109 protein-coding genes, 2 tRNA genes, 1 pseudogene and 1 riboswitch (1 of these 113 cut by a window edge) are annotated in these 113545 nt (G+C 66.1%); of the genes and pseudogenes, 63 read left to right on the top strand and 49 right to left on the bottom strand.

Translation table 11 applies throughout. The annotated features are described in order from the left end of the window. The 3 genes from zapE to QX048_RS17645 all read right to left on the bottom strand — a co-directional run. Positions 1 to 312, bottom strand: the 5' portion of a protein-coding gene (gene zapE, locus QX048_RS17655; protein WP_315715924.1) for a cell division protein ZapE. The gene continues 870 nt to the left of window position 1, outside the view; the window shows 312 of its 1182 coding nt (coding positions 1-312); it begins with the start codon at positions 310 to 312; its stop codon lies off the left edge, out of view. A 153-nt stretch (positions 313 to 465) separates the two neighbouring features. Further along, positions 466 to 1044 carry an RNA 2',3'-cyclic phosphodiesterase gene (gene thpR / locus QX048_RS17650; protein ID WP_315715923.1) on the bottom strand — a complete coding sequence of 193 codons (579 nt, stop codon included), beginning with the start codon at positions 1042 to 1044 and terminating at the stop codon, positions 466 to 468. A gap of 205 nt (positions 1045 to 1249) precedes the next feature. Further along, positions 1250 to 1939, bottom strand: a complete 690-nt coding sequence (locus QX048_RS17645; RefSeq protein ID WP_316200553.1) for an arylesterase — start codon at positions 1937 to 1939, stop codon at positions 1250 to 1252. Here QX048_RS17645 and QX048_RS17640 point away from each other — a divergent pair. The 4 genes from QX048_RS17640 to QX048_RS17625 all read left to right on the top strand — a co-directional run bounded on the left by QX048_RS17640 (position 1938) and on the right by QX048_RS17625 (position 6981). Further along, entirely contained in the window at positions 1938 to 2675 is a 738-nt protein-coding gene (locus tag QX048_RS17640; RefSeq protein ID WP_315750630.1) for an ABC transporter ATP-binding protein, read from the top strand. The genes QX048_RS17645 and QX048_RS17640 overlap by 2 nt on opposite strands. Then, positions 2672 to 5242, top strand: a complete 2571-nt coding sequence (locus QX048_RS17635; protein ID WP_316200552.1) for an ABC transporter permease — start codon at positions 2672 to 2674, stop codon at positions 5240 to 5242. Before QX048_RS17640 ends, QX048_RS17635 begins: the two co-directional genes overlap by 4 nt. A 264-nt stretch (positions 5243 to 5506) precedes the next feature. Beyond that, positions 5507 to 6298, top strand: a complete 792-nt coding sequence (locus QX048_RS17630) for a Bax inhibitor-1/YccA family protein (RefSeq protein WP_250172563.1) — start codon at positions 5507 to 5509, stop codon at positions 6296 to 6298. A gap of 155 nt (positions 6299 to 6453) precedes the next feature. Then, complete coding sequence (locus QX048_RS17625) at positions 6454 to 6981, top strand: GNAT family N-acetyltransferase (RefSeq protein ID WP_315716183.1); 528 nt, start codon at positions 6454 to 6456, stop codon at positions 6979 to 6981. Positions 6982 to 7026: 45 nt separating this feature from the next. Here QX048_RS17625 and QX048_RS17620 read toward each other — a convergent pair whose 3' ends face one another. The 3 genes from QX048_RS17620 to acnA all read right to left on the bottom strand — a co-directional run bounded on the left by QX048_RS17620 (position 7027) and on the right by acnA (position 11501). Further along, positions 7027 to 7392, bottom strand: a complete 366-nt coding sequence (locus QX048_RS17620; protein WP_315750627.1) for a DUF2794 domain-containing protein — start codon at positions 7390 to 7392, stop codon at positions 7027 to 7029. A gap of 420 nt (positions 7393 to 7812) precedes the next feature. Then, on the bottom strand, positions 7813 to 8595 hold the full coding sequence (locus QX048_RS17615) for a DUF1223 domain-containing protein (protein ID WP_316200625.1): 783 nt from the start codon (positions 8593 to 8595) through the stop codon (positions 7813 to 7815). A gap of 188 nt (positions 8596 to 8783) precedes the next feature. Then, entirely contained in the window at positions 8784 to 11501 is a 2718-nt protein-coding gene (gene acnA / locus QX048_RS17610; RefSeq protein ID WP_316169945.1) for an aconitate hydratase AcnA, read from the bottom strand. Between the two features lie 223 nt (positions 11502 to 11724). On the opposite strand from acnA, the gene ccmA reads away from it, so the two are divergent. The 5 genes from ccmA (at position 11725) to QX048_RS17585 (ending at position 14992) form a co-directional block, all read left to right on the top strand. Beyond that, positions 11725 to 12354: a heme ABC exporter ATP-binding protein CcmA gene (gene ccmA / locus QX048_RS17605; protein ID WP_315715916.1), complete on the top strand. Its 630-nt coding sequence runs from the start codon at positions 11725 to 11727 to the stop codon at positions 12352 to 12354. A 325-nt stretch (positions 12355 to 12679) separates the two neighbouring features. Further along, the gene (gene ccmB, locus QX048_RS17600; RefSeq protein ID WP_315715915.1) at positions 12680 to 13348 is read left to right on the top strand and encodes a heme exporter protein CcmB; all 669 of its coding nucleotides are present in this window, start codon (positions 12680 to 12682) and stop codon (positions 13346 to 13348) included. Between the two features lie 93 nt (positions 13349 to 13441). Further along, a complete protein-coding gene (locus tag QX048_RS17595) occupies positions 13442 to 14218 on the top strand; it encodes a heme ABC transporter permease (protein WP_315750625.1) in 777 nt (258 codons plus the stop codon). A 1-nt stretch (position 14219) separates the two neighbouring features. Next, the gene (ccmD, locus tag QX048_RS17590) at positions 14220 to 14399 is read left to right on the top strand and encodes a heme exporter protein CcmD (protein ID WP_315825771.1); all 180 of its coding nucleotides are present in this window, start codon (positions 14220 to 14222) and stop codon (positions 14397 to 14399) included. Continuing rightward, a complete protein-coding gene (locus tag QX048_RS17585) occupies positions 14396 to 14992 on the top strand; it encodes a DsbE family thiol:disulfide interchange protein (protein ID WP_315825770.1) in 597 nt (198 codons plus the stop codon). The genes ccmD and QX048_RS17585 overlap by 4 nt, the downstream gene beginning before the upstream one ends. Positions 14993 to 15292: 300 nt before the next feature. Here QX048_RS17585 and QX048_RS17580 read toward each other — a convergent pair whose 3' ends face one another. Then, on the bottom strand, positions 15293 to 15895 hold the full coding sequence (locus QX048_RS17580) for a septation protein A (RefSeq protein ID WP_315750623.1): 603 nt from the start codon (positions 15893 to 15895) through the stop codon (positions 15293 to 15295). An 84-nt stretch (positions 15896 to 15979) separates the two neighbouring features. Then, positions 15980 to 16927 carry a signal recognition particle-docking protein FtsY gene (gene ftsY / locus QX048_RS17575; protein ID WP_316200551.1) on the bottom strand — a complete coding sequence of 316 codons (948 nt, stop codon included), beginning with the start codon at positions 16925 to 16927 and terminating at the stop codon, positions 15980 to 15982. 59 nt (positions 16928 to 16986) lie between these two features. Here ftsY and QX048_RS17570 point away from each other — a divergent pair, with 59 nt between their 5' ends. Continuing rightward, a complete protein-coding gene (locus QX048_RS17570; protein WP_316200550.1) occupies positions 16987 to 17886 on the top strand; it encodes an RNA pseudouridine synthase in 900 nt (299 codons plus the stop codon). A gap of 53 nt (positions 17887 to 17939) precedes the next feature. Here QX048_RS17570 and mtaB read toward each other — a convergent pair whose 3' ends face one another. Together mtaB and dapF are read right to left on the bottom strand one after the other, a co-directional pair. Continuing rightward, on the bottom strand, positions 17940 to 19262 hold the full coding sequence (mtaB, locus tag QX048_RS17565) for a tRNA (N(6)-L-threonylcarbamoyladenosine(37)-C(2))-methylthiotransferase MtaB (RefSeq protein WP_316200549.1): 1323 nt from the start codon (positions 19260 to 19262) through the stop codon (positions 17940 to 17942). Continuing rightward, entirely contained in the window at positions 19259 to 20125 is an 867-nt protein-coding gene (dapF, locus tag QX048_RS17560) for a diaminopimelate epimerase (protein WP_315715907.1), read from the bottom strand. Before dapF ends, mtaB begins: the two co-directional genes overlap by 4 nt. Before the next feature lie 170 nt (positions 20126 to 20295). Here dapF and QX048_RS17555 point away from each other — a divergent pair, with 170 nt between their 5' ends. Together QX048_RS17555 and QX048_RS17550 are read left to right on the top strand one after the other, a co-directional pair. Then, positions 20296 to 21069, top strand: coding sequence for a GyrI-like domain-containing protein (locus tag QX048_RS17555; protein WP_315715906.1), 774 nt, complete (start codon positions 20296 to 20298; stop codon positions 21067 to 21069). A gap of 5 nt (positions 21070 to 21074) precedes the next feature. Beyond that, the gene (locus tag QX048_RS17550; RefSeq protein ID WP_315715905.1) at positions 21075 to 21785 is read left to right on the top strand and encodes an SIMPL domain-containing protein; all 711 of its coding nucleotides are present in this window, start codon (positions 21075 to 21077) and stop codon (positions 21783 to 21785) included. A gap of 212 nt (positions 21786 to 21997) precedes the next feature. Here QX048_RS17550 and QX048_RS17545 read toward each other — a convergent pair whose 3' ends face one another. Then, positions 21998 to 22990 (bottom strand): MBL fold metallo-hydrolase, encoded by a 993-nt coding sequence (locus tag QX048_RS17545; protein WP_315715904.1) that lies wholly within the window; start codon positions 22988 to 22990, stop codon positions 21998 to 22000. Between the two features lie 336 nt (positions 22991 to 23326). Between QX048_RS17545 and ffh the strand changes: the two genes are divergently transcribed. From ffh to QX048_RS17510, 7 genes are all read left to right on the top strand, one after another. Next, on the top strand, positions 23327 to 24874 hold the full coding sequence (gene ffh, locus QX048_RS17540; protein ID WP_315825765.1) for a signal recognition particle protein: 1548 nt from the start codon (positions 23327 to 23329) through the stop codon (positions 24872 to 24874). A 169-nt stretch (positions 24875 to 25043) separates the two neighbouring features. Continuing rightward, positions 25044 to 25376: a 30S ribosomal protein S16 gene (gene rpsP / locus QX048_RS17535; protein WP_008964221.1), complete on the top strand. Its 333-nt coding sequence runs from the start codon at positions 25044 to 25046 to the stop codon at positions 25374 to 25376. 127 nt (positions 25377 to 25503) lie between these two features. Further along, a complete protein-coding gene (gene rimM, locus QX048_RS17530; RefSeq protein ID WP_315715902.1) occupies positions 25504 to 26097 on the top strand; it encodes a ribosome maturation factor RimM in 594 nt (197 codons plus the stop codon). 222 nt (positions 26098 to 26319) lie between these two features. Next, positions 26320 to 27093: a tRNA (guanosine(37)-N1)-methyltransferase TrmD gene (trmD, locus tag QX048_RS17525; protein ID WP_315825764.1), complete on the top strand. Its 774-nt coding sequence runs from the start codon at positions 26320 to 26322 to the stop codon at positions 27091 to 27093. Positions 27094 to 27202: 109 nt separating this feature from the next. Next, positions 27203 to 27586, top strand: a complete 384-nt coding sequence (rplS, locus tag QX048_RS17520; RefSeq protein ID WP_015663536.1) for a 50S ribosomal protein L19 — start codon at positions 27203 to 27205, stop codon at positions 27584 to 27586. A 411-nt stretch (positions 27587 to 27997) separates the two neighbouring features. Next, positions 27998 to 29404 carry a 3-isopropylmalate dehydratase large subunit gene (leuC, locus tag QX048_RS17515; protein ID WP_315825763.1) on the top strand — a complete coding sequence of 469 codons (1407 nt, stop codon included), beginning with the start codon at positions 27998 to 28000 and terminating at the stop codon, positions 29402 to 29404. Between the two features lie 192 nt (positions 29405 to 29596). Continuing rightward, positions 29597 to 29812, top strand: coding sequence for a hypothetical protein (locus QX048_RS17510; RefSeq protein ID WP_315715897.1), 216 nt, complete (start codon positions 29597 to 29599; stop codon positions 29810 to 29812). Between the two features lie 83 nt (positions 29813 to 29895). On the opposite strand, the gene QX048_RS17505 is transcribed toward QX048_RS17510, so the two are convergent. The 4 genes from QX048_RS17505 to QX048_RS17490 all read right to left on the bottom strand — a co-directional run bounded on the left by QX048_RS17505 (position 29896) and on the right by QX048_RS17490 (position 32124). Continuing rightward, positions 29896 to 30573, bottom strand: coding sequence for a hypothetical protein (locus QX048_RS17505; protein ID WP_315825762.1), 678 nt, complete (start codon positions 30571 to 30573; stop codon positions 29896 to 29898). A gap of 316 nt (positions 30574 to 30889) precedes the next feature. Further along, the gene (locus QX048_RS17500) at positions 30890 to 31165 is read right to left on the bottom strand and encodes a hypothetical protein (protein ID WP_315825761.1); all 276 of its coding nucleotides are present in this window, start codon (positions 31163 to 31165) and stop codon (positions 30890 to 30892) included. 94 nt (positions 31166 to 31259) lie between these two features. Continuing rightward, positions 31260 to 31529: a hypothetical protein gene (locus tag QX048_RS17495; protein ID WP_315715894.1), complete on the bottom strand. Its 270-nt coding sequence runs from the start codon at positions 31527 to 31529 to the stop codon at positions 31260 to 31262. Between the two features lie 286 nt (positions 31530 to 31815). Next, a complete protein-coding gene (locus QX048_RS17490) occupies positions 31816 to 32124 on the bottom strand; it encodes a hypothetical protein (RefSeq protein WP_316173652.1) in 309 nt (102 codons plus the stop codon). Between the two features lie 141 nt (positions 32125 to 32265). On the opposite strand from QX048_RS17490, the gene QX048_RS17485 reads away from it, so the two are divergent. From QX048_RS17485 to QX048_RS17465, 5 genes are all read left to right on the top strand, one after another. Next, entirely contained in the window at positions 32266 to 32664 is a 399-nt protein-coding gene (locus tag QX048_RS17485; RefSeq protein WP_315825760.1) for a metallopeptidase family protein, read from the top strand. A gap of 90 nt (positions 32665 to 32754) precedes the next feature. Then, positions 32755 to 33357, top strand: coding sequence for a 3-isopropylmalate dehydratase small subunit (gene leuD / locus QX048_RS17480; RefSeq protein ID WP_315715892.1), 603 nt, complete (start codon positions 32755 to 32757; stop codon positions 33355 to 33357). 81 nt (positions 33358 to 33438) lie between these two features. Next, positions 33439 to 34239: a hypothetical protein gene (locus QX048_RS17475; protein ID WP_315715891.1), complete on the top strand. Its 801-nt coding sequence runs from the start codon at positions 33439 to 33441 to the stop codon at positions 34237 to 34239. 112 nt (positions 34240 to 34351) lie between these two features. Next, positions 34352 to 34768: a DUF6455 family protein gene (locus tag QX048_RS17470; protein WP_315715890.1), complete on the top strand. Its 417-nt coding sequence runs from the start codon at positions 34352 to 34354 to the stop codon at positions 34766 to 34768. A gap of 34 nt (positions 34769 to 34802) precedes the next feature. Next, on the top strand, positions 34803 to 35174 hold the full coding sequence (locus QX048_RS17465; RefSeq protein ID WP_315825759.1) for a cytochrome c: 372 nt from the start codon (positions 34803 to 34805) through the stop codon (positions 35172 to 35174). A gap of 4 nt (positions 35175 to 35178) precedes the next feature. Here the strand turns inward: QX048_RS17465 and QX048_RS17460 are convergent, their stop codons facing one another. Beyond that, positions 35179 to 36057 carry a CoA ester lyase gene (locus tag QX048_RS17460; protein WP_315825758.1) on the bottom strand — a complete coding sequence of 293 codons (879 nt, stop codon included), beginning with the start codon at positions 36055 to 36057 and terminating at the stop codon, positions 35179 to 35181. A 101-nt stretch (positions 36058 to 36158) separates the two neighbouring features. On the opposite strand from QX048_RS17460, the gene QX048_RS17455 reads away from it, so the two are divergent. Further along, complete coding sequence (locus tag QX048_RS17455; protein ID WP_315715887.1) at positions 36159 to 36803, top strand: carbonic anhydrase; 645 nt, start codon at positions 36159 to 36161, stop codon at positions 36801 to 36803. A 65-nt stretch (positions 36804 to 36868) separates the two neighbouring features. Here QX048_RS17455 and QX048_RS17450 read toward each other — a convergent pair whose 3' ends face one another. Both QX048_RS17450 and QX048_RS17445 read right to left on the bottom strand, forming a co-directional pair. Then, complete coding sequence (locus tag QX048_RS17450) at positions 36869 to 37411, bottom strand: TIGR00645 family protein (protein ID WP_315715886.1); 543 nt, start codon at positions 37409 to 37411, stop codon at positions 36869 to 36871. 34 nt (positions 37412 to 37445) lie between these two features. Next, positions 37446 to 38480, bottom strand: coding sequence for an aspartate-semialdehyde dehydrogenase (locus QX048_RS17445; protein WP_316173406.1), 1035 nt, complete (start codon positions 38478 to 38480; stop codon positions 37446 to 37448). A 114-nt stretch (positions 38481 to 38594) separates the two neighbouring features. Here QX048_RS17445 and QX048_RS17440 point away from each other — a divergent pair, with 114 nt between their 5' ends. After that, positions 38595 to 39395 (top strand): hypothetical protein, encoded by an 801-nt coding sequence (locus QX048_RS17440; protein ID WP_315825757.1) that lies wholly within the window; start codon positions 38595 to 38597, stop codon positions 39393 to 39395. 228 nt (positions 39396 to 39623) lie between these two features. After that, complete coding sequence (locus QX048_RS17435; RefSeq protein WP_315740669.1) at positions 39624 to 40007, top strand: hypothetical protein; 384 nt, start codon at positions 39624 to 39626, stop codon at positions 40005 to 40007. A gap of 1133 nt (positions 40008 to 41140) precedes the next feature. Here the strand turns inward: QX048_RS17435 and QX048_RS17430 are convergent. The 4 genes from QX048_RS17430 to leuB form a co-directional block, all read right to left on the bottom strand. Then, complete coding sequence (locus tag QX048_RS17430; RefSeq protein ID WP_315750603.1) at positions 41141 to 42082, bottom strand: ABC transporter substrate-binding protein; 942 nt, start codon at positions 42080 to 42082, stop codon at positions 41141 to 41143. 135 nt (positions 42083 to 42217) lie between these two features. After that, positions 42218 to 43258: an ABC transporter permease gene (locus QX048_RS17425; RefSeq protein ID WP_316200548.1), complete on the bottom strand. Its 1041-nt coding sequence runs from the start codon at positions 43256 to 43258 to the stop codon at positions 42218 to 42220. Between the two features lie 4 nt (positions 43259 to 43262). Next, entirely contained in the window at positions 43263 to 44774 is a 1512-nt protein-coding gene (locus QX048_RS17420) for a sugar ABC transporter ATP-binding protein (protein WP_315750602.1), read from the bottom strand. A 567-nt stretch (positions 44775 to 45341) separates the two neighbouring features. Further along, a complete protein-coding gene (gene leuB / locus QX048_RS17415) occupies positions 45342 to 46454 on the bottom strand; it encodes a 3-isopropylmalate dehydrogenase (protein ID WP_316200547.1) in 1113 nt (370 codons plus the stop codon). A 276-nt stretch (positions 46455 to 46730) separates the two neighbouring features. Between leuB and QX048_RS17410 the strand changes: the two genes are divergently transcribed. Further along, positions 46731 to 47927, top strand: a complete 1197-nt coding sequence (locus QX048_RS17410) for a YbfB/YjiJ family MFS transporter (protein ID WP_316200546.1) — start codon at positions 46731 to 46733, stop codon at positions 47925 to 47927. A 164-nt stretch (positions 47928 to 48091) separates the two neighbouring features. Here the strand turns inward: QX048_RS17410 and QX048_RS17405 are convergent, their stop codons facing one another. The 3 genes from QX048_RS17405 to QX048_RS17395 form a co-directional block, all read right to left on the bottom strand. After that, complete coding sequence (locus tag QX048_RS17405) at positions 48092 to 48874, bottom strand: molybdopterin-dependent oxidoreductase (RefSeq protein WP_316200545.1); 783 nt, start codon at positions 48872 to 48874, stop codon at positions 48092 to 48094. A gap of 14 nt (positions 48875 to 48888) precedes the next feature. Further along, positions 48889 to 49542 (bottom strand): cytochrome b/b6 domain-containing protein, encoded by a 654-nt coding sequence (locus QX048_RS17400; protein WP_316200544.1) that lies wholly within the window; start codon positions 49540 to 49542, stop codon positions 48889 to 48891. Positions 49543 to 49742: 200 nt separating this feature from the next. Continuing rightward, positions 49743 to 50297, bottom strand: a complete 555-nt coding sequence (locus QX048_RS17395; RefSeq protein WP_315715875.1) for a fasciclin domain-containing protein — start codon at positions 50295 to 50297, stop codon at positions 49743 to 49745. Between the two features lie 482 nt (positions 50298 to 50779). Between QX048_RS17395 and QX048_RS17390 the strand changes: the two genes are divergently transcribed. After that, positions 50780 to 51148 (top strand): hypothetical protein, encoded by a 369-nt coding sequence (locus tag QX048_RS17390; RefSeq protein ID WP_316200543.1) that lies wholly within the window; start codon positions 50780 to 50782, stop codon positions 51146 to 51148. 12 nt (positions 51149 to 51160) lie between these two features. Here QX048_RS17390 and QX048_RS17385 read toward each other — a convergent pair whose 3' ends face one another. Beyond that, complete coding sequence (locus QX048_RS17385; protein WP_315750595.1) at positions 51161 to 52348, bottom strand: DNA topoisomerase IB; 1188 nt, start codon at positions 52346 to 52348, stop codon at positions 51161 to 51163. A gap of 378 nt (positions 52349 to 52726) precedes the next feature. Here QX048_RS17385 and acs point away from each other — a divergent pair, with 378 nt between their 5' ends. Together acs and QX048_RS17375 are read left to right on the top strand one after the other, a co-directional pair. Further along, complete coding sequence (gene acs / locus QX048_RS17380; RefSeq protein WP_315715872.1) at positions 52727 to 54679, top strand: acetate--CoA ligase; 1953 nt, start codon at positions 52727 to 52729, stop codon at positions 54677 to 54679. Between the two features lie 228 nt (positions 54680 to 54907). Continuing rightward, positions 54908 to 55402 (top strand): L,D-transpeptidase, encoded by a 495-nt coding sequence (locus QX048_RS17375; RefSeq protein WP_409998633.1) that lies wholly within the window; start codon positions 54908 to 54910, stop codon positions 55400 to 55402. Positions 55403 to 55486: 84 nt separating this feature from the next. Here the strand turns inward: QX048_RS17375 and QX048_RS17370 are convergent, their stop codons facing one another. Continuing rightward, entirely contained in the window at positions 55487 to 55681 is a 195-nt protein-coding gene (locus QX048_RS17370) for a DUF1674 domain-containing protein (protein WP_315825830.1), read from the bottom strand. A 255-nt stretch (positions 55682 to 55936) separates the two neighbouring features. Between QX048_RS17370 and QX048_RS17365 the strand changes: the two genes are divergently transcribed. The 3 genes from QX048_RS17365 (at position 55937) to purH (ending at position 61117) form a co-directional block, all read left to right on the top strand. Beyond that, a complete protein-coding gene (locus QX048_RS17365) occupies positions 55937 to 57289 on the top strand; it encodes an RsmB/NOP family class I SAM-dependent RNA methyltransferase (RefSeq protein ID WP_316200542.1) in 1353 nt (450 codons plus the stop codon). A 242-nt stretch (positions 57290 to 57531) separates the two neighbouring features. Continuing rightward, a complete protein-coding gene (locus QX048_RS17360) occupies positions 57532 to 59247 on the top strand; it encodes a heparinase II/III family protein (protein ID WP_315825829.1) in 1716 nt (571 codons plus the stop codon). A 173-nt stretch (positions 59248 to 59420) separates the two neighbouring features. Next, a riboswitch (ZMP/ZTP riboswitch) is annotated at positions 59421 to 59501 on the top strand. A 23-nt stretch (positions 59502 to 59524) separates the two neighbouring features. Continuing rightward, positions 59525 to 61117 carry a bifunctional phosphoribosylaminoimidazolecarboxamide formyltransferase/IMP cyclohydrolase gene (purH, locus tag QX048_RS17355; RefSeq protein ID WP_315825747.1) on the top strand — a complete coding sequence of 531 codons (1593 nt, stop codon included), beginning with the start codon at positions 59525 to 59527 and terminating at the stop codon, positions 61115 to 61117. 130 nt (positions 61118 to 61247) lie between these two features. Here purH and QX048_RS17350 read toward each other — a convergent pair whose 3' ends face one another. Further along, positions 61248 to 62657 (bottom strand): MFS transporter, encoded by a 1410-nt coding sequence (locus QX048_RS17350; RefSeq protein ID WP_315825746.1) that lies wholly within the window; start codon positions 62655 to 62657, stop codon positions 61248 to 61250. 124 nt (positions 62658 to 62781) lie between these two features. On the opposite strand from QX048_RS17350, the gene ggt reads away from it, so the two are divergent. Both ggt and QX048_RS17340 read left to right on the top strand, forming a co-directional pair. Next, positions 62782 to 64533 (top strand): gamma-glutamyltransferase, encoded by a 1752-nt coding sequence (gene ggt / locus QX048_RS17345; protein WP_409999205.1) that lies wholly within the window; start codon positions 62782 to 62784, stop codon positions 64531 to 64533. A 167-nt stretch (positions 64534 to 64700) separates the two neighbouring features. Next, positions 64701 to 66107 carry a serine hydrolase gene (locus tag QX048_RS17340; RefSeq protein WP_315750587.1) on the top strand — a complete coding sequence of 469 codons (1407 nt, stop codon included), beginning with the start codon at positions 64701 to 64703 and terminating at the stop codon, positions 66105 to 66107. Positions 66108 to 66110: 3 nt separating this feature from the next. Here the strand turns inward: QX048_RS17340 and QX048_RS17335 are convergent, their stop codons facing one another. Next, on the bottom strand, positions 66111 to 66776 hold the full coding sequence (locus QX048_RS17335) for a glutathione S-transferase (RefSeq protein WP_315715866.1): 666 nt from the start codon (positions 66774 to 66776) through the stop codon (positions 66111 to 66113). Positions 66777 to 66938: 162 nt separating this feature from the next. On the opposite strand from QX048_RS17335, the gene QX048_RS17330 reads away from it, so the two are divergent. From QX048_RS17330 to panE, 5 genes are all read left to right on the top strand, one after another. Continuing rightward, a complete protein-coding gene (locus QX048_RS17330; protein ID WP_315825745.1) occupies positions 66939 to 67511 on the top strand; it encodes a DUF2239 family protein in 573 nt (190 codons plus the stop codon). Between the two features lie 151 nt (positions 67512 to 67662). Further along, positions 67663 to 68976 (top strand): MATE family efflux transporter, encoded by a 1314-nt coding sequence (locus QX048_RS17325; RefSeq protein ID WP_315825827.1) that lies wholly within the window; start codon positions 67663 to 67665, stop codon positions 68974 to 68976. 104 nt (positions 68977 to 69080) lie between these two features. After that, positions 69081 to 69689: a 2-hydroxychromene-2-carboxylate isomerase gene (locus tag QX048_RS17320; RefSeq protein WP_315715864.1), complete on the top strand. Its 609-nt coding sequence runs from the start codon at positions 69081 to 69083 to the stop codon at positions 69687 to 69689. Positions 69690 to 69792: 103 nt separating this feature from the next. Continuing rightward, a complete protein-coding gene (locus QX048_RS17315; RefSeq protein ID WP_315750583.1) occupies positions 69793 to 70530 on the top strand; it encodes an SDR family NAD(P)-dependent oxidoreductase in 738 nt (245 codons plus the stop codon). A 105-nt stretch (positions 70531 to 70635) separates the two neighbouring features. Continuing rightward, positions 70636 to 71559: a 2-dehydropantoate 2-reductase gene (gene panE / locus QX048_RS17310; RefSeq protein ID WP_315715862.1), complete on the top strand. Its 924-nt coding sequence runs from the start codon at positions 70636 to 70638 to the stop codon at positions 71557 to 71559. Between the two features lie 206 nt (positions 71560 to 71765). Here panE and QX048_RS17305 read toward each other — a convergent pair whose 3' ends face one another. Continuing rightward, positions 71766 to 72347, bottom strand: a complete 582-nt coding sequence (locus QX048_RS17305; RefSeq protein WP_315825744.1) for a c-type cytochrome — start codon at positions 72345 to 72347, stop codon at positions 71766 to 71768. A gap of 172 nt (positions 72348 to 72519) precedes the next feature. Continuing rightward, entirely contained in the window at positions 72520 to 73797 is a 1278-nt protein-coding gene (locus QX048_RS17300; RefSeq protein ID WP_315715860.1) for a PQQ-dependent sugar dehydrogenase, read from the bottom strand. A 384-nt stretch (positions 73798 to 74181) separates the two neighbouring features. On the opposite strand from QX048_RS17300, the gene QX048_RS17295 reads away from it, so the two are divergent. From QX048_RS17295 to QX048_RS17285, 3 genes are all read left to right on the top strand, one after another. Then, positions 74182 to 75525, top strand: a complete 1344-nt coding sequence (locus QX048_RS17295; protein WP_316200541.1) for an amidase — start codon at positions 74182 to 74184, stop codon at positions 75523 to 75525. 99 nt (positions 75526 to 75624) lie between these two features. Further along, positions 75625 to 76929: a nicotinate phosphoribosyltransferase gene (pncB, locus tag QX048_RS17290; protein ID WP_315825742.1), complete on the top strand. Its 1305-nt coding sequence runs from the start codon at positions 75625 to 75627 to the stop codon at positions 76927 to 76929. Between the two features lie 115 nt (positions 76930 to 77044). Beyond that, complete coding sequence (locus tag QX048_RS17285) at positions 77045 to 78478, top strand: caspase domain-containing protein (protein ID WP_315825741.1); 1434 nt, start codon at positions 77045 to 77047, stop codon at positions 78476 to 78478. A gap of 37 nt (positions 78479 to 78515) precedes the next feature. Here the strand turns inward: QX048_RS17285 and QX048_RS17280 are convergent. Then, positions 78516 to 78590 (bottom strand) — tRNA-Gly (locus QX048_RS17280). Between the two features lie 288 nt (positions 78591 to 78878). Here QX048_RS17280 and trxA point away from each other — a divergent pair. Both trxA and QX048_RS17270 read left to right on the top strand, forming a co-directional pair. After that, positions 78879 to 79799, top strand: a complete 921-nt coding sequence (gene trxA, locus QX048_RS17275) for a thioredoxin (protein ID WP_315825740.1) — start codon at positions 78879 to 78881, stop codon at positions 79797 to 79799. A 48-nt stretch (positions 79800 to 79847) separates the two neighbouring features. Then, the gene (locus QX048_RS17270; protein ID WP_315825739.1) at positions 79848 to 80522 is read left to right on the top strand and encodes an LON peptidase substrate-binding domain-containing protein; all 675 of its coding nucleotides are present in this window, start codon (positions 79848 to 79850) and stop codon (positions 80520 to 80522) included. On the opposite strand, the gene QX048_RS17265 is transcribed toward QX048_RS17270, so the two are convergent. The 3 genes from QX048_RS17265 to QX048_RS17255 form a co-directional block, all read right to left on the bottom strand. After that, on the bottom strand, positions 80523 to 81353 hold the full coding sequence (locus QX048_RS17265) for an FTR1 family protein (protein WP_315825738.1): 831 nt from the start codon (positions 81351 to 81353) through the stop codon (positions 80523 to 80525). It lies immediately after the preceding gene. An 11-nt stretch (positions 81354 to 81364) separates the two neighbouring features. After that, entirely contained in the window at positions 81365 to 81712 is a 348-nt protein-coding gene (locus QX048_RS17260; protein ID WP_315750576.1) for a cupredoxin domain-containing protein, read from the bottom strand. 297 nt (positions 81713 to 82009) lie between these two features. Then, complete coding sequence (locus QX048_RS17255; protein WP_315715852.1) at positions 82010 to 82360, bottom strand: hypothetical protein; 351 nt, start codon at positions 82358 to 82360, stop codon at positions 82010 to 82012. A gap of 89 nt (positions 82361 to 82449) precedes the next feature. Here QX048_RS17255 and QX048_RS17250 point away from each other — a divergent pair, with 89 nt between their 5' ends. From QX048_RS17250 to QX048_RS17240, 3 genes are read left to right on the top strand one after another with little or no spacing between them, the layout of a single operon-like run. Continuing rightward, complete coding sequence (locus tag QX048_RS17250; RefSeq protein WP_315825737.1) at positions 82450 to 82992, top strand: TetR/AcrR family transcriptional regulator; 543 nt, start codon at positions 82450 to 82452, stop codon at positions 82990 to 82992. 56 nt (positions 82993 to 83048) lie between these two features. Beyond that, positions 83049 to 83246 carry a Trm112 family protein gene (locus QX048_RS17245; RefSeq protein ID WP_006613415.1) on the top strand — a complete coding sequence of 66 codons (198 nt, stop codon included), beginning with the start codon at positions 83049 to 83051 and terminating at the stop codon, positions 83244 to 83246. Positions 83247 to 83249: 3 nt separating this feature from the next. After that, positions 83250 to 84179: an alpha/beta hydrolase gene (locus QX048_RS17240; RefSeq protein WP_315825736.1), complete on the top strand. Its 930-nt coding sequence runs from the start codon at positions 83250 to 83252 to the stop codon at positions 84177 to 84179. An 86-nt stretch (positions 84180 to 84265) separates the two neighbouring features. On the opposite strand, the gene QX048_RS17235 is transcribed toward QX048_RS17240, so the two are convergent. Then, complete coding sequence (locus QX048_RS17235; RefSeq protein WP_315825735.1) at positions 84266 to 85486, bottom strand: ubiquinone biosynthesis hydroxylase; 1221 nt, start codon at positions 85484 to 85486, stop codon at positions 84266 to 84268. A 155-nt stretch (positions 85487 to 85641) separates the two neighbouring features. Here QX048_RS17235 and tesB point away from each other — a divergent pair, with 155 nt between their 5' ends. After that, a complete protein-coding gene (gene tesB / locus QX048_RS17230; RefSeq protein WP_315715848.1) occupies positions 85642 to 86517 on the top strand; it encodes an acyl-CoA thioesterase II in 876 nt (291 codons plus the stop codon). 5 nt (positions 86518 to 86522) lie between these two features. On the opposite strand, the gene QX048_RS17225 is transcribed toward tesB, so the two are convergent. Continuing rightward, entirely contained in the window at positions 86523 to 87398 is an 876-nt protein-coding gene (locus QX048_RS17225) for a DUF4339 domain-containing protein (RefSeq protein ID WP_315825734.1), read from the bottom strand. A gap of 208 nt (positions 87399 to 87606) precedes the next feature. Between QX048_RS17225 and QX048_RS17220 the strand changes: the two genes are divergently transcribed. The 4 genes from QX048_RS17220 to QX048_RS17205 all read left to right on the top strand — a co-directional run bounded on the left by QX048_RS17220 (position 87607) and on the right by QX048_RS17205 (position 91559). Continuing rightward, positions 87607 to 87945 carry a P-II family nitrogen regulator gene (locus QX048_RS17220; protein WP_172112996.1) on the top strand — a complete coding sequence of 113 codons (339 nt, stop codon included), beginning with the start codon at positions 87607 to 87609 and terminating at the stop codon, positions 87943 to 87945. A 90-nt stretch (positions 87946 to 88035) separates the two neighbouring features. Continuing rightward, positions 88036 to 89346, top strand: a complete 1311-nt coding sequence (locus QX048_RS17215) for an ammonium transporter (protein WP_315715846.1) — start codon at positions 88036 to 88038, stop codon at positions 89344 to 89346. Positions 89347 to 89678: 332 nt separating this feature from the next. After that, positions 89679 to 90017 carry a P-II family nitrogen regulator gene (locus tag QX048_RS17210; RefSeq protein ID WP_006611147.1) on the top strand — a complete coding sequence of 113 codons (339 nt, stop codon included), beginning with the start codon at positions 89679 to 89681 and terminating at the stop codon, positions 90015 to 90017. Between the two features lie 39 nt (positions 90018 to 90056). Next, positions 90057 to 91559: an ammonium transporter gene (locus QX048_RS17205; RefSeq protein WP_315715845.1), complete on the top strand. Its 1503-nt coding sequence runs from the start codon at positions 90057 to 90059 to the stop codon at positions 91557 to 91559. Positions 91560 to 92705: 1146 nt separating this feature from the next. Here the strand turns inward: QX048_RS17205 and QX048_RS17200 are convergent. Continuing rightward, the gene (locus QX048_RS17200; protein ID WP_315714240.1) at positions 92706 to 93905 is read right to left on the bottom strand and encodes an IS256 family transposase; all 1200 of its coding nucleotides are present in this window, start codon (positions 93903 to 93905) and stop codon (positions 92706 to 92708) included. Positions 93906 to 94125: 220 nt separating this feature from the next. Between QX048_RS17200 and QX048_RS17195 the strand changes: the two genes are divergently transcribed. Further along, complete coding sequence (locus QX048_RS17195) at positions 94126 to 94530, top strand: DUF2059 domain-containing protein (protein ID WP_315715844.1); 405 nt, start codon at positions 94126 to 94128, stop codon at positions 94528 to 94530. 227 nt (positions 94531 to 94757) lie between these two features. On the opposite strand, the gene QX048_RS17190 is transcribed toward QX048_RS17195, so the two are convergent. The 4 genes from QX048_RS17190 to tsaD all read right to left on the bottom strand — a co-directional run bounded on the left by QX048_RS17190 (position 94758) and on the right by tsaD (position 97991). Next, complete coding sequence (locus QX048_RS17190) at positions 94758 to 94973, bottom strand: dodecin family protein (RefSeq protein ID WP_042340486.1); 216 nt, start codon at positions 94971 to 94973, stop codon at positions 94758 to 94760. Between the two features lie 168 nt (positions 94974 to 95141). Further along, complete coding sequence (locus QX048_RS17185; protein WP_315750837.1) at positions 95142 to 95555, bottom strand: EVE domain-containing protein; 414 nt, start codon at positions 95553 to 95555, stop codon at positions 95142 to 95144. A 176-nt stretch (positions 95556 to 95731) separates the two neighbouring features. Further along, positions 95732 to 96712, bottom strand: coding sequence for an NAD(P)H-dependent glycerol-3-phosphate dehydrogenase (locus QX048_RS17180; RefSeq protein ID WP_315825733.1), 981 nt, complete (start codon positions 96710 to 96712; stop codon positions 95732 to 95734). Positions 96713 to 96923: 211 nt separating this feature from the next. After that, positions 96924 to 97991: a tRNA (adenosine(37)-N6)-threonylcarbamoyltransferase complex transferase subunit TsaD gene (gene tsaD / locus QX048_RS17175; protein WP_315715842.1), complete on the bottom strand. Its 1068-nt coding sequence runs from the start codon at positions 97989 to 97991 to the stop codon at positions 96924 to 96926. A gap of 140 nt (positions 97992 to 98131) precedes the next feature. Between tsaD and QX048_RS17170 the strand changes: the two genes are divergently transcribed. The 5 genes from QX048_RS17170 to QX048_RS17150 all read left to right on the top strand — a co-directional run bounded on the left by QX048_RS17170 (position 98132) and on the right by QX048_RS17150 (position 103759). Beyond that, positions 98132 to 98860 carry a uroporphyrinogen-III synthase gene (locus QX048_RS17170; RefSeq protein WP_315825732.1) on the top strand — a complete coding sequence of 243 codons (729 nt, stop codon included), beginning with the start codon at positions 98132 to 98134 and terminating at the stop codon, positions 98858 to 98860. Positions 98861 to 98910: 50 nt separating this feature from the next. Continuing rightward, complete coding sequence (locus tag QX048_RS17165) at positions 98911 to 100215, top strand: hypothetical protein (protein WP_315825731.1); 1305 nt, start codon at positions 98911 to 98913, stop codon at positions 100213 to 100215. Positions 100216 to 100222: 7 nt separating this feature from the next. After that, a complete protein-coding gene (locus QX048_RS17160; protein ID WP_315825730.1) occupies positions 100223 to 102100 on the top strand; it encodes a heme biosynthesis HemY N-terminal domain-containing protein in 1878 nt (625 codons plus the stop codon). 150 nt (positions 102101 to 102250) lie between these two features. Then, positions 102251 to 102326, top strand: a tRNA-Thr gene (locus QX048_RS17155). Between the two features lie 185 nt (positions 102327 to 102511). Then, positions 102512 to 103759 (top strand): tyrosine-type recombinase/integrase, encoded by a 1248-nt coding sequence (locus QX048_RS17150; protein WP_315715838.1) that lies wholly within the window; start codon positions 102512 to 102514, stop codon positions 103757 to 103759. A 382-nt stretch (positions 103760 to 104141) separates the two neighbouring features. On the opposite strand, the gene QX048_RS17145 is transcribed toward QX048_RS17150, so the two are convergent. Further along, the gene (locus tag QX048_RS17145; protein WP_315715837.1) at positions 104142 to 104357 is read right to left on the bottom strand and encodes an AlpA family transcriptional regulator; all 216 of its coding nucleotides are present in this window, start codon (positions 104355 to 104357) and stop codon (positions 104142 to 104144) included. Between the two features lie 128 nt (positions 104358 to 104485). Continuing rightward, complete coding sequence (traA, locus tag QX048_RS17140) at positions 104486 to 107497, bottom strand: Ti-type conjugative transfer relaxase TraA (protein WP_315715836.1); 3012 nt, start codon at positions 107495 to 107497, stop codon at positions 104486 to 104488. A gap of 169 nt (positions 107498 to 107666) precedes the next feature. Between traA and QX048_RS17135 the strand changes: the two are divergent. Together QX048_RS17135 and QX048_RS17130 are read left to right on the top strand one after the other, a co-directional pair. After that, a pseudogene (locus tag QX048_RS17135) lies at positions 107667 to 107993 on the top strand (conjugal transfer protein TraD). Position 107994: 1 nt separating this feature from the next. Then, positions 107995 to 108270, top strand: a complete 276-nt coding sequence (locus QX048_RS17130; protein ID WP_315715835.1) for a conjugal transfer protein TraD — start codon at positions 107995 to 107997, stop codon at positions 108268 to 108270. A 68-nt stretch (positions 108271 to 108338) separates the two neighbouring features. On the opposite strand, the gene QX048_RS17125 is transcribed toward QX048_RS17130, so the two are convergent. Next, complete coding sequence (locus tag QX048_RS17125; protein ID WP_315715834.1) at positions 108339 to 109745, bottom strand: MFS transporter; 1407 nt, start codon at positions 109743 to 109745, stop codon at positions 108339 to 108341. A gap of 100 nt (positions 109746 to 109845) precedes the next feature. On the opposite strand from QX048_RS17125, the gene QX048_RS17120 reads away from it, so the two are divergent. Next, entirely contained in the window at positions 109846 to 110769 is a 924-nt protein-coding gene (locus tag QX048_RS17120) for a LysR substrate-binding domain-containing protein (protein ID WP_315715833.1), read from the top strand. A 287-nt stretch (positions 110770 to 111056) separates the two neighbouring features. Here QX048_RS17120 and QX048_RS17115 read toward each other — a convergent pair whose 3' ends face one another. From QX048_RS17115 to QX048_RS17100, 4 genes are all read right to left on the bottom strand, one after another. Next, complete coding sequence (locus QX048_RS17115; RefSeq protein ID WP_315715832.1) at positions 111057 to 111539, bottom strand: hypothetical protein; 483 nt, start codon at positions 111537 to 111539, stop codon at positions 111057 to 111059. Positions 111540 to 111796: 257 nt separating this feature from the next. Further along, a complete protein-coding gene (locus QX048_RS17110) occupies positions 111797 to 112576 on the bottom strand; it encodes a class I SAM-dependent methyltransferase (RefSeq protein ID WP_315715831.1) in 780 nt (259 codons plus the stop codon). A gap of 215 nt (positions 112577 to 112791) precedes the next feature. Continuing rightward, positions 112792 to 113238: a hypothetical protein gene (locus QX048_RS17105; RefSeq protein ID WP_315715830.1), complete on the bottom strand. Its 447-nt coding sequence runs from the start codon at positions 113236 to 113238 to the stop codon at positions 112792 to 112794. A gap of 63 nt (positions 113239 to 113301) precedes the next feature. Further along, positions 113302 to 113545 (bottom strand): hypothetical protein (locus QX048_RS17100; protein ID WP_316192272.1); only part of this gene is annotated, 244 nt, incomplete at its 5' end.

The following is a 113545-nucleotide window of genomic DNA, read 5'->3' as shown; positions in this document are numbered from 1 at the left end:
TGCCATGAATTCGTGAAAATGCGCGCGGCGCTTGTGCTCGACCGGACAGTTCTGGAAGAACAGGTCCATCAGCATGGTCTTGCCGCGCCCGACCTCGCCATGGACATAGAGGCCGTTCGGCGGCTCGCTCTTGTCGGCAAAAAGGCGGCCCAACAAGCCTTGCTTGCGCGTGGGCTTGTAGGTGGAGAGCCGGCGTTCCAGCGCCGCCAGGGCGTCGGCGACCTCGGCCTGGGCGAGGTCGGCCTCGATCGCACCGGTATCGACCAAAGACTGATATTGCGCGCGGAACGCGTCTGACGGAGTGGACAGCATGAGCCCACTCTAGGTCATGAGACTTACGGAAAATGCAATCCGCAAATGGTGGAAGCCGCCATGCGTCGGAGCCGTGAGGTCGTGGTATATGGCACGCAAACGCCGCCGTGATCGTTAGTCGAGGGCTAACGACGTTCGTCTTCGCTCCTGGCCTCAGCGAACGGCTGGCTTGAACGACCCCGCTGCAGACCTCACCCCCGGCGAGAGGTCGTAGGCGTCCTCGACCACATAGGGCCCGCCGCCGGTCGAGGCACGCGACGAAAACAGCACGAAGCGCTCGGCCATGAACACGCGACTCGGGAAATAGCCGCGGACGGAGAGATAGTCGGCGACGTCCTGGCTCGACGCATCGTGCAGCCGCGCCAGCGTCACGTGGGGCACGAATTTGCGGCCCTCCGGATCGAGCCCGATCCGCTGCATGAGCCGCTCGAGCTCGGCCTGCAGCTCGATCAGGGGGCGGCTCGGCGCGACGTTGGCAACGACGGCGCGCGGCTTGCGGCCGCCGAAGCTGGAGAGACCCTGCACCGTCACTTCGAACGGCTTGCGGTTCACCCGCCACAGCATCGAGGCGATCTCGTTGGCGGAGGCGCCGTCAATGTCACCGATGAAACGCAACGTCACATGGTAATTTTCGGGATCGATCCAGCGGGCGCCGGGGAGGCCACCCCGCAAACCGGAAAGCGTGTGGCCAACCTCGGCCGGGATTTCCAGTCCAGTAAACAAACGCGGCATCGTTTCAGGACTCCCGATGCTGGAGGCTGATCTCGAAAATTGACGAGATCATGCCTTCAAGAAATGATCGACGACGAATCGCCAATGCATCATTCCTACCGAACTTATATGACTCCGCGACGGAAGGCGGGTTAACGCCGGTAAAAGCTGCGGAAAACCCGGTCCTTAAGGTTATCGCAAATGATCGACGCGGCGCTTCGTTCCGTCATTGCTCACGAAGCGGACGCAAGAATGCTTCCGCCGTAGGCAACAGCCTGGACACGATGATGTCGACGCCCGCCGCAGTGGGGTGGATGCCGTCGGCCTGGTTCAGCTTGGCGTCGGCGGCGACGCCATCGAGGAAGAATGGATACAGCGGCACGTCGAACTGCTTGGCGAGATCGGGGTAGATCGCGTTGAATTTCGCGGCGTAGTCGCTGCCGAAATTCGGCGGCGCCAGCATGCCGCACAGCATCATGGCGATGCCCCTGGCCTTCAGCCGGGTCACGATTTCGCTCAAAGCCTTGCGCGTCACGGCGGGATCGATGCCGCGCAGCGCGTCATTGGCGCCGAGCTCGACGATGACCGCTTCGGTCCCCTCCGGCACCGACCAGTCGAGCCGGTCGCGGCCGCCGGACGAGGTGTCCCCGGACACGCCGGCGTTGGTGAGGTCGATCGGCAGCCCCTTGGCCTGCAACGCCTTCTGCAGCTTGGCTGGAAACGCATCCGAGGCGGACAGGCCGAGTCCCGCGCTCAAGGAATCGCCGAGAACGACGAGCTTGATCGGCTTGACGGCCTCGGCACCCGCGAACGCGGGCCCGACTGTCATCAAGGCGAGCATCAACACGAGTATGTGCGCGAAGATATGTCCGCGCCTCTCGACCCGGCTTGCGGAGTTGCCATATGACCGAGCCATGGACAGTCTCATCGAAACCTCGCCTTTGGCCGGCCTTGCGCCGGACACCATTACCATCTCGAACGTCAACCTCTCGCTCGGCACCGGCGCGGCGCGGGTCCATATCCTCAAGGACATCAGCCTGCGGGTGGGACAGGGCGAGACGATCGGTCTGATCGGACCGTCGGGCTCTGGCAAGTCCACATTGCTGATGGTGATGGCGGGGCTGGAACGTCCTGATGGGGGTGAGGTGGTGGTCAACGGGACCGCTTTCAATGCCCTGGACGAGGACGCTCTGGCGCGGTTCCGCGGCCGCCAGGTCGGCATCGTCTTCCAGTCCTTCCATCTGATCCCGACCATGACGGCGCTGGAGAATGTCGCGGTGCCGCTGGAGCTGGCGGGCCATTCCGGCGCCGCCGAGCGCGCCGCCCGCGAGCTGGATTCGGTCGGACTCGGACACCGGCTGCACCACTATCCGACCCAGCTCTCGGGCGGCGAGCAGCAGCGCGTGGCGCTGGCGCGGGCACTTGCGCCGGACCCGGCCATTCTGGTGGCCGACGAGCCGACCGGCAATCTCGACGAGACCACCGGACGGCAGATCGTGGACCTGCTGTTCACCAAGCATGCCGAGCGCGGCATGACGCTGGTGCTGGTGACCCATGACAGCGGGCTTGCGCATCGTTGCGACCGCGTGGTCCGGCTGCGCTCGGGGCGGATCGAAGCCGACGGCGGCGCGCACGAGCCGGCCCTCGCATGACCACCGTCGCTGAACCGATCGCCGGCGGCCGCATGGCCGTGCTGCCCGTGCGCTACGCGCTGCGCGAGCTGCGGGGAGGCCTGCGCGGCTTCTACGTCTTCATCGCCTGCATTGCGCTCGGCGTGCTCGCCATTGCCGGTGTCGGCTCGGTGGCGGCGAGCCTCAACGACGGCCTGGTTCGCGAAGGACGTACGCTGCTCGGCGGCGACGTCGCCTTTTCACTGTTTCAGCGCGAGGCCAAGCCGGAGGAGATCGACTTCCTGCGCTCGCGTGGAAAGCTGTCGCTGGCTGCGACCCTGCGCGCCATGGTGCGCTCGGGCGACGCCAAGCTGGCGCTGGTCGAGCTGAAGGCGGTCGACAACGCCTATCCGCTGCTCGGCAAGGCCGAGCTCCAGCCAGATCTGCCGATGACCGACATCCTGGCCGAGCGCGACGGCGTTTACGGAGCTGCGGCGGATCCGGCGCTGCTGGCTCGGCTCGATCTGAGGATCGGCGACACCGTCACCATCGACACGGTCCGCTTCCAGATTCGCAGCGCGCTGCAGGCCGAGCCCGACAAATTGTCCGGCGGCATCGGCCTCGGGCCACGCTTCCTGATCAGCGAAGCGGGCCTGCGGGCCACACCGCTGCTGCAGCCGGGCAGCCTGGTGCGCTGGACCTACCGGGTCCGGCTGCCCGACAATGCCAAGGACGATCACGCCGCGGCGTCCTTCATCGCCGATACCCGCCTGACGCTGCCCTCGGCCGGATGGGAGATCCGCAGCCGCAGCAACGCCTCGCCGCAACTGGAGCGGACGATCGGCCGCTTCACCCAGTTCCTCACCCTGGTCGGTCTCGCCGCCCTGCTGGTCGGCGGCGTCGGCGTCGCCAATGCGGTCAAGAGCCATGTCGACCGCCGGACCGAGGTGATCGCGGCCTTCAAGGCCCTCGGCGCCACCAGCCGCGACGTGTTCGGCATCTACCTCGTGCAGGTGATGGTGCTCGCCACGATCGGTTCGATCATCGGCCTCTGCGCCGGGGCGGCCCTGCCGTTTGCCATCGTCGGGCTGTTCGGCAACATCCTGCCGCTGCCCGTGATCCCGGCCATTCATTCGGATGAGCTGGCGCTGTCCTTCGTCTATGGTCTGCTCACCGCACTGGCGTTCGGTCTGTGGCCGCTCGGGCGCGTACGCGACGTGCCGGTGGCGGCGTTGTTCCGCGAGGCGGTTATCGCCGAATGGCACCGTCCGCGCTGGAGCTATCTGGTGCTGATCGCGGGCACCGTCGCGCTGCTGATCGCGGTCGTGATCGGCCTGTCCTACGACAAGCGCATCGCAGCCGTGTTCGTCGTCGCCGCCGCGCTGGTGTTCGTGCTGTTGCGCGGCATTGCCGCCGCGGTGATGGCGATTGCGCGCGCCCTGCCGCGCAGCCGCTTCCCGATGCTGCGGCTGGCGGTCAGCAATATCTATCGCCCGGGCGCGCTGACACCGTCCGTGGTGCTCTCGCTCGGGCTGGGACTCGCCGTGCTGGTCACGATTACCCAGATCGACGGCAATCTGCGACGCCAGTTCCTGGCTCAACTGCCGGAACAGGCGCCGTCGTTCTTCTTCATCGACGTCCCCTCCGGCGAGGCCGACCGCTTCCGCGACTTCCTCAGGGACCTCGCCCCTCGATCCACTGTCGAGGACGTGCCGATGCTGCGCGGGCGCATCGTCTCCGCCCGCGGCGTGCGCGCCGAGGACCTCAAGGCGACGACGGACACCGAATGGGTGCTGCAGAGCGACCGGGGCCTGACCTATACCGCCGAGATTCCCAAAGGATCCAAGGTCGTCGAGGGCGAGTGGTGGGGCGAGACCTACAGCGGCCCGCCGCTGGTTTCGATCGAGAAGCGGATCGCCGACGGTCTCGGCCTCAAGCTCGGTGACGACATCGTGGTCAACGTGCTCGGACGCGACATCACGGCGCGGATCGGCAACATGCGCACCATCGACTGGCAGGGGCTCGGCATCAATTTCGTGCTGGTGTTCTCCCCGAATGCCTTCAAGGGAGCGCCGCACACCCATGTCGCCACCCTCACCGAGTCGCGCTCCGATACCGCCGAGGATGCCCGTGTCATCCGCAAGGTGGCCGACGCCTTCCCGATGGTGACCAGCGTGCGGGTCCGCGAGGTGATGGAGACGGTGGGCTCGGTGGTCTCCAACCTCGCGCTCGCCATCCGCGGCGCCAGTGCGGTGACGCTGATCTCGGCCATCCTGGTGCTGGGTGGCGCGCTGGCGGCCGGCCACCGCCACCGGGTCTATGATGCCGTCATCCTGAAGACCCTGGGCGCGACGAGGCTGCGGCTGCTCGGCGCCTACGCGCTGGAATATCTGATGATCGGGTTTGCCACCGCCGCGTTCGGCGTCATCGCCGGCTCGGTGTCCGCCTGGCTGATCGTGACCCGGCTGATGACGTTGAGCTTCGCCTGGCAGGCCGGCAGCGCCGCGCTGGTCGTCGTGGCCGCGCTGATCGTGACGGTCGGCCTCGGTCTGGCCGGCACTCTGCTGGCGCTCAACCAGAAACCGGCGACGGTTCTTCGGAATCTGTAGCGGCTTGCGCGCTCATGCCGCACGGTTAACGCGATTTCTGCGGCTGGGACGCGCGCGGAGCGACATTCAGCCGCGCGTGGAAGCTTGCGGCAGATATGCTAGTTTCCCATCTAGGGAATGGGCTCAGAGACCTGCCAAAAGATGGCGAATTTGCCGATGACGCAAATTTAATATCTGCAGCAGTGGGTATGAGATAGGGTTTTTCGAGAACCGGCCAAAGGTCCTGTCAGGACCGGGCTGCCGGGCAACCAACGGGAATCGACCATGTCGGACCTAGACCGCAACTATGCTTCACCCTTTGGCCGGGTGGCCGGGCGCGCCGATGCCGCGACCGTCGACGCCGGTCTGCGCGCCTACATGCTGCGCATCTACAATTACATGAGCATCGGCCTGGCCATCACCGGCCTTGCGGCACTGGGCGTCTACATGGCGTCGGTGACCGGCGATCCGGCGGCCGGCGTGTTCAAGTTCGGTAACGCCTATCTGACGCAGTTCGGCTACGCGATGTTCGTGAGCCCGCTGAAGTGGCTGTTCATCCTGGCCCCCCTGGTCATGGTGTTCGCGATCTCGGCCGGCATCAACCGCTTGGCGCCGTCGACCGCACAGATCCTGTTCTGGGTGTTCTCGGCCTTGATGGGCATCTCGCTGTCGTCGATCTTCCTGGTGTACACCCACACCTCGATCGTGCGGGTGTTCTTCATCACCGCGGCGACGTTCGGCGCGCTGAGCCTCTACGGCTACACGACCAAGCGTGACATGACGGGCATGGGCTCGTTCCTGTTCATGGGCCTGATCGGCATCGTGCTGGCGAGCCTCGTGAACCTGTTCCTGGCGAGCTCGATGCTGCAGTTCATCGTCTCGGTGATCGGCGTGTTCGTGTTCGCCGGCCTGACCGCCTGGGACACGCAGCGTCTGAAGAACGAGTACATCTACGGCTACGCTTCCGCGGGCGGCGACATCGCGGAGCGCGCGGCAATCACCGGCGCCCTGTCGCTGTACTTGAACTTCATCAACCTGTTCACGCTGCTGCTGCAGTTGCTCGGACAGCGCGACTGATCCAACCGCTCGAACGAGCGACCTTCGAAGCCCCGGCCTCACCGCCGGGGCTTTTCGTTTGCACAAACCCCGATTGCGACCGGCGCAAAGCCGCAGCAGCAGCCATGCCGCGAGGCCGGATTGATCGCCGCGTCCGCCTGGGTATGCTTCCCCCCATGTCCGACATTGAAATCCGGCCCACCCAGGAGGCCGACCTTCCCGCCATCACCGCCATCTACGGCCAAGCCGTCCGCGAGGGCACGGCCACCTTCGAGCTCGACCCTCCGGATCTGGCGGAGATGACGCGCCGCTTCCGGGCGCTCCGCGACGGCGGCTTCCCCTATTTCGCTGCCCTGCTGGACGGAGAGGTGGTGGGCTATGCCTATGCCGGGCCCTACCGGCCCCGCCCTGCCTATCGCTTCACGGTGGAGAACTCGGTCTATCTCGCTCCGGCCAGCCAGCGTCGCGGCATCGGGATGCGCCTGATGCGGCGGCTGATCGACGCCTGTGAGGAGGGAGGCTTTCGCCAGATGATCGCCGTCATCGGCGACTCCGCCAATTCCGGCTCGGTCGGGCTGCATACCGCCTGCGGCTTCCAGATGATCGGCACCCACCCGAGCGTCGGCCTGAAATTCGGCCGCTGGCTCGATACTGTGATGATGCAGCGCCCGCTCGGGGCCGGGAGCAGCGACGTCCCGGCGTAAGGCAACGCCAATCGGAATGTCATGATCAAGCCGGAGCGCGTGGGATCAGACCAGGGCTGGTTTGGGCGCGATCACCAGCAGCACGCGCTCGAGCTCGTGGCCGCGGCGCAGGATCAGCCCGGTGGCCGAGATCACGCTGTACATGCCCTGCTTGCGTGCGAGACGCGGATCCTTCTCGATGCGGTAGATCGGCACCTCGGACGCCCGGCGAAACACGGAGAAGACGGCCCGGTCACGCAGGAAGTCGATCGAATAGTCGCGCCACTCACCGTCGGCGACCATGCGGCCGTAGAGGTTCAGGATGCGGTTCAGCTCCAGGCGGTCGAACGTCACCCGGCTCGGCGCTGCGGCCGCACTGCGCGCCGCCGCGCGGTTCTCGCTGGGGTCGGCGTCCTCCGGCGTGAGGTTCATTGGCGTCCTCCTGTCATCCGTGTGACATGATCGCGCCATCCGGCAGAAGCCGCAAGGGGCCGTTTTCGTTGTTGAAGTTCGACCGAGCCTGCGAGGCCGTCGGTTCCGCGAACACGCAAGCGTCACGGGATCGTTAGCAGAATCATAATCGCGCCGTCTTTCCGCCCACCGACCGCCCCCGACCTTCGGCATAAGATTCGTGTGCGTTGGCCCGGTCCTTTCGGTTCCGGATTCCTCAGCCCCCAGCCCCCCGGGGTCGTCAGGATCGGGTCTATTCACAAGTAAGGCAAAGGGCCAACGCAAGTTGGTCCTTTTGCTTTTCTGGCGTGAGCTGCACGTAAGATCATCGCGACGCGCCGTCGCACGGACGTGATGCGCCCAACGCAGGTCAGCGAAAACGAAGATCAGGACGACGGAAGATCAGCGCTCGGGACCGCGCGCCGTTGCTGAAGCCCGTCCGCCCAACGGCAACTCGGAAAAGGCGGCCCCGAGCATCGGCCCAGGGCGGTCGCGACTGCCGTCCTGCACATAGACGACGGTGCCATCGACGCCCTCGCGGGCGATCTTCTCCAGCGGCACGCTCCATCTGACCGGCGACCCATTCCAGTCACCCAGCTTCTGAAGCCCGCGAACGACGTTGTAATAGGTCAGGTCACGGCCGCTGTTCTCGCCGCGGCCGACCGAGATCGGGACCACCCGCGAGATCGAGCAGACCCAGACCTCGCCGTGCTTGCGCGGCATCTGGTCGTTGGCCGCGGCCACGGAGACAGTAAGGTCCTGGCCGTCGACCGACAGCCTCACCGGCACCGACATCACGCTGCCAGCCTGGACGGTCTCCTCGATGGCGCCCTCGATCGCCTCGCGGTCGCTGCCGATCACATGCACGGAGCCGTTGACCACCGCCTGCGGCGTATAGACCTCGCGGTCGCCGCGCGCACGAGAATAGGCCCGCTGCCGGGCCGTGAAGCGGGAGTCGGCCAGCGTGTCCTTCCAGCCGAGATAGTCCCAGTAGTCGATCGGCAGGGACAGCGCGATCACCGAAGGATCTCTGGCGAGCTCGCCGAGGATCTTGTCAGCCGGCGGGCAGGACGAACAGCCTTGCGAGGTGAAGAGTTCGATCACCGCACGGGGATCGGACGCAGCGGGCCGGACGAAAGCGATGACCGCACAGACACTCAGCGCTGCGCGCGACCACCACGACATCTGTCCACTCATCGCCACTGTCCCGTCTGGACCACCGTCCGCTGCGCCCTGTGCATCACTGCATCCGCGATGCCGTCCTCGTAGTTAACAAAACGAAAATGCAAAAGAGGCGGCCTTTGTCATAGGCCGCCTCCTTCATCACCCGCTACTCACTTCAGAGTGAGCCAAACTGTCGCATCGCGCCTTGGTTAAGCGGCGAGCTTGCGCAGCACGTAGTGCAGGATGCCGCCGTTGCGGTAGTAGTCGAGCTCGTCGAGCGTATCGATCCGGCAGAGCAGCGGCACCTGCTGCGCCGCGCCGTCGGCCGAGACGATCTCGGCGGTCAGGGTTTGGCGCGGCTTCAGGTCGCCTTGCAGGCCCTTGATGGTAACCTTCTCGTCGCCCTTGAGGCCGAGCGAGGACCAGGACGTGCCTTCCTGGAAGGTGAGCGGCAGCACGCCCATACCTACCAGATTGGAGCGATGGATGCGCTCGAAGCTCTGGCAGATCACGGCGCGGACGCCCAGCAGCCGGGTACCTTTGGCGGCCCAGTCGCGCGACGAACCGTTGCCGTATTCGGCGCCGGCGAACACCACCAGCGGCACACCCTCTTCCTGATACTTCATCGCGGCGTCGTAGATCGACATCTGCTCGCCGTCGGGCCAGTGCTTGGTCAGGCCGCCCTCGGGAATGTTGCCGTCGGCACCCTTGAGCATGAAGTTCTTGATGCGGATGTTGGCGAAGGTGCCGCGCATCATGATCTCGTGATTGCCGCGGCGCGTGCCATACTGGTTGAAGTCCGCCGGGCGGACCTGGTGTTCGCTAAGGAACTTGCCGGCAGGCGAAGTCAGCTTGATCGAACCGGCCGGCGAGATGTGGTCGGTCGTGATCTTGTCGCCGAACAGCGCCAGCACGCGGGCCTCGACGATGTCCTTGATCGGCTCGGGCTCCTTCTTCATGCCCTCGAAATACGGCGGGTTCTGCACGTAGGTCGACGACATGTTCCAGCGATAGGTCTCGCTCTCGACCGTCTTGATCTTGCGCCAGTTGGTGTCGCCCTTGAACACGTCGGCGTAGCGCTTCTTGAAGATCGACGCCTTGACGAACTTCTTGACGAAGTCGTTGACCTCCTTGGTCGTCGGCCAGATGTCCTTCAGGTAGACCGGCTTCTTGTCCTTGCCGATGCCGATCGGCTCGACCGAAAGATCCTTGGTCACGGTGCCGGCCAGCGCATAGGCCACGACCAGCGGCGGCGAGGCCAGATAGTTGGCCTGCACGTCCGGCGAGACGCGGCCTTCGAAGTTGCGGTTACCCGACAGCACGGCCGCCGCGACCACGCCGTTGTCGTTGATCGACTTCGAGATCTCCTCCGGCAGCGGGCCGGAATTGCCGATGCAGGTGGTGCAGCCGAATCCGACGAGGTTGAAGCCGACCTTGTCGAGGTCCTTCTGCAGGCCCGAGTTGGCAAGGTATTCGGCAACCACCTGACTGCCGGGAGCGAGGGAGGTCTTCACCCACGGCTTGGCCTTGAGGCCCTTGGCGGCGGCGTTGCGGGCCAAGAGGCCGGCGCCGATCAGCACGCTCGGATTCGAGGTGTTGGTGCAGGAGGTGATGGCGGCGATGACGACGTCGCCATGGCCGATGTCGAAGTCCTTGCCCTCGACCGGGAAGCGCTGCGCAGCGTCGGGCTTCTTGTACTCCCCAGCCAGCGCGGTCGCGAAGCCTTCGGCCACCGCCGGCAGCGCGATGCGGCCTTCGGGACGCTTCGGACCGGCCATCGACGGCACGACGTCGGCGAGATCGAGGGTCAGCGTCTGCGTGAACACCGGGTCCGGCGACTTGGCAGTGCGGAACAGACCCTGCGCCTTGGCATAGGCCTCGACCAGCGCGACGCGCGGCGCCTTGCGACCCGAGGTCTTGAGATAGTCGATGGTGGCGGCGTCAACCGGGAAGAAGCCGCAGGTCGCGCCGTATTCGGGAGCCATGTTGGCAATGGTCGACTTGTCGGCGACCGAGAGATGGTCGAGGCCGGGGCCGAAGAACTCGACGAACTTGCCGACCACGCCGAGCTTGCGCAGCATCTGGGTGACGGTCAGCACGAGATCCGTCGCGGTGACGCCTTCCTTCAGCGCGCCGGTCAGCTTGAAGCCGACGACGTCTGGCAGCAGCATCGACAGCGGCTGGCCGAGCATGCAGGCCTCGGCCTCGATGCCGCCAACGCCCCAGCCGAGCACGGCGAGACCATTGACCATGGTGGTGTGGGAGTCAGTGCCGACCAGCGAATCCGGATAGGCGACCTCGAAGGTGCCCTTGGTGCGGCCGACCGTCATCTTCTCCTTCTTGGTCCAGACCGTCTGCGCCAGGTATTCGAGGTTGACCTGGTGGCAGATGCCGGTGCCGGGCGGCACGACGGAGAAGTTCGAGAACGCCTTTTGGCCCCATTTCAGGAATTCGTAACGCTCCTGGTTCTGCTTGTACTCCTCGGCGACGTTCTTGCCGAACGCCTTGTTGTCACCGAAGTAGTTCACGATCACCGAGTGGTCGATGACGAGATCGACCGGCACCAGCGGGTTGATCTTCTCGGCATCGCCGCCCAGCTTCTGCATCGCGTTGCGCATCGCCGCGAGGTCGACCACCGCCGGCACGCCGGTGAAATCCTGCATCAGCACGCGCGCCGGGCGGAAGGCGATCTCATGCTCCAGCGACTTCTTGCGCAGCCATTTGGACACCGCGACGATGTCGTCCTTGGTGACGGTGCGGCCGTCCTCGTTGCGCAGCAGGTTCTCGAGCAGCACCTTCATCGAATACGGCAGCTTGGAGATGTCCTTGAGACCGTTCTTCTCGGCTGTGGGCAAGCTGTAATAGATGTAGCTCTTCGTTCCGACCTTGAGGGTCTTGCGACACTTGAAGCTGTCGAGCGAGGTCATGCGTGGAAATCCCAATTGATCTGTATACCCGGAGGGGGTATTTAAGAACCGTCAGCGCGAGGCGCCGGATGGCTTGCAGCGGGCGATTGTGTGCTGCATCAAGGTCGGGCTTATAGAAGCTTTCTAACTGCGCCGCCACAGAGACAAGCAAGTCCCGACGTGGCATCACCCACAAATTCTCACGCGCTAGCCATCAATTCCCTAGGGGCTGTCACGACGGGCCATGCAGGCGACTTCAACACTGTCTCCGAAGCTGTTCGGCCGCGACGTCAGATGCGTGCGCGGCGGTCGCGAGGTGTTCGCAGGACTAGCCTTCGAAGCGGTCGCGGGCGAGGCGCTGGCAGTGACCGGACACAATGGTGCGGGCAAGACATCACTGCTGCGGTTGATTGCCGGCCTGCTGCTGCCGGCGGGCGGCTCCATCGCCATCGAGGGCGGTGAGAGCGAGCTCACGGTGCCCGAGCAGGCGCATTATCTCGGCCACCGCGACGCGCTGAAGCCGGCGCTCAGCGTGCGCGAAAACCTGACCTTCTGGGCCGAATTCCTCGGCGGCGGCATCACGCGGCCGATCCCCGACTGCCTCGCGGCCGTCGGCATCGCCCACGCCATCGACCTGCCCGCCGCCTATCTGTCCGCCGGCCAGCGCCGCCGGCTGTCGCTGGCCCGCCTGCTCGCGGTGCCCCGCCTGCTCTGGCTGCTCGATGAACCGACCGCGGCGCTCGACGTCGCCGGGCAGGCGATGTTCGCGGGGCTGATGCGGGAGCATCTCGCCGGGGGTGGGCTGATTGTCGCGGCGACGCACGGCCCGCTCGGCATCGACACACGCGAGCTGCGGATCGGGGAGGCTCGATGATTCCCTCTCGCCTCTTCGCAGTCCCACCCACCGCTCTCTCCGTTCCCGCCCCCCTTGTGGGGGAGGATCAGGGACGGGGGTGCCCCACGACGCGCTCTAACTTGTTTGACGAGATTCGGTTGCACCAACCAACGTCCCATCGGCGCGCCGACCCCTCCCCCCTGCGGGGAGGAGCCGGCGGTCCGCAACGGCAGCGTCACCTGGAGCCACCCCCCTCCCCAGCCCTCCCCCATCTCCCCCACAAGGGGGGACGGAGCGCAGTTTGCGGGTCGAGGGAGCGCGGCTCACCATCTGCCATCAAGCAATCAGCCGAGGCCCTATCCGCATGACCGCCCTCGGTGCCCTCATCCGCCGCGACATCAAGATCGCGCTGCGTATCGGCGGCGGCGCGTTGATCGGCGTGCTGTTCTTTCTTACCGTCGTGGTGCTGATGCCATTCGCGGTAGGGCCGGATCTGGCGCTGCTGACCCGGCTCGGCCCCGCCATCCTCTGGCTCGGTGCCCTGCTCTCCAGCCTGCTCACCCTGGACCGGCTGTTCACCGCCGACCACGAGGACGGCTCGCTCGACCTGGTCGTGATGAGCCGGACACCGCTGGAGCTGGCCTGCGCCGCCAAGGCGCTGGCGCATTGGCTCGCCGCCGGCCTGCCGCTGGTGATCGCGACGCCCGTGCTCGGCCTGCTGCTCAACCTCGACGCCACAGCGACCGGCGCCGTCGCGCTGACGTTATTGGCGGGCACGCCTGCCCTGACCTTCATCGGCATGATCGGTGCAGCACTGGCTGTGACGATGCACCGCGGCGGGCTGCTGCTGGCGGTCTTGGTGCTGCCACTTTCGATCCCAGTGCTGATCTTCGGCGTCGCGGCGTCGCAGGCGGCCATCGTCGGCCCGCTGCCGTTCGGGGCGCCGTTCTCGATCCTGTGCGCATTGTCGCTGGTGAGTTTCGTGATCGGCCCGTTCGCCGCCGCGACAAGCTTGCGGAACGGGCTGGATTGACCCGCCGCCCGCCGGGGTTTGACCATGATCAACTCTTACCTAGCGGCGTCGTGCTGATTGCCTGCAACCGCTTCCGCCTTTAACAAGGGTCTCATGTCGCTGATCGACCTCGCCAATCCCACCCGGTTCCTTGCGCTGGCGGCGCGGCTGCTGCCGTGGCTGGCGCTGGTCACGGCCGCGCTGCTGGCTGCCGGCCTGTACCTCTCCGCGCTGGCGCCCGACGACTATCAGCAGGGCGCGACCGTCAAGATCATGTTCATCCACGTGCCCAATGCCTGGCTGTCGATGTTCGTCTGGAGCATCATGAGCATCGCCTCGCTCGGCACCTTGGTGTGGCGGCATCCGCTCGCCGACGTCGCTGCCAAGGCCGCCGCCCCGATCGGCGCCAGCTTCACGTTCCTCGCTCTCCTCACCGGCTCGCTGTGGGGCCGGCCGATGTGGGGCACCTATTGGGAGTGGGATGCGCGGCTGACCTCGGTGCTGATTCTGTTCCTGATGTATCTCGGCCTGATGGCGCTGTGGCGCGCGGTCGAGGATCCGACCCGCGCCGCCCGTGCTGCCGCCGTGCTGACGCTGGTTGGCGCGATCAACCTGCCGATCATCAAGTTCTCCGTCGACTGGTGGAACACGCTGCATCAACCGGCGTCGGTGATGCGGATGGGCGGTCCGGCGCTCGACAAATCATTCCTGATCCCGCTGCTGGTGATGGCCGTCGGGTTCTCGTTCCTGTTCATTACCCTGCATGTCGCGGCGATGCGCAACGAGATCCTGCGCCGGCGCGTCCGCAGCCTGCAGATGATGCAGGCCCGCGCCTACACCACGGCCGCACCAGCCGACGATGCGGCAGGCCAGATCGCGGGAGCGGCTTGACATGGACCTCGGCCCCTATACCTCCTTCATCGCCACCTCCTATCTTGCGGCGGCGCTGGTCGTGATGCTGCTGATCGGCTGGATCGCCATCGACTACCGCACCCAGAAGGCGCGTTTGCGCGCGCTCGACGACAGCGGCATCAGCCGCCGTTCCGGCCGCGCCGCGACGGATATCCAATGACCGAACAGGCTGCGACAGAGCCGGCGCCGCGGCGCCGCTCATTCCTCATGCTGCTGCCGCTCGTGGTGTTCCTCGGGCTGGCGGCGCTGTTCTGGTCGCGCCTGGGCAACGGCGACCCGTCGCGCATTCCATCCGCGCTGATCGGCCGCCCCGCGCCGGCCACGCCGCTGCCGGCGCTGCCGGAACTGGCGAGGGACGGCACGCCGGTGCCCGGCCTCGACCCGGCTGCACTCAAGGGCAAGGTCAGCATCATCAATGTCTGGGCATCGTGGTGCGTGCCCTGCCACGACGAGGCGCCGCTGCTGGTCGAGCTCGGCCGCGACAAGCGCTTCCAGATCATCGGTATCAACTACAAGGACGGCGCCGACAACGCCCGCCGCTTCCTCGGCCGCTACGGCAACCCTTATGACGTCGTCGGCGTCGACGGCAACGGCCGCGCCGGCATCGAATGGGGTGTCTATGGCGTGCCCGAGACCTTCGTCGTCGGCCGCGAGGGCACCATCGTCTACAAGCTGGTCGGCCCGATCACGGCGCAGAACATCGATGCGGTGTTGAAACCGGAAATCGAGAAGGCGCTGAAGGTGGGTTCGTAAGCCTCGCGCAGCCATCGGAGCTTCAGCGGCAAACACGCTCCTCTCTCTGCGTCGTCATTCCGGGGCGGCGCGAAGCGACGAGCCCGGAATCCATACTCACGAGCGGTCGTTTGGCGAAGACGGGCGCCACAGCCATCTCGCGTCACACGCCTTGTCGTGGTTATGGATTCCGGGCTCACGCCGCTGCGCGGCGCGCCCCGGAATGACGGCGCGGAGAACCTCGAAGCGAAGCAATCCGGAGCACCTACGGGCCTTGGATTGCTTCGTCGCTACGCTCCTCGCGATGACCGTTCGGGGCAGCTACCCCTTGCTCACATCCCCTTCCGCCGCATCGCTGGCTTCGAGCGACGCCGGGTCCTGGTGGTAGCGCTTGATCAGCGGCATCTGGGCGATGGCGAAGATCATGGTCAGCGGCACGACGCCGAACGCCTTGAAGCCGACCCAGAAATCGGTGCTCTGCGTGCGCCAGATGATCTCGTTCAGCACCGCCATCGCGGCGAAGAACAGCGCCCAGCGAAACGTGAGGATGCGCCAGCCCGCGGGCGTCAGATTGAACATCTGATCGAACATGATCGCGATGAAGGAGCGATTGAACAGCAGCCCGCCACCGAGCACGGCCGCGAACAGTCCGTAGATGATGGTCGGCTTGACCTTGATGAAGGTCTCGTCGTGCAGCACCAGGGTCAGCGTGCCGAACACGATGACGACGACGGCGGTCACCAGCGCCATCAGCGGGACGTGCCGCGTCACCACGTAGGACGCGATCAGCGCCGCGATGATCGCGACCATGAACGCGCCGGTCGCCGCGAACAGGTTGAACTTGGCATTGACGACGAAGAAGATGATCAGCGGGCCGAGCTCGGTCGCGAGCTTGAACAGCGGGTGCGGCTGGGTCTTGTCCATTCCATGTCCTGTTGGCTGCAGCCACGGCAGCGGTTGATCCGGTCGTCTCGATCCGGCGGTGGGCCGGAGCCCGAGCGTGCGACGTCAATCCTCGATGCCGGCGATCGCCCGCGCAAAATCTCTCGCGGCGAACGGTGAGAGATCATCGACCCCCTCGCCGACGCCGATGAAGTGCACCGGCAGCTTGAACTTCTCCGACAGCGCCACGAGGATGCCGCCGCGCGCCGTACCGTCGAGCTTGGTCATCACGAGGCCGGTGACGCCTGCCGTACGATGAAACGCCTCGACCTGCGACAGCGCATTTTGTCCCACCGTCGCGTCGAGCACGAGCAGCACCGCATGCGGCGCCGACGCGTCGACCTTGCGAATGACACGCACCACCTTTTCGAGCTCGTTCATCAGCTCGGCCTTGTTTTGCAAACGGCCGGCAGTATCGACCAGCAGGATGTCGCGGCCCTGCTCCTTGGCCGCGGTGATGGCGGTGAACGCAAGGCTGGCGGAGTCCGAGCCCTGCGCGCCGGCGATCACCGGCGCCTTGGTGCGCTCGCCCCAGACCTTGAGCTGCTCGATCGCGGCGGCACGGAACGTGTCGCCCGCGGCCAGCATCACCTGCCTGCCTTCGGAGGCGAATTTCTGCGCCAGCTTGCCGATCGTGGTCGTCTTGCCGGAGCCGTTGACGCCGACGACGAGAATGACGAACGGCTTGTGGCCCGGCGCGATCTCGAGCGGCTTCGCCACCGGCGACAGCACCTTCTCGACCTCGGTCGCGACCACCGCCTTGACCTCGTCGGCGCTGATCGCCTTGTCGTAGCGGCCGGTCCCGACGGCCTCCGCAATCCGCCCCGCGACCCGGGTGCCGAGATCGGCGCGCAGCAGCACGTCCTCGATGTCGTCGAGCATCGCGCGGTCGAGCTTGCGCTTGGTGACGAGATCGGCGACGGCCGTGCCGAGCGCGCCGGACGTGCGCTTCAGGCCGGCCGACAGCCGCCGCCACCACGACAGCTTGGGTGTTTCCGAGGTGGTATCGTTCATGGCGTGGTGTTAGCCCTTTCCATTCGCAAACGAAAGCTCACACCCGCGTTACGGTTTCCATGGACATTAACCAACCCACCGACGAGGAAATGCTCGCCCGCGTGCTCCACCGCGACGGGCTGATGCTGGTGATCGACAAGCCGGCCGGCATTCCCGTGCACAAGGGACCGAAGGGCGGACCGAACCTCGAAGCCTCCTTCGACGCGCTGCGCTTCGGCCTGCCGCGCCCGCCGGTGCTGGCGCATCGGCTGGACAAGGAAACCTCGGGCTGTCTGGTGCTCGGCCGTCATCGCAAGGCAACGGCGTCGCTCGGGCTTTTGTTCAAGCATGGCAAGATTTCGAAGACCTATTGGGCCGTCGTCGAAGGCGGACCTGACGCTGACGAGGGCGTGATCGAGCTCCCGCTCGGCAAGCTGAACGCCGAGCGCGGCTGGTGGCAGAAGCCGGATCCGAACGGGCAGCCAGCGGTGACGAAATGGCGGGTGCTGGGGAGGTCGTACTCTCTTGCCAGTCTATCCCTGAACTCCCCTCCCACTCGTGGCAACGACTCCCCTCCCCCTTGCGGGGAGGGGTCGGGGGTGGGGGTCCCCGCGGGCAGTGTCGCTTGGAGCCGCCCCCCTCCCCAACCGTCCCCCACAAGGAGGGAGGGAGCGCAGCTGCCAACCGGAGAGGGAGAGTCGGTGCACTCCAATCGCAGTCCGCGACTCACTTGGCTGGCGATGGAACCGGTCACCGGCCGCACGCATCAACTGCGCGTGCATTCGGCAGCGTCGGGGTGGCCGATCGTCGGTGACAACATCTATGGCAACGGCCCGCGCTTCGGCGAGCCGCGGCTGCATCTGCACGCACGCGAGATTTCGATCCCGCTGTCGAAAAACAAGCCACCGGTACACGTGGTGGCGCCGGCGCCGGTGCACATGCATGAGCGGCTGAGAATGTGCGGGTGGAACGGGGCGTGAGCCCATCTCTTTCCGCACCGTCATGGCCGGGCGAAGTCCCGGCCATCCACGTCTTAGTTCTTGGAGACAGCGTGGATGCCCGGGTCAAGCCCGGGCATGACGGAATTCTGGACTAACAGCCGAGCCCCATGATGCCCCGTGATCGTGAGCCGCTGCACGGTGCCTGGCAACGCAGTGGTCGTGGCGACCGGCAGATAATGCTCCGTCCGTCCCTGGGTCTCACTCTCGATCAGCACCTCACGCTGACAGCCGATCTCCTGCTCCAACCGCCGCCGCAACGCCGCCTCTCCCGCGGCCCGCAGCCGCCGGGCCCGATCACGGATGACGGCGCCATCCACCTGCGGCATGCGCGCGGCCGGCGTGCCCGGCCGCGGCGAATAGGGAAAGACGTGCAGGAAGGTTAGCCCGCATTCCTCGACGAGATCGAGCGAGCGCGCGAACATCTCCTCGGTCTCGGTCGGAAATCCCGCGATCAGATCGGCGCCAAGCGCGATGTCCGGCCGCAGCCGGCGCAACTGAGCACAGAATGCGATGGCATCGGCGCGCGAATGCCGCCGCTTCATGCGCTTCAGGATCAGATCGTCACCCGCCTGCAGCGACAGATGCAGGTGCGGCATCAGCCTGGCATCATCCGCGAGCGCATCGAGCAGGTCGGCATCGGCCTCGATCGAATCGATCGAGGAGATGCGCAGGCGTCTCAACTCCGGCACGTGGCGCAGGATCTGCTTCACAAGCCGGCCGAGCTTCGGCGTGCCGGGCAGGCCGGCGCCATAGCTCGTCAGGTCGACGCCGGTCAGCACGATCTCGGCATGGCCCCGCTCGGCCAGCGCGCGCACCTGCTCGACGACCGCGCCCATCGGCACCGAGCGCGAATTGCCGCGACCGAACGGGATGATGCAGAAGGTGCAGCGATGATCGCAGCCGTTCTGCACCTGCACGAACACCCGCGGCAGGCCGCGCTGGAAGCCGTCGACCAGATGCGGCGCCATCTCCATCACCGCCATGATGTCGGAGACGGCCACCTTCTCGGACGCATCGATGCCGAACCGTGGCACCGCCAACGCCCGTGTGGTCGCACGCCACGCATCGGGCCGCAGCTTGTCGTCATTGCCGATGACGCGGTCGACCTCGGGCATGGCGGCGAACATGCCGGCCTGCGTCTGCGCGGCGCAGCCGGTCACCACGATGCGCGCCGCGGGGCGCTCGCGCTTCAATTTGCGGATCGACTGCCGGGCCTGCGCCACCGCCTCGTTGGTGACGGCACAGCTGTTGATGACGATGGTGTCGTCGGCACCGGCCGCCTCGGCATGTTTCGCGATCAGCTCGGATTCGAACGCGTTGAGGCGGCAGCCGAAGGTAACGACGTCGACGCTCATGCGACGCTGGCGAACATCGACGGCTCGAACCGTCCCTCGAACTCGAACGTCGCGGTGCCCGTCATCAGCACGTGATCGTCACGCTCGCGCCACTCGATCGTGAGCTCGCCGCCGGGCAGCCTCATCTGCACGATCCGGTTGGCACGCTTCAGCCTGACGGCCGCGACCGCTGTCGCACAGGCCGCCGAACCGCAGGCCTTGGTCAGCCCCGCGCCGCGCTCCCAGGTGCGCATCGTGATGTGGTCGCGATCGACGATGTGGGCGAGCGTGATGTTCGCACGCTCCGGGAAAATCGGATGGTTCTCCAGCAGCGGCCCGAAGCGCTCCAGATCGTAGGCGTTGACGTCCTCGACCCAGAACACCGCGTGCGGATTGCCCATGTTGACGACCGAGGGCGAATGCAGGATCGGCGCGTCGATCGGTCCGATCTGCAGCTCGATGTAGCGGGTGTCGCGGAACTCCTCGGCGAGAGGAATGTCCTGCCAGCCGAACTTCGGCGCGCCCATGTCGACGGTGTAGAGGTCGGGCGCCGGCCCCTGCCAGCAGTTCAACAACCCGGCGCGGGTCTCGAACGTCGCGCTGGTCTGGCCCGTCTTGCCGAACACCTGGCGCACCACGCAGCGCATGCCGTTGCCGCAGGCGCCGGACTCCGATCCATCATTGTTGTAGATGCGGATGAACGCTTCGGTGCCGTCGAGCCGCGGCGGCTGCAGCACCATCAGCTGATCGTAGGGCACCCGGGATGCCACCGCCCGCGCCTCGTCCGGCGTGACGACATGCTTCACGTCGCGCAGATCGACCACGACGATCTCGTTGCCGATCCCGTTCATCTTGACGAAGCTGTGGTTGGCCAGCGCGCTCATGAAAATATCCAAATTGTGTCCGCCTTATATGGCGAATGGCGCGGCATTGACCAGCCTGCAGAGCGACATGACGCATCTGTCATGGGACGCCGCGCCGCCGAGCATGTTAGGACCGGTTCATTCGCCGGCACGAACCGGGCAAAGCAGCACGGCCACTGGAGAATAGTCGAATGAATCTCAGCACTTTCCGCCTCGTTCTGGCCGTGAGCTCGGTCGCGCTCCTGCTCGGCGGCACGTTCGCCCGGGCCCAGGCGCCGTCGGCCTCGCCGGCTCCGGCGGCCTCAGCCACGCCCGCACCGGCCCCGAGCGCGCTACCGGCGCCGGTGGCGCCGGCCTCTCCTGCGCCTGCCGCGTCGGCCAGTCCGGCGCCCGCGACCAGCCCGACGCCGGCCGCCAGCGCGAGCCCCTCGCCGTCGTCATCTCCGACCGCGGCCCAGTCCCCGGCCACGACGCCGCCGCAGGCCGCGGCGCCGGCCCAGGCGGCCGACGCCTTCGGCGACGAGATCAAGCTCGAGGCGAAGAAGGTCGTCCTCGTCAAGGGCACCGCGAATTGGGACAATGCGTTCGACACGCTGATCGACTCCTTCAAATCGCTGTCGGCCACGCTGGACAAGCAGGGCATCAAGCCCGCCGGCAACGGCATGATCGTCTACACCTCGACCGACGACACCGGCTTCACCTTCCTGGCCGAGATGCCGGTCGAGCAGGAGCCGAAGACGCTCGGCAAGGGGATGAGCATCGGCCAGTCGCCCGAGGGCAAGGCGCTGAAGTTCGTCCATCGCGGCTCCTACGACAACATGGACAACACCTACGAGGCGATCACCAACCACCTCGACGAGCGCCGGCTGGAGGCCAAGGACACCTTCATCGAGGAGTACCTGACCGACCCCTTGAAGACGGCCGAGGACAAGCTCGTCATCAACGTCTACGTGCCGCTGAAGTGAGCACCATGATCATCAGACCCATCCTCGCGGTCGCGCTCGCGACCAGCTTCGCAATGCCCGCCCTCGCGGATGACATCGCCCGGCAGGACACGCCGGCGATCACCGTCAGCGGCGAAGCCAGCGTGTCGGCGCCGCCGGATCTGGCGCAGATCGACGCCGGCGTGGCATCCGACGCCAAGACCGCGCGCGAGGCCGCCGAGGCCAACAACGCCGCCATGGCCAAGGTGCTGCAGGCGCTGAAGGCGGCCGGGATCGCCGACAAGGACTATCAGACCTCGCGGCTGTCGCTGCAGCCGCAATATGCGCAGAACCGGCCGGCCCAGCCGGCGGTGACCGGCTATCGCGCCAGCAATCGCGTCACCATCAAGCTGCGCGACGTCGCCAAGGTCGCCAGCGTGATCGATACGCTGGTCGCGGCCGGCGCCAACGATGTCGGCAACATCTATTTCAGCGTCGCCGAGCCATCCAAGCTGCTCGACCAGGCGCGCGAGAAGGCCGTCGCAGACGCCCGCCGCAAGGCCGAGATCTATGCCAAGGCCGCCGGCGTGACGCTGGGTCAGCCGCTCAGCATCTCCGAGGATGGCGCGCCCGCCCCGGTGTTCCGCGCCAAGACCTTTGCCGCACCGATGGCCGCGACGCCGACACCGGTGGCGCAGGGCGAGGAGACGCTGTCGATCACGGTCAACGTGACCTGGGCGATCAAGCCGGGGCAGTAAGGCGGCCTCACGCCCGCGCGGCGCATTGTGCGTCGTGGCAGCCGACAACGTAGCTACAAACTCGGTGTCGTCCCGGCCTTGAGCCGGGACCCATACTCCGGGGCGGTAATTGTCGCGCGAGAGGGAGCTGCCAGCCTTCACAACATTGAATTCGGTGTTTATGGGTCCCGGCTCAAGGCCGGGACGACATCTGTTTTGTGGCGGCGGCCTGCTTAGATCTCCACCACCTGCCCCGGCTTCAACACGCCGAACCGCTCGCGCGGGATACCGGCCTGGTCGAGCGCGGCGTGCAGGGCGTGCACCGGCGCGTCGATCGCCTCGTCCGTCAGTTGGAACGTGCCGTGGTGATGCGCCAGCGCGGCCTCCGCGCCGCAATCCTGCAGCGCCTGCACGGCATCCTCCGGGTTCATGTGCTGGTCGCGCATGAACCAGCGCGGCTCGTAGGCGCCGATCGGCAGGATCGCGAGCCTGATCGGCGCGTGCTGCTTCGCAACGCGGCGGAAATGCTTGCCCGTGCCGTAACCGGAATCGCAGACGATGTAGACCCTGCCGCGCGGCGTCTCCAGCACGAAGCTCGCCCACAGCGCCTTGTTGCGGTCGAACAGGCCGCGCGCCGTCCAGTGCCGCGTCGGCACCAGGGTCACGGCGACCTCCTCGTTCAGCGTCACGCGATCGTGCCAGTCATAGGCCTCGGCGCGGATCTTGGAGTCAGCGTCGATCATCGTAAGGTCGTTGCCCAGCGGCGTGACGACCCGCGGCGAAAATCGCGCGGTCAGCTTCGACAACGTCCGGATGTCGAGATGATCGTAATGCCCATGCGACACCAGCACGACGTCGATATGCGGCAGCCCCTCAAAGGCGATGCCGGGATCATTGTGCCGCCGGGGACCGGCGAACGCGAATGGCGACACCCGCTCCGACCAGACAGGATCGACCAGGATGTTGAGCCCGCCGGTCTGGATCAGCCAGCTGGCGTGGCCGATGAAGGACAGCCGCACTGTCTCGCCGTCGATCCGGTGCGGCGGCGTGTCGGCGTGCGGGCTCGCCGCCCAGGACGGCCAGCGGGAACGCTTGCGGTTGCGGCCGAACTGCCAGCGCAGCACCTGGGACAGGGATTTGGGCGGAACGCCGTCGGGATCGTAGAAGCGCTTGCCGTCGAAATGGTCGGTGACGGGGCCGGAATAAGTCCTGGAACGGCGCAGCAAGGTCGTCCTCGCAAGGGAAAGCTGAACTCGCGCAAGAGGTAAGCGCCCCCACAGGGTCCGGCAACGGGACGGCGAGAAGCAAGTTTCCTTGACTTTTGCGGCTGCTGAGGGTTTAACCCGGCCGAATTTCGGAAAGTTTCGTCTTTTCGAGCCACCGCCCGGCCCTGGAGGCCGGAGGTCACCGCCCGACAGCGCTGTGCGCCCTCGGGCGCAAACGTGTTTGGACTGACGGTTTCGGCCGACGGGCCGAGGTTTATATGGTCGTCATGGGCCGCAGCAAGCGGCGATGACGGGCGGCAATGAAGCGAGCGCCCGCAAGGGCAAAGGATAACGGCATTGTTCGACAATCTGTCGGAAAGGCTTGGCGGCATTCTCGATCGGCTGACGGGGCGTGGTTCGCTCTCGGAAGCCGATGTCGACGCCGCGATGCGCGAAGTCCGCCGGGCGCTGCTCGAGGCCGACGTCGCGCTGGAGGTTGTCCGCAGCTTCACCGAGCGCGTGCGCGAGCAGGCGATCGGCGCCACCGTCGTCAAGTCGGTCACCCCCGGCCAGATGGTCGTCAAGATCGTCCATGACGAGCTGGTCAAGACGCTCGGCGACGACGGCCAGACCATCGACCTCAACGCCGTGCCGCCGGTGCCGATCATGATGGTCGGCCTGCAGGGCTCCGGCAAGACGACCACCACCGCCAAGCTCGCGCGCCGCATGGTCCAGCGCGACAAGCGCAAGGTGCTGATGGCCTCGCTCGACGTCTACCGTCCGGCCGCCATGGAGCAGCTCGCGGTGCTCGGCCGCGACCTGGACATCCCGACGCTGCCGATCGTGGCCGGCCAGATGCCGCCGCAGATCGCACGCCGCGCCATCGAGGCCGCCAAGCTCGGCGGCTACGACGTGGTGCTGCTCGACACCGCCGGCCGCACCACGCTGGACGAGGACATGATGAAGGAGGCCGCCGAGATCAAGGCGGTCGCCAACCCGCACGAGGTGCTGCTGGTCGCGGATTCGCTGACCGGCCAGGACGCCGTCAATCTCGCCCGCGCCTTCGACCAGCGCGTCGGCCTCACCGGCATCGCGCTGACCCGTATCGACGGCGACGGACGCGGCGGTGCGGCGCTGTCGATGCGCGCGGTCACCGGCAAGCCGATCAAGCTGCTCGGCACCGGCGAAAAGACCGACGCGCTCGAAGACTTCTATCCCTCGCGCATCGCCGGCCGCATCCTCGGCATGGGCGACATCGTCTCGCTGGTCGAGAAGGCCGCGGCGAACATCGACGCCGAGAAGGCCGCACGCACCGCCGAGCGGATGCGCAAGGGCCAGTTCGACCTCAACGACATGCGCGAGCAGCTGCAGCAGATGGCGCAGATGGGCGGCATCGGCGGGCTGATGGGCATGATGCCCGGCATCTCGAAGATGAAGAACCAGATCGCGGCCGCCGGCATCGACGACAAGATCCTCAAGCGCCAGGTCGCGATCATCGATTCGATGACGCGCGAGGAGCGCAAGCATCCCGACCTGCTCAAGGCCAGCCGCAAGAAGCGCATCGCGGCCGGCTCCGGCCAGAGCGTCGAGCACGTCAACAAGCTGCTCAAGATGCACCGGAACATGGCCGACGTGATGAAGGCCATGGGCTCAGGCAAGCGCGGCCCGCTGGCCGGCATCGCCCAGGCGATGGGTTTTGGCGGCGGTGGCGGCATGCCCTCGCCGGATCAGCTCAAGGCGCTTGCGGAAAAGATGCCGGGTGGCATGCCCGGCGGACTGCCGAATTTGCCGAAGGATCTGCCCGCCGGCCTGCGCGGCGGCCTACCGAACCTCCCCGGCTTCACCGGTCTCAGCGGCAAGCCGACTCTGCCGGGCCTCGGCCTTCCTCCGGGGAAGAAGAAATAATGAGGATCATCCGCTCCTCTTTCCATTCGTCATTCCGGGCGCGCGCAGCGCGAGCCCGGAATCCATACGCACGATCGTGGTTATGGATTCCGGGCTCACCGCTTCGCGGTGCCCCGGAATGACGGCTTAGCTGACATCAACTCATCAGAAGACACTCAGGAGAACCTACATGTCCGTCGTCATCCGTCTCGCCCGTGCCGGCACCAAGAAGCGCCCGGTCTATCACGTCGTCGTCGCCGACTCGCGCTTCCCGCGTGACGGCCGCTTCATCGAACGTCTCGGCTACTTCAATCCGCTGATGCCGAAGGACAACGAGGCACGCCTCAAGCTGGACATGGAGAAGGTGAAGGGCTGGCTCGCCAAGGGCGCGCAGCCGTCCGACCGCGTCGCCCGCTTCCTCGACGCCGCCGGCGTCAAGAAGCGCGAAGCCCGCCAGAACCCGATCAAGGCCGTGCCGCGCAAGGAGCGCAAGGCGCAGGCCGAAGCCGCCGCCAAGGGCTAAGGTCGTTGACGAGCGCGGCCTCATGCTTCGAGATGCACGGCTTGCGCCGCGCTCCCTTGCATGAGGAACTGGCTCCTCCTCCTGAGGAGCGCGCGTTCGAGCGCGTCTCGAAGGACGAGGCACGCTGATGTCCAAGCTCATCTGCGTCGCCAGAATCGGCGCCGCGCATGGCGTGCGCGGCGAGGTTCGCTTATGGACCTTCACCGAGGATCCGCTGGCCGTGCTGCATTACGGCCCGCTCACGACCAAGGACGGCAGCCGTTCGTTCGAGGTCGCGAAGGCGCGCGAGGCCAAGGACCATCTGGTCGCAGCCATCAAGGGCGTCACCGACCGCAATGCGGCCGAACGCCTCAACGGGCTCGAGCTCTACGTGCCCAGAGACCGCCTGCCCGAGACGGCTGACGACGAATACTACCACGCCGACCTGATCGGCCTCGCCGCGGAGACCGCTGACGGCGCGCAGCTCGGCCGCGTGCTCGCGATCCATAATTTCGGCGCCGGCGACATCATCGAGATCGCCCCGCCCTCGGGCAGCACATTGCTGCTGCCGTTCACCAATGCCGTGGTGCCGACGGTCGATCTTGCCGGCGGCCGCGTGATCATCGAGCTGCCGGCGGAGATCGAGGGCGAGGATGAAGCCGCGGATGAACCGGCTTCCGCTGAAGATGACGCTGCCGCCGCACCCTCCGCTCGTCGTCCCCGCGAAAGCGGGGACCCATAGCCACCGCAGCTGATTGGCTTGCGCGGGACTGGCCGCATGCCTCGTTTCGACATCACGCGGTATGGGTCCCTGTGTCTGGAAAGTCGGATCGGCGCCGCGACGCGCTGATGCGCGTCGCGGCTTGTCCGGGACGACACCGGTGAACGAGCCGCACGAGCCGGGGACACGCAGCGTTGATCGAGGGGCTCGATCTGCCCGCGCCAGTGCCGTAACAGAGCATCCATGACCACTTCGCCCAACCTCACCACGCCCTGGCGCGCCACTGTGCTGACGCTGTTCCCGGAGATGTTTCCCGGGCCGCTCGGCGTCAGCCTGGCCGGCCGCGCGCTGGCCTCCGGCATCTGGTCGTTGGAGGCGCGCGACATCAGGGCCTCCGCCACCGACAAGCACCGTAGCGTCGATGACACGCCGGCCGGCGGTGGCCCCGGCATGGTGCTGCGCGCGGACGTGCTGGCAGCCGCGATCGACGCGGCGGCGATCGATCCCGAGCGGCCGAAGCTGCTGATGAGCCCGCGTGGCCGGCCGTTGACCCAGGCCTTCGTCCGCGAGCTCGCGGCCGGTCCGGGCCCGCTGATCGTCTGCGGTCGCTTCGAAGGCGTCGACCAGCGCGTCATCGATGCCCGCTCGCTGACCGAGGTCTCGATCGGCGACTACGTGCTGTCGGGCGGCGAGATCGCCGCCCTGGTGCTGATCGACGCCTGCGTCCGGCTGCTTCCGGGCGTGATGGGCAAGCTCGAATCGGGCACCGACGAGAGTTTTTCCGATGGCCTACTTGAATACCCGCAGTACACCCGGCCCCAACTATTCGAAGGCTGGACCATTCCGGATGTGCTCACCTCGGGTGACCACGCCAAGGTCGCCGCTTGGCGCCGCGCCCAGGCCGAGGCGCTGACTGAAGCGCGAAGGCCGGATTTGTGGGCCGAATGGCAGGGGCGCGACGGCCGAGAACAAAGAGGGACCGGCCAAAAAGAGCCAAAAAGCACGACAGACGGGTGACAAGCCTCGCGCTTTGGCTTATAGGAGCGCCCAATTCCGCAAGTGACGGCAGGAACAAGCGCAGCCCCCGCGTGACCCGGCTGGGCGCGCCGCCGATGGAGATTTACCCGTGAACCTGATTCAGCAGCTCGAAAAAGAGCAGTTCGACAAGCTGTCCGCCAACAAGACCATTCCGGAGTTCGGCCCGGGCGACACCGTGATCGTCAACGTGAAGGTGGTCGAAGGCGAGCGCACGCGCGTGCAGGCCTATGAGGGCGTCTGCATCGGCCGGTCCGGCGGCGGCATCAACGAGAGCTTCACCGTGCGCAAGATCTCCTATGGCGAGGGCGTGGAGCGCGTGTTCCCGATCCTCTCCCCGATGATCGATTCGATCAAGGTCGTGCGCCGCGGCAAGGTGCGTCGCGCCAAGCTGTATTACCTGCGCCAGCTGCGCGGCAAGTCGGCCCGCATCGTCGAGAAGCAGGACCGGCAGCAGACCGCCGTCAACGAGTAGTCGTTGCTTTCATTGGATTGACGAAGAGCGCGGGCTGGCCCCGCGCTTTTTTGTTTTTGCGCTGCCGTCATTGCGAGCGAAGCGAAGCAATCCAGAGTCCTTGCCCCGGCCCCTGGATTGCTTCGTCGCTTCGCTCCTCGCAATGACGGCGGGCGCAAACGCATCTCGCACTCCACGGCACGCGTGCTATATACCCCCTGAAATGGTTCTAGATCGCACCAGCATGGCCTGTCGCCGCGTCGTCATCGACGATCGCCGCCGGCTGCCCGGGCGGTTCTTCGGACGCTTCGCCACCTCGGCAACATCTGAGCTTAGGCGCGCGCTGTAAGCCGCAGCGCCTCATTGCTGATTGTTCACGCGTGCCCGGCACGCGCTCAGTTTCCAACCTTCAATTCCCGGGAGCATTCGCTCATGTCGAAGCCGACCACCCTGTACGACAAGATCTGGAACGACCATCTGGTCCACGAAGCCGAGGACGGCACCTGCCTGCTCTACATCGACCGCCATCTGGTCCATGAGGTGACCTCGCCGCAGGCCTTCGAAGGCCTGCGCATGACCGGCCGCAAGGTACACGCGCCGGAAAAGACGCTGGCCGTGGTCGATCACAACGTGCCGACCACAGACCGCTCCAAGCCGAACCCGGATCCGGAGAGCATCGAGCAGATCAAGACGCTGGCCGAGAACGCCAAGGAATTCGGCATCGAATATTACAACGAGTTCGATCGCCGCCAGGGGATCGTCCACGTCATCGGCCCTGAGCAGGGTTTTACGCTGCCCGGCACTACGATCGTCTGCGGTGACAGCCACACCTCGACGCATGGCGCGTTCGGCGCGCTGGCGCACGGCATCGGCACCTCCGAGGTCGAGCACGTGCTGGCGACACAGACGCTGATCCAGAAGAAAGCGAAGAACATGCGCGTCACGGTCGACGGCGTGCTGCCGGACGGCGTGACGGGGAAGGACATCATCCTCGCCATCATCGGCGAGATCGGCACCGCCGGCGGCACCGGCTACGTGCTGGAATATGCCGGCGAGGCGATCCGCGCGCTGTCGATGGAAGGCCGCATGACCGTGTGCAACATGTCGATCGAGGGCGGCGCCCGTGCTGGCCTTGTGGCGCCCGACCAGAAGGCGTTCGACTTCCTGCGCGGCCGTCCCAAGGCGCCGAAGGGCGCGGCCTGGGATGCGGCGATGCGCTACTGGGAGACGCTGCGCTCCGACGAGGGCGCGCATTTCGACCACGAGCTGCGTCTCGACGCCGCCAAGCTGCCGCCGATCGTGACCTGGGGCACCTCGCCCGAGGACGTGATCTCGGTGACCGGCGTGGTGCCCGATCCGGACCAGATCGCGGACGAGGCCAAGCGCATCTCCAAGCATCGCGCGTTGAAGTACATGGGCCTGACCGCGGGCACGAAGATCACCGAGATCAAGCTCGACCGCGTCTTCATCGGCTCGTGCACCAACGGTCGCATCGAGGATCTGCGCGCCGCAGCCAAGATCGCCGAAGGCAAGACCGTCAGCGGCCACGTCAATGCGATGGTCGTGCCGGGCTCGGGCATCGTCAAGGAGCAGGCGGAGGCCGAAGGCCTCGACAAGATCTTCATCAAGGCCGGCTTCGAATGGCGCGAGCCGGGCTGCTCGATGTGCCTCGCCATGAACCCGGACAAGTTGGCGCCAGAAGAGCGCTGCGCCTCGACCTCGAACCGCAACTTCGAGGGACGCCAGGGCTTCAAGGGCCGCACCCATCTGGTGTCGCCAGCGATGGCCGCGGCGGCCGCAATCGCAGGACACTTCGTCGACGTACGCGACTGGCGCTGACGTCATCTCGCTGCTTCAGATCCGGCACGGCGGCCGGTCTACAAACGAACGCGATGGCTTCACCCAAGCCATCGCGTTTTTCATTTCACCTCAACGTCGACACAGTTCGGCAAGGGCTTCTTAAGTCTCGTCGCGCACAATCCTACCGCCGGACGCGCTGCGTCTGCAGAGGAACGTGCCGAGGAGCCTGACATGGCCGACAAGCCGGAATACGTCGACCTCATCCGTGATGCGACGCGCCAACGCCGCAAGACACCGCCCGCCAAGATCATTGCCCAGCCCGAGGCTCCGAAGGAGGAGCGGCGGTTGTCGAACTGGCCGCCCGGCCGCTTTGCCAAATGGCGCCTGGAGACGCTGGTGCCTTGGAAGCTGAGTGTGAGGAATTGGCAGTTCAAGGATTGGCTCTGACCGCCGCGCCCCACTCCATCCCCTTGAAATGAGAGAAGGACGCCGTTGGGCGCCCTTCCTGCTTTGTCGAACTTCAAGTCCCGTCAGTAGTAGCGCCAATGGTGGCGGTGGCGATGATGCCACCGGTGATAATGGCGCCAGTGATGACCCCGCCAATGCCGATAGTGGCAGATGCGGCGCGGCCCGTAATGGGTCCAGACGACGCGGCAGCGGCGATAGGGATAGTAGTAGCCCGAGGTATAGACCGGCGCGTAATAACTGCGATAGCCGTAGAAGTGCCGGCGGTGATGGTGGAAGTACGGCCGGTAGGCATAGTACGGACGATGATGATAGCCGCCGCCATGGAACACCGGCCGCGGGCCGAATCCGCCATGGAATGCGGGGCCGCCACCGTGGAAGACAGGACGCGGGCCACCGCCGAAGGCATGTCCTCCCCCATGAAACGCGGGGCTGCCGCCGCCCCTGAACATGGCGCCGCCGCCATGGAACGCCGGGCCGCCGCCTCCGCCGTGGAACGCCGGACCGCCGTGGAATCCACCACCGCCGGGATGCCCGCCACCACCGCCGCCATGGCCGCCGGGGCCTCGGACCTGAACGGTCAATACGTCCGAAGGCGTCTGCGTGGCGGAGCCGGCACCGGGACTCACCGGCGACATCGCAAGCGCAGGCCGTCCGGACGCGCCCGCCAGGACAAACAGTGTGGCCGCCGCAAGACTAAGGCGACGAGCAAGACCAGCGCGCTGGTCCTTCATCCTCATCATGGTCCCTTCTCCCTGAATGCTGTGCAACGATGGACCCATGCAGCGCCGATGCTGGTCGTCCGATCGGTGGATTGGCGCACCCCCAACATGAACGTAGAGATAGCGACGTGAATGCGGCATGAATGATGCACGTCAGTGATGCACGGTGCACGCGCATCTGCGGCGTGGCGTCGCGGCAGAGGAGATGCACCTGAGCCTCTGCGTCGTCCTGCAACTCAGGATCGCGGATGCCGACGCAACGGCTCACGTGCTGCTCGTGCGGGGACTTCGCAACTAACGACACGCAGGAAACGCAGCGCGCCTCGCCGACATCGCCTCAATGGTAGAACGGCGTGAACAGAACCAAGGGGCCCGGCGGATAGGCCGGCGTGTAGTCCGTGGGACGGTCGAGATAGTGCGGCACCTCTGCCGTCGACACCACGGGCTTCAATCGGCGGCCCTGCCGACGCGGGCCAGCATCCGTTAGGGTCTGACGCGCCTGCGTAACGGCTGGAGCTGCGGCCACAGGAGCGGTGGCGGCGGAACTTGCGAGCAGCATCGCCACCGTGACAACGCTGATCCCGAGCCAGGTTCTGTTGACTGATGGTTTCATGGCGAACCTCGTTGCCAGCCCCCATCAACGTACAGGCCCGCAAAGCGGGCCTGTTTGATTTCGGTCATTGTCTCGATCGGATGGAAGGCGCGGCTTACCAGCGGCCGTGATGGCGATATCCGTAGTGATGCGGCCGCCAGTGATGACGCGGATGGTAGTAATGCCGAGGATAGTAGTGGCGCCGGGGATGCCAATGGCGGCGGCCATGCCAATGCGCCTGCGTGGTCTCCTGCGCCGTGCCCTGCTGCACCGCGGTCGCAGCGCCCGGATTGATCAGCGACAGCGCCTGCGCGCGTTCGGCGGGGGCAGCCATCGCGAGAACGGCGCCAACCGCCGCGATGCCCAACAGCTTCATCACAGTCATGAACTTCTCCCTCGATCGCCTGACATCACGTCCGGCACCGTAACTTCCGCCTTGTCAGTTGCCTGAAGGGCGGCCGCAGCAGCGCGACGCAGACCAGTCTCGAACGAGCGACGTGAATGGGACATGAAGACCTGCGCAGGAGCAGAATGCCGATATGTCGCGCATGGTTCCGCCGCAGTACGCGACATATCGGCACTGTGTCCGGCCGGTAACATCAGGCAACGTCGCGATCGCGACCGGATCGCGTGCGCGCTTGCCGAGCCGATCAGTGCGCGGGACCCAGGAGTCAGCCGCGTCGCCAGACGCAACTCATATGCGGGACGATCACGGTGCCGCTCGGCCGATGCTCCGGAACATAGGTGGCGTCGCATACACGAACTGCGTTCGGACCCGGGTTGAAGCGCGGCACCACGTCGGGCTGCCAATGACCCTCGTAGCGCGGATAGATCTGGATTCGTCGTTGCCGGCGCTGTGCGGAGAGATCCGTGCTCACCTCACCCTGCACGGCGCCGCGCGCGCCGGCGGGTTGCTCCGCTTGCGCCGTTGCCGAGATCGAGACCACGACCGCCGCAGCCAGCGCCGCTCCGGCCAGCACCATCGACATCTGCCTCATCTGTCCCCCAACCCCCAGTTTGCGCGTCACGGTCGCCGGTTTCATCCCCTGCGTCAACCAGCTCCGCCACACATGTCATAGAACCAAGATGCAAGATGATCAAAGCCGGGCTAGAAGGCGGCAATGTGGACAGATCTGAAAGCCCCCTCGCTCGCCGACATGGAAGTCATGGCGCACGAGATGTTCGAGCGTCTGCCCGAGCATTTTCGCAGGATGTGCGAGGGCGTCATCATCCGGGTCGACGACTTTCCGACCGAGGAGGTGCTCGACGAGATGCAGTCCGAAAGCGAGTTCGACCTGCTCGGCCTGTTCCAGGGCACGGGACTGCCGTTTCGCAGCAACGACGACCTGCCGCGCCTGCCCAACATGATCTGGCTCTACCGCCGACCGATCCTCGACTACTGGGCCGAGCACGACGAGAGCCTCGGCCACATCGTCCGCCACGTCCTGATCCACGAGATCGGCCATCATTTCGGAATGTCCGACGACGACATGGAGGCGATCGAGGCGTCCGCCGACTGACGACCCGGCGATAGCACCGGGATTTTGACTTTATCCGCCCTGCCGTTCGGGCTAAACAGCGGCCTGCCCGTATTCTCGAAGGTGCCCCCGATGGACAAGTTCACCACGCTGGAAGGCGTCGCCGCGCCGCTGAAGATCATCAATGTCGACACCGACATGATCATCCCCAAGCAATACCTGAAGACCATCAAGCGCACCGGCCTCGGCAAGGGCCTGTTCTCGGAGCAGCGCTACAAGGACGACGGCAGCGAGAACCCGGATTTCGTGCTCAACCAGCCGGCGTACCGCAACGCCAAGATCCTGGTCGCCGGCGACAATTTCGGCTGCGGCTCGAGCCGCGAGCACGCGCCCTGGGCGCTGCTCGATTTCGGCATCCGCTGCGTGATCTCGACCTCGTTCGGCGACATCTTCTACAATAACTGCTTCAAGAACGGCATCCTGCCGATCCGCGTGTCGCAGGCCGATCTCGACAAGCTGTTCGACGACGCCGAGCGCGGCGCCAACGCGACCTTGACGGTCGATCTCGCCAACCAGGAGATCCGCGGCCCCGACGGCGGCACCGTCAAGTTCGACATCGACCCGTTCCGCAAGCATTGCCTGCTCAACGGGCTCGACGACATCGGGCTGACGCTGGAGAAGAAGGCGTCGATCGACAGCTACGAGGCCAAGCTGGCCGAGCGCGCCTGGGCCTGAGGCCCGCCGAAGGATGGTGAGTTCGCGGGCCCCGGACCTCGTCCGGGGCCCTGTTTCGAGAGCAGCCCAGCAGGTCCGCCGTTGACGCGCGTATTGCCCGAGGTCGTCACCTTCTGGCGGGGGCCGCTCGACCGCCTGCGCCAGACCTGCCTGCGCTCGCAGCTCGCCGCCGGCCACAAGGTCACGGTCTACAGCTTCGATCCGCTGCCCGGCCTGCCCGACGGCGTCGGCAATGCCGAGGCCGAGGCGGTCCTGCCTTATGCGTTCTCCGAGCGTCTCAGGCCGCCGCAGCCGGACGGCGGCTGGCGCGATTGGACCACCTTGCAGTTCAGCGACTTCTTCCGGATGCGGCTGATGGCACAGCGGGCCGGCCTCTGGCTCGATGCCGACGTGCTGCTGCTCAGGCCGGTCGAGATCGACCCCGCCGTGCCCTATTTCGCCTGGGAGCGGCCGCGGCAGCTCGGCAACTCCGTGCTCTACCTGCCGCCGGAGGATCCGATCGTCGCCGAGTTCGCCGCACTGATGGCGCAGGACGCGCTGACGCCGAACTGGCTTTCGCTGCGTCACCGCCTCACCTTTGCGCTGCGCCGCCTGCGCGGCGGCTCCGACCGCCTCTCGGACATCCGCGTCGCCATCTTCGGCCCTGCCGCGCTGACGGCGCTGGCCCGCCGCCATGGCTCGCTGCACCATGCGCTGCCGAAGCGCAGCTTCTACGCGGTGCATGCCGAGCCGAAGGCGTTCTTCGACCCTTCCGACTTCTCCGGCCTGATCGGCGATCCCGGTGTCATCGGCCTGCACATCTCGCCGAAGGGCCGCGGCGGCGAAGCGCCGATCCCGGGCAGCCTCTATGCCTGGGCGGCCGCACGATTTGCCCCGCGCTGACCTTTCGCCACGCAGCTTTGCGGCCGGCGCAGGACCGATTTGCTGCTTGATCTACCGCAACGTCCGCGCGTCCACCCGGTGATTGATTGCGAACGATCATCGGAGACGTGTCATGACCGTAGACGCCAAGCCTTATCCGCGGGTTCAGTTCCTGATCGATACGTTCGCGCAATGGCTCCGGCACCGGCGTGAGCTGAGCGAGATCCGGCAGCTCGACCGTGACGATTTCGAGCGTATCGCGATGGACCTCCAGGTCACGCCGGCGGATCTCGACGAGCTGGTCCGCCATGGCGAGCACGCCGCCGACGAGTTGCCGCAGATGCTGAAGGCGCTCGGCATCGACGAGGCCGCGCTGGGGCGCGCCGAGCCGCTGGTGCTGCGCGACATGGAGCGCGTCTGCGCCATGTGCAAGGACAAGCCGCGCTGCCATCGCGATCTTGCCGCCGGGACGAGTGCCGAGCACTACGAGGAATACTGCCTCAACGCCCCGACCATCGACCGCCTGGGCAGCGCCGCGGTCAAGCACTGATCGCCGCCTCCCTCCCACCCCGCGGAGCAATGCGATGAGCCTGCCGAATCTGCACCGCAACACCTGGCTCCATGTCGGCGCCGCGATCCTGCTCGCGCTCGGCGCGATGCTGCTGATCCGGCTGCACAATGCCGGCGGCGTGACGCCGGCCGCCGACAGCGTGCAGGCGGGACGCAAACTGGCGGAGGCCTGGTGCAGCACCTGCCACGCCATCGACACCAGCGGGGCGAGAGCCCAAACCACGACCGCCCCAGATTTCGTCGCGGTCGCCAACATGCCGTCGACGACCGAGCTAGCGCTCAAGGTGTTCCTGCAGAGCAGCCACCCGACGATGCCGAACGTCATTCTGACGGCCGAGCAGCGCGGCGACCTCGTCAACTACATCCTCAGTCTCCGCCGCATCTGACGCCTCACTTCGCCACCGCCGCGATCGCATCGGCGATCGCGATCGTGCGTCGCGCCATCTCGGCATGCAGCCGCTCGACCATGCGGCCGTCGATCTGGATCGCACCGCGCGAGGCATTCTCCGGCAGCTCGAACGCAGCGATGATCTTGCGTGCCGCAGCGACCTCGTCGGCGGGCGGCGTGAAGATCGCGTTGCAGGCGTCGATCTGGTCGGGATGGATCAGCGTCTTGCCATCGAAGCCGAGATCGCGGGCCTGGATGCATTCCTGCGCGAATCCGTCGGTGTTGGCGAAATCGCTGTAAGGCCCGTCCAGAATCTCCAGCCCATGGGCGCGCGTCGCCAGGATGCAGTGGCTGATCATCGGCAGCATCGTGGAGCGGCCCGGCAGCATCCGGATGCGAGTCTCGCGCGAGATGTCGTTGGGTCCGAACACGAAGCCGGCGAGCCGCGAGCCTTCCTCGTGCACGGTGGCCGCGAGCAGATCGGCATCGAGCACGGCACGCGCCGTCTCGATCATCGCCCATACCTTCAGCGCGGGATCGGCGCCGACCTCGGCCAAGCGATCCGTGACCAGGCGAAGGTCCTCGACGGTCGACACCTTGGGAACGAGGATGCCGTCGGTCGCCGCCTGTCCGGCCATGGCGACGTCGTCGCGCCACCACGTCGTATCCAGGCTGTTGATCCGGATCAGCAGTTCCCGCTTGCCGTAGCCGTCGGCCGCCACCGCCTTGGCGATCTGGTCGCGGGCGGCGGCCTTGGCGTCCGGCGCCACCGAATCCTCGAGATCGAGGATCAGCCCGTCGGCCGGCAGGTTCCGCCCCTTCTCCAGCGCGCGCGCATTGGAGCCGGGCATGAACAGAAGACTGCGGCGCGGGCGGATCATTTCGGCGTTTCCCTTGGTTTATCGACGCGGCCCGCGATACCATTTCGGGGGCCGGCCCGAAAGGCTTGTTCCCGGAAGGCGCATGTGTTTAGGCAAGGCCCATGATCTCGTTTCCGCAACGCCTGCTCGAAGGCTATCGCGCCTTCGCCACCCAACGCCTGCCGACCGAACAGAGCCGTTACCTTGAGCTCTCGGAGCGCGGCCAGTCGCCCGAAGTAATGGTGATCGGTTGCTGCGACTCGCGCGTCTCGCCCGAGGTGATCTTCGACGTCGGTCCCGGCGAATTGTTCGTGCTGCGCAACATCGCCAACCTGGTGCCGATCTATCAGCCGGACGCCAACGCGCACGGCGTGTCCGCGGCGCTGGAATATGCCGTCACCGTGCTGAAGGTGAAGCACATCGTCATCCTGGGCCACGCCCAGTGCGGCGGCATCCGCGCCTTCGTCGACAAGGCGGCGCCGCTGTCCCCGGGCGACTTCATCGGCCGCTGGATGTCGATGTTCATCAAGCCCGGCGAGGTCGTCGAACAGCGCACGCATGAGAGTTTCCAGGACTTCGTCACCCGGATCGAGAAGGCCGCGGTGTTCCGCAGCCTCGAGAACCTGATGACCTTCCCATTCGTGCGCAGCCGCGTCGAGGCCGGTGATTTGCAGCTCCACGGCGCCTATTTCGGCGTCTCCGAGGGCTCGCTGTTCGTGCTCGACAAGGCCAGCAAGGAATTCAAGAGCGCGCGCGCTGGCGAATAGCGAATGGGGAGTAGCGAGTAGTTCACCTGCCTATTCGCCATTCGCGCCTCGCTATTCGCCGCCCATCAATGGTCACCCGACCAGCGGTCCGACAGCGCCAACATCAGGGTCGACACCACGAAGGTCATGTGCACGCCGACCAGCCAGGCGAGCTTGGTCGAGTCGTAGCCGGCGTCGAGATTCATGAACGCCTTCAAGAGCTGGATCGCCGAGATCGCGACGATCGAGGCGAGCAGCTTCTGCTTCAGTCCGGCGAAGTCGACCTTGGTCATCCATTCCGGCCAGTCGGGATGGCCGCCGGGATCGATGCGCGAGACGAAGTTCTCATAGCCGGAGAACACCACGATCAGCACCAGGTTGCCGGTCAAGCAGACGTCGATCAGGCTGAGCACGCCGAGGATGATGTCGCTCTCCTTGGCGGTCGGCAGATGGACGATGTTCTCCCACAGCAGCAGCACGAACTTGAACAGCAGGACGACCAGGCTGACGACGAGGCCGACATAGAACGGCGCCATCAGCCAGCGGCTCTTGAACAGGAAGCCTTCGAGCCCGCGCTCGAGCGGACCCGGCGCGTGCCTGGCGGCGTCCGGCGTCGTCTTCTCGCTCATTGCGTTCCGCGCCTCACCCTGACGACGTCTCCGCTCAGGCCGCCTTCTTCTTGGCCGTGATCAGCTTGCGGTTGATCAGGACCTCCGCGATCTGGATCGCGTTCAGCGCCGCGCCCTTGCGCAGATTGTCGGACACGCACCAGAAGGCGAGGCCGTTCTCGACCGTGCCGTCCTCGCGGATGCGGCTGATATAGGTCGCGTCCTCGCCGGCCGCCTCGTAGGGCGTCACGTAGCCGCCCGGCTCGTGCTTGTCGATGACGAGGCAGCCCGGCGCATTGCGCAGGATGTTGCGGGCCTCGTCCGCCGAGATCGGATTCTCGAACTCGACATTGACGGCTTCGGAGTGACCGACGAACACCGGCACGCGCACGCAGGTCGCGGTCAGCTTGATCTTCGGATCCAGGATCTTCTTGGTCTCCATCATCATCTTCCACTCTTCCTTGGTGAAGCCGTCTTCCATGAAGACGTCGATCTGCGGAATGACGTTGAAGGCGATGCGCTTGGGAAACTTCTTATTGACCAGCTCGTCGTTGGTGTAGACGGCCTTGGTCTGCGAGAACAATTCGTCCATCGCATCCTTGCCGGCGCCGGACACCGACTGATAGGTCGACACCACGACGCGCTTGATCTTGGCCTTGTCGTGCAGCGGCTTCAGCGCGACGACGAGCTGGGCGGTCGAGCAGTTCGGGTTGGCGATGATGTTCTTCTTGTTGAAGCCGGCGGCGGCGTCGGCATTCACCTCCGGCACGATCAGCGGCACGTCGGGATCCATGCGCCAAGCCGACGAGTTGTCGATCACGACAGCGCCGGCGGCGCCGATCTTGGGCGACCACTCCTTCGACACCGAACCGCCGGCCGACATCAGGCAGATGTCGACATCGGCAAAATCGTAGTGCTCGAGCGCTTTGACCTTCAGCGTGCGGTCGCCATAGGACACCTCGACGCCGACGCTGCGGCGTGAGGCCAGCGCGACGACCTCGTCCGCCGGGAATTGCCGCTCGTCGAGAATATTGAGCATTTCCCGTCCGACATTGCCGGTCGCGCCGACCACTGCGACTTTGTAACCCATCGTTCACTCTCCGAAGAAATATGGCCGGCCGCGCATGTCAGCGGAAACCGAAGCGGCAGCGCTTCTATGCGAGAAACGTCCCTGACACAACGTTACCACGACGTCTCGCATTCGATGCAGTCCAATTCGGCCAGAACAGCCGCAGCGCCCCGATCCGGGTCCGTCCTGCAAGGGCTCAAGAGCTTCGCGGACGAGGTCTGCGGCACCTTTGCGCGCCTGTTCGCCTATGTGGGGACTCTGGCGCTGATCGCCATGCTCGGGGTGGCCGGCTGGAATCATCTCGACGACGGCGATGCTTTGCCCGGCCGTGCCGGCTGGACCTTGGCCGACGCCGCAGTGCCGGCGTTCTCGCTTCGTCTCACCGACCAGCCCGACAGGACTGCCACCTACACCGTGCTCATCCACCCGGAAGGCGGCCGCAAGGACGTGTTGCGCTGGGGCGAACCCGCCGATCGCCCCGCTGCCGAGCTCGAGGTCTACCGGTTCGGACCGGAGCGCGATGCAAGGCGTGATCCCAGGGCCGATCTCGCGGCCCGGATGGGGCGCAACTCCGCCTCCGAGCTCGAGACCGCCGGCGTGATCGACAGCCGGTTCGGCCCCGTCAGTCTGGTTCGCCGGGCTGGGGCTCCCGAGGGCGCCGGAGCCTGCCTCGGCTTTCTCAAGACCATCGCCGAGCCGAGCTTGCGGATCTCCGGCTGGTCGTGCCAGGGCGTGACGATGCCGATGCGCCGCGCCATGGTCGGGTGCATGCTCAACCGGCTGACCCTGCTGGCGCCCGACCAGCACCGCGCCCTGAACCAGCTGTTCATGGGGTCCGATCAGCGGCGCGGCGGCTGCGACGAACCCGCCATCGCCACCGGCAGCGCCGATTGGGTGACGTCGACCGCCAATCCGAGGCTGCGCGGCGCCTTGTGAATGTCCGCCTGCGTCCGGATGTTGCTGGGCGTGACCGCATCCTATTCGACCCGTCAAACCCACGGGCAAGTGACGGATATTGATGCAACTTTCCCGCCACAGCAGGGATTTATCTTGCCCGTCGCCGCGGGAATGACCTTGTGATGCCACAGCCGACCCAGATATTGTGCGGGCCAAATCATGCGCATGGCGAGCGCCCGCCCCTTTTGGCGCGAGGAAGAGGACGTGATGATCGAATTTCCTGCTGCGACCCGGGTCATGGCCTTGGCGGTGATCGCCGCGACGGGCCTTGCCGTCACGTCTCTTGCCGCCACCTCGGCGGATGCCGCCACCACCAAGCGCCGTGCCGTTGCCGTCACCAACAACGGCAATCCGAACTATTCCTACCAGTCCGGCCCGCGCACCCGCATCTACATCACCCGCCGCTCGTTCCTCGACGGCGGCACCGAGGTGCTCCCGGGCGACCGCAAGTTCTCGGATTACGCGTTCCCGCCGGCCGTCGGCTATCCGTCGTTCGCCCGCGAGAACCTGAACCGCCCGATCGACCGCCAGCCGCTGATGGCGCCGTCCGATCTCGGCGGCTACCCGACCCGGATTCCGATCCCCTACTGAGGGCGGCCGCATCGTCAGATCATCAAGGCCGGGCCCCGCCCGGCTTTTTGTTGTTTTGCCGCGCTGACGTTCCATCGCGTCGTCATCGATCATGAGCTGGTCACTGCTCGATTTCGAACGTGTGAGACGACCGTTCGGAGACATGGCTGACACATCGCTACACGCCGATGGAGGGCAGCCTGCTCCACCCCTCAGTGTCATCCCGGCGAACGCCGGATCCATAACCACCGACCGGCATGCCCCGGTCTCATCGCTCCAGCGTGCCTCACACCCATGTCGGGGAGTCTGGGTCCCGGCGTTCACCGGGACGACACCGGAATTTTCGGCACGACTGGTCATCCTCGCACCCGCTTTCGCGTCCGAGTCTTTGCTCGTCTGATCGCCCTCTCCTTGCAGAGGGCGCAGGGAAGGCCGGGCCTCGGCTGAGGCCCGTGGCCCCCGTGCGGAAAAAATGCACGGGGCAGGAACCACAGGTACAGCCGAATCGACCCGGCCTTCCCTGCGCGATGGTTTTCACGCTTACTCTACGCTCTCCCCGGTGTCCGGCCTGTTAGCCACCGTCGTCGTCGGGATCATCGCCCTTCCGACTTGGCGCCAGCATCGGGGCGCCAGGACCACGCAGCTTCACGTCCGCAAGAGCCTCGTTCGTCCGCATGCCCCTAGGACATGCTGCGAGCCCTCGCGGCCACCGCATTCCCGCCTCACGCCTCGTGACGATCGCGAAACGTCCCTCGCAAGCGAAGCGGGATGGAGGGAGAAGACCATGGATTCTGGAAAAACGAAAGTGGAATTTTTGGCGGAGGCCGACTGATCAAGCGGAGGAGATTGAAATCGCGGGCGAAATAAGTTCTTCGCCGCGAAGGGAATAGAGCCACGGGACGAGCGGCAACCTCCGTCAATCGCCATCGATCGCACCCGAGAGCTGATCTGATTTGCCCGACGAGCAGTCGCGACAAGCAAGCGTGCGAGTTGGCTACTCCGTCATGCCCGGGCTTGTCCCAGGCATCCACGTCCTTCCCAGGATGCCTCGCGATGTGGATGGCCGGGACGAGCCCGGCCATGACGGCGCGGAGATGGACCGCCGCAAACTCAGATCATCATATGCGATCGCCCGGCCCGACCTCGCACCGGTCTCAATCGTACAGCACAGCCGCGATCTTCGGGTCGGTGATGTTGGACTTGTCGTACCAATAGAAGCCGGTGTCGGTGACCTTCGGCAGCTTCTCGCCCTTCAACGCCTTGACCGCTGACTCCACGGTGCAACTGCCGATGCCGATCGGGTTCTGGGTGATGGCGCCAGCCATCTCGCCCGACATGATCGCGGCCTTCTGCTGCTTGCCGGAATCGTAGCCGATCACGACGATCTTCTTCTTCATCTCCTTGACGCCGTTGAGCACGCCGATCGCCGAGCCCTCATTGGCGCCGAAGATGCCCTTGAGATTCGGATTGGCCTGCAGGATCGACTTGGTGATCTCGGTCGATTTGAGCTGATCGCCGCCGCCATACTGCACGCTGACGATCTTGATGTTCGGATGCTTGTCCTTGATGCGCTTGAGGAAGCCGTCGCGACGGTCGATGCCGGTGCGGCTGGTCTGGTCGTGCACGACCACGGCGACGTCGCCGGCATCGCCGATCATGTCGGCCATCTTGTCAGCGGCGAGGCCCGCCGCGGCGAGGTTGTCGGTGGTGCAGGTGGTCAGCGGAATGTCGCTGTCGACGCCGGAGTCGAAGGCGATCACCGGGATCTTGGCGGCCTGCGCCTTCTTCAGGAGCGGAATGGCGGCCTTGGAATCGAGCGCGGCGAAGCCGATCGCCTGCGGCTTCTTGGCGAGCGCCGCGGAGAGCATGTCGATCTGCTTGTCGACCATGGCCTCGGTTTCCGGCCCTTCGAAGGTGATCTTGACGTTGGCGGCCTTCGCGGCCTGCTCGGCGCCGAGCTTCACCGCCTGCCAGAACTGGTGCTGGAAGCCCTTGGAGACGAGGGGGATGTAGACATCATCGGCACGCGCGCTCGCGGACACTCCCGCGACCATGAGGGCGCCGAGCGCGACGCCGAGGAGATGCTTGCTCAACATTGGTGTTTCCTCTGCTCTCTTCAGTGACCTTGTCGTTACAGTGATGATCGTGGTCGTCGCCGCTCGCTGTCGGCGGGCAGCGCAGTCTTCAGCGCGACGTCGGAGCGGTGCTGGTCGCTGGTCCTCCTTGAAGGGTCAGGCGCGGTTTCGACGGAGCATGTCGGCGTAAACAGCGAGAATGATGATGACCCCGGTGACGACGAATTGCCATTCCTGGGCCACCGAGAGGATGCGCAAGCCGTTGGTCAGAACGCTCATGATGAAGGCCCCGATGATGGTGCCGAGAATGGTGCCGGTGCCGCCGCTCAGCGACGTGCCGCCGATCACGACGGCAGCGATCGCATCGAGCTCATAGCCCTGGCCGAGCGCCGGCTGGGCGGAATTGATGCGCGACGCGATCAGCAGTCCCGCGACTCCGCAGATGGCGCCGCCGAGGCCGTAGATGATGATCTTCCAGCGGTCGACATTGACGCCGGAGAGCCGCACCGCCTCCTCGTTGCTGCCGATCGCGAAGGTGTAGCGGCCGAGCGCGGTGCGGTTGAGAACGACGGAGGCCAGCACCGCCATCGCGAACAGGATCAGGGCTGCATTGGGAATCGGCAGCGCCGGCACGAGCGTGCCGAGCAGGGAGTCCTGCGAGATCATCGAGAAGTTCTCGGTGTTGGTGAAATAGATCGGCTTGCTGCCCGAGACGACCAGGGCCAGCCCCTTCAGCACCAGCATCATGCCGAGCGTCGCGATGAACGGCGGCACCTTCATCTTGGTGATGACCGTGCCCGACAGCGCGCCGCTGAGCGCGCCGGTCACGATCGCCGCGACGATGCCGGTCCACATCGGCAGCTCCCAATAGGTGAGGAACACGCCGGCCATCACCGCGCAGAAGGTCATCAGCGTGCCGACCGACAGATCGATGCCGGCGGTGATGATCACGAAGGTCGAGGCGATCGCCAGCACGCCGTTGACCGCGGTCGCCTGCAGGATGTTGATCATGTTGTCGGTCTGCATGAACGCCGGCGAGGCGAAGCTGAAATAGACCAGCAGCAGCACGAGGCTCGCGAACGCCAGCAGCTTCTGCAGCGCTGCAGGCCCGAGCAGACGGCGCCGCAGCGCGGCCATCGCGCCGCTCGGCGCGAGGCCATCCTTGACCTGATCCTTGACCAATGCGGGGTCGCTCATGCCGTCAGCCTGCCTTCATGGTTTCGCGCTGGGTGGCCAGCTGCATGATCCGCTCCTGCGTGGCCTCGTCCGGCGACAATTCGCCGGTGATGCGGCCCTCGCACATCACGACGATGCGGTCGCTCATCCTGATCACCTCGGGAAGCTCCGAGGAGATCATGACGATCGCCTTGCCCTGGTCGGCCAGCGCGCGCAGCAGGCGGTAGATCTCGTTCTTGGCGCCGATGTCGATGCCGCGGGTCGGCTCGTCGAAGAACAGGATGTCGCAATCGCGATCGAGCCATTTGGCGATCACGATCTTCTGCTGGTTGCCGCCGGACAGCAGGCGAACCTGCTGCGACGCCGAAGGCGTGCGGATGTTCAGCATCCGGATGAAGCGGCCGGCGGTGTCGCGGATCGCGCGCTTCCTGAGCATGAACTTCATTGCAAGGTAGTTCGCGAGGTTCGACATCACGACGTTGGACTCGACGTCCATGCCGGTGGCGAGGCCGAAGCGCTTGCGGTCCTCGGAAAGATAACCGATGCCGTGGGCGACCGCATGCGCCGGCGAGCGGATCGTCACCTTGCGATTGTCGACGAGAATATCCCCGGACGGAACGGCGTCGGCGCCGAAGATCGCGCGCGCGACCTCGGTGCGGCCGGCCCCCATCAGGCCGGCAAAGCCGAGGATCTCGCCCTTGCGCAGGGTGAAGCTGACGTCGCGGACCAGCGGCCCGCAGTTGAGCCCGCGCACCTCCAGCGCGATCGCGCCGGCGGGCTGCGTGCCCGCGACGCGCGCGTCGCCCAAGGTGCGGCCCACCATCATGCCGATGATGGTCTCGATCGTGGTGGTCTCGGCCGGCACCGTCGCGACATACTCGCCGTCGCGCAGCACGGTGACGCGATCGGCGATCTGCTTCAGCTCGTCCATCTTGTGGGAGATGTAGACGATGCCGACGCCGCGTGCCTTCAAGGCGCGGATCATCTTGAACAGCTCGGCGATCTCGCGATTGTTCAGCGCGGCGGTCGGCTCGTCCATGATCAGGACGCGCGAGTTGAACGACAGCGCCTTGGCGATCTCCACCATCTGCTGCCTGGCCACCGTCAGCCCGCCGACTGTCGTGCGCGGGTCGATCGACAGATTGAGCTGGGCAAGCAGCTCGGCCGCCTGCCGGTTGAGCCTGTCCTCATCGAGCAGCAGCCCGAACGCCTTCATCGGCTCGCGCCCGATGAAGATGTTCTGCGCCACCGTGAGGTGGTTCATCAGTTGCAGCTCCTGATGAATGATCCCGATGCCGGCGGCCTGCGCCTCGCGCGGTCCTGGAAAATCGACGCTGGCGCCGTCGTAGATGATCTCGCCGGAGTCCTTGCGGTAGACGCCGGCGAGGATCTTCATCAAGGTCGACTTGCCGGCGCCGTTCTCGCCCATCACGGCATGGACCTCGCCGGCGCGCAGCTCGAACCTGACATTGTGCAGCGCCCGGACGCCGGGGAAGCTCTTGCACAGCCCGTGAACGGAGATGAGCGGCGCAGTCATGCGTCAGCGTTTGTGGTGAGCGAGGTTGCGTACAATCGCCACGGGGCGGTGGTCGCGACATTGGCGACGACACCATGCACGGCGAGCGACATATCGCATCGCAAGCGCGATCACATTCATCCTCCCCGGCCTTCGCACGCATCATGTCGAACGCGTGCGAGCCCGCGTCCATTCAATGGCGCGGCGTTGGGGTCAGGCTATTCATCCGGGGATGAAAGTCTATAGGTAAAATCGACAGGCCTTGCGATGCGCCTGCAGGACGCGACCGCGGAATAGCGACGACGCGCCCGGTGGCGCGATCGAACACGTCGTGCGTTGAATTTGCGCTATCTCGACAACGACGGTGAGCCCCCCCTCCCCCTTGCGGGGAGGGGTCGGGGGTGGGGGTCCCCGGGCGATACTTGATGTGATGAGTTCGGGTCGAGACGTGCAACGACGAAAAGTAATCGTCTGGGCAGGTGAGACGGTGCCTCAAGCGGGGCTCACTGGGTGTGGACCCCCACCCCGGACCCCTCCCCGCAAGGGGGAGGGGAGTGCACCTTCGGCGCGGCGGAACCTCGGCTCCAACTACGCCGTGAGCTTCTCCAGCTCCTTGATGATCGCCTCGCCCATCTGCGCGGTCGAGGCCGGGGTCGAGCCTTCGGCCTTGATGTCGGCGGTGCGCAGGCCGGAGGCGAGCACGGCGGCGATGGCGGCGTCGAGCTTGTCGGCGAGCGCGCCCATGTCGAAGGAGTAGCGCAGCGCCATGCCGAACGACGTCAGCATCGCGATCGGGTTGGCGAGACCCTTGCCGGCAATGTCCGGCGCCGAGCCGTGCACCGGCTCGTACAGCGCGCGGCGCTTGTGGGTCTTGGCGTCGACCTCGCCGAGCGAGGCCGACGGCAGCATGCCGAGCGATCCCGTCAGCATCGCCGCGATGTCCGACAGCATGTCGCCGAACAGATTGTCGGTGACGATGACGTCGAACATCTTCGGATACTTCACGAGGTTCATGCCGCCGGAATCGGCGAGCTGGTGCTCGAGCGTGACGTCCTTGTACTCGCGCGCGTGGACCGCCGTGACGACCTCGTTCCAGAGCACGCCGGACTTCATGACGTTGCGCTTCTCCATCGACGTCACCTTGTTCTTGCGCTTGCGCGCCAGGTCGAAGGCGACGCGGGCGATGCGCTCGATCTCATAGGTGTCGTAGACCTGGGTATCGACCGCGCGCTTCTGGCCGTTGCCGAGGTCGGTGATGGTCTTGGGCTCGCCGAAATACACGCCGCCGGTGAGCTCGCGCACGATCATGATGTCGAGACCCTCGACGATCTCGCGCTTCAGGCTGGAGGCGTCGGCGAGCGCCGGATAGCACACGGCGGGACGCAGATTGGCGAACAGGCCGAGATCCTTGCGCAGGCGGAGCAGGCCGGCTTCGGGGCGGACCTCGTAGGGCACGCCGTCCCACTTCGGGCCGCCGACGGCGCCGAAGATGATGGCGTCGGCCGCCTTGGCCTTGTCCATGTCGGCTTCCGAGATCGAGGCGCCGTGGGCGTCATAGGCGGCGCCGCCGACCAGGCCCTCCTCGGTCTCGAACGAGGCCAGCCCCTTGGCGTTGAGCCAGCCGATCAGCCGCTTCACCTCGGCCATCACTTCGGGGCCGATGCCGTCGCCGGGCAGCAAAAGGAGCTTCTGGGTCGCCATGGTCGTTGTCCTCACGGGGCTTGTCATGCCGGGGCCTGAGCCCGGACATCCGTCATCTTTTGGTTGGATTGCCGGCTCGCCCCCGATGGGTCGGGGACAGCAGCCCGGCAATGACGAGAGTTGCAAAATCGGCGGAGTGCTAAAGCGCTCCTGCGCGGTTGGCAAGCCACCATTGCCGCCGCCCGCCTTCTGTCGCGCCGGGCAAGGCTGTACTGTGCTCGAAACTGGCGGCCGAGCAGCATGATTTGCCGGATATGCGCCACGCCGGAGCATGTCTTGCCGATCTCCCGTTCCGATCCGCCGCCGGCCCACCCGGCGCTGACCAACCTCACGCTGTCGCTCGGTCCCATCATCGGTCTCGGCATCGGCCGCTTCGCCTATGCGCTGGTGCTGCCGGACATGCGCGACACGCTGCACTGGTCGTATTCGGCGGCCGGCTTCATGAACACGGTCAATGCCGCCGGCTATCTGATCGGGGCGTTGATCGCCGCGCAGACGGCCCGGCGGTTCGGCGGGCTGACCGCGGTGCGCGGCGGCACGCTGGCGGCTTTGGTCTCTCTCGTCGTCTGCGCCATGACGGGCGACTTCATTGCGCTCAGCCTGGCGCGGCTCGTGACCGGCATCGGCGCCGGCGTGGCGCTGGTGGCCGGCGGCGCGGTGGCGGCGCGGGTCGCCTTGGCGCGGCCGGCGCAGGCGAGCTTCGTGCTGAGCCTGTTCTATGCCGGGCCGCCGCTCGGCATCGTCATCTCAGGCCTGATCGCGCCGTTCGTGCTGCAGGCGTTCGGGCCCGGCTCATGGTGGATCGTGTGGGCGGTGCTCGCAGGCGCCGGCGCAATGCTGATCGTGCCGCTGCTGCTGATGCGGCTTCCAGCGAACGCCGCCATGCCGGAGACGCGCGCGGACCGCGTCTCGCTGCGGCCGATGGCGATCTATCTGTTCGGCTACTTCCTCTACGGCGCGGGCTACATCGCCTATCTCACCTTCATGATCGCCTATGTCCGCGACCTCGGCGGCGGCGCCGCGGCGCAATCCGGCTTCTGGTGCCTCATTGGCCTCGCCGGCTTCACCACGCCCTGGGTGTGGCGCCGCGTGCTGGCGCTCGATCGCGGCGGCTGGCCCACCGCCCTCATCCTCACCATCAACGCGATCGGCGCCGCCCTGCCCTCGCTCAGCCATTCGCCCGTCATGCTGACCTTGTCGGCCGCAGTGTTCGGCATCGCGTTCTCGACGGTGACGACCGCGACGACGGCCTTCGTGCGCTTCAACCTGCCGCAAGCCGCTTGGCCGCGCGCGATCGCGGCGCTGACCATCTCGTTCGGCGTCGGCCAGACGCTGGGTCCGTTCGCGGTCGGCGCGATCACCGATGCGATGGGAAGCCTGACCTATGCGCTGAATGTGTCGGCGGCGCTGTTGCTGTTGGGCGCGGCAATGGCGGCGCTGCAGGGGAAGTTGAAAGCCACCGATCGAGCCTGATCGACGGTGTCGTCCCTGCGAACGCAGGGACCCCTACCGCCGACGCTATCGAGGAATCTGGCTGGTAGTTGCCTGCCTCATCACGGCCTGTGGTTATGGGTCCCTGCGTTCGCAGGGACGACAGCGGAGATTGCGGCCGCCATCCGGGCTCGATTGGCGGGAGATCAGCTCCCGCTGAACGAATTGTACCCCTGATCCTCCCAGTAGCCGCCCTTGTAGTCGTTGGTGACTTCCATCGCGACGACGTATTTGGGGTTCTTGAAGCCGAGCTTGGTGGGCACGCGGATCTTCATCGGGTAGCCGTAGGCGCGCGGCAGGATCTGGTCGGCGAACTTGAAGGTCATCTGGGTCTGCGGATGCAGCGCGGTGCGCATGTCCAGAGGCGAGTTGTAGCCGTCCTTGTCGGCGCAGTTGAACCAGACATATTTCGCGCGGGTGTCCGCGCCGATCAGCGTGAGGAAGTCGCGCAGCGGAGTGCCGGTCCAGGAGCCGATCGCGCTCCAGCCCTCGACGCAGATGTGGCGCGTGATCTGCGTCACCTGGGGCAGCGCGTGCAGCTCGTCGAGCGTCCACGACTTCTTGTTGTCGACGAGGCCGCGCACCTCGAGCTTCCAGTCGACGGCGTCGATCTCCGGCGCCTCGTCGAGCGTGTAGTAGGCATTGAACGGGAACGGCTTGGTGATCGCGCTCCCCGGGAAGGTCGGCGCCAGCGCATCGGGGTTGAACATCCAGGCCTGCACCGCGTCGTTGAACTTCGAGACCTTCTTGAGCAGCTCCTCGGCGGTGTCGCCGTCGACGACGTCGCAGCCGGCGAGCAAGGTCAGCGCGCCGAGGCTGGCGCCACCGGTGATGAAGCGGCGCCGCGTGAGATCGGGCATCACCTTCAGCGAGTCCTTGATCAGGAGCCGCTTGTCGACGCCGGGAATGAGGAACGGACGTTTCGCCATGGTTGTCTCTCCTCTCAGCGGCCGATGATCATCGCGCGCAGGCTCTTCGGCACCAGCAGCGCGAGCAGGATGTGGATCACCAGGAAGGCGCAGATCAGCGCCATGCAGACGAAATGGACGTAGCGCGCCGCCGGATAGTCGCCGAACAGGCTCACCAGCCAGTGCAGCTGCACCGGCTTCCACATCGACAGGCCCGTGAGCACGACGACGATGCCGACGCAGATGATGCCGAGATAGAGCAGCTTCTGCACCGCGTTGTAGACGGTGAGGTCGTCATGGGCGAGCTTGAACGTCAGCGCGGCCTTGAGGTCGGCGACGACGGACGCCGGCGAGATCGGCAGCAGCTTGCGGCGGAACCGGCCGGTGGCGAGACCGGTGACGAGATAGGCGAGGCCGTTCAGCATCAGCAGCCACATCGCCGCGAAGTGCCACAGCAGCGCGCCGCCGAGCCAGCCGCCGAGCGTGAAGCTGCGGTCGAAGCGGAAGTCGAACAGCGGCGAGGCATTGTAGATCTGCCAGCCCGACATGATCATCATGATCATTGCGACGGCGTTGATCCAATGCATGACGCGCACCCAGGCCGGCTGAATGGCCTTGGTCGCGACTCCGGTTACAGCTCCCCCGGTCGCCGCGAGGGTGGAGGGGGCGCTGGTGGTGGCGCTCGTCATGGCGGTCGGCTCCGTCGCTTGCATTCGTCACGCCAATTATACGCCGGCTCGGCGGGCTCCGTTACACCGCGGCGCCGATCAAAACGATACGCAGAAACTATCGCGTTCACAAAAAAGCGAGCCGGGGGTGGCCCGGCTCGCTCCTGGTCACATCCGCGAGGAGGAGGAAGAAACGGATGTGTCCGGTGTCGCGCCGGGCCTCAGGACGCCGGCATCAGCACGGTGTCGACCACGTGGATGACGCCGTTCGACTGGTTGACGTTGGGGATCGTCACCATCGAGGTGCCGCCCTTGGCGTCGACGATCATGACGTTCTTGCCCTCGCGCTTGACGGTGAGCTGCTCGCCCTCGACCGTCTTCAGCATCTGGCCGTCCTTCAGGTCGGACGCCTCGAGCTTGCCGGGCACGACGTGATAGGTGAGGATCTTGGTCAGCGTCGCCTTGTTCTCCGGCTTGACGAGGCTGTCGACGGTGCCTGCCGGCAGCTTGCCGAACGCGGTATTGGTCGGCGCGAACACCGTGAACGGTCCCTTGCCTTCCAGCGTCGGCACGAGGCCGGCGGCCTTCACCGCGGCGACCAGCGTCGTGTGATCCTTCGAATTGACCGCGTTCTGCACGATGTTCTTCGACGGATACATCGCCGCGCCTCCGACCATCACGGTCTTCTCCTCGGCGCTGGCGGGCGCGACGAAGGTCGAGGTCAGCGACAGCGCGCTGAAGGCGGCGGCAGCGAGAAAGGCAATGCGCTTGGACATGGGTAGCTCCCTATGAAAGGCGGCGGCAGAGCCGCGTGATGAGTTCGACTGCGACACCGATGCTGATCTTGAGCGGATGCGCTCTTGCGTCGTGTCAGGCCGAGCTACGCCGCGTTCGGAAGCGAGTTTCGGCGCATAATTTAACGTGATCCGTGAAACCTGCGGCGATCGAGATCGTCTCGCCGACTCATTGAACGAGATCCGCGCCGCATTGTCGCAGCCTGCTGCGAACTGATCAGCTCTCTGTCGGTCATTGGCCGACGCCGATGACCGATCATCGTCGCCATTAACTACAATGCGAGCCGAGCCCGGCCGAACCTGCCGAAAACATTGCGAGTAAGACTTTCTTAAGGTTGATTGGTCGGCACGGCGCCGGCTGCGGGAAGGGGATGTCCTGCACTGTCCGGCGCGATCGGCGGGGGTTTCCTACAGTGAACAGAACGATCTGGATTGCGGGGTTCTGCCTCGTGATAATCTGCTGCTTGCTTGCAACGAAGATGGTGCTTGCCGCGGTATCGCCCGGCGACATCGCGGGCGAAGCGACGTCGTCGCTGATCCGCGAGCCCATTCCCGGCGTTGATACGTTGAACGAGTCCGATCGCAGTTTCGAAACACCGCCGCTCGATCTCAACGAAGGCGCGCGCCTGCCGCTGCTCTCGCGGGCCGTGCGCGCGGAGGGACGTGGTGCGTCGGCTGCCCGCCGCGCCAAGCCGGCCAGCAAGTCGACCGTGCTGCGGCCGGCCAGGCGCGAGGCCGCGCCGGTGAAGACCGCGGCGGCGCCGTGCCGGCAGCTCGATCCGATCGCCCGCTTCCTTGCGTCGGCCAAGATCGGGCCGCGCTGCCAGGCTTGATGAATTGCGGCGTCAGGCCGAGACCGCCGTCACCACCTGCGCCAGCAATTGCTCGCGCCGCGTCTGCGAGCGCTGGCCCTTCATGGTGGCGGCGAAGCGTTCGAGAATGCCGTCCTCGAACGCCGTGACTATGGTGTCGTGCACGTAGCTCTTGCGGCAGATCGCCGGCGTGTTGGTGAGCTCGTCGGCGGCGGCGCGGATCGCTTCCAGGATCTGCTTCTTGCGGCCGCGCGCGCTCGCCGCCGGCGTGATCCGCGACAAGGTCTCCAGCGCCACGGCGGAGGCCATCAGCGTGCGGAAATCCTTCAGCGAGATCTTGATGCCGGCGATCTCGCGCAGGAAGGCGTTGACCTGCGTGGTCGAGACGGCGCGCACCACGCCCTGGGCGTCGCGGTATTGGAACATGCGGCGGCCGGGCACGCCGCGCAAAATGCCGACGGCCCGCACCAGCTTGGCGGCGTCGCATTCCTTGCGCACGGCCTTGCCGCCCTTGGCCTTGAAGGTCAGCACCAGGGAGTCATCCTCGAGCGTGACGTTCGACTTCAACAGTGTGGTGGCGCCGCGCGTGCCGTTCAGCCGGGCATAGGACTCGTTGCCGGGGCGAATGGCCGTGCGCGCGATCAGCTCGATGACAGCAGCGAGCGCGAACTCGCGCGTCGGCTGGTCGCCGGCGAGATGTTTCGACACCGCGCGACGGATGCGCGGCAGCGCGCCGACCAGCTTGGCGAGGCGATGCGCCTTGCGATGCTCGCGCACCTTCTCCCAGTCGGCGTGATAGCGGTATTGCAGCCGGCCGGCGGCATCGACGCCAACCGCCTGCAGATGCAGGTTCGGATCGGGGGCGTAGCGCACCTCGCGATAGGCCGGCGGCACCGCCATCGCATGCAGGCGGCGGATGGTGCCGGCGTGGCGGATCGGGGTGCCGTTGGCGCGGATGAAGGTATAGCTCTTGCCCCGCCTGATGCGGCGGATGGTCAGCGCGGTCTGGTCGCCGAGCTTCAGCCCGATGCGCTTGGCGAGCTCCTCGACCGAGGTCTTGGCATTGCCTTGCGCGTCGGCGGTCTTGGCGTGGGCCAGATCCTTCAAGCTCAGCTTGCGGCGCGGCGGCTTGGGCGGCCACTGGCCCAGCGCTTTCGCGAGCGCGACCTCGGGATCGGCCGGGCCGACCCGCGGGCTCTCGAAATTCTGCTGGTCCATCATTGCTTTAGACGCCCTGCCGTCGTTTTCATCCGCTCAATGCCCCGGAGTCCGGTTTGGTTCCGGCCGGGTTATCCACAGCTTCAAGGCGATTTAGGGCGTGATGGGCCGGATAGCGAGTCCCTAATTTTGGGCAAAGCGGTTTCAAAATACCGGTACCCGCCCCGATTCCGGGTAACCTTGATGCTGCAGACTGTAGCGATCTCCGAGGCGCGGCCGGCGCACGCAACCTCCGCGCACAATTCTTTGATCCTGCTCAGACCGCCTCCCCGCCGAAGGTCCTACTTGTCTTGCCTTGTCGCCGCCGGTTACGCGGACGCATAGTGGGAACAACGATGGCCTGCGCGGGATCGACGGCAGGCCGCATGTGGAGGGTGTGAAATGTCCGAGAAGATCTACGACGTTCCGGCCGAGTGGGCGAAACGCGCCTTTGTCGACGACGCGAAGTACCAGGAGATGTACGCGCGCTCGATCAAGGACCCCAACGGCTTCTGGGCCGAGCAGGCCAGGCGCGTCGATTGGGTCAAGGCGCCGACGAGAATCGAGAACGTCTCCTACGCACCCGGCAACATCTCGATCAAATGGTTCGAGGACGGCGTCCTCAACGCCGCCTATAACTGCATCGACCGCCATCTCGCCACCCGCGGCGACCAGACCGCGATCATCTGGGAAGGCGACGACCCCTCGCAGTCAAAGCACATCACCTATCGCGAGCTGCACGACGAGGTGTGCAGGATGGCCAACATCCTGCGCAACCGCAACGTCAAGAAGGGCGACCGCGTCACCATCTATCTGCCGATGATCCCGGAGGCCGCCTATGCGATGCTGGCCTGCGCCCGCATCGGCGCCATCCACTCGGTGGTGTTCGCCGGCTTCTCGCCGGACTCGCTCGCCCAGCGCATCAAGGACTGCGATTCCAAGATCATCATCACCGCCGACGAGGGCCTGCGCGGCGGCCGCAAGGTGCCGCTCAAGGCCAATGTCGACGCAGCGCTGAACAAGGTCGACAATGTCGACTGGGTCGTCGTGGTCAAGCGCACCGGCGGCAAGATCGAGATGAATCCGAGCCGCGACCTCTGGTACCACGAGGCCGCCGAGATGGTGACCACCGAATGCCCGTGCGAGCCGATGAATGCGGAGGATCCGCTGTTCATCCTCTACACCTCGGGCTCGACCGGCCAGCCCAAGGGCGTGCTGCACACCACCGGCGGCTATCTCGTCTACGCCGCGATGACGCATCAATACGTGTTCGACTATCACGAGGGCGACGTCTACTGGTGCACCGCCGACGTCGGCTGGGTCACCGGTCACAGCTACATCCTCTATGGGCCGCTGGCCAATGGCGCCGTCACGCTGATGTTCGAAGGCGTGCCGAACTATCCGGACAATTCGCGGTTCTGGAACGTCATCGACAAGCACAAGGTCAACATCTTCTACACCGCGCCGACCGCGATCCGCGCGCTGATGCAGGGCGGCGACGCGCCGGTGAAGAAGACCTCGCGCGCGTCTCTGCGCCTGCTCGGCTCGGTCGGCGAGCCGATCAATCCGGAAGCCTGGGAGTGGTATCACCGCGTCGTCGGCGACGACCGCTGCCCGATCGTCGACACCTGGTGGCAGACCGAGACCGGCGGCATCCTGATCACGCCGCTGCCGGGCGCGACCAGACTGAAGCCGGGCTCCGCGACGCGGCCGTTCTTCGGCGTCGTGCCCGAGATCGTCGATGCCGACGGCAAGACGCTGGAAGGCGCGACCGAGGGCAATCTCTGCCTCACCCGGTCCTGGCCGGGCCAGATGCGCACGGTGTATGGCGACCATGCCCGGTTCGAGATGACCTACTTCTCGACCTACAAGGGCAAGTACTTCACCGGCGACGGCTGTCGCCGCGACGCCGACGGCTATTACTGGATCACCGGCCGCGTCGACGACGTCATCAACGTCTCCGGCCACCGCATGGGAACGGCCGAGGTGGAAAGCGCGCTGGTTGCCCATCCCAAGGTGTCGGAAGCCGCCGTGGTCGGCTATCCCCACGACATCAAGGGCCAGGGCATCTACGCCTATGTCACCCTGATGGCCGGCGAGCAGCCGACCGAGGAGCTGCGCAAGGAGCTCGTCGCCTGGGTGCGCAAGGAGATCGGCCCGATCGCCTCGCCCGACCAGATCCAGTTCGCCCCCGGCCTGCCCAAGACCCGCTCCGGCAAGATCATGCGCCGCATCCTGCGCAAGATCGCCGAGGACGAGCCGGGCGCGCTGGGCGACACCTCGACCCTTGCCGATCCCGGCGTGGTCGATGATCTCGTCCAGCACCGGCAGAACCGCAAGGAGAAGCAGGCGTAAGCACGCCGTGCCCCGCGGGCGCGGAGCGCGTTCGCCGCAATCGTCAAGTCTCATCGCACTCCCGCGGCTGATTCCGCGGGAGTGTTGTTTTCAGGTCATTTACTCGCAGACGGAGTTTTCCTTTCCTCATGCGATCTGCGTGCTCCCGGCCGGGGAGCAGGCGCCGCGGAACCGGCTGAGGGGATGACCATGCGGACTGGGGCGGTCTGGCTGACAATGAAGGCGGCGATGCTGGCCGCGTCGGTGATCGGAACCATGGTCACGACGGCCGGCTCTGCGTCGGCTCGTCCCGAGTTGGTGGCCGTCGCCGGCGACTTTTCGCCGGGCACGATCGTCGTGAGGACCGGCGAGCGGAAACTCTATCTCGTGCTCGATGGCAGCCACGCCTTGCGCTACACGGTCGGCGTCGGCAAGGCCGGCCGGCAATGGGCCGGCACCACCAAGATCGACGGCAAGTACAAGAATCCGGCCTGGGCTCCGCCCGCCGACGTCAAGCGCGACAAGCCGGAGCTGCCGGACGTCATTCCCGGCGGCTCGCCGCGCAATCCGATGGGCGTTGCCGCCTTGACGCTCGCCGGCGGCGAATATGCGATCCACGGAACCAACGTGCCGAATTCGGTGGGCGGCTATGTCTCGTATGGCTGCATCCGCATGCTCAACCCGGATATCACCGACCTCTACGAGCGCGTGTCGATCGGCACGACGGTGGTGGTCACGCGCTGAGTCACCGTTGCGATACGGGAGTGCGGCGAACGCGGGACCGGCAAGCCCGGCGCCGAACAACGAAAGCCGAGCGCGGACATCCCGTCAGAAGTCCGAGATGATTCCCTTTTTCTCCCAGTCGCCGTAACGGGTCGGCTCCGGCCCTTTCGGCCCCTGCAACTCCGTCGGCATCGGCTTCGTCTGTTGTGCTGCCAGTCGGCGGCGTTCCTCAGCCTCGGCCAGCGCGCGCTGCGCGGCCGGCGTCAGCGGCTTGCGCGGCGACTCATTGCTGGCGACCACGGCCAAAGCGGCCTTGCCCTTCGGCTCACTCCTGGGCTCATTCTCGGGCTCGTTGCTCATCGTACCATTCCACCATTGAACCGGTTCGTTCCCGACCTCATCAGATCGTGTGCCCACCCATGAAAAAACAGGGCTAATAAAAGCAGAGCCGATTCTTACATTTGGCATATTCCGGTGACAGAGGACCCGCAAGCTGATGGCATGCACCCGATGGTCGCGGAACTGCCTTTCTTCTTTCGCGAGTAATTCCCAGGCATGCCTCCGCCGCGTTTTGCGACCCCTTCCGAAGTCCCAGGCCTGGCGGCACGGCGCATCGCCGCCGACGTGGTCGACGGCGTGCTGCACAAGCATCGCACCCTCGACGATCAGCTCGACGGGACCGGCGCACATCCCGGACTGAAGCATCTGGCCGACCGCGACCGCGCGCTGATGCGCCGGCTGGTCGCCACCACCTTGCGGCGGCTTGGAACGCTCGGTCACGTGCTGTCGCAGCTGCTGGATCGCGGCGTGCCGACCGACGCGCCGCGGGCGCAGAGCGCGCTGCTGATCGGCGCCGCCCAGATCCTCTGGATGGACGTTCCTGACCACGCCGCCGTCGACCTCTCCGTCCGCCTGGTGCAGGCCGACCGCCGCGCAGCGAAATATGCCGGGCTCGTCAACGCGGTGCTGCGGCGCTGCGCGCGCGAGGGCGCAACCCTGCTCGACGATGCCGCCGGTCAGCCGCTCGACATCGCGCCCTGGCTGCTCAAGCGCTGGATCGATCATTATGGCGAAGCGACCGCCAGGGACATCGCCGCGGCGCTCGGCCAGGAGCCGTCGCTCGACCTCACGGTGAAGTCGGACCCGGCGCAATGGGCGTCGCGGCTGCATGGCGAGGTGCTGTCGACCGGCACCGTGCGCACCGTGCTGCATGGTTCGGTGACGGTGCTGCCGGGCTTCGCCGAGGGACAATGGTGGGTGCAGGACGCCGCCGCCGCCTTGCCTGCGCGCCTGCTCGGCGACATCAGCGGCAAGGCCGTCGCCGACCTCTGCGCGGCGCCAGGCGGCAAGACGGCTCAGCTCGCCCATGCCGGCGCCCGCGTCACCGCGGTCGACCGGTCGCCGGCCCGGATGAACCGGCTGAAGGACAACATGACCCGGCTGCAGCTGACCGCCGAGACGGTCGTGGCCGACGCCGCCGAATGGCAGCCCGCCGACAGCGGCGGCTTCGACGGCCTGCTGCTCGATGCGCCCTGCACCTCGACCGGCACGATTCGGCGTCATCCCGACGTCGGCTGGTTGCGCAGCGAGGCCGACATCGCCGCGTTGTCGGGCTTGCAGGCGCGGCTGTTGACCAGGGCGGGCAGCCTGATCAAGCCGGGCGGAACCCTGGTCTACTGCACCTGTTCGCTGGAGCCCGAGGAGGGCGAGCAGGTGGTCGAGCGCGTGCTGGCCCAAACCACCGAGCTGCGCCGCGTCCCCGTCACCGCCGGCGAGGTGGCGGGACTGGCAGAGCTGGTCACCCCGGCCGGCGACTTGCGCACGCTGCCCTGCCATTTGCCGCACCAGGACCCCCGGCTCGGCGGTCTCGATGGTTTTTATGCGGCGAGACTGGAGCGGCGGCCGTGAGCGTGTCATCGTGCGCCGTGCGCCGGCCCTGCGTCGGTCGGGCTTTAAGGGCGTCGGCGTTGCGTTAGTCCGTTAAATCCTGATTTTGCACCAGATTCTGGTCCCGCGATGGTGCTGCACCGGGGCCAAAAATGGTGTATCGGCGGCAGTTGCGATCTATGAAGGATGCGCAACCGAATCCCCCTCTGAATCCAAGGCTTGGCGTGTCCGCCGCTCAACGCAGACGCATATCGACGCTGGTGATGGGCCGCTTTGCGCGCAGCCTGATGTCCAACGTCAGCGGTGTATCGGTATCCGTGTCCGGGTTGTGGCCCGGTCGCGCCGACCGACTCATCATTGCGCCGCATGACCTGCGCACGTCGGACGCGACGCGGGCGGCCGAGATCTACGCCGGCCGCTTCGTCTTCGCCGGCAAGATCGTGACCTGCCATGGCCGCTCGATCTTCGACCTGGAGCCGCCGTCCGAGGACTGGGAGGTGGCCCTGCTCGGCTTCGGCTGGCTGCGACATCTGCGCGCAGCCGACACCGCGCTGACCCGCGCCAATGCCCGTGCTCTGGTCGACGACTGGATCACCAACCAGATCGGCCGCCATCCGCTGAGCCGGCGCGCCGACGTGCTGGCGCGGCGGGTGATCTCGCTGCTGTCGCAGGCGCCGCTGGTGCTGGCCGATTCCGACGGCAAGTTCTACCGCCGCTACCTGCGCGGGCTGACCCGCGAGATCCGCTATCTGCGCTATTCGACGATCGACATCCCGGATGGCGCGCCGCGGCTGCAGGTGCTGATCGCACTGTGTTACGCCGCGCTGTGCCTCGCCAACCAGGCCAAGCACATCCGCAGCGCGACCCGGAAACTCTCCGACGAATTGCAGCGGCAGATCCTGCCCGATGGCGGCCACGTCTCGCGCAATCCCGGCGCGCTGATCGAATTGCTGATCGACCTGCTGCCGCTGCGGCAGACGTTTGCGGCCCGCAACATCGCCCCGCCGCCGGCGCTGCTCAACGCCATCGACCGCATGATGCCGATGCTGCGCTTCTTCCGCCACGGCGACGGCAACATGGCGCTGTTCAATGGCATGGGCGGCACCCCGTCCGACCTGCTGGCGACCCTGCTCGCCTACGACGACACCCACGGCACGCCGATGGCGAGCATGCCGCATTCCGGTTTCCAGCGGCTCGATGCCGGACCGATGACGGTGATCGTCGATACCGGTCCGCCGCCGCCACCGCATCTGAGCCATGAGGCCCATGCCGGCTGCCTCGCCTTCGAGATGTCCTCCGGACCGTGCCGCATCGTGATCAATTGCGGCATGCCGTCGACCGGCCGCGATAATTGGCGTGCCTTCGCGCGCAGCACGGTGGCGCATTCGACGCTGACCTACCACAACACCTCGTCCTGCACCTTCGTCGAGATGTCGGCGATGAAGCGCCTGCTGCACGGCGCGCCGATCGTATCGGGTCCGACGCGGGTCGAGAACTTCCGCGAGATCGTGCCCGACGGCACCGTGCTGTCGACCTCGCACAATGGCTACGCGGCGAAATTCGGCCTGATCCATCGTCGCGTGCTGGTGGCGGCCGAGGACGGCTCGCGGCTCGACGGCGAGGACACCGTGACGCCGGCGCAGGGCGCGCGGCTTCGCGGCGGCGGATCGGACTACGCGCTGCGCTTCCACCTGCACCCGGCCGTCAAGGCCAGCCGGCTCAGCGACGGACGCGGCGCCATGCTGGTGCTGCCCAATCGCGAGGTCTGGACGTTCGAGACGTTCGACGATCGCGTCGACCTCGAGGACAGCGTGTTTCTCGCCGGCAATGACGGTCCGCGCCGCACCACGCAACTGGTGATCCGGCAGGACGCGCAGCAGGCCCCGTCGATCCGCTGGAGCTTCGTCCGCTCGTCGACGTCCCCGACCGAGACCAACGGGCGCCGCAACGGGCGGAGAGAGCCTGAGCTGCCGCTGTAACACCCTGGCTCTCGCTTCTCAGATCATCTCACATCACCGTCCGTCGAGACGTCCGCCTTCGGCGGGCCCTCGGAACGCGGCCGACGTTCGGGCGGCTCATCGTGAGACGTGCGGCCAAGGTGATCGTTCGATCGCCCACCCGTTGTCGCGGGCGGCAAAAGCTGATATGAGGCCCGCTCTCGCGCGACTGGCGACTTTGGATGGAGCACCATCGGGGAGCGCGGGATTTGACGCCGTGCGCCTGGGCATTTTGAACTCCTGCACAAGGACTCTGCCCATGACCAATCAGCTTCGTCGCGTTCACCGTGCCCTGCTTTCCGTATCCGACAAGACCGGCCTGGTCGACTTCGCCCGCTCGCTCGCCGCGCGCGGCATCGAGCTGGTCTCGACCGGCGGCACCGCCAAGGCGATTGCCGATGCCGGCCTCAAGGTGAAGGACGTCTCCGACCTCACCGGCTTTCCCGAGATGATGGACGGCCGCGTCAAGACGCTGCATCCGAAGGTGCATGGCGGACTGCTCGCGATCCGCGGCAATGATGAGCATGCCGAGGCGATGAAGACCCATGGCATCGCGCCGATCGATCTGCTCGTCGTCAATCTCTACCCGTTCGAGGCCACGGTCGAACGCGGCGCCCCGTTCAACGACTGCATCGAGAACATCGACATCGGCGGCCCGGCGATGATCCGCGCGGCGTCGAAGAACCACGAGGACGTCGCCGTCGTCGTCGACGTCAACGACTATCACGCCGTGCTGGACGACCTGGCGCGGCATGAGGGTTCGACCACGCTGCTGCTGCGCCGCCGGCTTGCCGCCAAGGCCTATGCGCGCACCGCCGCCTATGATGCCGCGATCTCCAACTGGTTCGCCGCCACCATCCAGAACGACGCGCCCGATTACCGCGCCTTCGGTGGCAAGCTGATCCAGTCGCTGCGCTATGGCGAGAACCCGCACCAGCACGCCGCGTTCTACGCGCTGCCCGGCCGCCGTCCCGGCGTCGCCACCGCGCGCCAGCTGCAAGGCAAGGAGCTGTCCTACAACAACATCAACGACACCGACGCGGCCTATGAGTGCATCGCCGAGTTCGACCCGGCGCGCACCGCCGCCTGTGTCATCGTCAAGCACGCCAATCCCTGCGGTGTCGCCGAAGGGCCCGATCTCGTCACCGCCTACCAGAAGGCGCTGGCCTGTGACTCGACCTCGGCGTTCGGCGGGATCATCGCGATGAACCGCAAGCTCGATGCCGCCACGGCGCACGCGATCACCGGCATCTTCACCGAGGTGATCATCGCGCCCGACGCGACCGAGGAGGCGATCGCGGTGATCGCAGCGCGCAAGAAGCTGCGGCTGCTGCTCGCCGGCGCCCTGCCCGATCCGCGCGAAGCCGGCCTCACCGCCAAGACCGTGGCCGGCGGCCTGCTGGTGCAGAGCCGCGACAATGCTGTCGTCGATGACATGGAGCTGAAGGTGGTGACCAAGCGCGCCCCCACCGAAGCCGAGCTGCGCGACCTGCGCTTCGCCTTCCGCGTCGCCAAGCATGTCAAGTCGAACACCATCGTCTACGCCAAGGAGTCGGCGACAGTCGGCATCGGCGCGGGACAGATGAGCCGGGTCGATTCGGCGCGCATCGCCGCGCGCAAGGCGCTGGATGCGGCCAGCGCGCTCAAGCTCGCCGAGCCGCTGACCAAGGGATCGGTGGTCGCCTCCGACGCGTTCTTTCCGTTCGCCGACGGCATGCTCGCCTGCATCGAGGCCGGCGCCACCGCGGTCATTCAGCCCGGCGGCTCCGTGAAGGACGACGAGGTCATCAAGGCGGCCGACGAGCACGGCATCGCCATGGTGCTGACCGGCGTGCGGCACTTCCGGCACTGATTGCGCCCACAATCTCCGCCGTCATTCCGGGATGCGCCGCAAGGCGCAGGCCCGGAATCCATAACCACGATCGTGAGTATGGATTCCGGGCTCGCCCTGCGGGCGCCCCGGAATGACGGCGGAGCAAGTTTCAGGCGCCCTGCCCCGCACGACCACCTGCATTCACCCGCGCCAGCAACACTAGCCCCACCGCAAAGAACAGCACCAGCACGGCCATGCCCGCCTTCTGGCTCGCGGTGGCCGCGGTGATGATGCCTATCAGCAGCGGGCCGATGAACGACGTCACCTTGCCGGTGAGCGCGAACAGGCCGAAATACTGCGCCACGCGCTCCTTCGGCACCATGCGGATCAGCAGCGAGCGCGAGGCCGCCTGCAGCGGCGCGCCGCAGGCGCCGATGACGCAGCCGAGCAAGAGATAGGCGCGCTCCGGCAGCGAGGCGAACAGCGGGCCGCCCGGCACGGCCGGCGTAACCGAAATGAACAGAACCGAATCACGGCTCACCATGAGAATCGCGATGATCGCGAGCAGCAGCAGCGTCATGCTGCCGGCGATCACACGCTTCGGCCCGAGAAAGTCATCCAGCTTGCCGCCGAGCCAGCCGCCAAACGTGCCGGCGGCGGCGAGGATGATGCCGAAGGTGCCGATCTGGATCGTGTTCCAGCCGAACGTGCCGGCGGCATAGATGCCGCCGAAAGCGAACAGCGACACCAGCCCATCGGTGTAGATCATGTTGGCGAGGAGAAAGAGCGCGACGTCGCGCTGCTGCGGCAGGCTGCGCAGCGTCTGCTTCAGTTGACCAAGCCCCTCGCCCACGGCCGCGCCCAGCCGGTGCCGCGCCGGAAAGTCCGGTGTGAACAGGAACATCGGCAATACGAACACGATGAACCAGAGCCCGGTGAGCGGACCGGAGATGCGGTCGCCTTCATGGCTCACGGGATCGAGCCCGAACAGCGGCTTGAATCCAAACAGCGTGCGGCCGCTGTCGGGATTGGCGGCGAGAAAGCCGAGCACGATGACGAGCGAGAGGATGCCGCCGACATAGCCGGTGGCCCATCCGGTGCCGGACAGCCGGCCGATGCGTTCCGGCGGCACCAGGGTCGGCATCATCGCGTTGTTGAACACGGTGGCGAACTCGACACCGATGGTGGCGATCACATAGGCCGCGAGCAGCGGCGGGATCAGCTCGGGCGCGCCGGGACGCCCGATCCACATCAGCGAGGCGCCGATCACCAGCATCGCGCCGAACGCCGCGATCCACGGCTTGCGGCGCCCGGTGGCATCGGCGATGGCGCCGAACACCGGTGACAGCAGCGCGATGACGATGCCGGCCGCGGCGGTCGCAAAGCCCCACAGCGCCTGGCCGCTCGCCGCGTCCGGCGCGACATGCGCCGCGAAATAGGGCGCGAAGACGAAGGTCGTGATCAGCGTGAAGTAGGGCTGCGCCGCCCAATCGAAGAAGATCCAGCTGACGACGGCCGCGCGCCCGGGATAGATTCGGCCGTCGGCAGGACCAGAGGTCTCGATCGTGATGACGGTCATTCGAAAATCCTCTGCAATCACCGCGTCGCATCTCGCGACGATCACGGCGTTGCGTTTTACGCCGGCGACGCGGCCCTATAACATCTGACGATCCCAGGCGGATGTCAGCAACGGCAGAATTGCGATGACCACGTTCACGATTGATCGACGACGGCTCCTTGCGGGTTTCATGCTGTTGCTGGCCGGCTGCCTGCCCGCGCGGGCGCTGGATTCGCAAACCTTCGATATCCCGCAGCCCCCCGGTATCACCGCGCCGGCGCAGCCGCCCGCACATGGCATGGTGGTGGCGCAGGAGCGGATCGCGGCCGAAGTCGGCCAGCGCATCCTTGCGCTGGGCGGCAACGCGGTCGATGCCGCCGTTGCCACCGGCTTTGCAATGGCCGTGACCTATCCCGTTGCCGGCAACATCGGCGGCGGCGGCTTCATGGTCATCCACATCGCCAGGACCAACGAGGACGTGGCGATCGACTATCGCGAGACCGGTCCCGCCGCGATCACGCGCGACATCTTCCTCGGCGCCGATGGCAAGCCCGACAACGTCAAGTCGCGCGATTCGGCGCTGTCGATCGGCGTCCCCGGATCGGTGGCAGGTCTCGCGCTGGCGCTGGAGAAATACGGCTCGGGCAAGTTCACGCTGGCGCAGGTGCTGCATCCGGCGATCGTGCTGGCGCGCGACGGCATCCCCGTCGCCGACGACGTTGCCGTCACCCTGCCGATGATGGCGCCGCGGCTGGCAAAATGGAAATCATCGGCCGCGATCTTCATCCGTCCCGATGGCACGGTGCTGAGGGAAGGAGACCGGCTGATCCAGCGCGATCTGGCGGCGACGCTCACCGCCATTGCCGAGCAGGGCCCGCGCGGATTTTATGAAGGGCCGGTCGCCGACCAGCTCGCCAAGGCGATCCAGGATGCCGGCGGCATCATGACAGCGGACGATCTCAAGGCCTACCAGCCGGTGCTGCGCACGCCGGTGCGCGGCACCTATCGCGGCTATGACATCGTGTCGATGCCGCTGCCGTCCTCGGGCGGCACCGTGCTGGTCGAGATGCTGAACATCCTCGAGGGCTTTCCGCTCGCTGAGCTGAAGCAGGGCTCGCCCGCCTCGCTGCATCTGCTGATCGAGGCGATGAAGCGCGCCTATGCCGACCGCGCGCGCTATCTCGGCGACCCCGCCTTCGTCGACGCGCCGGTGCGCGCGATGCTGTCGAAGGACTATGCCGCGCGCCAGCGCGCCGGGATCGATCCCGCGCACGCCACCAGCGCCGGCGACGTGCTCAACACCACGCCGCTGCGGGAGGGCAGCAACACGACGCATTTTTCGGTCGTCGACAATGACGGAAATGCCGTCAGCAACACCTACACGCTGAACTTCCCCTATGGCGTCGGCCTCGTCGCCGAGGGCACCGGCGTGCTGCTCAACAACGAGCTCGACGATTTCACCGCCGCGCCCGGCGCCTCGAATGCCTTCGGCCTGGTCGGCTTCGAGGCCAATCTGCCAGGCCCCGGCAAGCGGCCGCTGTCGTCGATGTCGCCGACCATCGTGCTGAAGGACGGCAAGCCCGTGCTCGTCACCGGCTCGCCGGGCGGCAGCCGCATCATCTCGACCGTGCTGCAGGTGATCGTCAACGTGCTCGACTATCGGATGGACGTCCGAGAGGCCGTCACCGCGCCTCGCCTGCATCACCAATGGATGCCCGACGAGGTCCGAATCGAGAAGGGTTTTGCCGAGGACGTGCTCGCCGGTCTGCGCGCCCGAGGTCACAAGCTCGAGGAGCCGATGGGACGGACCTCGGCCAACTCCATCCTGGTGACGTCGGATGGATTCGTCGGCGCGCCGGATCCGCGCAGCAAGGGCGCCACCGCAGCCGGGCGCTGAGGCGCCGGTTCCCAGGCGATGCCGGACATCGCGGCCCCGGATGACGATTTGCCGCCGCCCGGCGGGGCCCTGCACCCGCTTCCCTCCGTTGGCGTGGTGACCGAGGCGCGTTAGAAGCATACCAGGGCGCAGCGAGGCTCGCCCGCGAGACGGTGTCGGACGTTCTGGTGCATTTGCGAAGATTCGTGGTCGGTCTGCTGGTGTTTGCGGCCCTGCTGGTGGCGGGGTGGCTCACCTATCGGCCTGACCGGGCGCTGCGCGTCGCGACCAGCGCGGTCGCCGAGATGATCTGCGCCAAGACCTACGTCTCCGGCTTCGATCCGCAAACGGTGTTTGCGGAGACCATGGAACGGCCCGGTCTGCGCCGGCTGCGGGCCGTGATGCGCTACCGGGTGGAGCCGGACATGCGCATGGTGGAGGCGTCGCTGCTCGGCCTGCACGCCACCCGGGCCACGTATCATGACGGTCTCGGTTGCGTGACGCTCCAGGGCCAGAAGCCGCCTTACGTGCCTCACACCGACGTCGCTGCGCTGCGTGCCGCGGCGCCCGCTCCCGCGTTGCCCGACTTGGCGGAAGGCGCTGCAGTGGAGCCCAGCGATCCCGCGCTGAAGGCGGCGCTCGATCACGCCTTCGAGGAGCCGGCCAACCCGCCGTTCCGCCGCACCAAGGCGGTCGTCGTCGTCAAGGACGGTCGCCTGATCGCGGAGCGCTATGCGCCGAACATCGGCGTCGATACGCCGCTCCTGGGCTTCTCGATGACCAAGACGGTCACCAATGCGCTGCTGGGCATCCTCGCCCGGCAGGGCAGACTGAGCCCGTCGGTCCCGGCGCCGGTCGCGGAATGGCGCGAAGCCGGAGATCCGCGCCACGACATCACCATCGAGCAGCTGATGCGCATGACATCAGGCCTGGCGCTGGACGAGACCAATTCCGGCTTCGACCCGTCGAGCCAGATGGACATCCACCGCGACATGGCGGCGTTCGCGGTGCATGCGCCGCTGATCGCGCCGCCCGGCCAGCGCTGGGCCTATTCGAGCGCGAGCACCCAGATCCTGGCACGCATCATCCGCGATGCCGCCGGCGGTCCCGAGCAGGCGATCGAACTCGCGTGGCGCGAGCTGTTCCATCCGCTCGGCATGCGCAGCGCGACGCTGCAGTTCGACGGCACCGGCACGCTGCAAGGTTACGGCAACATGCTGGCGAGCGCGCGCGACTGGGCGAAGCTGGGGCTGCTCTATCTCGGTGACGGCGTCGCCGGGGACAAGCGCATCCTGCCCGAGGGCTGGGTGGCGATGTCGGCGACCGCAACGCTGGACACCGACTATGGCGCGGGACTGTGGACGAACCGCAGCCAGCATTTTCACGCGCTGGGACGGGCGCGCGCCGGCATCCCGGCGGACGCGTTCTTCGCCTTCGGCCTGCTCGGCCAGCGGCTCGTGATCATGCCGAGCCAGCGCATGGTCGTGGTCCGGCTCGGCGATTCCGTGGATCCGGACGGGGACATCAAAGGCGTCGCCCGGCTGGTGCGCGAGGTGATTGCGGCGACCGCGGCGCCGGCGACGGCCGCCAAATAGCGCTCAGCGGCCGACCTCGTAGGGCCCGCCTTTCTCCAGCGCGATCTTGTAGGCCGGCCGTGCCTCGATGCGGGCGAGGAAATCCATCGCCCGCGGATGGCCCTGCTCCAGGCCGCCGCGCGATGCCGCCGCCTGCAGCGGGAAGCTCATCTGGATGTCGGCCGCGGTGAACGAATCGCCCGCAAACCACTCGCTCTTCTGCAGCTCGCTTTCCCAGAACGCCATGTGCTGCTTCAATTGCGGATTGACCAGCGTGCTCAAGGCCTGGTTCGACACCTTGCGCACGATCGGGCGCAGCAGCGCCGGCGCGCGCTTCGGCATGATGTTGAACAGCAGCTTCAGCAGCAGCAGCGGCATCGCCGAGCCCTCGGCGTAGTGCAGCCAGTACGAATAGCGCAGCCGCTCCGGCGTCTTCGGCGGCGGGATCAGCCGTCCCTCGCCATAGGTCTCGATCAGATATTCGACGATCGCGCCGGACTCCGCGACCGTGTTGCCGTCGTCGGTGATCACGGGCGACTTGCCGAGCGGATGGATGGCGCGCAGCTCCTTGGGCGCGCGCATGTCCGGCTGGCGCTCGTAGCGAATGATCTCGTAGGGCACGCCGAGCTCCTCGAGCAGCCAGAGCACGCGTTGCGAGCGGGAATTGTTGAGGTGGTGAACGGTCAGCATGGGGTTCCCAGGGACGGATCGGGTGGCGGGCGCCGTTCCGTAGCAGGACAGGAGGGGTTCGGCGAGGCGTCCTCGGCAGTGGAGGCGGCCACAATAATTATCCGGGTAATATTGACTTTAATTTCACCCGGGTCTTATTAGGCGCATCACAGGGACCAAGCCATGGACACTTTCACCGCGTTTGCCGGCCAGACCCGGGTCGCCGCCGGGCCGCTGCCCAAGGTGGCGCTGGTGCTGAAACACGCCGCGCCGAACACCGAGCCGATCGTGATCTTCAGCGACCGCACCGGGCAGCCGATCGACCTCGATCTGCGCGGCAGCGACCGGGAGATCCTGGCGCGCCTGCCGGTCGACGCCGGCGCGGTCGCAGACCAGCCGACGAGCGGGCCGCGCGGCCGCGGCCGGCCGAAGCTCGGGGTCGTGGCCCGCGAGGTCACCTTGCTGCCGCAGCACTGGGACTGGCTGAACGCGCAGCCGGGCGGCGCCTCGGTGGCATTGCGCAAGCTGGTCCACGACGCCCGCCGCGTCAGCGGCGACACCGACCGCGCCCGCGAGGCGCGCGACGCGGCCTATCACTTCATGTCGGGGATCGGTAGCAACCTGCCGCAATTCGAGGAGGCCTCCCGGGCGCTGTTCGCCGGCGATCTCGGCCGCTTCGCCGCGCTGATCGCGGACTGGCCGGCCGACATCCGCGACCATGCGGTGGCGCTCGCAAATCGCCACAGGGCCGATTGAGATCGGCTGATTTCAACAGCCAGCGGGAGCGGCCGTTCGCGGCCGCTCTCATTCCAATTCCTCGCAACGCGACCGTGCTCCGAATGAAGAGCGGTCGACGGAGAACCATGCCGTGTCGCCGCCAACCGCCTCGCTGCGCAAGCCGTTCCTGATGTTCGTCGTTCCGATGATGCTAAGCAACACGCTGCAATCGCTGTTCGGCACCATCAACAATGTCTATCTCGGCCAGATGATCGGCGTCGATGCGCTCGCCGCGGTCTCGGTGTTCTTCCCGGCGATGTTCTTCTTCGTCTCCTTCGTCATGGGCCTCGGCTCGGGCGCCGGCGTTCTGATCGGACAGGCCTGGGGCGCCGGCGAGCCCGCCAAGGTGAAGCAGGTCGCCGGCACGACGCTGACCATTGCGCTGCTGCTCGGCGGCCTGATCGCGGTGCTCGGCGGCCTGTTCAGCCGCGAATTGCTGACCGCGCTCGCCACTCCCGCCAACATCCTCGATGCCGCCGCGGGCTATGCCCGCATCATGACGATCACGATGCCGCTGACCTTCGCCTACATCCTGCTGTCGTCGCAGATGCGCGGCGTCGGCGACACCGTGACGCCGCTGGCCTCGCTCGCCGCATCGACCACGCTCGGGCTGGTGCTCACCCCGGTCTTCATCCGCGGCTGGCTCGGCGCGCCCGTGCTCGGCGTCGCCAGCGCCGCCTGGGCGTCGGCGATCTCGACCCTGACCACGCTGGCTTGGCTCCACGTCCATCTGCGCCGGCGCAAGCATCCGCTGGCGATCGATGCGGCCTTCCTGCAGGGCATGCTGCCTGATCCGAAGCTGCTGCGGGCGGTGCTGCGGCTCGGCATCCCCGCCGCGATCGGCATGATCGTGATGTCCTTGGCCGAGATGGTGCTGATCGGCCTCGTCAACGGCTTCGGCTCGGACGCGACGGCGGCCTATGGCGCGGTCAACCAGGTGCTGGGCTATGTGCAGTTTCCGGCGCTGTCGATCGCGATCTCGGTCTCGATCTTCGGCGCCCAGGCGATCGGCCGCGGCCAGGCCGAGCAGATCGGCGACATCGTGCGGACGGGCATCGAGATGAACGTGGTGCTGACCGGCGGCCTGGTCGCGATCGGCTATCTGTTCTCACGGGTGCTGATGGGTTTCTTCATCACCGACCCTGCCGTCATCGAGGTGGCGCAGCATTCGCTGCATATCGTGCTGTGGAGCTCCGTGCTGTTCGGCATGTCCATCACGTTCTCGTCGGCGATGCGCGCCTCCGGGACGGTGTGGATGCCGCTGGCGATCTCGGCGTTTGCGATCGCCGCGATCGAGGTGCCCGCCGCTACCTGGCTCAGCCGCAGCATCGGGCTCGACGGCGTCTGGCTCGCCTATCCCATCACGTTCGCCGCGATGATGCTGCTGCAGATGAGCTATTATCTCCTGGTATGGCGCAAGCGGACGGTGCGCCGGATGATCTGACGCACCACCGGCGTCTTCCGGCCGCTGGAATATGATGACCGTCATAAAACCCTGGACGGGGCTGCTGCGCTGGACCACAATGCGAAAAACCGAGGAGACCGCCCATGAGCCGTCCAGCGCCAGAATTCATGTTCGACTTCGGCAGTCCCAACGCCTATCTGAGCCACGAGGCGATCCCGGCGATCGTGAAGCGGATCGGCGTCCAGTTCTACTATGTCCCGGTGCTGCTCGGCGGCATCTTCAAGGCGACCAACAACAAGTCGCCCGCCGAGTCGCTCGCCGGCATCAAGAACAAGCGTGAGTTCCACGAGGTCGAGACGCAGCGCTTCCTCAAGCGCTACCACGTGCAGCCCTGGGTCTGGAATCCGTACTTCCCGGTGAATACGCTGAACTTGATGCGCGCGGCCATCGCCGCCCAGCTCGAGGGCGTGTTCGAGGCCTATGTCGACGCGGCGTTCCACCACATGTGGCGCGAGCCGAAGAAGATGGACGATCCCGAGATCGCGATCGCCGCGATCACATCGTCCGGGCTCGACGGGGCCAGGCTGTTCGCCCGCGCCCAGGAGCCCGAGGTCAAGGCGAAGCTCGTGGAGAACACCCAGCGCGCCGTCGAGCGCGGCGCATTCGGTTCGCCGACCTTTTTCGTCGGCAACGAGATGTTCTTCGGCAAGGAACAGCTGCGCGACGTCGAGGACTACATCCTAGGCAGGTAATCGCCGTCATCGCGAGCGAAGCGATCCAGAGCCACGACGAAGGACTGGACGGCTTCGTCGCTTCGCTCCTCGCAATGACGCCTCGGGAGAACGGAGACCAAGCATGCAGCAGCGCAACGCCACCGTCGCGGTCGTCGGGGCCGGCGACTACATCGGCGCCGAGATCGTCAAGAAGTTCGCGTCCGAAGGCTTCACGGTGTTCGCCGGCCGCCGCAATGGCGACAAGCTCGCGCCGCTGGTCGCGGAGGTCGAGAGCGCCGGCGGGCGGATCGTGGCGCGCTCGCTCGATGCCCGCAAGGAGGACGAGACCACCGCCTTCCTCAACGACGCCGACAAGCATGCGCCGCTGGAGGTCGTGATCTTCAATGTCGGCGCCAACGTCAATTTCCCGATCCTGGAGACCACCGACCGCGTGTTCCGCAAGGTCTGGGAGATGGCGTGCTGGGCCGGCTTCGTCACCGGCCGCGAGGCCGCCCGGCTGATGCTGCCGCGCGGCGGCGGCAAGATCTTCTTCACCGGCGCGACCGCGTCGCTGCGCGGCGGCGCCGGCTTCGCGGCCTTCGCCTCCGCCAAGTTCGGCCTGCGCGCGGTGGCGCAGGCGATGGCGCGCGAACTGATGCCACAGAACATTCACGTCGCCCACCTGATCATCGATTCCGGCGTCGACACCGCCTGGGTGCGCGAGCGCCGCGCCCAGCTCTGGGGCGAGGAGGCGCTGGACAATCCGGACCTGCTGATGCCGCCGTCCTCGGTTGCCGGCGCCTATTGGCAGCTCTACCAGCAGCCGAAGAGCGCCTGGACCTTCGAAATGGAGATCCGGCCGTTTGGCGAGAAGTGGTAGGGGCGATAGGGAGTGGCGAGTAGCGAATGGTGGCCATCCCTATTCGCCACTCGTCATTCGCCACGCGCTTCGTCATGATGCAGCCTTGCTAACGGAGAGACCCCCATGCGTATCCTCGTCGTCGGTGCCGGCGCCATCGGCGGCTATTTCGGCGGCCGGCTGCTGCAGTCCGGAGCCGATGTCACCTTCCTGGTCCGCCCGCGGCGCGCGGCTGAGCTCGCCAGTGCCGGCCTCGTGATCCGCAGTCCGACCGGTGACGTCACCTTGCCCAATCCGCGGACGGTGCAGGCGGATGGTTTGAAGCAGCACTTCGACGTCGTCCTGCTGAGCTGCAAGGCCTTCGATCTCGACGACGCGATCGGCTCGTTTGCACCGGCGGTGGGACCTGACACCGCGATCATTCCGATGCTCAACGGCATGAAGCACCTCGACGTGCTCGACGCCAGGTTCGGGCGCGCGCGCGTGCTCGGCGGGCTCTGCGCCATCGCCGCGACATTGAACGAACAGCGCGAGGTGGTGCAGCTGCAGCCGATGCAGTCGCTGAGCTTCGGCGAGCGCGACGGCGGATCGTCGGAGCGCGTCCGCGCGATCTTCGAGATCTTCCAGCGCGGCAATTTCAATGCGTCGGCCAGCGAGAACATCATGCAGGACATGTGGGAGAAGTGGGTGTTCCTGTCCTCGCTCGCCGCGTCGACCACCTTGATGCGCGGGCCGGTCGGCGTGATCCTGACCGCGCCGGGCGGCAAGGATTTCCTGCTCGGCATGCTCGACGAATGCAGCGCCACCGCTGCGGCCGCCGGCTACCCTCCGGCTGGCGCCTTCTTCCAGCGTGTCTCCGGCATGCTCACGGCGGAGGGATCACCGATGACCGCCTCGATGTTTCGCGATCTCCGCGCCGGCCTGCCGGTCGAGGCCGATCACGTCATCGGCGATCTCGTCGCCCGCGCCGATGCCGCCAAGGTCCCGGTGCCACGGCTGCGCATCGCCTATACCCAGCTCAAGGTCTATGAGGCACAGCGGGACAAGTAGCTCTTGGTGTCGCCTCGGTGTTCGCCGAACCGTTGGTCAGGCACGACGGCGCCACAGACTCCGATGTCGTCCCGGCCTCGCGCCGGGACCCTTAGCCACCGCCCGTAGTGAAGCAGGTCACTCTCACCGACGTCCCTCGATAGCCTCCGCGGTATGGGTCCCGGCGCGAGGCCGGGACGACAATTGTGATCTGGGCGGCGTCCCAGCTACAGATGCGCCAGATAATGCGCGAGCGCCGTGATCTCCTCGTCGCTCAGCGGATAGGCAACATCCGTCATCGCCGCCTGGCTGCCGCCGACGCGCTGGCCGCTCTTATAGTCGTGCAGCGCCTTGACGAGATATTCCTCGCGCTGGCCGGCGAGCCGCGCCACGCCCTTGGTGCCGGCATAGCTGTCGAGATGGCACGAGGCGCAGCGGCGGCCGGCGGCGGCTTGCGCGCCTTTGGCCGACAGATCCGGATCATTGTCGGGCGGCGCCTTGGCCGGCTGCAGCGAGGCGAAATAGGCGCCGAGATTGCGGATATCCTCGTTGGTGAGCTGATCGACGATCGGCTTCATCGCCTCGTTCTTGCGTGTGCCGGCGCGGAAGAACACGAGCTGCCACTGGATGAACTGATCCTGCTGGCCGGCGAGCGAGGGAATGTTCTCGGTCTGCGAGATGCCGTTATCGCCGTGACAGCCGACGCAGAGCTGTGCCTTGGTCTTGCCCGCCTCGAGATCGGCGGCGTCGGCCGGACGCGCCGCAAGCACGAGCATGAGCGCCAGCGCGGCCGCTGCTGCCTGGCACATTCTGGAGGTCCCTGGAGTCATCGCGGGGGTTCTCGCTCCCATCATTGCTATGGCGCGCGGACCGGCCTTCGGTCGATGAGCGGTACCTCGCCCCCGGTCAACGCGCGACTGTCAAAATAGTTGGGGCTGCGGCCGCCGTAAGGCAGCGCGCAGCCCCGCTTTCACGACGAGCTCATTTCTTCTCGTAGCTGATGCGATAGATCGCGCCGGCCCAGTCGTCCGCCACCAGGATCGAGCCATCCTTGGCGAGGATGATGTCGTCGGGACGGCCGAGATAGCCCTGGTCGCCTTCGAGCCAGCCGGAAGCGAACACCTCCTGCTTGGCGTCCTTGCCGTCGGGACCGACGATGACGCGCATGATCCGCGCACCCTGGTACTTGTGCCGGTTCCAGGAGCCGTGCTCGGCGATCAGGATGTTGTTCTTGTACTCCGCCGGGAACTGGTCACCGGTGTAGAACTTCATGCCGAGCGGCGCCACGTGCGCACCGAGGTTCAGCACCGGCGGCGTGAACTCCGAGCACTTGTGACCCATCGCGAATTTCGGATCCGGCATGTCACCCTGATGGCAATAGGGATAGCCGAAATGCTCGCCGATCTTCGAGATCATGTTGAGCTTGTCGCTCGGCAGTTCATCGCTGACCCAGTCGCGCGCGTTCTCGGTGAACCAGTAGCGGCCGGTGCGTGGATCGACGTCGCCGCCGACGCTGTTGCGCACGCCGAGCGCCCAGATCTCGGCATTGCCGGTGCGCGGATCGACGCGGCGGATCTGCGACACCGATGTCGGCGGAATGCCGATGTTGAAGGGCGGTCCGAACGGAATATAGAACCAGCCCTCCTTGTCGACCGCGATGTATTTCCAGCCATGCGCCGCATAGGACGGCATGTCGTCATAGACGACCTTGCCCTGGCCGAGATTGTCGAGATTGGCCTCGGCATTCTCGTATTTGATCAGCTTGTCGACGGCGATGACGTAGAGATTGCCGTCCTGGAAGGCGAGGCCGGTCGGCATGTTCAAGCCCTTGAGGACCGTCTTGACCTCGCGCTTGCCGCCCTTGTCGCTGATCGCATAGACGTTGCCGAGTCCGAACGAGCCGACGAACAGCGTGCCCTTGTCACCCCACGCCATCTGCCGCGCGGCGAGCACGCCCGACGCCCAGACCTCCATCTTGAAGCCGTCCGGCAGCTTCACTTGCTTGACGATCTTCGCAAGCTCGGCATCGGAGGCGCCGGTCGGCGGGCCCGATGGCGGCGCCAGCCCCTTCTGCGCCTCGGTCTCGTCACCGAGGAACCAGTCGTCCGGCGGATGCGTCCAGAACTCCTTGGTGCCTGATTCGTATTTCTTCAGGCCCTTGCCCTGATCGGATTGCTGCTGCGCGCCGGCGATGCTGGTGCCGGCGAGAAGACTGATTGTTGCAAGCGCAAGAATGCTTCGGTGAAAAGCCGATGTCATCGCTTCACTCCCATGAGGCAGCTCGTGTGGCTGCGTCTACTATTCGGAACGTATCTGAAGACGTCCTTTGGCCGACCACACCAGTGGTCCTGCTCGAAAATGGTAGCACATCCTGAGCGGGTGAGAAGCGGATTGCTGCCAGGTTCGCGCGAGGCTCAAGAGATGCCGTTCCACTCATCTCATACTGGATGCGCATGCCCATGCTCACGCCTGCGCCGCATCGGCGATTGTCCGCCACGCGGCACGGGCCTGCCGCCATGCGCTGTATTCATATGCTCCGATCGGCCGGACGATTGGCGTGCGCTTGAACACCCGATAGGATCGGAACAACCGGCTGCGACCGTTCACCGCGCGGCAATGAGATCAAGTCGACAGGATCGATGAATGTCCGAGCGTATCCCTGTGTCCACGCCAAAGGCCGGTGCCGGCGTTCTCGAGCTGCTGCGACGGTTTGCAGCCGATCCGACAGCGGCCACCGCCTATGGTGAAGATTGTTTGAAGAAGACGCAGGCAATCGAGCCGCGGCTGAAAGCATTCGAATATCTGCCGCGGGATGTCGCTCCAAAGACCGGCCCGCTCGGTGGAATTCCCGTCGCCATCAAGGACATCATCGCCACCTCGGACATGCCGACCACCAACGGCTCGCAGATCTACCGCGATCACGTGCCGGATGCGGACGCCTGGGTGGTCGAGCGACTGCGCAATCTCGGCGCAACCATCTTCGGCAAGACGGTCTCCACCGAATTCGCCTGGCGTCATCCAGGTCCGACCGTCAATCCATGGAACCCCGAGCACACGCCGGGCGGCTCATCGTCCGGATCGGCCGCGGCGGTTGCGGCCGGCCTGGTCCCGCTCGCGCTGGGCACGCAGACACTCGGCTCGGTGATCCGACCGGCGGCCTTCAACGGCGTCGTCGGCTTCAAGCCGAGCTTCGGCGCGATTCCACGCGTCGGCGTGCATCCCCTCAGCCCGTCGCTCGACCATGTCGGCTTCTTCGCCCGCCGCGTCGACGACGTGGCCTTGGCCCTCTCTCTGCTGGCCGGCACCAGCGCCGATGATCGCCACGGCCGGCCGCTGCCGGGCTTCACCGTCGACATCGACCACGGCCTCACGCCGCTCCGCACGCCACGGCTTGCGGTGGTGCGCTTCGCCAAATGGGAGCGCGCCGAGGCCGAGCAGAAGGCGGTGTTCGAATCGGTCGTCGACAAGCTGCGCAGCGCCGGCGCGACGATCGACGAGATCGAACTGAGAGAGCTCGACGCGGTGAACTGGGATGCGATCACCACGATCATGCTCAGCGAGGCGACCACGATCTTCTCCGATCTGATCGCGCGCTATCCCGACCGGGTCAGCGAGGTCATGAAGGGCCACGTCGAGAGCGGGCGAAGCAAGACGGCCATGGAATATCTCGCTGCGAAGGCGGCCCAAGCCCTCAGGCAGAAGGCGCTCGCCGCTGAGCTCGACGGCTTCGACGCAGTGCTCACCTTGCCAGCCTTCGGCGAAGCGCCGCGCGGCCTGGATTGGACCGGAGACGCCGAATATTGCGCCCCTTGGACCTTCGTCGGAGCGCCGGCCATCTCCCTGCCGGCCGGGTTCGGCAACAACGGCCTGCCACTGGGCGTGCAGATCGCCGGCCCCTATCGCAACGACCTCCACGTGCTCCGCGTCGCGAAATGGGCCGAAGCGGTGCTGGCGTTCGATCCCGGCGTGCCGCTCCCGGCGCGCTAATCGCCGCCACGACCCCCGAGCAAGGATGCCGCCGCGCCACGAGGGCCTCCTCCGACAAGCCCAGTGGCGGGTTTGCGGCCAGCGCTGTAAAACGATCACATGACAATCACAGACATCGCGAGCAGAACCTATAATCACGGTTGGCGCCTCGATCCGATCGTGCGCAGCCTGCTCGACACCGATTTTTACAAGCTGTTGATGCTGCAGATGATTCGGGAGTTCTACCCGACTCAGCAGGTGACCTTCTCGGTCATCAACCGGACCCGGCGGGTGCGGCTCGGCGACGTCATCGACGAGGGCGAATTGCGCGCCCAGCTCGACCACGCCCGCACCATCCGCTTCGCCAAGAAGGAGCTGATCTGGCTGGCCGGCAACACCTTCTACGGCAAGACCCACATGTTCTCGCCGGAGTTCATCGCCTGGCTCGCCACCTTCCGCCTGCCCGAATACGAGCTGCGCAAGTCCGACGGCCAGTACGAGCTGCATTTCCACGGGCCCTGGACCCACACCACGATGTGGGAAATCCCGGCGCTCGCGATCGTCAACGAGCTGCGCTCGCGCCAGGCCATGAAGGGCCAGGGCCGGTTCGCGCTCGACGTGCTGTTCGCCCGCGCCAAGGCCAAGCTGTGGGCCAAGGTGGAGCGGCTGCGCAAGCTCGAGGGGCTGCGGCTGTCGGATTTCGGCACCCGCCGCCGCCACGGCTTCCTGTGGCAGCGCTGGTGCGTCGAGGCCGTCAAGGAAGGTCTCGGCCCGTCGTTCACCGGCACCTCCAACGTGCTGCTGGCGATGGACAACGATCTCGAAGCCATCGGCACCAACGCGCATGAGCTGCCGATGGTCGCCGCCGCGCTTGCCAAGGACGATGACGAGCTGCGCTTCGCGCCCTATCGCATTCTCGACCAGTGGCGGCAGACCTACGCAGGCAACCTGCTGATCGCGCTGCCCGACGCATTCGGCACCAAGGCCTTCCTGCGCGACGCACCCGACTGGGTCGCCGACTGGACCGGCTTCCGTCCCGACAGCGCGCCTCCGATCCAGGCCGGCGAGGAGATCATCGCCTGGTGGAAATCGAAGGGGCGTGATCCCAAGCAGAAGCTGCTCGTGTTCTCCGACGCGATGGACGTCGAATCGATCGAGCAGATCCATCATCGGTTCTCCGACCAGGTGCGGCTGTCGTTCGGCTGGGGCACCAACCTGACCAACGATTTCGTCGGCTGCTCGCCGGACGGCTCGGTCGACCTCGATCCGATCTCGCTGGTCTGCAAGGTGACGTCGGCCGACGGGCACCCCGCCGTGAAGCTGTCCGACAACCCGGAGAAGGCGACCGGCGATCCCGCCGAGATCGCCCGTTATCTCCGCGTGTTCGGCGATGCCGGCCGGGTGCACACGCCGGTGGTCGTCTAGGTCGCCGACAGCCCACGGCAATTTCTCTTTTTCCTGCCACGATTCTTGTTCCTGCTTTGTTCGAAATGCGGTAAAATCATCGATCGAGCAGATCGGGTGACAGGAGATCGTTGGCATGCGTCGGGTGATCGGCCGAGTTGGACAGCTGCTGTCTGCAACCATCCTTGTCGTCGGCGCGATCCTGATCTCGACCGGGCCCGCTGCCGCCGACAAGCGGGTGGCGCTGGTGATCGGCAACGCCATCCACGAGCACGCACCGCTGCTGGAGGAGCCGGCGGCGGATGCCCGGCTGATCGCCGACAGCCTGTCGCGACTCGGCTTCACCCTGAGCGGCGGTGCCGCGCAGATCGATCTCGACCGACGCGGCTTCGATCGCGCGCTTGCCGAGTTCAAGGGCCGGATCGCGGACGCCGACGTCGCGCTGATCTATTATGCCGGCTATGGGCTCAACCTGGGCGGCGCCGATTATCTCGTCCCGGTCGACGCGGCACCGGCGACAGCTGCGGATCTCGAGACCGAGCTGCGCGACCTGACTGCAATTCTGCGCGAGCTGGGCGGATCGAGCCCCCGGCAGAACGTGATCATTCTCGACGCCTTCCGCTCCAATCCGTTCGCCGGGCGCGGCATTGCCGGTCTTGCCGCCGGCCTCGTCCCGGTCGACGTTTCCGCACGGACCGTGATCTCCTTTGCCGCACAGGCGGGGACGGCGGGACAGCGCGGCCCGGACGGTCAAGGCGTGTTCGCCGCCGCCCTTGCAGAGGCGCTGCAGCAGCCAGGCCAACGCCTGATCGAGACCTTCAACCAGACCAACGCGGCGGTGGAGCGAGCCACGGGCGGAGCGCAGCAGCCGCTCGTGATGTTCACGTCGATCGACGGCGGCGCTCAACTGAGCGCCGCTGCGGCGAAGCCGGCGCAGCCCGCTGGCCCCGCCGCCGCCCGGAGCAACGCTCCCGTTTCGAGCCCGACCGCATCGTCCGACGCGGCAGATGCGCGGACGCCCGGACTTGCCGTGCTGTATGATGAGGATCTCTCCGACCCCAAGGGTAAGCGCTATTCCGGCTCGGTCACCTGGCGGACGGAGACGGTCAAGAAGGCACAATCGGGACGGCCCACGCCGGTGATCCGTGGCGAGATCGACATTCCCGAGCGCAAACTGAAGGTCAGCCTGCAGTTGCGCCGCAACGACGATCCCAGCCTGCCGGCCAGCCATGTCGCCGAGCTCACATTCAGGCCCGCTGCCGATTTCGTCGGTGGCGGCATCAGCAGCGTCCCAGGAATGCTGATGAAGACGGATGAGAAGTCGCGCGGGACGCCGCTTGCCGGGCTTTCCGTCAAGATCACCGAAGGTTCGTTCCTGGTGGGCTTGTCCAACGTCGAGGCCGATCGCGCGCGCAACGAGGAGCTGCTCGCACGGCGCGAATGGTTCGACATCCCGGTCGTCTATGCGAACCAGCGCCGCGGCATCCTCGCAATCGGCAAAGGTCCCAGTGGAGATCGGGTATTCGCCGACGTGCTCGCGGCCTGGGACAAATCCCCGCCGACAAAATGATGAGGCACGAGACGAAGGAACAACGGAGCGAAATTTTTGGAGCGGGCGAAGGGGTTCGAACCCTCGACCCCGACCTTGGCAAGGTCGTGCTCTACCACTGAGCTACACCCGCATCCGTGACGCCTTGGCGGCGTGGCCGCCAGCGACGGGCAGACCTATGCCAAATGCCGCGGACGAATGCAACAGGTCTGCGACAGGTTTCGTACGCCGGCGACGTTCAAATTTTAGCGGCCGGGACCGGCCGAACCGGGCTGAGACCTGCCCATCACCGGACCGCGATGGGCGCTGATTGAAATTTCCAGCTGGACCGCCACTTAAAGTGAAAGAAAACGTGTATTGAGGCGCGGCGGCGGCCGGTTCCCGGTCGCCGTTCATCGGAATTTTTCGGACGAGGGACCCCGTGACCATTGTTGAGCAGGGCGGCGGACCGGCGCCGCAGGTGCCGGATCTGATCAAGGACACCACGACGCAGAGCTTCGTGAAGGACGTCATCGAGGAATCGAAGCGGCAGCCGGTCCTCATCGACTTCTGGGCGCCGTGGTGCGGACCGTGCAAGCAGCTGACGCCCATCCTGGAAAAAGCCGTCAAGGCCGCCAAGGGCAAGGTCAAGCTGGTCAAGATGAACATCGACGAGCATCCGGCCATCCCTGGCCAGATGGGCATCCAGTCGATTCCGGCTGTGATCGCGTTCGTCGGCGGACGGCCCGCCGATGGGTTCATGGGTGCCGTGCCCGAGAGCCAGGTCGCCGCCTTCATCGAAAAGATCACCAAGGGCGTTCCCGGCGCCGGCGAGCCCGACATCGCCGAAATCCTCAAGGAAGCCGAAGCGGTTCTCGCTGAAGGCGATGCGGCCGGCGCGGCCGAGATCTATGCCGAGGTGCTCGCGATCGATGCCGCCAACATCCCCGCGATCGCCGGGCTTGCGAAGTGCCAGGTCGAGCTCGGCGCGATCGACGAGGCCAAGCAGACGCTTGCGATGGTCCCGGACTCCAAGCGCAGCGATTCGGCGGTCTCCGCCGTGCAGGCCGCGATCGATCTGGCAGAGCAGGCCCAGTCGCTTGGGCCGGTCGGCGAGCTCGAACAGAAGGTCGCCGCCAATCCGCTCGACCACCAGGCGCGTTTTGACCTGGCGACCGCACTGAACGCCGCGGGCAAGCGGAAGGAAGCCACCGACCAGCTGCTCGAGATCGTGAAGCGTGACCGCAAATGGAACGAAGACGGCGCGCGTAAGCAGCTCGTGCAGTTCTTCGAAGCCTGGGGCGGCGCCGACGAGGCCACCATCGAGGGCCGCAAGCGGCTGTCGACGATCCTGTTTTCGTAACCCGGCTGGACGGGACGCGCGCTCGTTCCAGCGGACACGAGGTATCGCATGCCGATCAATGCCGAATATCGCGGTCCCGCCGAGCTTCCGGAGATCGTTCCGGTGTTTCCGTTGGCGGGAGCCTTGCTGCTGCCGCGCGGCCAAATGCCGCTCAACATCTTCGAGCCGCGTTATCTCGCGATGGTCGACGATGCGCTTCGTGACGGCCATCGGCTCATCGGCATGATCCAGCCCGACGTCACGCACTCCTCCAGCGAGGAGCGCCCGGTGCTGTTCAAGGTCGGCTGCGTCGGCCGGATCACGCAGCTCGCCGAGTCCGGCGATGGCCGCTACATCCTCGAGCTCACCGGCGTGTCCCGCTTCAAGGTGGTCGAGGAAATGACGGTGCTCACGCCCTATCGGCAGTGCAAGGTCGATTATTTCCCGTTCGTCGATGATTTCACGGCGCGCAAGGGTGAAGAGGCGGTGGACCGCGAAGCGCTGCTCGCGGTTCTCACCGACTTCCTCAAGGCGAACAATCTCAAGGTCGACTGGGCCGGCATCGAAGCGGCGCCGAACGAAGCGCTCGTGAACGCGCTGGCGATGATGTCGCCCTATGGTCCGGCGGAGAAGCAGGCGATGCTCGAGGCGCCGGACCTGAAGACCCGCGCCGAAATCCTTATCGCCGTGACCGAGATGGATCTCGCCAAGAAGCGGACCTCGGGCGATCCGCCGCTGCAATGATCACTCGGCGGGAGCCGCGCGCGGCGCTGGCGGGGCCGCCGTCAGGCGCATCAGTGCGATGGTGGTGACGATCACCCCGATGTAGACTGCGAGCTGCATCGCGGTAGGCTGATCCGTATAGCCGATCAGAGCCTTGAGCGTCCGCCCGGCGACGCCACGCTCGGGCAGAACCGCGCTCGAATCCCACACCACATGGTCGAACGTTGTCAGCCAGTTGGCGCGGGCGAGAAAGACCACCGCCTGCGCGGCCATTCCCGCCGACAGCAGGGTGATCAGCACGGTGGTGGTCTTGAACAGCGCGCGCGGCGGGATGCGCATCAGGCCGAGATAGGTCGCGAGACAGACGGCAACGCCGAGCAGCAGGCCAAGGACGCCGCCACCGAGCAGCGCCCGCCCGCTGCCGTCGCCGGAGGCCGCGACCCCATAGAGAAACAGCGCGACCTCGCTGCCCTCGCGCAACACGGCGATGGCGATCACGGTCGCCAGCGCGACCAGCGGCTTGGCGCCGTCTGCCACCGCCTGGCCCATCGTCCGCAGCTCAGTGCTCATCTCGCGGCCGTGCCGGGCCATCCAGACATTGTGCCAGGTCAGCATGATCACGGCAGCCGACAGGATCCCCGCATTGAACAATTCCTGCCCCATGCCTTCAAAGAGCTGGGTCAACGTTCCCGCGAACGCCGCGACGATGCATGCGCCGACCAGGCCGGCAAACAGCCCCGCGCCGATCCAGCGCAGGCGATGCGGGACCGCGCTGGTGACGGCAAGCACGATGCCGACGATCAGGCCGGCTTCGAACACTTCGCGGAAGACGATGATCAGGGCGGCGAGCATGGGATATGGACCTATTGGACGTTGACGAAGCCGCGGGCCTTTTCGTTGAAGTCGTTGTAGAACTCGTAGCGCCCGGACTTCATGGCGCGGACGTTGAGCACCGCCTCGCTGTTGGCCGCGATCACCTTCTCGACCTTCAGGGTCTCGCTCTCGAACTCGATGGCCTTGCCCTCCATGTTCCGGACGCGGATGGTCAGCGGCGCGTCCGCAGGAACGGTCGGCTCCTTGGGCTCGAATTGACCGTTGGCATAGGTGAGGCAGATCTCGCTCGATCCCCCGGCGTGCGCCTGCGCTGCCATCAACAGCACGCCGACGCTTCCACCTACGACGACCAACTTCCGCACCACGTCGACCAACATCGATCCGTCCCCTCTCCTATCCAGACAAGCAAATCGGAGAACGGTTGTGCGCCCGGATCGATGTCGACGCCGGGCACCCGTTCGCGACGACGAACAGCTAAGCGGCTCGTCGCCGTGTCTGCAAAGAGACTCCTTCTAAGTTGGAACCATTCTTGGCGAATGTGTCGTGGCAGTGGCCTCGCGGTGAACGGAGTGCGGCCGAACAGCAGTTGAGGCGACGCGGCGGTTACGGAGCGTCGCGATGCCTTCCTCTCGCCGGGTACGTGGCGGCGCTGCGGTGGACCGGGATTCGCCGCGTCAGTAGCCGGCGATGGCGAGACTGACTACGCCGGCGAGCATGACCCAGCCGAAATGCCGCCCGCGCGTCGCGAGCGCATTGGCGCCTGCGGCGAAAGCGAACACGACGATGACCGTGGTCACCGTCCAATGCCGCGCCGACTCCGACGCCATTTGCGGGGCGACGGCGAGCAGCACGCCACAGCCGATCCACGCCACCGTGCCAGTCTGCCAGACCAGCCGCAGCAGGGTTCGCAGCCGCTCCGGCGAGATGGTGGCACGCGCGAAAACCGTCGTCTCGCCGAGCACGCCGTGGATCACGGCGACGGTGATCGCCATCAGCCCCGCGGTCACGAGCAGCGCATCGCGCATGGCACGCCTCCATACAGTTATGTATGGACAATGCACGAAGCCCTGGCGGTCGTCAATACAGCTGTGTATGGTCGTCTCATGGTGACGACATGACCGATCAGCTCTCGGCCGACGATTGGCTGACACAGGGATTGAAGGTGCTGGCCAGCCGGGGCTTCACCGCGCTGAGGGCGGAGCCGCTGGCGAAAGCCTTGGGCGTGTCGCGCGGCAGCTTCTACTGGCATTTCGCCGATGTGGCCGGGTTTCACGCGGCCCTCCTCAAGAAGTGGCGGGAGATTGCGGCCGAGCAGATCATCACCGGGGTGGAGGCGAACGCCGGCGACCAGCCGGCCATTGCCGTGCTCCTCCGCCGCGCGTTCAACGTCAAGCTCACCCTGGAGCGCGCCGTGCGCAACTGGGCCGGATCCGACCCCGCCGCGCGGCAGGCTGTCCAAGCCATCGACAGGCGCCGGCTGGGCTATGTCGAGAGCCTGCTTGCAGCCGAGGGACTAGTGCCGGCGATCGCGCGCGCACGCGCCCAGGTGCTGTACTGGACCTTCCTCGGCCACGCGCTGTCGGATCGGCCGTTGCCGGCCGAGCAACTGGACGCGGTCATCGACGAGCTGATCCGGATCGCCCGGCACATGCCTTGAAGCACGACAAGCGAGCGGACGTTATGCTACAGAGGCGCCCGCCGGAGACCCTTGCCATGAACGCCCCGCTCGAACGCCCCGCCAATTCCGTCGATCCCAAGCTGCTCGAGATCCTGGTCTGCCCGATGACCAAGGGCCCGCTGGAATACGACGCGGCGAAACAGGAGCTGGTCTCGCGGTCGGCGAAGCTCGCCTACCCGATCCGCGATGGCATCCCGATCATGCTGCCCGAGGAAGCGCGGAAGATCGACTGACCGATGCGGCCCGTCGTGATCCGCTGTGCGCTCGCCGTGGCGCTGATGGCCCTCGCTTCGGGGGTCTCGGCCGAGGAGAGCGCCGTCCGCATTGGCGCACTCGACGCCGTCCTGACGACGCCAGCGGGTGTCGAGCGCCCGCCGGTGGCGCTGCTGATCGCCGGCTCCGGGTCGACGGACCGGGATGGCAACGGGCCGCAGCTCAAGCCGGCGACCTTGAAGAAGCTCGCCGAGCAGCTCGTTACCCAAGGCATCGCCAGCCTGCGCTACGACAAGCGCGGCGCGCGGGGGTGGAAGGCGGAATTCGGCCGCCCGGAAGACTTCCGCTTCAAGGACTACGTCGACGACGCCGCCGCGCTGGTCGACTTCCTGCGCGGCAAGTTCGCCCGCATCGTTCTCGTCGGCCACAGCGAGGGCGGCCTGGTCGCCATCCTCACCGCCCGCCGCACCCCGGTCGACCGCCTCGTGCTGCTCACGACGTCGGCGCGGCGGCAGGGCGACCTGTTGAAGGCGCAGCTAGAGAAGAAGCTGCCGGCCGCGAAGATGGAGCCGGTCGCCAAGGCGATCGACGCCATCATGGCCGGGCAGGTCGTGGACCCGCCACCGCCCGAGCTGCCGGTCGCACCGAGCATGCAGCCCAGCATCGGCTCCGCCTTTGCCGAGGACCCGATCGATCCACTGAAGCAGCTCACGATCCCGATTCTGATCGTCGGCGGCGCCCGCGACCACCAGATCGCACGCCTCGACATGGTCGCGCTCGCCGCCGCCGCACCGACCGCCAAGTCGCTGTGGCTGCCGGAGATGAACCACGTCCTGGTCGACGTCGCCAACGAGGACGAGAACCTCGCCTCCTACAACGACCCCGACCGTCCGCTCGACCCCGACATGGTCGAGGCCGTCGCCGGCTTCATCGCCGCCGCAGGCCCGCGCTGAGCTCTTTGTTCGAGCATGATCTCCGCGCAAACGCCTTCGGCGTTTGTCGCGAGGGAAGACCGGTTCCCGTTTTTCCGGATCATGCTCTACAGCGCCTCACCCTTCAGCAGCCGTGGCATCTCTCCGGTGAGGCCCGCGGCCTGCTTGATGAACAGCTCCTTCAACGGCGGCGCGCGATCGACGATGCCAAGGCCGATGTCGCGCACGGCCCGCAACAGCGTCGACTTGTTCGAGAACAGGAAGTTCAGCGAATTGGTGGCAACGCCCATCGCCATCGTGTCGAAGCGGCGCCAGCGCTGGTAGCGTTCGAGGACATCGACCTGCCCCGGATCGATCCCCATTCTTGCCGCATCGACCACGACCTCGGCCAGTGCGGCGACGTCTTTCAGCCCCATGTTGAGCCCCTGCCCCGCGATGGGGTGGATCACATGGGCGGCGTCGCCGACCAGCGCCAGCCGCGGCGCGATGAACGAGCGGGCGACGAAGTAGGACAGCGGAAAAGCGCGCGGCTGGTCGAGCACCTTCAACTCGCCGAGATGCAGACCGGCGCGCCTCTCCAGCTCGGCGTGGAATTCATCCGCGCTGAGCGCGACGAGGCGCTTCGCCTCGGCGCGCCGCTCGGTCCACACCAGCGAGGAGCGCTTGCCGGTCAGCGGCAGGATCGCGAATGGTCCGGGCGGAAGAAAATGCTCCTCGGCGCGGCCGCCATGGTCGCGCTCATGACCGATGGTCGCGACGATGCCGGACTGGTCATAGTCCCAGCCATGGGTCTGGATGCCCGCGCGCTCGCGCAGCTTCGAACGCGCGCCGTCAGCGGCCACCAGCAGGCTCGCCTCGAGCTGGCTGCCGTCGCCCAGAGTCACCGCGATGCCGTCGGCCCGCGTCACGAAGCCGGTCACCGGCATCGCCTTGAGCTCGACGCCTGCGGCCTCCGCATGCCGCACCAGCGCGTCGATCAAGAGCCGGTTCTCGACCATGTGCGCGAACGGCTCGCCGGCCTCGACCTGGCCCGCAAACGTCAGGAACGACGGGCGGGTCGCGTCCTCGAGCTTGGAATCGGTAATGACCATGTCGAGGATCGGCTGCGCCTGCGGCGCCACGTCCGCCCAGACCCCGATCGCATCGAACAGCTTGCGGCACGCCGCGACGATGGCGCTGGCGCGTGGATCGCGGCTCGGCCGGTTGGCGAGCGCCGGGTCGGCCACGATCACCGGCACTTCGGGACCGAGCCCCTGCCGAAGCGCGAGCGCGAGCGCCAGGCCGGCAAAGGCCCCGCCACAAATGACAATGCTTCGCTGTGTCGTCATGCCACCCTGCTCACAGTTACTCTTGCGGGAGGATTATAGCTGGGCGAAACAGGGGCGTGAACCAAGGGCTGCCACCCGAGGCCATCAATTCCGGATGCCTGATCCCGCGAGAACGGGACCGGAGCGGCCGGCCGAGCCAGCGAAAGCACCACGCCATGTCCAAGGGACTGATCGACCTGATCTCGATCCTCGATCTCGAGCCGATCGAGGTGAACCTGTTCCGCGGCAACAGCCCGAAGACGAGCTGGCAGCGCGTGTTCGGCGGCCAGGTGATCGGCCAGGCGATGATGGCGGCCTGCCGCACCGTCGAGGGCCGGCTGCCGCATTCGCTGCACTGCTACTTCATCCTGCCCGGCGACCCGCAGGTGCCGATCATCTACCAGGTCGAGCGTCTGCGCGACGGCAAGAGCTATGCGACGCGTCGCGTCACCGCGATCCAACACGGCAATGCGATCTTCTCGATCATGGTGTCGTTCCACAGCGACGAGGAGAGCGCGTTCAACCACCAGGACAAGATGCCGGACGTGCCGCCGCCGGAGAAGCTGACGGCGGAGGAGATCTCCAAGCAGCCGATGTTTCAGGAGGTCTTCCAAAGGATGCCGGACTTCATCCGCCGCTACTACGAATCCGACCGGCCGATCGAGCTGCGCCCCGTCGAACTGAACCGGTACTTCGGCCAGAAGATCGAGGATGGCCGCATCAACGTCTGGATCAAGACGGCGGCGAAGCTGCCCGATGATCCGGCGCTGCACATGTGCGCGCTGGCCTATGCGTCGGACTTCTCGCTGCTCGACGCGGTCATGGCGCGCTATGGCCGCACCTTGTTCGACAAGCGCATGATGCCGGCCTCGCTGGATCATGCGATGTGGTTTCACCGGCCGTTCCGCGCCGACGAATGGCTGCTCTATGCGCAGGATTCGCCGAGCGCGCAGGGCGGCCGCGGGCTCACCCGCGGCTCGATCTTCAAGCCCGACGGCACGCTGGTCGCCTCCGTCGCGCAGGAGGGCTCGATCCGCGAGCGCCGGGCCTAGCCGCATCACACCGGCTGTGCCGTCCGCGGGACGACCGCGAATTGCGACACGTACCAGGCGCTGTACCAGCGCAGCAGCCACGGGATCGGAATGATCACCGAGCAGCCGAGCACGAACGCGAAGGTGCGCCACAACACCTGCAGGGCCGAGCCGGTGAACACGACCTCGCGCCGCGTCCCCTGGATGTTGCGGCAGACCCAGCGCATCCAGGCGGTCAGCACCCAGGCCCAGCCGATGACGGTGATGCCCGACACGATCATCAGCAGGTACCAGCCGGCATAGACGACGGGGCTGCCTTCGAAATGGATCGGCAACCGCTCGCCATTCGAGGCGAGGTTGCTCAGCAGCCAGCGCAGCACCATCCAGCCCAGGAACGCCGGGGCAACCAGCGAGATCAGGTTGAGGATCGGCCGGTCGCTGAGGCCGACATAGGCCAGCACGCCCATCGCGATGAAGACGTACCAGATGTCGAGCGGCTGGCCGGTGAAGGTGAGGTTCGGCCGGCCGGGCACCCGCATCCGCTCGATCACGTAGCGGTAGAGATAGACAGCGGTCCAGGGCGTGATCACCACCAGGAACTGGCCGACGACATACAGCAGCGTCCAGCCGAGATAGGACCAGGTGTCGAGCTTGACCGAGAGCGCGCCGCCCGACGCAGGCACGCCGGCCTCGAACGCGGGCGGGACGCCGGGGGAGATGCTCGGCACGCCCGACATCAGGCCGGGAATGCGCCCGGCCTTCTCCCAGCCGGCCATGCCGTCGCTCCACAGCAGCGTCTCGGCCGTGACGACACCCCGGGCGATCAGGTCGCGCAGTTCGTCTTCCGAAATGGGGCCCTGTTGCTGGCCTTGCGCCGCGTAATACCAGGAACGATTCGACATGGGATGTCCTTGAATGTGGGATGGCACGAAAACGTCTTCAGTCTGTCGGGCGATGTCGCGTTCCGTTCAGTGATATCCGTCACTCCTTGACGTTTTCGCTTAACGCTGCGCTGATTTTGTGCCATTTGCCTAGGAACAGGCCAAAATGGCCATCCCAAGCCTGCCTCCGAAACAGGCTGCTCCTACCTGAGGAAACCAGGGCCCGCCCATGAAGCTCGTCGTCGCGATCATCAAACCCTTCAAGCTCGACGAGGTGCGCCAAGCCCTCACCGCGATCGGCGTCCACGGCATGACCGTCACCGAGGTCAAGGGCTACGGTCGCCAGAAGGGCCATACCGAGATCTACCGGGGCGCCGAATATATCGTGAACTTCCTGCCCAAGCTGCGCATCGAGATCGCGGTCAACTCGGACATCGCCGAGAAGGCGGTCGAGGTGATCACGACGCACGCGCGCACCGGCCAGATCGGCGACGGCAAGATCTTCGTGACGCCGATCGATCATGCCCGCCGCATCCGCACCGGCGAAACCGACACCGACGCACTCTAAGCCCGTCAAGCAGCCGCAACGGCTGCACGCCCGCCGCAACGGCGCGGCGGACTGCAAAATCCTAACATCTGACATGCCGGGGGGACTGTCATGGAGACCAGCGCGTCTCGTAGCCTGCGCGCGTCTGCAGCATTGGCTGCAGCGGGAGCGATTGCCTTCACCACGCCAGCAGCGGCCGCAGCGCCGTCCACGATCGAACCGGCCGACACCGCCTGGATGATCGTCGCCACCGCTTTGGTGCTGATGATGACCATTCCGGGTCTGGCGCTGTTCTACTCGGGCATGGTGCGCAAGAAGAACGTACTGGCGACGATGGCGCAGAGCCTCGCAGCCGTGATGCTGATCTCGATCCTGTGGGTCGCATTCGGCTACTCGCTGGCCTTCGTCGGCGACGGCACCTGGATCGGCTCGCTCGACCGCGCCTTCCTCGCCGGCATGGGCATGGACAGCGTCCATCCCGGCGCCAAGACGATCCCCGAGTCGCTGTTCATGCTGTACCAGATGACGTTCGCGATCATCACGGTGGCTCTGGTGGCGGGCTCGGTCGCCGACCGCATGCGCTTCTCCGCCTACCTCCTGTTCAGCATCGCATGGTTCATCTTCGTCTATGTGCCACTGGCGCATTGGATCTGGGGCGGCGGCTTTCTCGCTCAGGCCGGCGTGGTCGACTTCGCCGGCGGTCTCGTCGTGCATCTCTCCGCGGGCACCGCGGGATTGGTCGCCGCGCTGGTGATGGGACGCCGCCAGGGCTACGGCAGTGAGAACCTCTCGCCGTTCGACCTGTCGCTCGCGGTGGTCGGCACCGGCCTGCTCTGGGTCGGCTGGTTCGGCTTCAATGGCGGCTCGGCGCTCGGGGCGAATGCGCATGCGGTGATGGCGATCCTGACGACGCATCTGGCCGCCTGCGCCGGCGCCGTCACCTGGGGCGCGCTGGAATGGTCGACGCGGCGCAAGCCGTCTGTGCTCGGCATGATCTCGGGCGCGGTGGCCGGCCTCGGCACCATCACGCCCGCGTCCGGCTTCGTCGCCCCCTGGCATGGGCTGGTGATCGGCGCGCTCGCTGGTATCATCTGCTACTGGGCCTGCACCTCGCTGAAGCACCGCTTCAACTATGACGATTCGCTCGACGTGTTCGGCGTCCACGGCGTCGGCGGCCTCACCGGCACCGTGCTGGCCGGCGTGTTCGCGACCGCCGCGATCGGCGGCACGGCGGGGCTGATCGAGGGCAACCCGAAGCAGCTTGCGGCCCAGCTCTACGGCGTCGCCGTCACCCTGGTGTGGTCGGGCGGCGTCACCTGGGGGCTCCTGAAGCTGGTCAGCGCCTTCGTGCCGCTGCGGGTGTCGCGTGAGCACGAGCTGGAAGGACTCGACATCTCCCAGCATGGCGAGGCGCTGCAATAGCTGCAGCAATTGACGCCAATTGACCTGTTCGGCGCCGCAGGATTCTGCCCGCGCGCTGAGCAGCATTGTGTCTTGAGCCTGACATGCGCAACTTTTGCGCATGCCTGCCCATTCCTTGAGCGCGACGGAATAGCGCAGCCCCTGCTGCCCCTCCCGAGGGGTGAAAAGGCCAGGATTCACCGCTCGTTAGCCCTGACCAGCCGTCTGGCACGGCATTTGATTCTATCGCTCCCGGCTGTGCCCGCGTCGTGAAGATTTCTCCGCGTGGTGAACCTCAGTCGACAGGAAGCGCTCGGTAACGTCCGTGCCGGGCCCAAGCGGGGATAGGACCCATGAAAATTGTTATGGCGATCATTAAGCCATTCAAGCTCGAAGAAGTCCGGGACGCCCTGACCGCCATCGGCGTTCATGGTCTCACGGTGACGGAAGTGAAGGGGTACGGCCGTCAGAAAGGTCATACGGAAATCTACCGCGGCGCCGAATATGCGGTGAGCTTCCTGCCCAAGATCAAGATCGAGGTCGCGATCCCCTCCGACCAGGTCGACAAGACCATCGATGCGATCAGCTCGGCCGCCAAGACCGGCCAGATCGGCGACGGCAAGATCTTCGTCATCAGCCTCGACCACGCCGTGCGTATCCGCACCGGCGAAGCGGACGCTGCGGCCCTTTGATTTCGCGCTCAAACCAGAACACTTACGGAGTACAATAAAATGACGTTCAAGCGTCCAACCAGCGCGGGATGGGTTACGCTCGCAATTGCAGGGCTCTGCGTCGCAGGCCTCGTCGATGTGGCGTTCGCCGAGGACGCGCCTGCCGCCGCTGCCGCAGCCGCCCCGGTTCCCAACAAGGGCGACGTCGCCTGGATGCTCGTGTCCAGCGCGCTCGTCCTGATGATGTCCATCCCCGGCCTCGCGCTGTTCTATGGCGGCCTCGTCCGCACCAAGAACATGGCCTCGGTCCTCACCCAGGTGTTCGCCATCGTCGCCATGGTCGGCGTGGTCTGGACGCTCTACGGCTACTCGCTCGCCTTCACCGACGGCGGCAGCATGACCTCGTGGGTGGGCGGCTTCTCCAAGGCCTTCCTGCACGGCGTCGACGCCAACTCGACCGTTCCGACCTTCTCGAACGGCGTGGTGATCCCGGAGCTGGCCTACTTCGTGTTCCAGATGACCTTCGCGATGATCACCCCGGCCCTGATCGTCGGCGCCTTCGCCGAACGCATCAAGTTCTCGGCGGTGATGCTGTTCATCCTGCTCTGGGTGACCTTCATCTACTTCCCGATCGCGCACTGGGTCTGGTACATCGCCGCTCCCGATGACGTCGCTGCTGCTGCCAAGGCTCTCGCTGCCGCTGGCGACGCTGCCGCCAAGACCGCCGCCCAGGCCAAGCTCGACGAAGTCACCGGTGCTGTCGGCTGGCTCGCCGGCGCCGGCGCTCTCGACTTCGCGGGCGGCACCGTCGTTCACATCAACGCCGGCATTGCCGGTCTGGTGGGCGCGGTTCTGATCGGCAAGCGCACCGGCTACGGCAAGGAGCTGATGGCTCCGCACTCGCTGACCATGACCATGATCGGCGCCGCGCTGCTGTGGGTCGGCTGGTTCGGCTTCAATGCCGGCTCCAACCTGGAATCGAACGGCGTCACCGCCCTGGCCTTCGTCAACACCATGGTCGCGACCGCCGGTGCGGCGCTGTCCTGGCTGCTGTGCGAATGGGCCGTCAAGGGCAAGCCGTCGCTGCTCGGCATCTGCTCGGGCGCGGTCGCCGGTCTCGTCGCCGTTACCCCGGCCTCCGGTTATGCCGGTCCGATCGGCGCGCTGGTGCTCGGCCTGATCGTCTCCCCGGTCTGCCTGTTCTTCGTCTCCACCGTGAAGAACGCGCTGGGCTATGACGACGCGCTCGACGTTTTCGGCGTGCACTGCATCGGCGGCATCATCGGCGCTCTGGCCACCGGCATCCTGGTCAACCCGGCTCTGGGTGGCGTCGGCATCACCGACTACACCAACATCACCGGCAACAACGCCGGCACCTACGACTTCGCCACGCAGATGCTGGCGCAGATCAAGGCTGTCGTCGCCACGCTGGTATGGTCGGGTGTCGGCTCGGCGATCCTCTACAAGGTCGTCGACGTGATCATCGGCCTGCGCCCGACCGTGGAGCAGGAGCGCGAGGGTCTCGACATCACCGACCACGGCGAGCGCGCCTACAACTACTGAGTTCTCCCGGGACTTGGTCGTACGCGACCAGGTCCGCAACTTCGGTTCGGGCAAATACCCGGCAATGCCCTGACCGTTGAGGGGCTCCAGCGCAAGCTGGGGCCCCTTTCTTTGTGTTTGGATCGTGAGGGCCGAGCGCGCGCCAAATAGCCGATGTCGTCCCTGCGAACGCAGGGACCCATACCGCGTGATGTTTGTAAGAGGCAGGCTGCGAGTCCGTGCAAGACAACTGAACCCTGTGGTTATGGATCCCGGGTCGGCGCGCTTCGCGCTTGCCCGGGACGACAGCTGTGGTTGGCGGTCCCGGCGTTGCCTCGACAAGCAGCTCGAAGGCGAACGATCTCGTTCTCGCGACACGATGCGCCCGAGCTGTGCTGAAACTATCGCCCTCCTCAAACAGAGGGCGCAGGGAAGGCCGGGCGCTGGCCGCGCCCGTGGCCCGCCAGCGAAAGAAAATGCTGGCGGCAGGCACCACAGGTCTGGCCGAACACACCCGGCCCTCCCTGCGCGATTGGTTTTAACGGCTGCTTCGCGTTCTCCCTGGTGCGCCGGGCTGTCTGGCCACCATCACGAGCGCGACACGCTGAGGGTATCGGCACCCGCTTGATATCAGCGTCGGGATATCAGGACCGCGCGACTTGACCGTGCGTGCATCGCCGTTCGTCCGCGCGATCAGCTCACGCTGCGTCGACCCACGCCCATCGCATCCCACTGCCAACGATCCGTGACGGTCGCGAAACGTCCCTCATGCGGCAGCAGGGACGTGCGGAAATGTGCAGGTGATTTGCCCGACGGTGCAATGCCGACAGCGTGCGACAAACTAACACGACGGGCAATTCGCGCATGTCGGGAATGCGGAAACTGCCCGACGGGCAACAGAGCAGGCTTTGATCCGCACAATAGCGCGGGGATGCCAATCCGGTTGCAGCGGCAGAAAACACAGCTTAGCGGTACTGTTCGCTGGCTCCGGCTGATCTTAAGAATTGGAACCCGGCCGTAACAGCGATCGCCGCTGCAGCCGGCACATGGGGGATCAGGATGAAGCATCGCTGTCGGTACGTAGTCGTCGCCTCCGCCATTTGGATCGTGTCCCCAAGCGTGGTGTAGCTGGCGGTCCACCGCGTTCGCCGGCTGGAGCCGGGCCTGTCAGCTGGCGATAGCCGTGAGGCTGACGTTCGGATCATCGCTCAATGGCGCGATGGTTTCCAGCGTCATGTAGCGGGCACGTTGGACCGCCCATTCATCGTTCTGTTCGAGCAGGACAGCTCCGATGAGGCGGACGATAGCGTCCTCATTGGGGAAGATGCCGACCACCTCGGTGCGCCGTTTGATCTCGCCGTTGAGGCGTTCGATCGGATTGGTGGAGTGCAACTTGGTCCGATGCTGCGGCGGGAACGTCATGTAGGCAAGCACGTCGGTCTCGGCCTCGTCGAGGAAGCCGGCAAGCTTGGGCAGCTTGGGACGGAGCTGATCGGCGACCTTGCGCCATTGGGTGCGAGCGGCCTCGGCATCGTCCTGGGCAAAGGCCGTGGCGATGAAGGCGGAGACCACGCGCCGTCCGCTCTTGCCGGCATGAGCCAGCACGTTCCGCATGAAGTGGACGCGGCAGCGTTGCCAGCTGGCGTTGAGCACCTTGGTCACGGTGGCCTTGATGCCCTCGTGGGCGTCGGACACCACCAGCTTGACGCCGCGCAAGCCGCGGCGGGCCAGCTTGCGCAGGAAGGCGGTCCAGAACGTCTCGGCCTCGGACGGCCCGATGTCCATGCCGAGAACCTCGCGCCGGCCGTCGCTGTTGACGCCGACTGCAACGATCACCGCGACGGAGACGATGCGCCCCTGCTGGCGCACCTTCACATAGGTGGCGTCGATCCAAAGATAGGGCCAGTCACCCTCGATTGGACGGCCGAGGAAGGCCTTCACTTTGTCGTCGATCTCGCCGCACAACCGACTGACCTGGCTCTTGGAGATGCCGGTCATGCCCATCGCCTGCACCAGATCGTCGACCGAACGGGTCGAGACGCCCTGAACGTAAGCCTCCTGAACCACGGCGGTGAGCGCCTTCTCGGCCATGCGCCGCGGCTCCAGGAAGCCGGGGAAATAGGAGCCCTTGCGCAGCTTTGGGATGCGCAGCTCCACCGCACCGGCGCGGGTCTCCCAGATCCGGTCGCGGTAGCCATTGCGCTGGGCCAGACGTTCGGGGCTCTTCTCGCCATAGGCAGCCCCGGTCTGGCTCTCGACCTCCAGCTCCATCAGGCGCTGGGCCGCAAAGCCGATCATCTCGCGCAGCAGATCGGCGTCTGGGGTCTTCTCTACCAGCGTGCGCAGGTTCATCATGTCTTCGGTCATCGGTGGTTCCTCGGTTGCGTTGGCGTGTCGCAACCCGATCCTACCGGAGAACTGCCGGTGACCACCGCAAAGCCGCCCGCCCGCTACGGCGCTATTTGGGAGCGCGCGTCCGGGCGGCTTTGCTCCACCGAGCTACACCACCTCCGGGGACACGACCGCCATTTGGCTCACCGCCGCAACGCCGCCATCGGCAAGAGCCCAAGCGACATCACAGGAGTCCTTGGCGGCCGCGAAAGAGCTGGTCTCCGTGATGCATATGAATGACCAGGCGACAGCCCTGTTGCCGATCATTCTGAAGAACCTGAGACCGACGATCGTCCAGGGGCGCGCCGAGGTCGCTCTGCAATATGATGCGTTGATCCCGAAGTTCACCCAGGCCTTTCAGGGCAGGGTTTCCGAATTCTCGGATGCGATCGCGGTCGTCTATGCCAGGAACTTCTCGGCGGACGACCTCAGGACCATGGCTGAGTTCTACAGGACCCCGACAGGTCAACGAGTCCTGCAGAAGCTGCCGTCCGTCACCCAGGAGTCGAGCATTGCCGGGCAGAAATTTGGTCAAGCTCTCGGCGAAGAGATCAGGAAGCAGATGGTCGATGAACTGAGGAAGAAAGGTCTCGATCTTTGATCCGAACTCCCGATCGTCATGCAGCGGCGCTGCCCTGCGACATAACCGGCGCGACGGGCAATTTCCGTATGACAGGCTTGTGGTCCGTCCCGCCTCGCCATCCCCGGGAAGCCGAACCGAGACGTCCACGGTCATGCCCCCGACGCCGGGCACGACACCGGATTGCAGGCTCAAACCTTGCCGCGGGCCGATAGTCCGGCGAACGACAACGCAAGTCGATGGTCAGCTCATGCGCCTTCGAACTTGAACGACACGTTGAGCTTGGCTCGATAGGCTTCCACCTTCCCCTTCGCGTCGAGCTGCATATCGAGCTGGACCACTTCTGCGACACGCAGGTCTCGGAGTGTCTTCGCCGCCTGCTCGACGGCGTTGGTAGCTGCCCTTTCCCAAGATTCGCTGCTGGTACCGATCAGCTCGATGACTTTGTAGACGCTGTCAGACATGTCGGTCTCCTGTTCGGTATGGAGCAGGAAGCAGGTGCTCCCTGCCACAACTGAACGTAGCATCATCGCGCGGCGCCTGAAAGGACGCAGCCTACCCATGGCAGCCGCAGGTCCGGAGCTACCACGAGTAGCGCTAACGCCTTGCGCGTCTCACAAGCCCTTGCGCCCCTACACGCCGCCCAGCTTGCAGACGTGCTTCCATTCCGCAGGCGTGACCGGCTGCACCGACAGCCGCGACTGCTTCACCAGCGCCATCTCGCTCAGCATCTTGTCGGCCTTGATCGCGGCGAGCGTCACCGGGGTCTTGAAGGGCTTGTGCGCCTTGATGTCGACGCAGACGAACTTGCCGGTCTTGTCGGTCGGATCAGGATAGGCTTCCTTGATGATCTCGGCGATGCCGACGATCTCCTTGCCCTCGTTGGAATGATAATAGAAGGCGAGGTCGCCTTTCTTCATCGCCACCAGGTTCTGCCGCGCCGTGTAGTTGCGCACGCCGGTCCAGGCCTCCCCCTTCGCGCCCTTCGCCACCTGCTGGTCCCACGACCATACCGAGGGTTCGGATTTCACCAGCCAGTAGTTCATGATGGTCGTCTCTTTCCATTCGTCCTGGCCAGGCAAAAGCGCGAAGCGCTGGGAGGTCCCGGCCATCCACGTCGCACTGCTCGGCGCATTATCCAAGACATGGATGCCCGCGACAAGCGCGGGCATGACGGCGGAGAGAGCGTCGTGCTGGATGACGTCGGTCGCGCGGCGGCCGCTCACTCCTCCGCCTTGAATGGGCGCATCATCAGCGCCTCGATCGCGGCATCGATCGTCACGGTGCCGGCGAGAATGGCGGCCACCGCCTGCGCCACCGGCATCTCGACGCCGCGCGAGGTGGCGAGTTCGACCAGCACGGGCGCGGTGTATTGTCCCTCGGCGAGCTTGCCTGCGGGCAGCGGCTCGCCGCGGCCGAGCGCGAGGCCGGCGGCGAAGTTGCGCGATTGCGGACCGGCGCAGGTGAGGATCAGGTCGCCGAGGCCGGACAGGCCGGTCAAGGTCTCGCTGCGCGCGCCATAGGCGCGGCCGAGCCGCACCAACTCGGCGAAGCCGCGCGTGGTCAGCGCCGCCAGCGCCGAGGCGCCGAGATTGCGGCCGGCAACGATGCCGGCGGCGATCGCCAGCACGTTCTTGGCGGCGCCGCCGATCTCGACGCCGCGCACGTCGGTCGAATGATAGGGCCGGAAGGTCGGCGAACCCAGCGCATGGACGAGGTCGGCCGCGAGCGCCTCGTCGGGCGCGGCGAGCGTCACCGCGGTCGGCAGCCCTCGCGCGACGTCGTCGGCGAAGCTCGGGCCGGACAGGATCACCGGGATCGCGTTCGGCGCGGCCTCCGCGATCACCTCGGTCATGAATTTATGGGTGCCGTGCTCGATGCCCTTGGCGCAGGCGACGAGCGGCGTGCCCGGACGGAGCAGCGGGGCGAGATGCATGACCGCACCGCGCAGATGCTGGGCGGGGACAACGATGAGAACGGCGTCGGCGCGGGCGGCCTCGGCGAGATCGGCGGTCACGGCGATGCTGGGGGCGAGCGGAATGCCGGGCAGTCGCGGGTTTTCGCGGGCAGCAGAGATGCGCGCGGCGTGGTGGCTGTCGCGCGCGTAGAGCGTGACCTCACGGCCGGCACGCGCGGCGACGGCGGCGAGCGCCGTGCCCCACGCACCGGCGCCGACGATGGAAATGGTTTGGACGTGGGTCATGCGCCGCAAGCGCCGCTGCGCTCCCTCCTCCCTTGTGGGGGAGGGCTGGGGAGGGTGCCACGAGCGGCAATCCTTGTGGGGCCACCCCCACCCCCGACCCCTCCCCGCAACGGGGAGGGGAGTGCACCGCGTCCTGCGCACCAGCTTGCGTCACGATGTGCAGGAGCACGGCTCAACCGATGGCTGAGTTCAGCCAGCAACTCCGCCACCCTTAAAACCCCGCCCGCGTATTCGCGAACTTGCCCGGCACGCTGGCATTGGCATCCAGCAGCCAGCGCGCGCGCGGCGCGGCGTCCATGCCGTCCACCATCCCTAGCGCCAACCGCTCCAGCCCGGCCCAGGCGATCATCGCGCCATTGTCGGTGCACAGCGCCGGCGGCGGCATGATCAGGCGGGTGCCGGCCTGCTGCGCGACATCGTCGAGCGCGCCGCGGATCGCCTGGTTGGCGGCGACACCGCCGGCCGCGACGAGCGCGGTCGGCGCGCCAAAACGCTGCTTGAACAGATCGAGGCCGACGCGCAGGCGGTCGGCGGTCGAGTCCAGCACCGCGGCCTGGAAGCTGGCGCAGAGGTCGGCGATGTCCTGCTCGCTCACCTTGCCCAGCCGGCCGATCTCGTTACGCACGGCGGTCTTCAGACCGGACAGCGAGAAATTGGCATCGCTGCGGCCCTGCATCGGACGCGGGAAGGCAAAGCGCTGACCGTCGCCGTTGCGCGCGGCCTGCTCGACCTGTGGTCCGCCCGGATAGGGCAGACCCAGCATCTTCGCGACCTTGTCGAACGCCTCGCCCATCGCGTCGTCGACGGTGGTGCCGAGCCTGACATAGTCGCCGACGCCGGCGACCGCGACGATCTGGGTGTGGCCGCCGGAGGCCAGGAACAGGCAATAGGGGAAGTCGATTGCATCGGTGAGGCGCGGCGTCAGCGCATGCGCCTCGAGATGGTTGACCGCGATCAGCGGCGTGTCGTGCACCATCGCGATCGCCTTGGCGGTGGTGAGGCCGACGATGACGCCGCCGATCAGGCCCGGCCCGGCCGCCGCCGCGACGCCGCCGAGCGCGGCATAGTCGATGCCGGCCTCGCGCATCGCCGCGTCGATGAGATGGTCGAGCATGTCGACATGGGCGCGCGCGGCGATCTCGGGAACCACGCCGCCATAGATGGCATGCTCGTCGGTCTGCGAGCGCACGACATTGGAGAGGATCTGCCCCTTGCCGTCCGAATCACGCGCCACCACGGCCGCGGCGGTCTCGTCGCAGGTGGTTTCGATGCCCAGCACGAGCGTTTGCGATTCGTTACCCAATCTCAACCCTTTTGGTCATTATGAGTGCGCAGAACCGCCTAACACCACGAGGTCGCCAGGTGCAATCGTCCGTCCGTTGCAGCCCGGCCGATCCGTGTTCGACGGGAGCATAGCACATGGCCGTGCTGGTGACCCGTCCCGCCCCTGACAATGAACGCACCGCGAGCGCCCTGCGCGCGCGTGGCTTCGAGGTGCTGCTGGCGCCGATGCTGCGCTTCGAGCCGGTCGCGCTGCCGCCGGACGTCGGCGGCGATGCCGCCGGACTCATCGTAACGTCATCGAACGCGCTGCGCGCGGCGGCGCCGCAGCTCAGGGCGTCCGCCTTGCTGCGCCTGCCGCTGTTCGCGGTCGGCGACCGGACGGCCGCAGCCGCACGCGAGGCCGGCTTCACGCAGGTGATCTCGGCCGCGGCCGATGCGACCGCGTTGCGCGACCTGATCGCAGACAGCGGCGTCATCGAGGCCAGGGCCACCCTGCTCTATCTCGCCGGCGCCGACATCTCGCGCGACCTCGCCTCCGAGCTCGCCGAGCGCGGCTTCGATGTGATCACCCAGACCGTCTATCGCATGGCGCAGGTGACCACCCTGCCGCGCGAGGTCTGCGACGCCTTCGCAGCCAACCGGATCGAGGCGGTGCTGCATTATTCGCGGCGGAGCGCGGTTGCATTCGTGGCGGCCATCCGCGCCGACGGCGTCGAAATCTCGGCGCTGGCGGTGCCGCATGGCTGCCTGTCGGCCAATGTCGCCGAGGTGCTGCGCGAGGCCGGCGCCACCCAGGTCACAATCGCGGCGCATCCGGATGAAAACGACATGCTGGAGGGCCTGACCCGTGCGCTACGGTCGTGAATGGCGTAAGAGGGCCTGCTCAATCTTGCCTCAGCCAGGGAACTTCCACCATGGTCGATGAACCCGACACCGCTGCACCGGCCTCCGACACCGGGCGGCCGAAACGGCCACCGCCGACCATCGATTTGGAGCCGACCTCGCGCGAGGAGCGCCCGCCGGCCAGCGAGAGCGCGGCCGAGCGGCCGACCACGTCGCCCTGGTCGGCCCCGGCCGAAGCCTTGGCCGAGGGATCGTCGGGCGCCGCGAGCCAGTCGCATCCGCATGGCGCCGGTGACGCCGAACCGGAATCGGCCGCCAGCGAGACGCCCGAGGCGACGGTCGCCGCGGCCGAGCCGCCGCACGCCGAGCTTCCTCCACCCCCGCCGCCGCGCCCGGTCTCGCCCTGGATCATCGCGCCGTTCTCCGGCGCGGCCGCGGCGGCGCTGGTGATCGGCGTCGGCTGGATGCTCGGCTGGCCGCCTGTGCAGCCGCCCTCGGCGATCTCGCCGCAGTCCGCCGCTATCGACGAGCTCACCTCCCGCGTCGCCGGGCTGGAGCAGCGCGTCGGCAAGCCGGACGGCGCCGTGACCGGCCGGCTCGATGCCGCCGACAAGACGATTGCAGCGCTGCGCAACGACGTCGTCGGCCTGCGCGCGCAGGCCGACAAGACCGTGGCGGCCCTCAACGATGTCCGGGCGCAGCCGCGCGACGGCTCCGCGCCGGCGCCCGCACCCGAGCCGGTCGATCTCTCCGGCCTGACGGCGCGCATCGACGCGCTGGAGCGGGCGAGCAAGAGCCAGAGCGCGGCGCTGGCACAGGAGCGCGCCAAGCTCTCAGAGGCGGCCAAGCCGGCCGACGATGCGCCGCTGCGCCGCGTGGTCGCCGCGACCCTGCTCGACGTCGCCGTGCGTCACGGCGATCCCTATGGAGCGGCGCTGACCACCGCCAGATCGCTGGCGCCCGACGCGTCCGCGCTGAAGCCGCTGGAGGCATTCGCCACGACCGGCGTGCCGAGCCCCGCGGCACTGAGCCGCGAGCTGCTCACCATCGTGCCGAAGCTCTCGCCGCCGGCGCCCGAGAGCACCACGGGGACTTCGATCCTCAGCAAGCTCTCGGCCGGCGCCTCGAGCCTGGTCAAGGTCGAGCGTACCGACGGCGCCGGCACCGATCGCGGCGCGGTCGTGGCACGGATCACCGCGGCGGCGCTGCGCAACGATGTCGCCGAGGCGCGCCGCCAGCTGAAGGACCTCTCGCCCGAGGAGCGCGCCCCCGCCAATGACTGGCTCGCACGCGCCGAGGCCCGCGACGCCGCGCTGTCGACCGCCCGCAAATTCGCCGACGACGCGATGACCGCGCTCGCCAAACCCGCGCAATAGGACGCCCATGTTCCGGATCGTCATTTTCCTCATCCTGGTCGGGCTCGCCGCTGCGGGCTCGGCCTGGGTCGCCGAGCAGACCGGCGACGTCGTCTTGAATTGGGGCCCGTGGCGGATCGCCATGACCTTGCCGGTGTTCGTGCTCGCGCTCGGCCTGACCATCGCGGCCTGCGTGCTGGTCTGGAACCTGATCAGCGCGCTGCTGCGGGCGCCCGGCCGCATCCGCAAGGCGCATCGCGCCCGCCGGCATCAGCGCGGCCGCCACGCCATCACCCACGGCCTGCTGGCGATCGGCCAGGGCGATTCGACGGCGGCGCGGCAGCACGCCGACACCGCCAAGCGGCTGGCCGGCGATGATCCGCTGACGCTGCTCCTGCACGCCCAGGCGGCGCAGCTCGAAGGCGACCGCGACGGCGCCCGGCGCGCCTTCCGCGCCATGGCCGAGCGCCACGACACCCGCCTGCTCGGCTTGCGCGGCCTGTTCATCGAGGCGCAGCGCGCCGACGACGCCTATGCCGCGGTGATGATCGCCGACGAAGCGCTCAGGCTGGCGCCCAACGCCACCTGGGCCTCGCATGCCGTGCTCGGCTTCCGCTGCGCCGAGGCCGACTGGGACGGAGCGCTTTCGATCCTCGACGGCAACTACACCGCCGGCATGATCGACAAGCCGACCTACCGCCGTCAGCGCGGCGTGCTGCTGACGGCGCGCGCGCTGGCGCTGGAGACCGGGGATCGCGACCTGTCGCGCTCGAGCGCGATGGAGGCGGTGAAGCTGGCGCCGACCCTGGTGCCGGCCGCGGTGCTGGCGGCGAAGTTCGAGAGCGAGGCGCACCAGGTGCGGCGCGCGATGAAGATCATCGAGGCGGCCTGGGCGGCGTGTCCGCATCCGGACCTCGCCGATGCCTACGCCCATGTGCGGCTCGGCGATTCGGCCACGCAGCGGCTGGCGCGGGTGGAGAACCTGGCCGCGCGGACGCCCGGCCATGTCGAAGGCGCGCTGGCGGTGGCGCGCGCGGCGATCGACGCCGCCGAATTCGGCCGCGCCCGCGAGGCGCTGGCGCCGTTCACGGAGGATCCGACCCAGCGCGTGGCGATGCTGATGGCCGAGCTGGAGCGCACCGAGCATGGCGACGCCGGCAAGGCGCGCGAATGGGCGCTGCGCGCGGTGCGCGCCCGCCACGACCCGGCCTGGACCGCGGACGGCTATGTCAGCGATCGCTGGCAGCCGATCTCGCCGGTCACCGGCCGGCTGGACGCCTTCCAATGGCAGACCCCGGTGGCGAGCCTGCCCTCGGAGCGCAGCAGCGTGATCGAAAGCTCGGCCTTCGCCGAAGCCGTGCTGGCGCCGCCGGCCCGGCCCGCCGTGGCCGAAACCGCGGTCGAGCCGCCGCGCGAGGCCGTGGTGATCACTCCGGCGCTGCAGGACAACGAGCCGCCGCGGCCAGTGGTCGCCGCCGATCCCGAGCAGGCCGAACAACCGGCCGAGGCCGTGGACAAGCCTGTCGACAAGCCGGTGGATATCCCTGTGGACATGGCTGAGGATAGCCGGTTGATCGACGCCGTCGCCGCCGAGCCGGCGCCGCCGTTGCAGGCCGCGGGTCCCGTCGAGGCCGAATCGGAGCCGGAGACGGAGGCCGAGCCGAACGCGGTCGCCGCCAAGCCGGCCGAGACGGCGGCAGCCGCGCCGACGCCGCTGTTCCGCACCCGCAACGATCTCGCCCGGCCGGCGGAGACGCCGATCCAGGCGATCGTGCCGATCATGCGGCCGCCGGACGATCCCGGTGTCGATGACGACGACCAGCCCCGCGACGAGTTCGCCGAGCAGATCGCGCCCAAGGCCCAGGCCGGCGGCTGGCGCGGGTTCTGGTCGCGGTTCGGCGGCTGAGGACCGTCAGGCCCTCCCGCCGTTCCGGTCACACCGGTTCGTTTCGGAGCCGCGGCCGCGCGCGTTGTCCTTGCCAACGGGCCGTCCGCCCGATATCAGGAGCGCGTCTGCGTCGTCCGGCCTCGTGCCGGGCGCTCGCCGCTATGGTTCGCCGCAATAGCTCAGCTGGTAGAGCACGTCATTCGTAATGACGGGGTCGGGGGTTCGAGTCCCTCTTGCGGCACCACCCCCCTTCCGCAGCCGTCCTCCCTCGTTCGTTTCTCGCCGACAAGGTACTGAAAACAAAACATTTTCGGTCATTCGTGGCCGTCACGGTTTGTTCTCGTTCGTTGACAGCCGATGAAATTGTTGGCCTCCTTGTTGGCCTTTCGGGCGATGTAGCTTTGAAAAGGCCAACAGTTGGTGCGTGGCATGGCGAGTGGAAAACTTACGGACGCTGCCGTTAGGAACGCCAAGGCTAGTGGGCGGCTAGTGAAGCTCTCGGACGGGGGCGGCCTGCAACTGTGGCTTACGCCAAGCGGTGGCAAACTCTGGAATTTCGCGTATCGGTTCGGCAGCAAGCAGAAGAAGCTCGCCCTTGGCGAATACGGCAAGGCCCCGGCCGGTGTGCCACTGGAAGCTGCCAGAAGGCTAAGGGACGAAGCTGCGGGCCTCTTGCGGGACGGCATCGATCCCGCCATCCGGAAGCGCCAGGTGAAGGCGGCGCGCGCCGAGGCTCAGGCCAACACGTTCAGTGTTCTGGCCGATGAGCTGCTTGCCAAGAAGAAGCGGGAGGGCGTTGCGACTGCGACCGCTGGCAAGCTGGAATGGCTGCTCGGCCTGGCCAAGGCCGATCTGGGACCGCTGCCGATCGGCGACGTCTCCGCTGGCGAAGTCTTGCGGGTGCTGCAACCACTGGAAGCGGCCGGCAAGCTCGAAACGGCAAAGCGCCTGCGGGCGGTCATTGGTGCCGTATTTCGATATGCTGTCACGACCGCCCGTGCCAATGCGGACCCGACCCAAGCGCTGCGCGGCGCAATCGCAGCTCCAAAACCGAAGCACCGGGCGGCGATTATCGAGCCTGTCGCGTTCGGCGGCTTGCTGCGGGCGATTGACGGCTTTCAGGGCCAGCCAACGACGAAGGCCGCGCTGCAACTGATCGCCCTGCTAGCGCCGCGGCCGGGCGAGCTGCGCCACGCGACATGGGCTGAGTTTGATCTGGACGCTGCCGTGTGGAACATCCCCGCCGAGCGGACGAAGATGCGCAGACCTCACCGCGTCCCGCTTCCAGCGCAGGCTACCGCCATTTTGCGGGATCTGCATCCGATCACAGGGCGAGGCGTGGCCGGGCTTGTCTTCCCGGGCCTGCGTTCGGTGACGCGGCCGATCAGCGAAAACACGCTGTGTGCGGCGCTGCGCCGTCTCGGCTATTCGAACGACGAGATGGTCGCTCACGGTTTCCGCTCGACCTTTTCGACCCTGGCCAACGAAAGCGGAAAGTGGAGCATCAACGCCATCGAGGCTGCGCTGGCGCATGTTGAGCCGAATGCTGTGCGCCGGGCCTACGCCCGCGGCGACTATTGGGATGAACGTGTGAAACTGATGACGTGGTGGGCCGACTATCTCGATGCGCTGCGCCAGGGTGCGCGCATATTGCAATTCAAGGAAGCGTCAGCGTGAGCAGTGGTGGGCCTAGTACGTTAAGATCGTGTGCGGGGATAGGAAGGCTATCCGATAATCCGGTCAGCACCTCCGGGTACACATCGATTGGGGTACGACACGAGTGAGCTTATGGCGGCGGCCCTTTTGGTGAACAATGGGACGCCGGCATTTCACCAAGAACGGATCAGAAAACGCGGAGTTGGCTGCGTGGAGAAGCCCCTCTGTCAGCGCAGGACAAGCCTGTTGCTATCAGCGCAGAACTAGGACCGATTGACGGTCCAATCAGCAACGGGCCGAAGACGCGCCTCTCTAAGGAATAGGGCAAGCTGCCGCCACGGCGGACGCGCGCGTTGTTGATCATGCGTTTCGAGGACAACGACGATTGACGTTCATCTTCTCGTCACCGGACTTCACCGAGCGCGCCCCTCGGTCGCCACGAGACAGGATCTGCGATCCACCGGTTGATTTCGGATTCATGCCAACCGCTGCCATTGGTGCTGATCTTGATCTGAACCGGGAATGTGCCCTCGGCGATCTTGCGGTAGATCGTGGACCGCGACAGCCCGGTCCTCGCGAGAACGGTTTTCAAACGGATGATGCGGTCCGCTTCGCGCATGGCCGGGCTGCCTCCTGCTGGCTGGTTCTGACGGCTGCTGAGAGAAGAGAGGCCACCGCCTGGCGGGCGTGCAATTGGGTTTTCGACTTGTCGGGGCGTGGCGCCCAAGCGGCGGCAGATAGGCCTAGTCAGCGTTCGAGGCCTCGGTCTTTTCCAAGGCCGATACCGTGGGCAAGGGCTAGCTCCTGGCCGAGCCGGCGGCCGGATTCGAACGCGATGCCGAGGTCGTTCTTGCGGCCGGCGAGGATGGATTCCAATTGCGGATCGCGTTCGAGGCTTTTGGCCATGTCGCCCATTGCCGAGCGCGCAGCCTTGTAGCCGGACATGTCGCCAGCTTGGTATAGGCGCTGACTGGTGTGGCCAAGCTTGTGCCAGCGCTCCACAAAGCGATCGGCGCGCCGGCTTGGATCGGTGCGAAGTTCGGTCTCGATCTGGAGCGCACGGATGGCGGGGCTGACCTGACCGGCCGCCGCCTTACGGGCGAGCTCCGGGTTGTTTCGGTAGGCGGCTTCGGCGTCATGCGAGCCATAAGGCCGCACCGCCTCGAAGGCATGGCGGGCCGTCTGTAGTTCTTTCACCTGCTCCGGACTTGCCTGCCTGCCTATCTTCCGCTCCGCGAAGATCGCATCCACGGCGCGGGCATGGCGCACGAGCGCCCGGGTCCGGACGCGACGTGCTTCCACCTCGGGATCTTGCGCCACGTTCCTTGCCGGCACTTCGGGTTCACGCCGGTCGGTTGCCGTACCACTCCTTTCCCTTTCCGGCGACCCGGGCTCGGGCCGTTGTCCGCCATATCGGTCGGACACCTCCCCAGGAACGCGAAGGCCGTCGAACATGTCGCGCAGCTTCTCCGGCATGACCTTGCGTACGATCTCGGCCACGCGCTCGCGAAACGTGATCCCACGCCGCTCGGCGTAGCTTTGGATCGGATCGGCACGGTCGTAGTCGGAAGCCATGTCCTTGGCGCGATCGCGCGACAGGGCGCGGACCAGCCGAACCTCATTGGCAAAGTCGTCACGGCCATAATGCAGGTCGACGCTGTCGCGATGCCGCGACAGGGAGACATAGCTGCTGTGGGCGTCCATGCCGGGCGTCGCCAGCACATGGACGCGGTCCACCGTCATGCCCTGCGCCTTGTGGATCGTCGCCGCATAGCCATGGTCGAGCCGATTGTAATCTTTGAGGTCGAAGCGCACGGATCGGCCATCGTCGGTCTGCACGGTCATGGATTTTGCGCTGACCTGCTCGATGGTTCCGAGCGTGCCGTTCTTGACGCCGAGCCCGCGCTCGTTCTGCAGGAACATGACCCGATCGCCGCCCGCAAAGTCTCTCGTGCCGCGCTCGACCGTCACCTCCACCTCGTCGCCGAGATTGCCCGCTGCCCGCATCCGCTCGCGCGCCGTCTCGTTCAGCGCATGGACCTCTTCGTTGGTATGGGTGAGGATGATCCGGCTCCGATCCGGCGAGGCCAGCCGGTCGCGGTCCCAACGCTCGATCAGATCCCCTCGAGCCTGCTCGCGGGTCTGGGCCTCGTGCACCAAGCCATGGGCGCGGTAAGCTCCGAGCGCATGATCCACCTTGCCGGTCGCTAGATCGCGCGTGGCACCGCGCTGCCAGTCCTCCCGCTGACGGCGCACTTCGCCGATCTCGGCGCCGCCGTGACGCTCATAAATCGACCGGAAGGCCGCTCCCGCTTCGATCGCCTGCAGCTGTTGCGGATCGCCGACGAGCACCACCTTTGCGCCAGCCTCGGCGGCATGGGACAGCACGCGCTCGAGCTGCCGCGTGCCGACCATCCCCGCCTCGTCGATGACAAGCACATTGCTCGATTTGAGCAGATCACGGCTCTGTCCCCAGCCGTGCTCCAGGCTGGCAATCGTGCGCGACGCAATGCCCGATCCGCTTTGAAGGTTTTCCGCGGCAATGCCGGACAGCGCCACGCCCCGGACCTCGAAGCCAGCCGCTTCCCACGCCTCCCGTGCCACCCCCAGCATCGCGCTCTTTCCCGTCCCGGCATGGCCGACCACGACGCTGAGATCGCGTCCACCCGTGACGTGCGCCAAGGCGTCAACCTGCTCGGATGACAGCACCAGGCCGCGCGCTTCCGCACGCGCCAAAGCCGCCCTGCGCTCCGCATCTCGCACCTCGAGGCGCTCCCCTCCCGCCAACAATTCAGCGGCACGGTGCAGGCGCTGTTCCGTCTCGATCATTCCGCGGGTTGTGAACCGATCCTCGCCGCGGGCGTCCTTACCGAGTTCGATCAGATCGGGCGTTCCCTGTATCGCGCCCATGACCGCATCGAACTGGTCGAGCCCGTCACTGTGCCGGTGCGCGAATTTTGCCAGGTCGCGGCGCGTGAAGGTCGATTGCTGCTGGGTGATCGCGTCCAGTCCAAGGGAGGGATCAGCGATGATCCGCGCGCCATTGTTGCGCGCGATCTCGCGGTGCATCTCGGCCCGGTCGGCCTCAGACTCGTCGCCCGCAATGCCTCGGATCTCAATCCGTTTGGCGGGCGCGCCGATCTGGCTTTGCGGCTCCAGCGCAATGCCCTGGGCTTCCAGGCTGCGATGGTCGATCCGCGCGTCGATGTCGAGCTGGGCCAGCCGCTCGTTGACAAGCTCGGCCCAGCGTCTGCGCCAGCGCTCGACCATCTCCGTACGGTTCCAGTCCCGTACCTTATTGCCAAAGCCGCTCTCGTCGACCGAGCGCATGGTCACCATGACATGGGCATGAGGTTTCGGCAGTCCGTCCTCCGCCCTGTCCCAATGCACATTGAGATCGGCGATCATACCGAGACCCACGAACTCGCTCCGAACGAAATCGCGGGCTAGCTCGATGCCCTGCGCCTCACTCATCTCGCGCGGAAGCGCAAACTCCACCTCGCGGGCCAGCTGGGCATCTTTCCGGATTTCGTGCGCTTCGACGTCATTCCAAAGCCGCTCGCGGTCGCTCCATGCTTCCGGCACGTTCTCCGGCAGCATGACCTCGGAATGAACGACGCCGCGCTTGGCGGAGAAATCCTGATCGCGGCCGAGCCGCTCGTCACGCAGCCGCGAGCCGGAGCGGTAGGCCGCCGATGCTACCGCGCTGCTCCCGGCCTTTCGGCCAATGACCTTGACGTGAAGATGATAGATCGCCATCGCGACCAGATCACTGGCACAGCGAAGCGCACGTCGGAACGACGTATAAGCGCGCCCTCCTCGAAAAAATCTCGGGAGGGACTACCCCGTCTCAGCTCGTCCTGATGACCTTACAGCATTCTGCGGTGTGCTCGCCTATTATTTCTCCATCGAGCTCATGGAGACGATGATGCGCAAGCCACGAGACTTTGATGCGGATCTGAAGGCACTCGAAGACAAAGCGCGCGGGCTGAAAACTCGAAAGGTGCGCCAGCTCGGCGAATTGGTCATCGCGACCGGAGCTAACACACTGACGGCTGAAGAACTGGCAGGCGCGCTGATCGTGCTGGCCGAGACGAAGGAGGCCGGGAAGAGGGAGGCATGGGCCAAGCGCGGCGCCGCGTTTTTTCAAGGACGGACGCGCTGAAATGCGCCAGCAACTGACCGCAACACGGACGGCGCTCCTGGGCAACCGGACGGCGCGCAACCGGCATCAAGCCGCAAAAGCGCGACATGACATGCGCGCGTGGCAGGTCGAACGCCGCAAGCGCACCCGGCACCTCATCGAACTCGGCGGCCTCGTGGTCAAAGCCGGCATCGTGGACCTGACCGGTGACGACCGTTCCACGATCTTGGGCGCGCTGCTTTGGATGGCTGACAAGCTTAAAAGCGGTGAGGGCGAACGGGCACGTGAGCTTTGGGCCGCGAAGGGAAAACAAGCGTTCGAAACGGACCCTGCAATGGAAACGCGCACAGTTCGTAGAATGCGCGACAATCGCACGTTGGCCGACTAACGCTTCCGCAGCAGCCCGCTTGGTGAATTGCACGATCCTAATATCAACTGCAAAGTTGGTTTGCCGCTTTACTGCAGCTCCCTTGCGACAGGAATTGAGAGCAAGGCAAACACAATTGCACCAAGCACAAGCGTGATCGCACCGACGAGAAGAAAAGCGGGTGGATACAGGCCGCTACCGCCCAGATTCAGGACGGCTCCTATCAGCGCGATGCCGAAAGCAAAGCCCACCTGACGCATTGTGACACACATGGCGGCAGCCGTCGCCGCTCGATCGGCTGGAACCGAGGAAACCGAGAAGGCCGTGATCTGAGCGTTGAACAGTGCGCACCCCGCTCCGCCCAGGAGCAGCATCGCGCCCACGGCCCACGTCGCTGCCGAGCTGGATAGATCCCTTGAAATGGCTCCCAGGAACAATGCCGCGACGCCAACCACCGTCAGTCCTCCGCCGAAGTAGAACCGTGCCGGCATACACTGCGACAAGCGCGCGCCCAGACTAGGCAGCAGGAGCATTGGTATGGTGAGCGCGGTTAGCAGCAATCCGGAGCGACTTGCATCGAGCCCCATCGGCCCGCGCATCATCTGCGGCAGATGGACGAGCAAGGACCAGTAACCGATCGAACTTGCAATAGCGGTGATACAAAGGGCAAGGAACGGAACCGACGCAAACAGTCCGAAATCAAAGGCCGGCCGCGGGTGCCTGCGCTCTACGACCCAGAACGCACAAGAAGCGAGCACGGTTGTAGCCAATGCTATCCCACGAAATCCGCCTGATGAGAGGAGCGCGTACGCTGAGGAACCGACGACTAGCGCTAGCAGGTTCGGCCCGAGCCAATCCATTGGCGGTTGAGAGCCGACACGTTCCGATTCCGCCAGCGGCGAGGCGAAGACCACGAGCGCCATACAGAGCGGAAGATTGATCCAGAAGATCCACGGCCAGCCAGCATAGGAGGCAATGATTGCTCCGAGCGGTGGTCCGACGACCATTGAGCCACCGATGACCGTACCCCAGATGCCGAAGGCCCAGGCGCGTCGCTTACCCGGATAAGCGGCCGCGAGTAGCGCCGCAGCCGCCGACGTGATCGCAGCGCCTGCGACGCCTTGCAGCACGCGCCACGCCAGCAGGCTCTCGAACGTGGTCGACGCCGCAGACAGTGCCGAGGAGAGAGCAAACAAGACGCCGCCGCCAATGAACACTCTTCGCCGCCCGTGTCGGTCTGCAAACGGACCGGCAACCGGAAGCGCGAAGATGAGAGCGAGGCTGTAGATGTCGATAATCCAGGCCTGGTCTTGCACCGGGACCCCTAAGCTGCTGGCGATGTCCGGTAGCGCTGCGGCCAGGCCCGTGAGATCGACCTGGAACAGGAATCCGCTGACACTCGCCGCAAGAAGCGCAAACCGCGGCAATCGTGAAGAAGAACCGTTATCCGCGATTGTCGGATCCTCAACCAGCGCAATTTCGAGATGTTCTGCCATCGCCTTAGGCTGGCGGAAAAACGGCTTGGCAGCGAATGAAGCATTCTCAAAATCTCATGAAACTGTATCATGTGGTTCTCATTGATCACTTCTTGCTCCGATGGTCCGCCGCCTTCCACCTTTTGCTCCATTGGTCGCGTTCGACGCCGTCGCGCGCCACCGCTCATTCACTCGCGCGGCTGAAGAACTTGGTGTGACCCAGAGCGCGGTCAGTCATCGAATTCGGCAGCTCGAGACATTTTACGGGACGACTCTGCTCCGCAGACTCAATCCCGGGGTCGAGCTGAGCGCCGAAGGAAGTTTGCTGCGAGCCGAACTTGCGATGTTGCTCGACACCATGGCCGGACTGGAGCCTCGTCTGCGCCGCCGCGCCAGCCGCCAAACCGTCAGATTGGGTTCAGGCCCGGCGTTCGCCGCGTGGTGGCTCGTCAGGCGACTTCCATCGTTTCAGTCGGAGCATCCCGACATCGATGTCGAGTTCGAGCCAATCCAAGCGGAGCAGGACGCGACGAGTTCAGTCGATCTTCGTATCGTCTGGACGTCGCTTGCCGAAGCACGGCCCAGTTCGACTCAAGCGCCATTGTTTCAGGAACGGGTGGTTCCGGTGTGCGCGCCACGTGTGCTGCCTGAAGGCAAGCCGCTGGCGAATCCGGCCGGTCTGATTGAGCTTCCGCTGATTCGCAAGGGGAGCGATCCCGCCGGTGAGTGGAGTTGGGAATTCTGGTTCAAGACACTTGGCGTGAACCAGGCCGTCTCCCGCGGGCCGGTTCTGCGTGATATCGGGCTTTGCCTCACCTCTGCCGTCGAAGGCGGCGGGGTCGCGCTTGGACGCTCGCTTCTGATCGCCGACGCAGTCGCCGATGGCCGCCTCGTACCGGCGTTGTTGGCGACGCCTCACGTGTCTTCGAGCAAAGTCCATGTGGCACGTTGGCGTCCAGAACTCACCGGTGATCGAGCTATCCGGACTTTAGTCAATTGGCTTTCTCGAGAAACATTGGTTACGGCAAACTGCCCCTCGGCTTGAACACGATGCGCAGAACGCAGACCTCTGAATTGCTCCGCAACTACGGTGTACCCAATCGAAATGGCGCACCACGGCCGATGAAGATGGGCACTACTGCTTCGCTATACCTCTATGATGCAGCGGCCGCCAAAGCGATCCGGCCGGATAACCAGCGACGGACTACGATCTTCCGCTACGCCTCATGGGCGACTGTCTTCCCGATTCCGCTGGTGGTCCGGTTACCCCTCGATAGCGGCCATTTCGATCAATCGCAGGATCGACGTGATGGGCCAATAGCCGACCACCAGTCACCGTCCCAGGCGCGATAGGAGCGCGGCCGCGTTCGGCTGCCTCGCAGCCCACGTAATATTATGTTCGCCGTCGACCTGCACAAAACCTGTACGTTCAGGCATGTCACTCCCATCAAGTGAGTTGAAAGTGCATGTTGCGCTTTCGCGAATGATGGCACCGATACGATCCTGAGCTTGGTAATCGATGAGCGCGATATACTGAACCGGCGAAGCTCGCTCGACTTGGGCAATGGCTTTCTTGGCTGCCTCGGACACTCGCCGTATCGGGTCTTTGAAGAACTCGTCGAACGTGATTGTCTTCCGAGACTCGTCTACGCTGATCCGCTCATAGGTGGACGGAGCAACCAACCGCTCCTTGATTGCTCTATCACATGTCTGCACAAATTGAGCGGTGAAGGGTGCGTAGCCGCGAAGGTACGCGTGGCCTAGAACGATCACACCGAAGCTCAGAAGCATTGCAATTGCGAGCTTTGTTCTCATCTTCCTGGTCGCTTGCCGACATTGCCCACGCCGCACTCAATACCGCTCTTGGACAAGGAAGCGGAAATCGAAGGAGAGCATCTTTTGTGCGGCCGTTACTAAAAACTAACGATGTCCGATTCGAAAAGCTGCCTTCTGATCGTCTGACGGCTCGCTTCCGGTTAAACCGCGAAAGCGGACATTCTCAATGCCGCTCTGGATCGTCCGTAGGGGGCCAGAACCGGAAGTGAACGCGACAAATGGGCTAACGCGAAGGGCTATTTGTCGCCATCAATACGGTGAGCAATGTAAAGATGCGTTTCATAATCGATGTCGAGGCCGCCTCCTTGATCGTCGATTGCTTTTGCAATTTCATCGAGCAGGTCTTCACGCGTCTCTGCCGCGAGTAACCGAACGTCCGACCGCGTGCTCAGAAACTCGGTGTAGCTGGACGCCGTGTGCTGCCATTTCCACAGATAGCACTTGTGTTCAACGGGCCCGAACAACTGCGACTGGTCAAACCAGTCCTTAAACGGGCCGTTCGGTAGGTACCAAGCTTCGGGCGGCGCCCCCCACGAGCCCGTGTGACGTAGCCAAATTTGCTTAAACCGTTCCAGTAAATGTGAGGGTAGTCCGACAGGCACGTGCCCGAAGACGGCCAGTGTTCCGTTAGTCGAAAGCAGTTGGGCGGCTTTTACGAACCGCACTTCCGGGGATACCCAGTGCCACGCCTGTGCCGCAAAGATTAGAGCGAACACTGAATTTCCAACTGGCCACGCCTCGAAAGTAGCCTCGGCTAGTTTCACGTTGGCAAAACTCGCCAAAGTCTCGCGCGCGTAGCGGATCATTTCCGATCCGGGATCAATGGCGACGATCTGCAAACCCCGCTTCGCAAAGCTTTTTGTTGCTTGACCCGTTCCACAGCCAATTTCAAGAACGGCATCGGTTGGCTCTAGGTTTGCAAATGACATGACATCGTCAATCAGAGCCTCAGGGTAATCGGGTCGTGAGGCCCTGTATACGTTCGCGACCTGATCGAATGTGAAACGCTGCTCCATCGTTTGCCCCCTTTTGGCGGTTAGGGAACATAACCTGAGCGGCGTCTGCCCGTCCAACAGCCCACTTCCGCTTCGGGTCAAAAAGCCGACGGTCGGTGCCCGGCTCCCTTATTCCGGTCGAGGCCCGGAAGCCGACATCACCGGCGGGACCGAAGGTCCGGGACGGGCCAGCAGCGGAAGTAAACGCGACAAAAGCGAAGGGCTACTTGTCGCCGTCACCTCTTTGGCAGCGCGTCGATAGCCGCTGCATACGAATCAGCAGATTGCAGAAGCCTGATGGCCCGTGCCGCCGGTGCCTTATCGGAGTCATATTGATAGCGAATCCTGATCGCGCCGATCAGCGTTTTCTTAAACTCGGACAGCGGCAGCCTCGCTTCATTGGCCAGCACCGGAATCGCAAAAATCGAACGCAGCAACCATGGTCCGATGGCTCTGATGCCGCCGAACGGGCGAACACGAATAAAGTCTAGAACATCGAACGACCGGCCGTCGGCGTCTACTAAGTGCCATTCGCCAGCGCGGGCGCGTTGGGCCGTCTCCTCAAACATCGAGCGGGGATGTGCACAGAGTTCGAGTGGCGTCGCAGCCAGATAGATGTAGCCCTCTCGCCAACAAAGCACGGGATACGAGATGTCGGGCAGATCGGCCGTCGTTTGACTCACTGGTCGCCGCAAAGTGCCAAATTGCTTGTACTCCAGGAGGCCACGATGCCTCGGTACTCTCCCTCAACGTACCAGCATACGTTGACTGAAGCTTTGCAACCCCAAAATGACAGCGGTGCGAACGAAGGTCCGGTTTAGGTCAAAGCCGGTCCTTTTGCCCCCTGGACGGCTTGCTTCCGGTCGACCTCCGGGAGCAGACGTCACCGTCCCGACTGGAAAGGTCCGCGAGGGGCCGATTCCGTTGAAAAAGTCGGCAGTAGTTTCGTCGTGAACGCCATCTGTTTCGAGGACGAATTGGCGCGTTGTG

It is taken from the genome of Bradyrhizobium sp. SZCCHNS30572 (assembly GCF_032484415.1).
In the GTDB taxonomy this organism is placed as follows: Bacteria; Pseudomonadota; Alphaproteobacteria; order Rhizobiales; family Xanthobacteraceae; genus Bradyrhizobium.
The sequence above is the reverse complement of the archived record's forward strand: the minus strand, read 5'-3'. Positions and strand labels throughout refer to the sequence as shown.

Coding starts and splice junctions, on each gene's coding strand:
- thpR (WP_315715923.1), bottom strand. CDS start 1,044: ATGCCGCGTTTGTTTACTGGACTGGAAATCCCGGCCGAGGTTGGCCAC.
- QX048_RS17640 (WP_315750630.1), top strand. CDS start 1,938: ATGGACAGTCTCATCGAAACCTCGCCTTTGGCCGGCCTTGCGCCGGAC.
- QX048_RS17645 (WP_316200553.1), bottom strand. CDS start 1,939: ATGGCTCGGTCATATGGCAACTCCGCAAGCCGGGTCGAGAGGCGCGGA.
- QX048_RS17635 (WP_316200552.1), top strand. CDS start 2,672: ATGACCACCGTCGCTGAACCGATCGCCGGCGGCCGCATGGCCGTGCTG.
- QX048_RS17630 (WP_250172563.1), top strand. CDS start 5,507: ATGTCGGACCTAGACCGCAACTATGCTTCACCCTTTGGCCGGGTGGCC.
- QX048_RS17625 (WP_315716183.1), top strand. CDS start 6,454: ATGTCCGACATTGAAATCCGGCCCACCCAGGAGGCCGACCTTCCCGCC.
- QX048_RS17620 (WP_315750627.1), bottom strand. CDS start 7,392: ATGAACCTCACGCCGGAGGACGCCGACCCCAGCGAGAACCGCGCGGCG.
- QX048_RS17615 (WP_316200625.1), bottom strand. CDS start 8,595: ATGTCGTGGTGGTCGCGCGCAGCGCTGAGTGTCTGTGCGGTCATCGCT.
- acnA (WP_316169945.1), bottom strand. CDS start 11,501: ATGACCTCGCTCGACAGCTTCAAGTGTCGCAAGACCCTCAAGGTCGGA.
- ccmA (WP_315715916.1), top strand. CDS start 11,725: ATGCAGGCGACTTCAACACTGTCTCCGAAGCTGTTCGGCCGCGACGTC.
- ccmB (WP_315715915.1), top strand. CDS start 12,680: ATGACCGCCCTCGGTGCCCTCATCCGCCGCGACATCAAGATCGCGCTG.
- QX048_RS17595 (WP_315750625.1), top strand. CDS start 13,442: ATGTCGCTGATCGACCTCGCCAATCCCACCCGGTTCCTTGCGCTGGCG.
- ccmD (WP_315825771.1), top strand. CDS start 14,220: ATGGACCTCGGCCCCTATACCTCCTTCATCGCCACCTCCTATCTTGCG.
- QX048_RS17585 (WP_315825770.1), top strand. CDS start 14,396: ATGACCGAACAGGCTGCGACAGAGCCGGCGCCGCGGCGCCGCTCATTC.
- QX048_RS17580 (WP_315750623.1), bottom strand. CDS start 15,895: ATGGACAAGACCCAGCCGCACCCGCTGTTCAAGCTCGCGACCGAGCTC.
- ftsY (WP_316200551.1), bottom strand. CDS start 16,927: ATGAACGATACCACCTCGGAAACACCCAAGCTGTCGTGGTGGCGGCGG.
- QX048_RS17570 (WP_316200550.1), top strand. CDS start 16,987: ATGGACATTAACCAACCCACCGACGAGGAAATGCTCGCCCGCGTGCTC.
- mtaB (WP_316200549.1), bottom strand. CDS start 19,262: ATGAGCGTCGACGTCGTTACCTTCGGCTGCCGCCTCAACGCGTTCGAA.
- dapF (WP_315715907.1), bottom strand. CDS start 20,125: ATGAGCGCGCTGGCCAACCACAGCTTCGTCAAGATGAACGGGATCGGC.
- QX048_RS17555 (WP_315715906.1), top strand. CDS start 20,296: ATGAATCTCAGCACTTTCCGCCTCGTTCTGGCCGTGAGCTCGGTCGCG.
- QX048_RS17550 (WP_315715905.1), top strand. CDS start 21,075: ATGATCATCAGACCCATCCTCGCGGTCGCGCTCGCGACCAGCTTCGCA.
- rpsP (WP_008964221.1), top strand. CDS start 25,044: ATGTCCGTCGTCATCCGTCTCGCCCGTGCCGGCACCAAGAAGCGCCCG.
- rimM (WP_315715902.1), top strand. CDS start 25,504: ATGTCCAAGCTCATCTGCGTCGCCAGAATCGGCGCCGCGCATGGCGTG.
- trmD (WP_315825764.1), top strand. CDS start 26,320: ATGACCACTTCGCCCAACCTCACCACGCCCTGGCGCGCCACTGTGCTG.
- leuC (WP_315825763.1), top strand. CDS start 27,998: ATGTCGAAGCCGACCACCCTGTACGACAAGATCTGGAACGACCATCTG.
- QX048_RS17510 (WP_315715897.1), top strand. CDS start 29,597: ATGGCCGACAAGCCGGAATACGTCGACCTCATCCGTGATGCGACGCGC.
- QX048_RS17505 (WP_315825762.1), bottom strand. CDS start 30,573: ATGATGAGGATGAAGGACCAGCGCGCTGGTCTTGCTCGTCGCCTTAGT.
- QX048_RS17500 (WP_315825761.1), bottom strand. CDS start 31,165: ATGAAACCATCAGTCAACAGAACCTGGCTCGGGATCAGCGTTGTCACG.
- QX048_RS17495 (WP_315715894.1), bottom strand. CDS start 31,529: ATGACTGTGATGAAGCTGTTGGGCATCGCGGCGGTTGGCGCCGTTCTC.
- QX048_RS17485 (WP_315825760.1), top strand. CDS start 32,266: ATGTGGACAGATCTGAAAGCCCCCTCGCTCGCCGACATGGAAGTCATG.
- leuD (WP_315715892.1), top strand. CDS start 32,755: ATGGACAAGTTCACCACGCTGGAAGGCGTCGCCGCGCCGCTGAAGATC.
- QX048_RS17470 (WP_315715890.1), top strand. CDS start 34,352: ATGACCGTAGACGCCAAGCCTTATCCGCGGGTTCAGTTCCTGATCGAT.
- QX048_RS17465 (WP_315825759.1), top strand. CDS start 34,803: ATGAGCCTGCCGAATCTGCACCGCAACACCTGGCTCCATGTCGGCGCC.
- QX048_RS17460 (WP_315825758.1), bottom strand. CDS start 36,057: ATGATCCGCCCGCGCCGCAGTCTTCTGTTCATGCCCGGCTCCAATGCG.
- QX048_RS17455 (WP_315715887.1), top strand. CDS start 36,159: ATGATCTCGTTTCCGCAACGCCTGCTCGAAGGCTATCGCGCCTTCGCC.
- QX048_RS17450 (WP_315715886.1), bottom strand. CDS start 37,411: ATGAGCGAGAAGACGACGCCGGACGCCGCCAGGCACGCGCCGGGTCCG.
- QX048_RS17445 (WP_316173406.1), bottom strand. CDS start 38,480: ATGGGTTACAAAGTCGCAGTGGTCGGCGCGACCGGCAATGTCGGACGG.
- QX048_RS17440 (WP_315825757.1), top strand. CDS start 38,595: ATGCAGTCCAATTCGGCCAGAACAGCCGCAGCGCCCCGATCCGGGTCC.
- QX048_RS17435 (WP_315740669.1), top strand. CDS start 39,624: ATGATCGAATTTCCTGCTGCGACCCGGGTCATGGCCTTGGCGGTGATC.
- QX048_RS17430 (WP_315750603.1), bottom strand. CDS start 42,082: ATGTTGAGCAAGCATCTCCTCGGCGTCGCGCTCGGCGCCCTCATGGTC.
- QX048_RS17425 (WP_316200548.1), bottom strand. CDS start 43,258: ATGAGCGACCCCGCATTGGTCAAGGATCAGGTCAAGGATGGCCTCGCG.
- QX048_RS17420 (WP_315750602.1), bottom strand. CDS start 44,774: ATGACTGCGCCGCTCATCTCCGTTCACGGGCTGTGCAAGAGCTTCCCC.
- leuB (WP_316200547.1), bottom strand. CDS start 46,454: ATGGCGACCCAGAAGCTCCTTTTGCTGCCCGGCGACGGCATCGGCCCC.
- QX048_RS17405 (WP_316200545.1), bottom strand. CDS start 48,874: ATGGCGAAACGTCCGTTCCTCATTCCCGGCGTCGACAAGCGGCTCCTG.
- QX048_RS17400 (WP_316200544.1), bottom strand. CDS start 49,542: ATGACGAGCGCCACCACCAGCGCCCCCTCCACCCTCGCGGCGACCGGG.
- QX048_RS17395 (WP_315715875.1), bottom strand. CDS start 50,297: ATGTCCAAGCGCATTGCCTTTCTCGCTGCCGCCGCCTTCAGCGCGCTG.
- QX048_RS17385 (WP_315750595.1), bottom strand. CDS start 52,348: ATGATGGACCAGCAGAATTTCGAGAGCCCGCGGGTCGGCCCGGCCGAT.
- acs (WP_315715872.1), top strand. CDS start 52,727: ATGTCCGAGAAGATCTACGACGTTCCGGCCGAGTGGGCGAAACGCGCC.
- QX048_RS17375 (WP_409998633.1), top strand. CDS start 54,908: ATGCTGGCCGCGTCGGTGATCGGAACCATGGTCACGACGGCCGGCTCT.
- QX048_RS17365 (WP_316200542.1), top strand. CDS start 55,937: ATGCCTCCGCCGCGTTTTGCGACCCCTTCCGAAGTCCCAGGCCTGGCG.
- QX048_RS17360 (WP_315825829.1), top strand. CDS start 57,532: ATGGGCCGCTTTGCGCGCAGCCTGATGTCCAACGTCAGCGGTGTATCG.
- purH (WP_315825747.1), top strand. CDS start 59,525: ATGACCAATCAGCTTCGTCGCGTTCACCGTGCCCTGCTTTCCGTATCC.
- QX048_RS17350 (WP_315825746.1), bottom strand. CDS start 62,657: ATGACCGTCATCACGATCGAGACCTCTGGTCCTGCCGACGGCCGAATC.
- ggt (WP_409999205.1), top strand. CDS start 62,782: ATGACCACGTTCACGATTGATCGACGACGGCTCCTTGCGGGTTTCATG.
- QX048_RS17335 (WP_315715866.1), bottom strand. CDS start 66,776: ATGCTGACCGTTCACCACCTCAACAATTCCCGCTCGCAACGCGTGCTC.
- QX048_RS17330 (WP_315825745.1), top strand. CDS start 66,939: ATGGACACTTTCACCGCGTTTGCCGGCCAGACCCGGGTCGCCGCCGGG.
- QX048_RS17325 (WP_315825827.1), top strand. CDS start 67,663: ATGTTCGTCGTTCCGATGATGCTAAGCAACACGCTGCAATCGCTGTTC.
- QX048_RS17320 (WP_315715864.1), top strand. CDS start 69,081: ATGAGCCGTCCAGCGCCAGAATTCATGTTCGACTTCGGCAGTCCCAAC.
- QX048_RS17315 (WP_315750583.1), top strand. CDS start 69,793: ATGCAGCAGCGCAACGCCACCGTCGCGGTCGTCGGGGCCGGCGACTAC.
- panE (WP_315715862.1), top strand. CDS start 70,636: ATGCGTATCCTCGTCGTCGGTGCCGGCGCCATCGGCGGCTATTTCGGC.
- QX048_RS17305 (WP_315825744.1), bottom strand. CDS start 72,347: ATGTGCCAGGCAGCAGCGGCCGCGCTGGCGCTCATGCTCGTGCTTGCG.
- QX048_RS17300 (WP_315715860.1), bottom strand. CDS start 73,797: ATGACATCGGCTTTTCACCGAAGCATTCTTGCGCTTGCAACAATCAGT.
- QX048_RS17295 (WP_316200541.1), top strand. CDS start 74,182: ATGTCCGAGCGTATCCCTGTGTCCACGCCAAAGGCCGGTGCCGGCGTT.
- pncB (WP_315825742.1), top strand. CDS start 75,625: ATGACAATCACAGACATCGCGAGCAGAACCTATAATCACGGTTGGCGC.
- QX048_RS17285 (WP_315825741.1), top strand. CDS start 77,045: ATGCGTCGGGTGATCGGCCGAGTTGGACAGCTGCTGTCTGCAACCATC.
- QX048_RS17270 (WP_315825739.1), top strand. CDS start 79,848: ATGCCGATCAATGCCGAATATCGCGGTCCCGCCGAGCTTCCGGAGATC.
- QX048_RS17265 (WP_315825738.1), bottom strand. CDS start 81,353: ATGCTCGCCGCCCTGATCATCGTCTTCCGCGAAGTGTTCGAAGCCGGC.
- QX048_RS17260 (WP_315750576.1), bottom strand. CDS start 81,712: ATGTTGGTCGACGTGGTGCGGAAGTTGGTCGTCGTAGGTGGAAGCGTC.
- QX048_RS17255 (WP_315715852.1), bottom strand. CDS start 82,360: ATGCGCGATGCGCTGCTCGTGACCGCGGGGCTGATGGCGATCACCGTC.
- QX048_RS17250 (WP_315825737.1), top strand. CDS start 82,450: ATGACCGATCAGCTCTCGGCCGACGATTGGCTGACACAGGGATTGAAG.
- QX048_RS17245 (WP_006613415.1), top strand. CDS start 83,049: ATGAACGCCCCGCTCGAACGCCCCGCCAATTCCGTCGATCCCAAGCTG.
- QX048_RS17240 (WP_315825736.1), top strand. CDS start 83,250: ATGCGGCCCGTCGTGATCCGCTGTGCGCTCGCCGTGGCGCTGATGGCC.
- QX048_RS17235 (WP_315825735.1), bottom strand. CDS start 85,486: ATGACGACACAGCGAAGCATTGTCATTTGTGGCGGGGCCTTTGCCGGC.
- tesB (WP_315715848.1), top strand. CDS start 85,642: ATGTCCAAGGGACTGATCGACCTGATCTCGATCCTCGATCTCGAGCCG.
- QX048_RS17225 (WP_315825734.1), bottom strand. CDS start 87,398: ATGTCGAATCGTTCCTGGTATTACGCGGCGCAAGGCCAGCAACAGGGC.
- QX048_RS17220 (WP_172112996.1), top strand. CDS start 87,607: ATGAAGCTCGTCGTCGCGATCATCAAACCCTTCAAGCTCGACGAGGTG.
- QX048_RS17215 (WP_315715846.1), top strand. CDS start 88,036: ATGGAGACCAGCGCGTCTCGTAGCCTGCGCGCGTCTGCAGCATTGGCT.
- QX048_RS17210 (WP_006611147.1), top strand. CDS start 89,679: ATGAAAATTGTTATGGCGATCATTAAGCCATTCAAGCTCGAAGAAGTC.
- QX048_RS17205 (WP_315715845.1), top strand. CDS start 90,057: ATGACGTTCAAGCGTCCAACCAGCGCGGGATGGGTTACGCTCGCAATT.
- QX048_RS17200 (WP_315714240.1), bottom strand. CDS start 93,905: ATGACCGAAGACATGATGAACCTGCGCACGCTGGTAGAGAAGACCCCA.
- QX048_RS17190 (WP_042340486.1), bottom strand. CDS start 94,973: ATGTCTGACAGCGTCTACAAAGTCATCGAGCTGATCGGTACCAGCAGC.
- QX048_RS17185 (WP_315750837.1), bottom strand. CDS start 95,555: ATGAACTACTGGCTGGTGAAATCCGAACCCTCGGTATGGTCGTGGGAC.
- QX048_RS17180 (WP_315825733.1), bottom strand. CDS start 96,712: ATGACCCACGTCCAAACCATTTCCATCGTCGGCGCCGGTGCGTGGGGC.
- QX048_RS17170 (WP_315825732.1), top strand. CDS start 98,132: ATGGCCGTGCTGGTGACCCGTCCCGCCCCTGACAATGAACGCACCGCG.
- QX048_RS17165 (WP_315825731.1), top strand. CDS start 98,911: ATGGTCGATGAACCCGACACCGCTGCACCGGCCTCCGACACCGGGCGG.
- QX048_RS17160 (WP_315825730.1), top strand. CDS start 100,223: ATGTTCCGGATCGTCATTTTCCTCATCCTGGTCGGGCTCGCCGCTGCG.
- QX048_RS17150 (WP_315715838.1), top strand. CDS start 102,512: ATGGCGAGTGGAAAACTTACGGACGCTGCCGTTAGGAACGCCAAGGCT.
- QX048_RS17145 (WP_315715837.1), bottom strand. CDS start 104,357: ATGCGCGAAGCGGACCGCATCATCCGTTTGAAAACCGTTCTCGCGAGG.
- traA (WP_315715836.1), bottom strand. CDS start 107,497: ATGGCGATCTATCATCTTCACGTCAAGGTCATTGGCCGAAAGGCCGGG.
- QX048_RS17130 (WP_315715835.1), top strand. CDS start 107,995: ATGCGCGCGTGGCAGGTCGAACGCCGCAAGCGCACCCGGCACCTCATC.
- QX048_RS17125 (WP_315715834.1), bottom strand. CDS start 109,745: ATGGCAGAACATCTCGAAATTGCGCTGGTTGAGGATCCGACAATCGCG.
- QX048_RS17120 (WP_315715833.1), top strand. CDS start 109,846: ATGGTCCGCCGCCTTCCACCTTTTGCTCCATTGGTCGCGTTCGACGCC.
- QX048_RS17115 (WP_315715832.1), bottom strand. CDS start 111,539: ATGAGAACAAAGCTCGCAATTGCAATGCTTCTGAGCTTCGGTGTGATC.
- QX048_RS17110 (WP_315715831.1), bottom strand. CDS start 112,576: ATGGAGCAGCGTTTCACATTCGATCAGGTCGCGAACGTATACAGGGCC.